The organism is Gordonia terrae (genome assembly GCF_001698225.1).
In the GTDB taxonomy this organism is placed as follows: domain Bacteria; phylum Actinomycetota; class Actinomycetes; order Mycobacteriales; family Mycobacteriaceae; genus Gordonia; species Gordonia terrae.
Map to the genome: position 1 here is coordinate 4539415 of NZ_CP016594.1, position 115343 is coordinate 4654757.

Annotated in this window: 103 protein-coding genes (2 of these 103 only partly in view); 48 read left to right on the forward strand and 55 right to left on the reverse strand. The window is 67.8% G+C overall.

What is annotated here, in order from left to right:
• On the reverse strand, positions 1-2092 hold the beginning of the coding sequence (locus BCM27_RS20090; RefSeq protein WP_004022488.1) for an amino acid adenylation domain-containing protein. It extends 16241 nt beyond the left edge of the window; the window shows 2092 of its 18333 coding nt (coding positions 1-2092); it begins with the start codon at positions 2090-2092; its stop codon lies off the left edge, out of view.
• Between the two features lie 553 nt (positions 2093-2645).
• Positions 2646-3179, reverse strand: coding sequence for a DUF4188 domain-containing protein (locus BCM27_RS20095; RefSeq protein ID WP_033206324.1), 534 nt, complete (start codon positions 3177-3179; stop codon positions 2646-2648).
• A gap of 49 nt (positions 3180-3228) precedes the next feature.
• On the opposite strand from BCM27_RS20095, the gene BCM27_RS20100 reads away from it, so the two are divergent.
• From BCM27_RS20100 to BCM27_RS20110, 3 genes are all read left to right on the forward strand, one after another.
• The gene (locus tag BCM27_RS20100) at positions 3229-3825 is read left to right on the forward strand and encodes a TetR/AcrR family transcriptional regulator (protein ID WP_004022491.1); all 597 of its coding nucleotides are present in this window, start codon (positions 3229-3231) and stop codon (positions 3823-3825) included.
• A 35-nt stretch (positions 3826-3860) separates the two neighbouring features.
• On the forward strand, positions 3861-4364 hold the full coding sequence (locus BCM27_RS20105) for a MarR family winged helix-turn-helix transcriptional regulator (protein ID WP_004022492.1): 504 nt from the start codon (positions 3861-3863) through the stop codon (positions 4362-4364).
• Positions 4365-4477: 113 nt separating this feature from the next.
• Positions 4478-5419 (forward strand): type IV toxin-antitoxin system AbiEi family antitoxin domain-containing protein, encoded by a 942-nt coding sequence (locus tag BCM27_RS20110; protein WP_004022493.1) that lies wholly within the window; start codon positions 4478-4480, stop codon positions 5417-5419.
• Here BCM27_RS20110 and mmsB read toward each other — a convergent pair.
• From mmsB to BCM27_RS20125, 3 genes are all read right to left on the reverse strand, one after another.
• Positions 5416-6285, reverse strand: coding sequence for a 3-hydroxyisobutyrate dehydrogenase (gene mmsB / locus BCM27_RS20115; RefSeq protein ID WP_004022494.1), 870 nt, complete (start codon positions 6283-6285; stop codon positions 5416-5418). The genes BCM27_RS20110 and mmsB overlap by 4 nt on opposite strands.
• A 77-nt stretch (positions 6286-6362) precedes the next feature.
• Positions 6363-7544 carry an acyl-CoA dehydrogenase family protein gene (locus BCM27_RS20120; RefSeq protein WP_004022495.1) on the reverse strand — a complete coding sequence of 394 codons (1182 nt, stop codon included), beginning with the start codon at positions 7542-7544 and terminating at the stop codon, positions 6363-6365.
• 6 nt (positions 7545-7550) lie between these two features.
• Complete coding sequence (locus BCM27_RS20125; protein ID WP_033206343.1) at positions 7551-9083, reverse strand: CoA-acylating methylmalonate-semialdehyde dehydrogenase; 1533 nt, start codon at positions 9081-9083, stop codon at positions 7551-7553.
• A 160-nt stretch (positions 9084-9243) separates the two neighbouring features.
• Here BCM27_RS20125 and BCM27_RS20130 point away from each other — a divergent pair, with 160 nt between their 5' ends.
• Positions 9244-9684 carry a flavodoxin domain-containing protein gene (locus BCM27_RS20130; protein WP_004022497.1) on the forward strand — a complete coding sequence of 147 codons (441 nt, stop codon included), beginning with the start codon at positions 9244-9246 and terminating at the stop codon, positions 9682-9684.
• A gap of 27 nt (positions 9685-9711) precedes the next feature.
• On the opposite strand, the gene BCM27_RS20135 is transcribed toward BCM27_RS20130, so the two are convergent.
• Positions 9712-10644 (reverse strand): DMT family transporter, encoded by a 933-nt coding sequence (locus BCM27_RS20135; RefSeq protein ID WP_004022498.1) that lies wholly within the window; start codon positions 10642-10644, stop codon positions 9712-9714.
• A gap of 115 nt (positions 10645-10759) precedes the next feature.
• Between BCM27_RS20135 and BCM27_RS20140 the strand changes: the two genes are divergently transcribed.
• Genes BCM27_RS20140 through BCM27_RS20155 form a run of 4 tightly spaced genes read left to right on the forward strand, consistent with a single transcriptional unit; the run spans position 10760 to position 14465 of the window.
• On the forward strand, positions 10760-11050 hold the full coding sequence (locus BCM27_RS20140) for a hypothetical protein (RefSeq protein ID WP_004022499.1): 291 nt from the start codon (positions 10760-10762) through the stop codon (positions 11048-11050).
• Positions 11047-11541 (forward strand): SixA phosphatase family protein, encoded by a 495-nt coding sequence (locus tag BCM27_RS20145; RefSeq protein WP_004022500.1) that lies wholly within the window; start codon positions 11047-11049, stop codon positions 11539-11541. Before BCM27_RS20140 ends, BCM27_RS20145 begins: the two co-directional genes overlap by 4 nt.
• Before the next feature lie 21 nt (positions 11542-11562).
• Complete coding sequence (nadE, locus tag BCM27_RS20150) at positions 11563-12387, forward strand: ammonia-dependent NAD(+) synthetase (protein ID WP_033206327.1); 825 nt, start codon at positions 11563-11565, stop codon at positions 12385-12387.
• Between the two features lie 53 nt (positions 12388-12440).
• Positions 12441-14465: an NAD(+) synthase gene (locus BCM27_RS20155; protein WP_004022502.1), complete on the forward strand. Its 2025-nt coding sequence runs from the start codon at positions 12441-12443 to the stop codon at positions 14463-14465.
• Positions 14466-14549: 84 nt separating this feature from the next.
• Here BCM27_RS20155 and BCM27_RS20160 read toward each other — a convergent pair whose 3' ends face one another.
• From BCM27_RS20160 to BCM27_RS20175, 4 genes are all read right to left on the reverse strand, one after another.
• Positions 14550-15614 (reverse strand): IS110 family RNA-guided transposase, encoded by a 1065-nt coding sequence (locus BCM27_RS20160; RefSeq protein WP_068884412.1) that lies wholly within the window; start codon positions 15612-15614, stop codon positions 14550-14552.
• A gap of 317 nt (positions 15615-15931) precedes the next feature.
• Positions 15932-17332: a WS/DGAT/MGAT family O-acyltransferase gene (locus BCM27_RS20165; protein ID WP_004021999.1), complete on the reverse strand. Its 1401-nt coding sequence runs from the start codon at positions 17330-17332 to the stop codon at positions 15932-15934.
• A gap of 132 nt (positions 17333-17464) precedes the next feature.
• Positions 17465-18316 carry a hypothetical protein gene (locus BCM27_RS20170; protein WP_004022000.1) on the reverse strand — a complete coding sequence of 284 codons (852 nt, stop codon included), beginning with the start codon at positions 18314-18316 and terminating at the stop codon, positions 17465-17467.
• Complete coding sequence (locus BCM27_RS20175) at positions 18316-20232, reverse strand: protein kinase domain-containing protein (protein WP_004022001.1); 1917 nt, start codon at positions 20230-20232, stop codon at positions 18316-18318. The genes BCM27_RS20170 and BCM27_RS20175 overlap by 1 nt, the downstream gene beginning before the upstream one ends.
• Positions 20233-20337: 105 nt before the next feature.
• Here BCM27_RS20175 and BCM27_RS20180 point away from each other — a divergent pair, with 105 nt between their 5' ends.
• Both BCM27_RS20180 and BCM27_RS20185 read left to right on the forward strand, forming a co-directional pair.
• Positions 20338-20880, forward strand: coding sequence for a nuclear transport factor 2 family protein (locus tag BCM27_RS20180; RefSeq protein ID WP_004022002.1), 543 nt, complete (start codon positions 20338-20340; stop codon positions 20878-20880).
• Between the two features lie 382 nt (positions 20881-21262).
• Positions 21263-22255 carry an acyl-ACP desaturase gene (locus BCM27_RS20185; RefSeq protein WP_004022003.1) on the forward strand — a complete coding sequence of 331 codons (993 nt, stop codon included), beginning with the start codon at positions 21263-21265 and terminating at the stop codon, positions 22253-22255.
• Between the two features lie 31 nt (positions 22256-22286).
• On the opposite strand, the gene BCM27_RS25820 is transcribed toward BCM27_RS20185, so the two are convergent.
• Entirely contained in the window at positions 22287-22457 is a 171-nt protein-coding gene (locus tag BCM27_RS25820) for a hypothetical protein (RefSeq protein WP_156036619.1), read from the reverse strand.
• Positions 22458-22497: 40 nt separating this feature from the next.
• Here BCM27_RS25820 and dusB point away from each other — a divergent pair, with 40 nt between their 5' ends.
• The 4 genes from dusB (at position 22498) to BCM27_RS25910 (ending at position 27092) form a co-directional block, all read left to right on the forward strand.
• Complete coding sequence (dusB, locus tag BCM27_RS20190) at positions 22498-23583, forward strand: tRNA dihydrouridine synthase DusB (protein WP_033205086.1); 1086 nt, start codon at positions 22498-22500, stop codon at positions 23581-23583.
• A gap of 176 nt (positions 23584-23759) precedes the next feature.
• Positions 23760-26006, forward strand: coding sequence for an LCP family protein (locus BCM27_RS20195; RefSeq protein WP_004022005.1), 2247 nt, complete (start codon positions 23760-23762; stop codon positions 26004-26006).
• A 106-nt stretch (positions 26007-26112) separates the two neighbouring features.
• On the forward strand, positions 26113-26775 hold the full coding sequence (gene phoU / locus BCM27_RS20200) for a phosphate signaling complex protein PhoU (RefSeq protein ID WP_004022006.1): 663 nt from the start codon (positions 26113-26115) through the stop codon (positions 26773-26775).
• A 167-nt stretch (positions 26776-26942) separates the two neighbouring features.
• Complete coding sequence (locus tag BCM27_RS25910) at positions 26943-27092, forward strand: hypothetical protein (protein ID WP_004022007.1); 150 nt, start codon at positions 26943-26945, stop codon at positions 27090-27092.
• Positions 27093-27152: 60 nt separating this feature from the next.
• On the opposite strand, the gene pstB is transcribed toward BCM27_RS25910, so the two are convergent.
• The 4 genes from pstB to pstS form a co-directional block, all read right to left on the reverse strand.
• Positions 27153-27929 (reverse strand): phosphate ABC transporter ATP-binding protein PstB, encoded by a 777-nt coding sequence (gene pstB, locus BCM27_RS20205; RefSeq protein ID WP_004022008.1) that lies wholly within the window; start codon positions 27927-27929, stop codon positions 27153-27155.
• Positions 27930-27975: 46 nt separating this feature from the next.
• Complete coding sequence (gene pstA / locus BCM27_RS20210) at positions 27976-28875, reverse strand: phosphate ABC transporter permease PstA (RefSeq protein ID WP_004022009.1); 900 nt, start codon at positions 28873-28875, stop codon at positions 27976-27978.
• 2 nt (positions 28876-28877) lie between these two features.
• Positions 28878-29906 carry a phosphate ABC transporter permease subunit PstC gene (pstC, locus tag BCM27_RS20215; RefSeq protein WP_004022010.1) on the reverse strand — a complete coding sequence of 343 codons (1029 nt, stop codon included), beginning with the start codon at positions 29904-29906 and terminating at the stop codon, positions 28878-28880.
• Between the two features lie 141 nt (positions 29907-30047).
• A complete protein-coding gene (gene pstS, locus BCM27_RS20220; protein WP_004022011.1) occupies positions 30048-31124 on the reverse strand; it encodes a phosphate ABC transporter substrate-binding protein PstS in 1077 nt (358 codons plus the stop codon).
• 232 nt (positions 31125-31356) lie between these two features.
• Between pstS and BCM27_RS20225 the strand changes: the two genes are divergently transcribed.
• From BCM27_RS20225 to BCM27_RS20245, 5 genes are all read left to right on the forward strand, one after another.
• Positions 31357-32658, forward strand: a complete 1302-nt coding sequence (locus BCM27_RS20225) for a hypothetical protein (RefSeq protein WP_004022012.1) — start codon at positions 31357-31359, stop codon at positions 32656-32658.
• 63 nt (positions 32659-32721) lie between these two features.
• Entirely contained in the window at positions 32722-33717 is a 996-nt protein-coding gene (locus BCM27_RS20230) for a glycosyltransferase family 2 protein (protein ID WP_004022013.1), read from the forward strand.
• A 23-nt stretch (positions 33718-33740) separates the two neighbouring features.
• Positions 33741-34520, forward strand: coding sequence for a glycoside hydrolase family 16 protein (locus BCM27_RS20235; protein ID WP_004022014.1), 780 nt, complete (start codon positions 33741-33743; stop codon positions 34518-34520).
• Positions 34517-35851 carry a glycosyltransferase family 2 protein gene (locus BCM27_RS20240; RefSeq protein WP_004022015.1) on the forward strand — a complete coding sequence of 445 codons (1335 nt, stop codon included), beginning with the start codon at positions 34517-34519 and terminating at the stop codon, positions 35849-35851. The genes BCM27_RS20235 and BCM27_RS20240 overlap by 4 nt, the downstream gene beginning before the upstream one ends.
• Complete coding sequence (locus BCM27_RS20245) at positions 35848-38010, forward strand: hypothetical protein (protein ID WP_004022016.1); 2163 nt, start codon at positions 35848-35850, stop codon at positions 38008-38010. The genes BCM27_RS20240 and BCM27_RS20245 overlap by 4 nt, the downstream gene beginning before the upstream one ends.
• Positions 38011-38261: 251 nt before the next feature.
• Here BCM27_RS20245 and BCM27_RS20250 read toward each other — a convergent pair whose 3' ends face one another.
• Positions 38262-39170 carry a glycosyltransferase family 2 protein gene (locus BCM27_RS20250; RefSeq protein WP_033205054.1) on the reverse strand — a complete coding sequence of 303 codons (909 nt, stop codon included), beginning with the start codon at positions 39168-39170 and terminating at the stop codon, positions 38262-38264.
• A 438-nt stretch (positions 39171-39608) separates the two neighbouring features.
• Here BCM27_RS20250 and BCM27_RS20255 point away from each other — a divergent pair, with 438 nt between their 5' ends.
• Complete coding sequence (locus BCM27_RS20255) at positions 39609-40862, forward strand: lipopolysaccharide biosynthesis protein (RefSeq protein WP_004022018.1); 1254 nt, start codon at positions 39609-39611, stop codon at positions 40860-40862.
• Positions 40859-43492, forward strand: a complete 2634-nt coding sequence (locus tag BCM27_RS20260) for an alpha/beta fold hydrolase (RefSeq protein WP_004022019.1) — start codon at positions 40859-40861, stop codon at positions 43490-43492. The genes BCM27_RS20255 and BCM27_RS20260 overlap by 4 nt, the downstream gene beginning before the upstream one ends.
• Before the next feature lie 3 nt (positions 43493-43495).
• Here BCM27_RS20260 and mshD read toward each other — a convergent pair whose 3' ends face one another.
• Together mshD and BCM27_RS20270 are read right to left on the reverse strand one after the other, a co-directional pair.
• The gene (mshD, locus tag BCM27_RS20265) at positions 43496-44446 is read right to left on the reverse strand and encodes a mycothiol synthase (protein WP_081487021.1); all 951 of its coding nucleotides are present in this window, start codon (positions 44444-44446) and stop codon (positions 43496-43498) included.
• A complete protein-coding gene (locus BCM27_RS20270) occupies positions 44397-45209 on the reverse strand; it encodes a winged helix-turn-helix domain-containing protein (RefSeq protein WP_004022021.1) in 813 nt (270 codons plus the stop codon). The genes mshD and BCM27_RS20270 overlap by 50 nt, the downstream gene beginning before the upstream one ends.
• 212 nt (positions 45210-45421) lie before the next feature.
• On the opposite strand from BCM27_RS20270, the gene BCM27_RS20275 reads away from it, so the two are divergent.
• The 4 genes from BCM27_RS20275 to BCM27_RS20290 all read left to right on the forward strand — a co-directional run bounded on the left by BCM27_RS20275 (position 45422) and on the right by BCM27_RS20290 (position 48781).
• Positions 45422-46279: an LmeA family phospholipid-binding protein gene (locus BCM27_RS20275; RefSeq protein WP_004022022.1), complete on the forward strand. Its 858-nt coding sequence runs from the start codon at positions 45422-45424 to the stop codon at positions 46277-46279.
• Between the two features lie 413 nt (positions 46280-46692).
• Positions 46693-47532 (forward strand): sulfurtransferase, encoded by an 840-nt coding sequence (locus tag BCM27_RS20280; RefSeq protein ID WP_004022023.1) that lies wholly within the window; start codon positions 46693-46695, stop codon positions 47530-47532.
• 5 nt (positions 47533-47537) lie between these two features.
• Positions 47538-47843 (forward strand): DUF1416 domain-containing protein, encoded by a 306-nt coding sequence (locus BCM27_RS20285; RefSeq protein ID WP_004022024.1) that lies wholly within the window; start codon positions 47538-47540, stop codon positions 47841-47843.
• A gap of 227 nt (positions 47844-48070) precedes the next feature.
• Positions 48071-48781, forward strand: a complete 711-nt coding sequence (locus tag BCM27_RS20290; protein ID WP_004022026.1) for a heme-binding beta-barrel domain-containing protein — start codon at positions 48071-48073, stop codon at positions 48779-48781.
• Here BCM27_RS20290 and BCM27_RS20295 read toward each other — a convergent pair.
• From BCM27_RS20295 to BCM27_RS20360, 14 genes are all read right to left on the reverse strand, one after another.
• Positions 48703-49830 (reverse strand): hypothetical protein, encoded by a 1128-nt coding sequence (locus BCM27_RS20295; protein WP_004022027.1) that lies wholly within the window; start codon positions 49828-49830, stop codon positions 48703-48705. The two genes, BCM27_RS20290 and BCM27_RS20295, sit on opposite strands and share 79 nt — an antisense overlap.
• A gap of 134 nt (positions 49831-49964) precedes the next feature.
• Positions 49965-52064: a heavy metal translocating P-type ATPase gene (locus BCM27_RS20300; RefSeq protein WP_033205057.1), complete on the reverse strand. Its 2100-nt coding sequence runs from the start codon at positions 52062-52064 to the stop codon at positions 49965-49967.
• A 344-nt stretch (positions 52065-52408) separates the two neighbouring features.
• The gene (locus BCM27_RS20305; protein WP_004022030.1) at positions 52409-53077 is read right to left on the reverse strand and encodes a hypothetical protein; all 669 of its coding nucleotides are present in this window, start codon (positions 53075-53077) and stop codon (positions 52409-52411) included.
• Positions 53077-54012, reverse strand: coding sequence for a hypothetical protein (locus BCM27_RS20310; RefSeq protein ID WP_004022031.1), 936 nt, complete (start codon positions 54010-54012; stop codon positions 53077-53079). Before BCM27_RS20310 ends, BCM27_RS20305 begins: the two co-directional genes overlap by 1 nt.
• Complete coding sequence (locus tag BCM27_RS20315; protein ID WP_004022033.1) at positions 54009-55442, reverse strand: MCE family protein; 1434 nt, start codon at positions 55440-55442, stop codon at positions 54009-54011. The genes BCM27_RS20310 and BCM27_RS20315 overlap by 4 nt, the downstream gene beginning before the upstream one ends.
• Positions 55442-56719 (reverse strand): MCE family protein, encoded by a 1278-nt coding sequence (locus BCM27_RS20320; protein ID WP_004022034.1) that lies wholly within the window; start codon positions 56717-56719, stop codon positions 55442-55444. Before BCM27_RS20320 ends, BCM27_RS20315 begins: the two co-directional genes overlap by 1 nt.
• Positions 56716-57990 carry an MCE family protein gene (locus BCM27_RS20325; RefSeq protein ID WP_004022035.1) on the reverse strand — a complete coding sequence of 425 codons (1275 nt, stop codon included), beginning with the start codon at positions 57988-57990 and terminating at the stop codon, positions 56716-56718. The genes BCM27_RS20320 and BCM27_RS20325 overlap by 4 nt, the downstream gene beginning before the upstream one ends.
• Position 57991: 1 nt before the next feature.
• Entirely contained in the window at positions 57992-59212 is a 1221-nt protein-coding gene (locus tag BCM27_RS20330; protein WP_004022036.1) for an MCE family protein, read from the reverse strand.
• The gene (locus BCM27_RS20335; protein WP_004022037.1) at positions 59209-60267 is read right to left on the reverse strand and encodes an MCE family protein; all 1059 of its coding nucleotides are present in this window, start codon (positions 60265-60267) and stop codon (positions 59209-59211) included. The genes BCM27_RS20330 and BCM27_RS20335 overlap by 4 nt, the downstream gene beginning before the upstream one ends.
• On the reverse strand, positions 60260-61381 hold the full coding sequence (locus BCM27_RS20340; RefSeq protein WP_004022038.1) for an MCE family protein: 1122 nt from the start codon (positions 61379-61381) through the stop codon (positions 60260-60262). Before BCM27_RS20340 ends, BCM27_RS20335 begins: the two co-directional genes overlap by 8 nt.
• Before the next feature lie 57 nt (positions 61382-61438).
• Positions 61439-62290, reverse strand: coding sequence for an MlaE family ABC transporter permease (locus tag BCM27_RS20345; RefSeq protein ID WP_004022039.1), 852 nt, complete (start codon positions 62288-62290; stop codon positions 61439-61441).
• A gap of 3 nt (positions 62291-62293) precedes the next feature.
• Entirely contained in the window at positions 62294-63058 is a 765-nt protein-coding gene (locus BCM27_RS20350; RefSeq protein WP_004022041.1) for an MlaE family ABC transporter permease, read from the reverse strand.
• Positions 63059-63121: 63 nt separating this feature from the next.
• On the reverse strand, positions 63122-64012 hold the full coding sequence (locus tag BCM27_RS20355; protein ID WP_004022042.1) for a 3-oxoacyl-ACP reductase: 891 nt from the start codon (positions 64010-64012) through the stop codon (positions 63122-63124).
• 82 nt (positions 64013-64094) lie between these two features.
• Positions 64095-64289, reverse strand: a complete 195-nt coding sequence (locus BCM27_RS20360; RefSeq protein WP_004022043.1) for a ferredoxin — start codon at positions 64287-64289, stop codon at positions 64095-64097.
• A 147-nt stretch (positions 64290-64436) separates the two neighbouring features.
• Between BCM27_RS20360 and BCM27_RS20365 the strand changes: the two genes are divergently transcribed.
• The 7 genes from BCM27_RS20365 (at position 64437) to BCM27_RS20400 (ending at position 73137) form a co-directional block, all read left to right on the forward strand.
• Entirely contained in the window at positions 64437-65639 is a 1203-nt protein-coding gene (locus tag BCM27_RS20365) for an acyl-CoA dehydrogenase family protein (RefSeq protein WP_004022044.1), read from the forward strand.
• Positions 65640-65956: 317 nt separating this feature from the next.
• Entirely contained in the window at positions 65957-67081 is a 1125-nt protein-coding gene (locus BCM27_RS20370; protein ID WP_004022045.1) for an acyl-CoA dehydrogenase family protein, read from the forward strand.
• Positions 67078-68610: a long-chain-fatty-acid--CoA ligase gene (locus tag BCM27_RS20375; protein WP_004022046.1), complete on the forward strand. Its 1533-nt coding sequence runs from the start codon at positions 67078-67080 to the stop codon at positions 68608-68610. The genes BCM27_RS20370 and BCM27_RS20375 overlap by 4 nt, the downstream gene beginning before the upstream one ends.
• 328 nt (positions 68611-68938) lie before the next feature.
• Positions 68939-69349 carry a hypothetical protein gene (locus BCM27_RS20380; protein WP_004022047.1) on the forward strand — a complete coding sequence of 137 codons (411 nt, stop codon included), beginning with the start codon at positions 68939-68941 and terminating at the stop codon, positions 69347-69349.
• 1 nt (position 69350) lies between these two features.
• On the forward strand, positions 69351-70721 hold the full coding sequence (locus BCM27_RS20385; RefSeq protein WP_004022048.1) for a hypothetical protein: 1371 nt from the start codon (positions 69351-69353) through the stop codon (positions 70719-70721).
• A gap of 789 nt (positions 70722-71510) precedes the next feature.
• Positions 71511-72104, forward strand: coding sequence for a hypothetical protein (locus BCM27_RS20395; protein ID WP_004022051.1), 594 nt, complete (start codon positions 71511-71513; stop codon positions 72102-72104).
• 280 nt (positions 72105-72384) lie between these two features.
• Positions 72385-73137 (forward strand): DUF1275 family protein, encoded by a 753-nt coding sequence (locus BCM27_RS20400; RefSeq protein ID WP_004022052.1) that lies wholly within the window; start codon positions 72385-72387, stop codon positions 73135-73137.
• A 23-nt stretch (positions 73138-73160) separates the two neighbouring features.
• Here the strand turns inward: BCM27_RS20400 and BCM27_RS20405 are convergent, their stop codons facing one another.
• Together BCM27_RS20405 and BCM27_RS20410 are read right to left on the reverse strand one after the other, a co-directional pair.
• The gene (locus tag BCM27_RS20405) at positions 73161-74300 is read right to left on the reverse strand and encodes an NAD(P)H-dependent flavin oxidoreductase (protein ID WP_004022053.1); all 1140 of its coding nucleotides are present in this window, start codon (positions 74298-74300) and stop codon (positions 73161-73163) included.
• A gap of 24 nt (positions 74301-74324) precedes the next feature.
• Positions 74325-75950 carry an acyl-CoA synthetase gene (locus tag BCM27_RS20410; protein ID WP_004022055.1) on the reverse strand — a complete coding sequence of 542 codons (1626 nt, stop codon included), beginning with the start codon at positions 75948-75950 and terminating at the stop codon, positions 74325-74327.
• Between the two features lie 91 nt (positions 75951-76041).
• On the opposite strand from BCM27_RS20410, the gene BCM27_RS20415 reads away from it, so the two are divergent.
• On the forward strand, positions 76042-76863 hold the full coding sequence (locus tag BCM27_RS20415) for a crotonase/enoyl-CoA hydratase family protein (RefSeq protein ID WP_004022056.1): 822 nt from the start codon (positions 76042-76044) through the stop codon (positions 76861-76863).
• Between the two features lie 122 nt (positions 76864-76985).
• On the opposite strand, the gene BCM27_RS20420 is transcribed toward BCM27_RS20415, so the two are convergent.
• Together BCM27_RS20420 and BCM27_RS20425 are read right to left on the reverse strand one after the other, a co-directional pair.
• Positions 76986-77702: a PAS and ANTAR domain-containing protein gene (locus tag BCM27_RS20420; RefSeq protein WP_004022057.1), complete on the reverse strand. Its 717-nt coding sequence runs from the start codon at positions 77700-77702 to the stop codon at positions 76986-76988.
• Between the two features lie 21 nt (positions 77703-77723).
• The gene (locus BCM27_RS20425; protein WP_004022058.1) at positions 77724-78761 is read right to left on the reverse strand and encodes an LLM class F420-dependent oxidoreductase; all 1038 of its coding nucleotides are present in this window, start codon (positions 78759-78761) and stop codon (positions 77724-77726) included.
• Between the two features lie 91 nt (positions 78762-78852).
• Here BCM27_RS20425 and BCM27_RS20430 point away from each other — a divergent pair, with 91 nt between their 5' ends.
• The 3 genes from BCM27_RS20430 to BCM27_RS20440 are packed head-to-tail and all read left to right on the forward strand — an operon-like array spanning position 78853 to position 82111.
• On the forward strand, positions 78853-79884 hold the full coding sequence (locus tag BCM27_RS20430; protein WP_004022059.1) for a Zn-ribbon domain-containing OB-fold protein: 1032 nt from the start codon (positions 78853-78855) through the stop codon (positions 79882-79884).
• Positions 79884-80933: a thiolase domain-containing protein gene (locus BCM27_RS20435; protein ID WP_004022060.1), complete on the forward strand. Its 1050-nt coding sequence runs from the start codon at positions 79884-79886 to the stop codon at positions 80931-80933. Before BCM27_RS20430 ends, BCM27_RS20435 begins: the two co-directional genes overlap by 1 nt.
• Positions 80933-82111 (forward strand): thiolase domain-containing protein, encoded by a 1179-nt coding sequence (locus BCM27_RS20440; RefSeq protein ID WP_004022061.1) that lies wholly within the window; start codon positions 80933-80935, stop codon positions 82109-82111. Before BCM27_RS20435 ends, BCM27_RS20440 begins: the two co-directional genes overlap by 1 nt.
• Positions 82112-82153: 42 nt before the next feature.
• On the opposite strand, the gene BCM27_RS20445 is transcribed toward BCM27_RS20440, so the two are convergent.
• From BCM27_RS20445 to BCM27_RS20455, 3 genes are all read right to left on the reverse strand, one after another.
• Positions 82154-82702 carry a carboxymuconolactone decarboxylase family protein gene (locus BCM27_RS20445; RefSeq protein ID WP_033205059.1) on the reverse strand — a complete coding sequence of 183 codons (549 nt, stop codon included), beginning with the start codon at positions 82700-82702 and terminating at the stop codon, positions 82154-82156.
• Positions 82703-82869: 167 nt separating this feature from the next.
• On the reverse strand, positions 82870-83334 hold the full coding sequence (locus BCM27_RS20450) for a nuclear transport factor 2 family protein (RefSeq protein WP_004022063.1): 465 nt from the start codon (positions 83332-83334) through the stop codon (positions 82870-82872).
• A complete protein-coding gene (locus BCM27_RS20455; protein WP_004022064.1) occupies positions 83331-84650 on the reverse strand; it encodes a cytochrome P450 in 1320 nt (439 codons plus the stop codon). The genes BCM27_RS20450 and BCM27_RS20455 overlap by 4 nt, the downstream gene beginning before the upstream one ends.
• Positions 84651-84991: 341 nt before the next feature.
• Between BCM27_RS20455 and BCM27_RS20460 the strand changes: the two genes are divergently transcribed.
• Entirely contained in the window at positions 84992-86155 is a 1164-nt protein-coding gene (locus tag BCM27_RS20460) for a steroid 3-ketoacyl-CoA thiolase (RefSeq protein ID WP_004022065.1), read from the forward strand.
• A complete protein-coding gene (locus tag BCM27_RS20465) occupies positions 86155-86646 on the forward strand; it encodes a nitroreductase family deazaflavin-dependent oxidoreductase (RefSeq protein ID WP_004022066.1) in 492 nt (163 codons plus the stop codon). The genes BCM27_RS20460 and BCM27_RS20465 overlap by 1 nt, the downstream gene beginning before the upstream one ends.
• 238 nt (positions 86647-86884) lie before the next feature.
• Here BCM27_RS20465 and BCM27_RS20470 read toward each other — a convergent pair whose 3' ends face one another.
• A complete protein-coding gene (locus BCM27_RS20470; RefSeq protein WP_004022067.1) occupies positions 86885-87511 on the reverse strand; it encodes a TIGR03086 family metal-binding protein in 627 nt (208 codons plus the stop codon).
• Between the two features lie 93 nt (positions 87512-87604).
• On the opposite strand from BCM27_RS20470, the gene BCM27_RS20475 reads away from it, so the two are divergent.
• Positions 87605-88600 (forward strand): helix-turn-helix transcriptional regulator, encoded by a 996-nt coding sequence (locus BCM27_RS20475; protein WP_004022068.1) that lies wholly within the window; start codon positions 87605-87607, stop codon positions 88598-88600.
• A 64-nt stretch (positions 88601-88664) separates the two neighbouring features.
• Positions 88665-89783, forward strand: coding sequence for a DUF5685 family protein (locus BCM27_RS20480; RefSeq protein ID WP_033205099.1), 1119 nt, complete (start codon positions 88665-88667; stop codon positions 89781-89783).
• Between the two features lie 54 nt (positions 89784-89837).
• Here the strand turns inward: BCM27_RS20480 and fadD8 are convergent, their stop codons facing one another.
• On the reverse strand, positions 89838-91484 hold the full coding sequence (gene fadD8, locus BCM27_RS20485; protein WP_033205101.1) for a fatty-acid--CoA ligase FadD8: 1647 nt from the start codon (positions 91482-91484) through the stop codon (positions 89838-89840).
• A 169-nt stretch (positions 91485-91653) separates the two neighbouring features.
• Between fadD8 and BCM27_RS20490 the strand changes: the two genes are divergently transcribed.
• Complete coding sequence (locus BCM27_RS20490; protein WP_004020843.1) at positions 91654-92310, forward strand: GNAT family N-acetyltransferase; 657 nt, start codon at positions 91654-91656, stop codon at positions 92308-92310.
• A gap of 76 nt (positions 92311-92386) precedes the next feature.
• Here the strand turns inward: BCM27_RS20490 and BCM27_RS20495 are convergent, their stop codons facing one another.
• Genes BCM27_RS20495 through BCM27_RS20505 form a run of 3 tightly spaced genes read right to left on the reverse strand, consistent with a single transcriptional unit; the run spans position 92387 to position 94495 of the window.
• Positions 92387-92767, reverse strand: coding sequence for a DUF8021 domain-containing protein (locus BCM27_RS20495; protein ID WP_004020842.1), 381 nt, complete (start codon positions 92765-92767; stop codon positions 92387-92389).
• Entirely contained in the window at positions 92764-93648 is an 885-nt protein-coding gene (locus BCM27_RS20500) for an SDR family oxidoreductase (protein ID WP_033205060.1), read from the reverse strand. Before BCM27_RS20500 ends, BCM27_RS20495 begins: the two co-directional genes overlap by 4 nt.
• A gap of 58 nt (positions 93649-93706) precedes the next feature.
• Positions 93707-94495 carry an SDR family oxidoreductase gene (locus tag BCM27_RS20505; protein WP_004020840.1) on the reverse strand — a complete coding sequence of 263 codons (789 nt, stop codon included), beginning with the start codon at positions 94493-94495 and terminating at the stop codon, positions 93707-93709.
• Between the two features lie 90 nt (positions 94496-94585).
• Between BCM27_RS20505 and echA20 the strand changes: the two genes are divergently transcribed.
• From echA20 to BCM27_RS20530, 5 genes are all read left to right on the forward strand, one after another.
• Positions 94586-95371 (forward strand): (7aS)-7a-methyl-1,5-dioxo-2,3,5,6,7,7a-hexahydro-1H-indene-carboxyl-CoA hydrolase, encoded by a 786-nt coding sequence (gene echA20, locus BCM27_RS20510; protein WP_004020839.1) that lies wholly within the window; start codon positions 94586-94588, stop codon positions 95369-95371.
• Positions 95371-96300 (forward strand): CoA transferase subunit A, encoded by a 930-nt coding sequence (locus BCM27_RS20515; RefSeq protein WP_004020838.1) that lies wholly within the window; start codon positions 95371-95373, stop codon positions 96298-96300. The genes echA20 and BCM27_RS20515 overlap by 1 nt, the downstream gene beginning before the upstream one ends.
• Positions 96297-97067, forward strand: a complete 771-nt coding sequence (locus BCM27_RS20520) for a CoA-transferase subunit beta (RefSeq protein WP_004020837.1) — start codon at positions 96297-96299, stop codon at positions 97065-97067. The genes BCM27_RS20515 and BCM27_RS20520 overlap by 4 nt, the downstream gene beginning before the upstream one ends.
• Positions 97064-98176 (forward strand): NAD(P)H-dependent flavin oxidoreductase, encoded by a 1113-nt coding sequence (locus BCM27_RS20525; protein WP_004020836.1) that lies wholly within the window; start codon positions 97064-97066, stop codon positions 98174-98176. Before BCM27_RS20520 ends, BCM27_RS20525 begins: the two co-directional genes overlap by 4 nt.
• A gap of 144 nt (positions 98177-98320) precedes the next feature.
• Complete coding sequence (locus tag BCM27_RS20530; protein WP_004020835.1) at positions 98321-99124, forward strand: ABC transporter ATP-binding protein; 804 nt, start codon at positions 98321-98323, stop codon at positions 99122-99124.
• A 163-nt stretch (positions 99125-99287) separates the two neighbouring features.
• On the opposite strand, the gene BCM27_RS20535 is transcribed toward BCM27_RS20530, so the two are convergent.
• The 7 genes from BCM27_RS20535 to BCM27_RS20565 all read right to left on the reverse strand — a co-directional run bounded on the left by BCM27_RS20535 (position 99288) and on the right by BCM27_RS20565 (position 109014).
• Positions 99288-101024, reverse strand: coding sequence for an ABC transporter ATP-binding protein (locus BCM27_RS20535; RefSeq protein WP_004020834.1), 1737 nt, complete (start codon positions 101022-101024; stop codon positions 99288-99290).
• A complete protein-coding gene (locus tag BCM27_RS20540) occupies positions 101021-102925 on the reverse strand; it encodes an ABC transporter ATP-binding protein (RefSeq protein ID WP_033205063.1) in 1905 nt (634 codons plus the stop codon). The genes BCM27_RS20535 and BCM27_RS20540 overlap by 4 nt, the downstream gene beginning before the upstream one ends.
• Positions 102926-102986: 61 nt before the next feature.
• Positions 102987-103634, reverse strand: coding sequence for a TetR/AcrR family transcriptional regulator (locus BCM27_RS20545; RefSeq protein WP_004020832.1), 648 nt, complete (start codon positions 103632-103634; stop codon positions 102987-102989).
• An 86-nt stretch (positions 103635-103720) separates the two neighbouring features.
• Positions 103721-105247, reverse strand: a complete 1527-nt coding sequence (locus BCM27_RS20550) for an aldehyde dehydrogenase family protein (protein ID WP_004020831.1) — start codon at positions 105245-105247, stop codon at positions 103721-103723.
• A 458-nt stretch (positions 105248-105705) separates the two neighbouring features.
• Complete coding sequence (locus BCM27_RS20555; protein ID WP_004020830.1) at positions 105706-106863, reverse strand: acetyl-CoA C-acetyltransferase; 1158 nt, start codon at positions 106861-106863, stop codon at positions 105706-105708.
• A gap of 38 nt (positions 106864-106901) precedes the next feature.
• Complete coding sequence (locus BCM27_RS20560; protein ID WP_004020829.1) at positions 106902-107741, reverse strand: SDR family oxidoreductase; 840 nt, start codon at positions 107739-107741, stop codon at positions 106902-106904.
• Position 107742: 1 nt separating this feature from the next.
• A complete protein-coding gene (locus tag BCM27_RS20565) occupies positions 107743-109014 on the reverse strand; it encodes an acyl-CoA dehydrogenase family protein (RefSeq protein WP_033205064.1) in 1272 nt (423 codons plus the stop codon).
• A 43-nt stretch (positions 109015-109057) separates the two neighbouring features.
• Here BCM27_RS20565 and BCM27_RS20570 point away from each other — a divergent pair, with 43 nt between their 5' ends.
• On the forward strand, positions 109058-110641 hold the full coding sequence (locus tag BCM27_RS20570) for a FadD3 family acyl-CoA ligase (RefSeq protein ID WP_004020827.1): 1584 nt from the start codon (positions 109058-109060) through the stop codon (positions 110639-110641).
• A 31-nt stretch (positions 110642-110672) separates the two neighbouring features.
• Here BCM27_RS20570 and lysS read toward each other — a convergent pair whose 3' ends face one another.
• The 3 genes from lysS to BCM27_RS20585 all read right to left on the reverse strand — a co-directional run bounded on the left by lysS (position 110673) and on the right by BCM27_RS20585 (position 114057).
• Entirely contained in the window at positions 110673-112241 is a 1569-nt protein-coding gene (gene lysS / locus BCM27_RS20575; RefSeq protein WP_085944158.1) for a lysine--tRNA ligase, read from the reverse strand.
• Between the two features lie 62 nt (positions 112242-112303).
• Positions 112304-112765 carry a hypothetical protein gene (locus BCM27_RS20580; RefSeq protein WP_004020825.1) on the reverse strand — a complete coding sequence of 154 codons (462 nt, stop codon included), beginning with the start codon at positions 112763-112765 and terminating at the stop codon, positions 112304-112306.
• Positions 112766-112926: 161 nt separating this feature from the next.
• Entirely contained in the window at positions 112927-114057 is a 1131-nt protein-coding gene (locus BCM27_RS20585) for an FAD-dependent oxidoreductase (protein WP_004020824.1), read from the reverse strand.
• A gap of 82 nt (positions 114058-114139) precedes the next feature.
• On the opposite strand from BCM27_RS20585, the gene BCM27_RS20590 reads away from it, so the two are divergent.
• Positions 114140-114610, forward strand: coding sequence for a TetR/AcrR family transcriptional regulator (locus BCM27_RS20590; protein ID WP_004020823.1), 471 nt, complete (start codon positions 114140-114142; stop codon positions 114608-114610).
• A 15-nt stretch (positions 114611-114625) separates the two neighbouring features.
• On the opposite strand, the gene BCM27_RS20595 is transcribed toward BCM27_RS20590, so the two are convergent.
• Positions 114626-115343, reverse strand: the 3' portion of a protein-coding gene (locus tag BCM27_RS20595; RefSeq protein WP_004020822.1) for an alpha/beta hydrolase. Its footprint extends 248 nt past the window's final position; only the last 718 of its 966 coding nucleotides appear in the window; its start codon lies off the right edge, out of view — the gene reads right to left on this strand; the stop codon is at positions 114626-114628.

A 115343-nucleotide genomic window follows, 5' to 3' on the forward strand; every position in this document is an offset into this window, starting at 1 on the left:
GGACGATGACCAAGGCGGCGCCGGCCGCGAAGCAGGTCAGGAGTTGTTCCATCGACGCATCGAAACTCGGGGACAGCGCATAGGACACCCGTGAGTCCGGTCCGAGGCCGTACGCGTCGGTCCGGTCGGCGACGAGACTCGCCAGACCGGCATGGGTGACCTGCACGCCCTTCGGCACGCCGGTCGAACCGGACGTGTAGGTCATGTACGCGACGTTCTCGAGTCGTGGACGCGTCGAGAAGTCGCCGTCGTCTGCCCCGTCGTGGTCGCCGGGGTCGGTGTCCGTCGACAGGTCACCGAGGTCGATCCGGACCGCCGCCGGCGGCACTCGATCGGCGAGGTCGTCGACGGTGATCGCAGCCCGGGCACCGCTGTCGGCGACGATGTGCTCGATCCGCTTGCGCGGGTATTCCGGATCCACCTGGACGATCGCGGCCCCGGTCTTCGCGATCGCCCAGACGGCCACGACGGTGCCCAGGGATCGTGGCAGCAGGACGGCCACCGAGGTCTCGGGCTCGCAACCGGCGGCGAGCAACCGACGCGCGAGCCGCGACGAGGCGGCGTCGAGTTCACGGTAGGTCATGCTCCGCCCCGAGGCGCAGACCGCGATTGACTCTCGGTGCCGCGCAACCGTATCGGCGAGGACATCGGCCAGCACCCGCGGCGCTGCGGGGTCGGCGCCACGGACCGGGAGCAACGCCGAGCGCTCCTGCTCGTCGAGCAATGGAAGTCGTCCCACGTGGTCGCCGGGCGCCCCGCCGAGGAACTCGTGCAGGAACATCAGGAACCGGCGGTGGTGCGCGGTGAGCTCGTCGGGCGTGTAGATGTTCGGATTGCCCTGCAGGTCGATGTGTGTGCTGCTCTTGCCCGCACCCGGGTAGATGTTGACGAACAGATCGGACGTCGGGCCGGACGTCAGGACGTGCAGGCGCCCGGTGACCCCACCCAGGACGACCTCGCTGTCGACCATCATGAGATTCACCGCGGGCCCGAAGGAGGCCGACTCGTCGCGGGCCATCCCCATGTCGGCGAAGATGTCCTCCTGGCGGTACCGCTGGCGGCGCAGGGCGCTCAGCAATTCCCCCTGCACGGAGGTCACCACGTCGCCGAGGGTGCGCCCCGCGACCGGGACGCGCAGCGGCACCACATTCGCCACCATGCCGCCGGACCTGCGCAGCACGGCCGAGTGCCGACCGGACACCGGCAGGCTGAGGAGCACCTCGGCGCTTCCCGTCATCCGCGCGAGGTACGCGGCGAAGGCCGCGACGATCACCGGGGTGACTCCGCCTCCCTCATGCGCGGCGGCGTCGAGGCGCTGTGCCGTGCCCTCCGGAATCGGCGCGCTCACCAGGATCGGGTGCAGGGTCGGCTTGCCGTGCCGGCCGGCGAGCGTGACGACCGGCGGAGCGCCCTCGAGGTGCTCGCTCCAGTACTTCCGATCGTTGTCGTGACGAGTCGACCCCGGGTACGACGCATCCTGGTCGACGATGTCGGCGATGTCGCTCGCCGTCGACGGCGGAGCCGGGTCGCCGCGAACGGCGGCGTTGTACAACTCGGTGATGCGCCGGACCATCGTGACGGCGGCGAACCCGTCGAGCGCGATGTGATGGGCGCGGAGGTACCAGATGTAGTGCTCGTCCCCGACGCGGTAGACGATGCTCGTCATCAGGTGATCCGCCAGCAGATCGAGCGGTGTGGTGTAGTCGCGCACCATCATTCGATGAGCGGTGGCGATCGGATCGGGCTCGTCCCGGAGGTCCACGGTGCGCACCGGGGCGCCCTGTGCGGCGACGTACTGTCGTGGTTCGCCGTCGACGACGGTCAAGCGCAGGTGTCCGGATCCGAATTCCCGCCCCGTGGTCCGGCAGACCGTGGCCAGCAACTCGGTGTCCAGTGCGCCGTCGATGTCGACGTATTGCGCCACCGAGATCGGCAGATCACCCGCGAGGTGCTGAGCGAACCAGATCCCCCGCTGCGCGGCGGACAGCGGCAACGAGTCGATGCCGTCCCCCGGTCTCGTCGGGGCGGCGGCCGGTGGCCGGGTCGATGGCCCCGCGGGCGGGTTGACGATGTCCTTGTCGGAGATGGTCACGTGGCCTCCATGCGTTCGTGTCGATCGCACTCGTCCGGGGTTCGGGACGACCCGGGCGGACCCCGCAGACCACGGGACGAAAGATCTCGTCACCCGCGCAAGATCAAGCCAAGTAAGCCCCCCTGGAGAGCTGTCGCCCCGTCGACAAATCGGACCATACTCCCGATAAACATTCGCCGACATCAATTTTCGGCAAAGGCAAAATGCCGGTAAAGGCATCTTAATGACATGCGACAAATGGTCTCGAAAGCGTCACGAAAGATCAATTGGTCTCATCAGATGAGTTTTCGGAAAAGGGTGGATTCTTGCCCATGTCTCTGATTTTCAGTTGTGCGATCGGTAAAACCGAATCCGGATTCATCAGAAAGTCAGTGCTTGTCAAACAACAAGTGCTGGTTGATATTTGGTGACCAGGACCGGTTGCGTCAATACGCCCTTTGGCGACAAACCACCCAGATGGGACATGCGGAAAGTTAGGTGTCGTTGCTAACAAATAGGTTCTCTATGCTAATCGTCGGCCTGATTGCGACTACCCTGATCACAATTGATCGAATCAGCCCTTCGAATCGCCCGAATCGGCAGTGTCATTCATTGGCACGACACCGTCCGCAATCGGCCGGCTTCGACCGAGGCGACCGGAAGCGGTGGCCGTCCCCGGGCCGACCGGGCGCCACCCGACGGCACGCGCCAGGCCCTGCGGGGCCATCCCGCTCGAGATGGACTCGTGCTCACCGATGACGTAGGTCTCGTGCCAGATCCCGACCGAGTCGGTGTCGGCGAGCTCCCGGTTGAACCACCGCCAGACGGGCAGATGCGGCGCGTCGGGGTCGGACGCGAACCGCCGGAGATCGTCGGCGCTGCGCCAGTACGACAACACCATGAGTGAGCCACCCACATAGAGACGGGCGTCGAGCATGCCCGCCTGCGGTCGTCGCCGGAGATGAATGAGCATCCTCGGCATCGCCGCCATCACCGACAACCACGCGCGCACCCGCCAGGGCCGGGTCACCCGCATCCCGATCAGGAACACGGCCGTGCCCGCAGGCGGGATGTCGTTGGTCATGCGGACGGCTCGGCGGGGTGGCATGGCGACTCCGTAGTTTGGTAACACTGTTACAGAACGATGTTATGAAACGATGGTGGTCGTGGCAAGACCTCGATCGCACACCGACGACGTGCGGACACGACTGCTCGACGAAGCGGTCCGGGTGGTGGCCGCGCACGGGGTCGGCGCGCTGTCGGTGCGGGAGGTGGCTCGCGCTGCCGACACCTCCACCACCGCGGTCTACTCGCTGTTCGGGAACAAGGAGGGACTGTCGCGCGCGATCCTGGTCCGTGCCTTCGACTCGTTCGCGGGCGCGCAACGGTCCGCGGTGGCGGCAGCCGAGGGCCCGATGACGCTGGAAGGCCTCGGGGTCGCCTACGTCGGATGGGCACTGGAGAATCCCCGGCTCTACGAGCTGATGTTCTCCGACGCGCTCGCGGGGGTCGAACGCACCGACGAGACCCGTGCGGCCGCGACGCGTGCGATCACCCCGCTGCGCGAGGGGGTGCAGGCGGCGATCGGAGCCGGGCTCCTCCGCGCCGCCGACACCGAGACCGTCGTCGCATCGTTGTGGGCGCAGGTGCACGGGATGGCGACGCTCCTGCTGTCGGGCAACTACCCGGCGGGCGCCGACCCGGTGGCCGCCGCGACCGCCGTCATCGACGGGTGGCGCACTGCACGCGCCTGACCGCGGTGGGACCGGAGGCGCACTAGGGTATCGGTATGGCAGGGCGCAGCATGGATTTCGACCCCATCGCCGAGGCACGGGAGAACTGGACCCAGGCGGGGTGGGGCGGGGTCGCCGACGGCATGGTGGCGGTGACCTCGGTGATGCGCGCGCACCAGATCCTGCTCGCGCGCGTCGAGGCCGCACTGCGTCCGTACGACCTCAGCTTCTCCCGCTTCGAACTCCTCCGCCTGCTGGCGTTCTCGCGGCACGGCTCACTGCCGATCACCAAGGCGAGCGACCGGCTCCAGGTCCATGTCACCAGCGTGACCCACGCGATCCGACGGCTCGAGGAGGGCGGCCTCGTCCGGCGCGTCCCGCATCCCACCGACGGACGCACCACGCTCGTCGAGATCACCGAGCTCGGGCAGAAGACGGTGGGCGAGGCCACGGAAACCCTCAACCGCGAGGTGTTCGGCGACGTCGGGATGTCCGACGACGAGATGACCGGCCTCGTCGGCGCGATCCAGTCGCTTCGCAAGCACAACGGGGACTTCTGAGTCCGCACCTGAAACGCGTATGACGTTGCACCCGCAAACCGGGCACAACGTCATACGGATTCCGGAGCCACCCGACGACGGAACCGCACGCCGACCGGCAGCGTCGAATCACCATGGACATTGCCGAACTGACCGCCCGCCGAGACGGCGTGTTCTCCACCCGCGAAGCCCGCGACTGCAGCGTCAGCTCCTCGACCATCCACCGCAAACTCGCCGCCGGCGACTGGAAAGCCGTCGCACGCGGGGTGTACCTCGTCGCCGGACACCCCCGCACAGCCCGAGCCCAAGCGCGCATCGCGGTCCTGTCGGTCCACACCGCAGCGGTACTCGGCGGCGCGGCCAGCTCCTGGTGGCTCGGCCTCCACGACGACGAACCACGAAAACACGTCGTGTACACGCCAACCCGCGGCACTGCCCGCCGCTCATCAGCGACCGCACTCGTCCGATACCGCCCACTGCACGCCGAGGACATCACCATCCACCAAGGACTTCCGACGACGGCCGCCGCACTGACCGTCCTCGACGCCTCCCTCGACATCGGGATCAGCATGCTCGACTCAGCACTACTGACCACCCGCGTCACCCTCGACGCACTCCACGCCGCACACGACCGCTACCCGAACCGACACGGAGCACCACGAGTCGCCACCTATCTACGACTCCTCGGCGACGGGGCACGATCAGAAGCCGAACGACTCACCACCGAACTGCTCACCACCGCCGGGATCACCGGCTGGATCGCGAACATGCCCACCCTCGGCCACGTCATCGACTTCGCCTTCCCCGACACGAAGATCGCAGTCGGGATCGACGGCTTCGCCTTCCACCGCGACGTCGCCACCTTCCAGCGCGACCGGACCAAACGCAACCTGCTCACCGCCAACGGCTGGACCGTCCTCAACTTCACCTGGACCGACCTCATCGAACGACCCGCCCAGGTCGCCACGGCCATCCACACCGCGCTCCACCGATCAGCCGCCGGAAACGCGTATGACGTTGCACCCGGAAACCGGGCACAACGTCATACGGGTCTCGTGCGGACGGCGAAGACCTAGTGCAGCGAGGTGATGATCGCGCTGAAGTCGAGGTCGGCGTGCTGTTCGGCGAAGCCGCGGTAGAGCTGTGCGGCATGAGTGCCCAGCGGTGCGCGCGACCCCGTGCTGGCGACGGCGTCCATCGCCAGACCGAGGTCCTTGTTCATCAGAGCGGTCGCGAAGCCCGGCTTGAAGTCGTTGTTCGCCGGCGACGTCGGGACCGGACCCGGGACCGGGCAGTTGGTCTGCACGGCCCAGCAGTTGCCGGTGGCGCCGGTGATCACGTCGTAGAGCGCCTGATCGTCGAGACCCAGCTTCTGCGCGAGGACGAACGCCTCGCCCACCGCGATCTGCTGGACGGCGAGGACCATGTTGTTGCAGACCTTGGCGGCCTGGCCGGCGCCCGCGGCACCGCAGTGGATGATCTTGCCCGCCATCGGATCCAGGGTTCCGCGTGCGGCGGCGAAGGCCTCGTCCTCACCGCCCACCATGAACGCCAGTGTGCCCGCGACGGCGCCCTTGACGCCGCCCGACACCGGCGCGTCGAGCTGCGCGAAGCCGTGCTCGGCAGCGCGCTGGTGGATCTCGCGGGCGTCGTCGACGGAGATCGTCGACGAGTCGATGAACAGCGCGCCGGTAGGCGTCGCCGGGAGGATGTCGTCGTACAACTTCTTCACGATGGCGCCACTCGGCAACATCGTGATCACGACCTCGGCGGCGGACACCGCCTCGATCGCGGCCGAGAAGGTCTCGATGCCGTTGTCCTGTGCCGTCTTCACCGCTTCGGGTACCGGATCGAACCCGCGAACGGTGTGCCCGGCCTTCACCAGGTTGGCGGCCATCGGGCCGCCCATGTTGCCGAGGCCGAGGAAGGCGATCGTCGTCATTGTCTCTGCTTCCTACGAAAGTGGTTGTGTGGAGCGGGTTCAGCCCTTCGAGGCTCGTCGCTAACGCTCCTCGCACCTCAGGGGGCGAGGGAACGGTAGCGGGTCGCGATCGAACGGCCGAGCACGACGCGCATGATCTCGTTGGTCCCCTCCAGGATGCGGTGCACACGGAGGTCGCGGACGATTTTCTCGATTCCGTACTCGGTGAGGTACCCGTATCCGCCGTGCAGCTGGAGCGCCTGGTCGGCGACCTCGTAGCACGTGTCGGTGACGAAGCGCTTCGCCATCGCACACTGCTCGACCTTGTCCGGCGCATCGTCGTCCAGGGCGGACGCCGCCTGCCACAGCATCAGCCGCGACGCCTGCAGCGACGTGGCCATGTCGGCGAGAGTGAACCGGATCGTCGGCTCGTCGATCAGCGCGTTCCCGAAGGCCCGACGACTGGCGACATAGGCGGCCGCCTTGTCGAAGGCCGCCTGTGCACCGCCCAGCGACGATGCCGCGATGTTGATGCGACCTCCGTTCAGGCCGTTCATCGCGATGCCGAAGCCGATGCCCTCGGTGGCGCCCAGGAGATTGGCCGCGGGCACGCGCACCTCGTCGAGGATGACCTGGGCGGTGGGTTGCGCATGCCAGCCCATCTTGTGCTCCTGCGCACCGAAACTCAGCCCGGGGGAGTTCTTCTCCACGAGGAACGTGGAGATCCCCTTCGGACCGGCCTCGCCCGTGCGGGCCATGATGACGTAGAGGTCCGACGACCCCGCACCGGAGATGAACTGCTTGACCCCGGTGAGCACGTACTCGTCGCCGGACCGCTCGGCACGGGTCGCGAGCGCGGCCGCGTCCGAGCCGGCACCCGGCTCGGTCAGGCAGTAGCTCGCGACCGTCTCCATGGTCGCCAGGCGCGGCACCCACGTCGAACGTTGTTCGTCGGTGCCGTACTTGTCGACCATCCACGTGCACATGTTGTGGATGGACAGGAACGACGCGACGGCCGGATCGGCGTAGGCCAGCTGCTCGAAGATGCGCACGCCGTCCAGACGGCGCAGGCCACTGCCGCCGGCATCTTCCGAACAGTAGATGGCGCCCATCCCGAGTTCCGACGCCTCGCGCAGCTCGTCGACCGGAAAGTGGTTCGACGCGTCCCACTCCAGCGCGAACGGTGCCAGCTTCTTCGCCGCGAAACCCGCTGCGGTCTCGACGATGACGCGTTCGTCACCGTCGAGCCGAGCGACCGCGGCGTCGGCGAAAGTGGTCAACGCCGATCAGTCCATCGTCGGGATGACGAACTCGGCGCCGTCCTTGATGCCGGACGGCCAGCGCGTCGTCACCGTCTTGGTCTTGGTGTAGAACTGGATCGACGCCGGCCCGTGCTGGTTGAGATCACCGAAGCCCGAACGCTTCCAGCCGCCGAAGGTGTAGTACGCCACCGGAACCGGGATCGGCACGTTCACGCCGACCATGCCGACGTCGACGCGGGCCGTGAAGTCGCGGGCGGCGTCGCCGTCCTGGGTGAAGATCGCGACACCGTTGCCGTACTGGTGGTCCGACGCCAGCGCGAGGGCCTCCTCGTAGTCGCCGGCACGCACGATCGACAGAACCGGACCGAAGATCTCCTCGGTGTAGATGGTCATGTCCTTGGTCACGTGGTCGAACAGGGTCGGGCCGATGAAGAAGCCCTTCGAGATGTCCTCGTCGCCGAAGGTCTGCTCGTTGTTGGCGCGCTCACGTCCGTCGATGACGACCTCGGCACCTTCCTCGGCACCCTTGTCGATGAACCCGCGGACCCGCTCGAGGGCGGCGGCGGTGACCAGGGGCCCGTAATCGGCCTTGGGATCGAGGCTGTGCCCGACACGCAGCGCGTTCACCCGGTCGATCAGCTTGGCGCGCAACCGATCTGCGGTCTGCTCGCCGACCGGGACCGCGACGCTGATGGCCATGCAGCGCTCACCGGCGCTGCCGTAGCCCGCACCGATCAGCGCGTCCACGACCTGGTCGAGGTTGGCGTCGGGCATGATGATCGCGTGGTTCTTGGCGCCACCGAAGCACTGTGAGCGCTTCCCGTGGGCGGCCGCCGTCGAGTAGATGTACTGCGCGATGTCGGAGCTGCCGACGAAGCCGAGGGCCTTGACGTCCGGGTGGGTCAGCAGCGCGTCGACCGCTTCCTTGTCGCCGTGCACGACCTGGAACACACCGTCGGGCAGGCCCGCCTCGGTGAACAGTTCGGCCAGCCGCACCGGCACGGACGGATCGCGCTCGCTGGGCTTGAGGATGAACGCGTTGCCGCACGCGAGGGCCGGGCCGGCCTTCCACAGCGGGATCATGGCCGGGAAGTTGAACGGCGTGATGCCCGCGACGACACCGAGCGGCTGGCGGATGGAGTGCACGTCGATGCCGCCGCCGGCACCGGCGGTGAACTCGCCCTTGATGAGGTGCGGGATGCCGATCGCGAACTCGATCACCTCGACGCCGCGCTGGATGTCGCCGAGAGCGTCGGCGTGGGTCTTGCCGTGCTCGAGCGACAGCGTGGTCGCGAGCTCGTCGGCGTTCTTGTTGACCAGATCGACGAACCGCATCAGGACGCGGGCGCGGCGCTGCGGGTTCCAGGCGGCCCACTCCTTCTGCGCCTCCGAGGCGGTCGCGATCGCGGCGGCGACGTCGTCGGTCGACGCCAGCGGGACCTGGGACTGCACGGCGCCCGTGCTCGGGTTGAAGACGTCGGCGAAACGTCCGCCCTCGGCGGGAACGCGCTTGCCGTTCAGGTAGTGCGGGATCGAGGGGACAGCAGGAGCGGACACGGAGATCACCTTCGACTTCGTTGGGGGTTATGGCCGGTGTCACCACATAGTAGGACATCCAAGTATTTCTTCCAACCCCCTGTTCACCAGCGATTTCACACCGGCGAGCCGGTTAGGCTACCCTCGCTTTGCGAAAACGCCGACGTCGAGAGGAGTTCACATGTCGGTTGTCATCCTCTACGGAACCGAAACCGGGAACGGCGAGCTCGTCGCGGACGCCATCGCCGACACGCTGGCCGCCGATCACGATCCCTCGATCTACGACATGAGCGAGTTCGCGGTCGAGGATCTCGACCCCGAGGACTTCCTCGTCATCGTCTGCTCGACCTACGGCGAAGGCGAACTCCCGACCGGCGCCGAGCCCTTCGCCGAGGAACTCGAGAGCGTCGACCCCGACCTCACCGGTGTGCGGTTCGCGGTGTTCGGGCTCGGGGATTCGATCTACGACACGTTCAACCGCGGTGGCGAGATTGTCGCCGAGATGCTCACCAAGCGCGGCGCGGTCCAGGTGGGCGAACACGCCCGCCACGACAACTCGTCGGCGATCAAGCCGGCGAAGCAGGCCGCCGAGTGGGCCGAAGGAATCTCGCAGGAGATCTGAGAACCCGGACGTCGTCGCGGTCGGTGGTCAGGCCACCGGCCGCGACGTCGTCGTCTCCGACTCCCCCGCCGCGGCGTCTTTCGCTGCGACCCCGTCGGCTGCGGTCTCCTCGACAGCGGCGGCCTCTTCCGCGGCGACCGCCTGTTCGTACCCGCGCACTGCCGACAGCTTGGCGAGTTCACACACCGCACGCACCATGATCGCGAGCACGATCCCGAGGAACAGCGCCGTCGGCACCGACACCTGCAGGTTCTCGCCGAGCAACAACACGCCGAGAACCATGGCGACGGCAGGCTCGGCCACCGTCATCGAGGGGAACGACGTCTGCAGGTCGCCCGCGCCGAATCCCATCTGCTGGGCGAGGATCGCGCCGATCACCACCAATACGAAGAGATAGATCTCGGGGTGGACGAAGGTACGCCAGAAATGATGGGTGACCTGGTAGATCACCGTCTTGACCAGCAGTGCCGACACCCCGAAGAGAACGCCGGCGACCAGTCCGTAGAACAGCGCCTTGTAGTGCGGGCTCGAGCGGTGCGCCAAGACCACCAACGCCACCACGACACCGATGACCGCCCCCACCGTGCCCCAGAGCAACAAAGCGTCGGGTCGCCGCATCGACGGTTCGGGTCGCGCCACGATGAGGAACGTGACGACACACGCGACGAGCACCCCGCCCCACGCCCATTCGATGCGGGCCGGGTTCCGATGGTCGGCCCAGGCCTCCAGCGGCAGGGCGAACAGCACCGCCAGCACGACCAGCGGTTGCACGAGCAGGATCGAGCCCAACCCGAGCGCAGACGCCTGCAAACCGAAGCCGCACAGCGCAATCGCCGCACCCGCCCACCAACCCGGGGTGATGGCACCGTTCACCCGAGAGGCGCGCTGACGCAACACGGTGCCCGCCGCGATCATCAACGCGGCCAGCACCGCGAGGAGAGCGGGTACCCAGGTGTGCACGATCCCCAGGGTAACGGCGGCTGCCGGTGCTCGCGGTGGCGACCGGAGTCGCCCGAACCGAGATCGACGGTGTCGGAACACCCACCACCTGCCCGGACAACGTAGATTCGAACCCATGCGTTATCGGTCAGATCTGGAACGACTGGCCACCCTCGACGCCGCCGCGATCGAGGTGGCCTGCACCGACTGCACCTCGGTGGGCGAATTCATCGCCTGCGCCGTCGACGAGTATCTAGAGTTCGACGTCGCCGCCGAGGAGGCCGAGGCCCGCGGCGACGACGAGCATGCGGCCTTCCTCCGGCAGGAGGCGGCGGCGTGGCGCGCCACCGTGCGGGTGCTGCGGATGATGGTCGCCGAGTCCGGGCCCGGCAACCGGGTCAGCGACCGACGGCACGGCGCCGCATGAGCGAGGCCCGCACGCTCATCCTGATGCGGCACGGCAAGTCGGGCTACCCGCCCGCGACGCCCGATCACGACCGTCCGCTGGCCGAACGCGGCGACCGGCAGGCCGCTCTGGCCGGACGATGGATGGCCGACGAGGGCCTGCGGGTCGACGCGGTGCTGTGCTCCACGTCGACTCGAACGCGTCAGACCCTCGCCCGGACCGGCATCGACGCGCCGGTGACCTACGTCGAGGACATCTACGGCGGCGCACCCGAGGAGATCCTCGAGTCCATCCGCATTCACGCACCCGCCGACGCGCAGACGATCCTCGTCGTCGGGCACGAGCCCGGGATGCCCGCGACCGCGCTGACGCTCGACCCGGACGGTCACATCGAACGGTTTCCCACCTCGGCCTACGCGGTCGTCGGCGTGACCCACCCGTGGGGCCGCCTCGGCCTGACCCCCGACCCGGGGGCCCACCTCGTGGGTGTGCGAATCCCGCGCGAGGACTGACCGATGGCGCACACTGGGGTCATGCGTGAGATCCAGCGAACCATCATCGACGCCCTCGCGGTGAAGCCCTCGATCGAACCCGCCGACGAGGTGGAACGCCGGGTGCGCTTCCTCGCCGACTACCTCGACGCGACCGGCGCCAAGGGATATGTCCTCGGCATCTCCGGCGGGGTGGACTCCACCCTGGCCGGACGGCTGGCACAGCTGGCCGCCGACCGCGTCCGTGCCGGTGGCGGTGAGGCCGTCTTCGTGGGGGTCCGCCTCCCCTACCGGGTGCAGCACGACGAGGACGACGCGGCTGCCGCGCTCGATTTCGTCGCCGCCGACGAGGTGGTCACCGTCAATGTGGCCCCCGGCGTCGACGCCCTCACCGCGGAGATCGAACAGGCGACCGGCAACCGACTCACCGATTTCACCAAGGGCAATGCGAAGGCCCGGCACCGGATGGTCGCGCAGTACGCGCTCGCCGGCGACCGCGGATTGCTGGTCATCGGGTCCGACCACGCGTCGGAGAACGTCACCGGTTTCTTCACCAAACACGGCGACGGTGCCGCCGATGTCCTGCCCCTCTCCGGACTGAACAAGCGGCAGGGCCGTGCGCTGCTGCGCCACCTCGGTGCGCCGCAGCAACTGTGGGAGAAGGTCCCGACCGCCGACCTGCTGGACGACAAGGCCGGGCAGACCGACGAGGACGAACTCGGCCTGCGCTACGACGACATCGACGACTACCTCGAGGGACGCGAGATCCCCGTCGAGGCCGCGGAGAAGATCGAGGCCGCGTGGCATCGCAACCGGCACAAGCGGACGACTCCGGTGGAGGTCGACGACACCTGGTGGCGGTCCTAGGAACACCTGCCCGCCGAGGCGCGTCCGGGCCCGCCCGCGATTAGGGTGTCGGAGTGTCTGTCTACGCAAACGGATTCGCCCGGGTCGCCGGTGCCGTTCCCGTCCTGACGATCGCCGAACCCGCGGTCAACGCCACGCGCACCATCGCACTCGCGCGACGGGCCGCCGACGACGGCGCCTGCCTGGTCGTCTTCCCCGAACTGGGGCTGTGCGGTTACAGCGTCGACGACCTCTTCCATCAGGATGCTCTCCTCGACGGGTGCCGCGCCGCACTCGACGAGATCGTGGCCGCCAGCGCCGGAATGACGCCGGTCCTCTGCGTCGGGCTGCCGATGCTCGTCGGCGACGGCCTGTACAACTGCGCCGCCGTCATCCACGACGGTGCCGTCCTGGGGGTGGTCCCGAAGTCCTACCTGCCGAACTACCGCGAGTTCTACGAGCAGCGCTTCTTCGCCGCGGCACGCGACGCGATCCCCACGACCGTGTCGATCGGCGGCGACGAGGTCCCGTTCGGCGCCGATCTCGTCTTCGAGGCACGCGACCTCCCCGGTTTCGCACTGTTCGTCGAGATCTGCGAAGACGGGTGGGTGGCGATCCCACCGAGCACGTGGGCGGCTCTCGGCGGCGCGACGGTGCTGGCCAACCTGTCGGGCAGCCCGGTCACCATCGGCAAAGAGGGCTACCGCACCAACCTGTGCACGGGGCACTCCGCACGCACCATCTCCGCCCACGTGTACGTCGCCGCGGGCTTCGGCGAATCGACGACCGACCTGGCCTGGGACGGTGACGCCCTCATCACCGAGAACGGCTCGCTCCTCGCCCGGAGCGAACAGTTCGCGACGACCGACCAGATCATCTCCGCCGACATCGATCTCGACCGGTTGCGGCAGGAACGGATGCGCATGATCAGCCTGCGCGACCAGGTCGGCGACCACTCCGAACGGTTGAAGTCGTTGCGCCGCATCGGCTTCGACTTCGGCGAGTTGGCCGGCGACGATGACGTGGTCCGGCGGGTGATTCCCCGGTTCCCCTATGTGCCGGCGGATTCCGCCGACCGAGACGAACGCTGTGCCGAGGTCCGTTCCATTCAGGTGCAGGGTCTCGCCCAGAGACTGCGATCGACCGGACTGGAGAAGATCGTCATCGGCGTCTCCGGCGGGCTGGACTCGACGCTCGCGCTCCTCGTCGCGGTCGACACGTTCGACCGACTGGGGCTGCCGCGCACCAACATCCTCGGTTACACGATGCCCGGTTTCGCGACCGGCGGCCCGACGCTGCGACGGGCCCACGCGCTCATGGACTCCCTCGGCGTGAGCGGCACCGAGATCGACATCCGGCCGTCGTGTGAGCAGATGCTCGCCGACCTCGACCATCCGTACGCCCGCGGCGAGAAGGTCTACGACGTCACGTTCGAGAACGTGCAGGCGGGCGAACGGACCTCGCACCTGTTCCGCCTGGCGAACTCCAACGGCGCCATCGTGCTCGGCACCGGCGACCTGTCCGAACTCGCGCTCGGTTGGTGCACCTACGGTGTCGGCGACCAGATGTCCCACTACAACGTCAACGGCTCGGTGCCGAAAACGCTCATCCAGCACCTGATCCGGTGGATGATCACCAGCGGACACCATTCGTCGGAGACCACCGAGACCCTGGTCGAGATCCTCGACGACGTCATCTCCCCCGAGTTGGTGCCGCCCGGTGACGACGGCCGGATCCAGAGCACCGAGGACACCGTCGGCCCCTACGAACTGCACGATTTCTTCCTCTACCACCTGACGCGCTTCGGCTATCGGCCGACCAAGATCGCCTACCTCGCCCGGCAGGCGTGGGGCGACCGCACCCGCGGTCCGTGGTCGGATCTGCTGACCGAGGACAAACGCAACGAATACGATGCGGCGACCATCGAGCACTGGCTCGGCGTGTTCGTGAAGCGGTTCATGGGCAACCAGTTCAAGCGCTCGGCGATGCCGAACGGTCCGAAGATCGGATCGGGCGGGTCCCTGTCTCCGCGTGGCGATTGGCGGTCACCGTCGGATGCGTCGGCGCAGGTCTGGCTCGACCAGCTGGCCGGGGGTTAGTGGCTTCGACACGTCGCCTCGCTGCGCTCGTCGACTGCTCAACCAGCGAGAGACCACGCTCATCGACAGCTCATAGCTCCTATGTCAAGCAGCGGCGGCTGTCGGGTTGTCGGCTTTGTGGGTGCGGGCGTGGTGGTCGGTGGTGAGGTGGTTGTAGACGACGCGGGTGAGGCGGCGTTTGAGGCAGCGCATCGCCTCGCGAGGAGTCTTGCCGTCTGCCTGCTTTCTCTCGTAGTAGGCGTGGCCGAGGGTGTCCGGCATGCGTGCCTGGGTCAGCGCGATGCGGTGGATCGCGGCGTTGAGTTGGCGGTTGCCCGACCGCGTGAGTCGATGACGCCCCGGGTTGGCCGACCACACCGGCACGGGGGCGATTCCGGCGTGGCGGGCGAACTGGGCCTCCCCGGGGAATCGGGTGATGTCGGCGGATTCGCCGAGGAGTTTCGCGGCGCTGAGCGCGCCACAACCGGGCATCGCCAACAGGGTGGGCACCGCGTCGGAAACCTTCTTGGTGATCTCTCGTTCGACCTCATTGATCTCCACGGTCAGGTCGTAGATAGCGGCGACTTCCTTGCCGGCCAGGCGGGCATCGACACCGCTGCCTTGGGTCGTCAACCAGGTTTGCAGCGCTTTCTGATGCTTCTTGAGTTTCATCCCGCCCTTTTTGATGTGGTGCTCGGGGTCGAGTTGGTGTACCCGCCACAACACCCGGTTGATCTTCGAGGTTCGTTCGCGCACAAGGCAATCACGGTAGTCGACGAGAGCTTTCATCTCGTAGGACAACGCGTCGTGAGACGCCACCGGAAGGTCGGGTTCACGTGCTGCGGCCCGAGCCACGGCTAGCGCATCGATCGGATCGGACTTGCCGCGTTCCCGTCCGGTACGGCGGTGTTCGGCCATCAGGCGCGGCGCTACCCGCACCACTTTCTGATCGGCGCCTAGCAGGTCGCGTTCGAGCCGGGCCGACATGTTGCGACAGTCCTCGATCGCCCACAACACCTCGGTACCGAAGCGTGTATGCGCCCACTGCATGGCTGTGCGATGCCCGGCCGTGGTCGCCGGCACCACGGTGGATCCGAGTTGTTTGCCGACAGCGTCGACCGCGACGAAGGTGTGCGTGCGCTTGTGCACATCAGCACCGATGACGATCATGGGAGATGCCTTCCTGTCAGAGGGAGTGGCGACAGTCGGGCCGGTCGGCGGACACATCTCAGTCGGGGGCGATGCCACGCTCCTATCAAGTCACGCCGGCCGGTCCTGACACACCAGGCATCGGCACAATGAGCCAACACCAGCCCGATACAGCCAGGGCGGTAACCAGCGGGAGAGCCAGATGCCTGGTGCTCAGAACCCAACCACCACCGAAATGGCTAGACAACCCTGACACTGAAACCAGCGGGAAACACGTTCATCGACAGCTCAACCAGCGGCTGATCTGCTCGTCGCTCGACCAGCGGCAACCGCCCGCCTCAATCGCAGGCAGCGAGAAGTTGCTTGAGCTGATCGTCGAAGGCGTCGGCGATCGCCCACGGATCCGGGGTCTGGTCGGTGCAGCCCACGATGCCGATGTTGAGGTTGCCGTCGGCGGAGAACACCGTGATGTTCAGTCCCAGTCCGTGGAAGATCGGGCCGAGCGGGTAGACGCCGGTGACCCGGGCGCCGAGGAAGTACAGCGGGAAGTCCGGACCCGCCACGTTGGACACCAGGACGTTGAAGACCGGTGGATGGGCCGACGCCAGGTTGCGGTCGCCGTAGATCTTCATCATGGTGGACAGCGTTGTGCCCGGGGCGAATTGAGCCCAGGACCGCAGGATGTTCGCATCGATCTCGGCGTGGTGCTCCTTCGAGGTGCGGCTCAGCTCGGCCTGCTTCTGGAGCCGGGCAACCGGATCCGGCTCGTCGGAGGAGAGCTGGGTGAACATCCCGGTCACCTTGTTGGTTCCGCCGACGACCAGGTCCTTCTCATCGGCGCCGTGCACCGAGACCGGGACCATCCCGACCAGCGGGCGATCGGGCAACTCGTCGTGTTCGAGCAGGTAGGTGCGCAGCGCTCCACCCACCATCGCGAGCACCACGTCGTTGATCTTCACGCCGAAGTGGTCCTTCACGCGCTTCACGTCGGCGAGCGAGAGTTGGGTCACGGCGATGCTGCGATGCGGCGTGATAGGTGCGTTGAACCGCGTCCGAGGCGCGCGGAACGGTGCCGGCATCGCCGAATCCTGTTGTGCGCGACGGAACCAGCCGACCGGTACGCCGAGCGTCCGGGGCAGCAGTTTGGCCATCGCCAGGGGACGCTGGACGAAGTAGTTGACCGCCCCACCCGCGGCCATCGCGACGCGCGACGACGGCCCGGCCGATTCTCCCACCTTCTCAGCGTCGAGTTCCGGGGGTTCCGGTGAGAGCGTGCACATCTGCGCCAGCAACTCGGCGCCGGTGACACCGTCGGTCCCGGCGTGGTGCATACGCAGCATGGCGCAGACCCGGCCGTCGGCGAGCCCCTCGATGATCCAGAGCTCCCAGAGCGGCTTGCCCCGGTCGAGCGTCTGACCGGCGAGATGACCGACCAGCTCGGCGACCTCGCCGGCGCCGGCGGGTGCCGGCACCCCGACGCGGTGGACATGACGCTCGATGTCGAAGTCCTCGTCCTCGATCCAGACCGGGTGGTCGATGTTGAGCAACGAGTTGTCGAGTTTGCGGCGGAAGGCGGGGATGGCGGCGATCCGTCGCTCCATCTCCGCACGGATCTTGTCGAACCGATAGCCGCCCGGCATGGTGCTCGGGTCGATCTCGAACAGACCGATGACGTGCATCAGTTGCGAACGCGTCTCGAGGTAGAGAAACGATGCGTCCAAACCACTCAAGCGCTGCATGAGTTCAGCCTCTCCTCGACGTCGGGCACCCACCCCGCAGGCACCCCACGCCATCATGCCGCACCCGGCGTGCCTCGCGGAGCCGGTTCCGCCGACCGCCACGGCCGACTGGGGACACATGCTCTCCGGCGGTCAGAGCGGCAGCGAGTCCACCATGTCGAGAATGTCCTGACCGTCGGTTTCCAGTACGACGATCATCGCGAGTTCGCGCGCCGGGTCGTCGGTGATCTTGAAGACCCCGCGGCCGTTCTCGTCGATCAATCCCGTTCCGTGCCGCCACCTGACCGGCCGCGACGTCGACGACGACCGCGAGTACTCCGCGTTCAGCGCATCCCTGGACGCAAACCAGAACACCCCGAAAGGACGATCCACCGCACCCGCCGCGCACCGCACGACGAAGACGGTGCGGACCTGGCCCGCCCCGGTCTCCGACGGGCCGACCTCGTCCCGGCCACCGGAGTAGCGGCGGATGCACTCCGTGTTCATCCATCGCGCGGCGGTGTCGGGGGCCTGCGGGAGCAACTCCGGGAACTGCGCCACGAGCGGCGCGAACTCTCCCCAGCTCGCACCCGTCCGGACCCGCTGCACCGGCCCGGGCTCGGAGTACACGCCCCCACGCATCGCAACCACCCGGTAGTCATGTTCTCCGGCAGGCACACTCGCGTCCTCGGCCGTCGTCTCCGGCCCCTGGTGGACGACGTATCCGTCACCGCGGAGGAGCTGGTAGGCCGACGCCCCGTCGACCGGGTCCCAGGTCGCGATCACCCGCCCCGGCCGGGCCTGCAGGGTGAGCCCGCCGGGCGGGTCCGGCGCATCGGGTGCCGTCACCGAACGGACCACCGCAAACCCACCGAGCGCCACCACCGCCGAGATCAGCACGATCAACCCGATCAGCCAGGGGCCGGATCCGATCCGTCGCGGCCGGGTCGGGACGGTCGTCGAGATCGGCGAAGTGGGGAGAGCGGGTGGAGTGGGCGAGTTCATCAGATCGGCAACCTCTTCAACACGTCGCCGGCCGCGGCGGCGGGCTCGCCCGGGACGACGACCCACACCACCGATCGGGCGTGGTCACCGTCGTCGAACGTGAGGATCGCCTGACCCTGATCACCTTGCTTGTCCGACAGATACAACGTGCCGGTGTGTCCCTGCGCAGTCGTGTAGTCGACGCCGCGGAGGTCGTACGCGGTCACCTTCGCTGCTGCCGTGGCCTCCTCCGGGGTGTCGTAGGCATCGACGATCACCTGGTACGCAGCCACCTGCGGACCGGAAGGGTCTCCGCTGCCGGCCCCGGTCGGGTTCTCCGCTTCGCGCGTGCACGACACGGTGCGCTTGCTCGACGAGAAGGCGAGGTCGCCGTCCTCACCCCAGCAGCGCATGGCATCGAAACCGTTGGTGCTCAACGGTGTCGCGGGGATGAGATCGTGGTACAGGTCGGCGATCGGTTGCAGCTGGCCCCACGTCATGAAGACATCGACCTGCTCGGAGTTCCGCGAGAAGTCCGACACCCGGCCGTCGTCGTGCGCGGCGACCTGGAACGTGTAGGTGCCGGGTACCGGTCGGGGCGCGGTGAACTCGGTCGCGGGCCCGGAGTAGATCACGGCGTCGTTCTGGGTGACCACGTAGCCGGTGGCCCCGGCCACACTGTTCCAGGTCAGTTCGACGGCAGTGGTCGTGACCTCCGCGTCCGGCGGGTCCGGGGTGTCCAGAGACGTGGCCGACATGCGCACGAGTCCGATGCCGGCGCCGAGGATTCCGGCGACGAGCACGGCGACGATCCCGATCACGAGCAGCTTGCGCGGACGGCCGACCGCATTCGGTTGCGTCGCATCGTCCTCGGCCGGCCAGATGGGCGACGGTTCCGGCGGAACCCGTGCCGGCGCGAGCGCCCCGGCACGCGGGCCCGGAGCACCGATCGGCGGGCGGGGATCCGCACCGACACCGGTTCCGGCGGGACGGAGCTCGGCGAGGTTCTCCGCGTCCCGACCGTGGGACGCGGGTACCTCCCGGGCATCGGGCACGCCCACCGGGCCGATGAGTGTTGCGCGGGAGTCGAAGACGTCGGCGAGCGCGGCCGCGAATTCCCCCGCCGTCGACTGTCGGCGGCCCGGTTCCTTCGCGATCGCCCGGGCGAGCACCCGGTCGACGGCCGCGGGGAGGGCCCGGTTGCGCGCACTGGCCGACGGGGGTTCGTGGTGCATGTGTGCCGTCATCAACCCGTGCAGCGACGATGAGTCGAAAGGCGGGGCACCGGTGAGCAATTCGTACGCGGTGGCGGCGAGCGAGTAGATGTCGCTGCGGCCGTCGACGCGCAGGCCCTCGATCTGCTCCGGCGAGGCATAGCGCATCGTGCCGATGGTGATCCCGGTGCCGGTCAGGTGGGTGACCTCGTCGAGTACCTGCGCGATGCCGAAATCGGTGAGCTTGATGGCTTCGGGACCGCTCGGACCGCCGTCGACACGTTCCTCGCCCGGCGTGATCAGGATGTTGGCCGGCTTGATGTCGCGATGCATGACGCCGCGCCGGTGTGCCGCGTCCAGACCGGCGGCCGCCCCGGCGATGATCGTGCACGCGAGACCGGGGTCGAGCGGGGACTCCCGGGCGAGCATCCGCGCGGCATCGGTGCCCGGCACGTACTCCATTGCGATCCAAAGCAACTCGTCGAACACACCGCGGTCGTAGACGGCGACGATATTCGGATGGTGCAGGGGCGCGACGATGTCGGCCTCGCGTTCGAACCGGGCGCGGAAGACCGGGTCGGTGGCGTGGACCGACCGGAGCACCTTGAGGGCGTCGGCGCGCGGCAGCCGGGGATGGGCGGCCTTGTAGACCTCGCCCATGCCGCCGCGTCCGAGCACGTCGAGGACGCGGTACCCCGCGATCAGGTCCCCTACCTGGTACATGACGTCCTCACCGATCCGTGTGCGGTGGCAGTGTTGGGCACGAATGGTACCGAGTGTCGCGAAACGCGGTGGATCGCGCCGGTCCGGACTCTACGATCGGCGACGATGGAAACCACCGAGAAACCGACCCAGCCGACCACCGAGTTCACCCACGCAGAACTCGACGAGGCCTTCGCGCAGTTCCAGCGCACGGTCGCCGAGATAGCCGTCAGCCGCGACTGGGATCGCTTCGCCGAGCTGTTCACCGACGATGCCGACTACGTCGAGCACGCACTGGGCACCATGCGCGGCCGTGAGGAGATCCGGACGTGGATCTGGCGCACGATGACCTCGTTCCCCGGCAGCCACATGACTGGTTTCCCCTCCCTGTGGCATGTGGTCGACGCCCCGACCAGCCGGGTCATCTGCGAAGTCGACAACCCGATGCGTGACCCCGGTGACTCCACCCACATCACCGCCACCAACATCACCATCCTCACCTACGCGGGCAACGGTCGCTGGAGCCGCGAGGAAGACGTGTACAACCCCATGGAGTTCGGTCGGGCGGCCATGCGCTGGTGTGAGAAGGCCCGCGAACTGGGCACCATCGACGAGCCCGCAACGGCCTGGATGGAAACGACCGGGGCCATGTTCGCCTCTCGGCGCTGACCGTTCCGCCGCACCGGGCGAACCCGCGCCCAGCTGGGCGTTTGCGGCGACGCCTGCGGAGATCGCCGGCGTGACGGATGACACCCACGCGCCCCGTAACGGTTCGCCGGTGCGGCGACGACACCCTCACGACGGACTTGGGACACCGGTGAGCGTGCCGTACGCTAGGACTTTGACCAGTGGCGTCGGGCGCCGGAGCGCACCCCGGCCCGACACACCGCGGTCCGGCGGACCCGGCACGCATCCGCCAAGACGTCGAGCATCACCGACGACGTCGAGAACCACGATCGTGGCAGCGGCCGCGCACGTGGACCGACCCACCAGACACAGACGACGACACACGCACGATCACACACGCGGACACCGTTCGGAGGACACCCATATGGCACGCGACCTGACGCAACTCGAGCTCCTCAAGGAGCTGGCCCCGGTTGCCGAGGACAACGTCAACCGCCACCTCAAGATCGCCAAGGACTGGAACCCGCACGACTACGTGCCGTGGGACGAGGGCCGGAACTTCGCCGCGTTGGGCGGGGTCGACTACGACCCCGAGCAGTCGCAGCTCGACGAGGTCGCCAAGGCCGCGATGATCACCAATCTCCTCACCGAGGACAATCTGCCGTCGTACCACCGCGTCATCGCCGACAACTTCTCCATGGACTCCGCCTGGGGCCACTGGGTCGGTCGCTGGACCGCCGAGGAGAACCGCCACGGCATCGTCATGCGCGACTACCTCGTGGTCACCCGCGGCGTCGATCCCGTCGCGCTCGAAGAGGCGCGGATGATCCACATGACCAACGGCTACGACCCGATGCTGGCCGCCGCCGGACGTGTGGACGAACTCGAGGAGCACGCCGACGAGCTGGGCCTGCTGCACTCGGTGGCCTACGTGACCTTCCAGGAACTCGCGACCCGCGTCAGCCACCGCAACACGGGCAAAGCGTGCAACGACCCGATCGCCGACAAGATGCTCCAGCGCATCGCGGCCGACGAGAACCTGCACATGATCTTCTACCGCAACATCTGCGGCGCGGGCTTCGACATCTCGCCCGATCAGACGCTGCGCGCGGTCACCGACATCGTGACCAACTTCCAGATGCCCGGCGCCGGGATGCCCAACTTCCGTCGTCACGGCGTGCTCATGGCCAAGCACGGCATCTACGACCTGCGCCAGCACCTCGAAGAGGTCGTCATGCCGGTCCTGCGCAAGTGGAACGTCTTCGAGCGTGAGGACTTCACCAGCGAGGGCGAGAAGACCCGCGAGGAGCTCGCCGCCTTCCTCGAGCAGCTCGAGAAGGACACCATCCGCTTCGAGGAGATGCGCGACCGTTCGCTCGCCCGCGAGGCCAAGAAGCGGGAGCAGCAGGCATCCTGAGCACCACCCTCCCCTTCGAGGCTCGCTCCGCTCACACCTCAGGGAGCAGCCCGGCGCCTTCGACCACCGCAAGCTCGCTCCCCAGCCCCCTGAGGAGCGAGCTTGCGAGCGTCGACCCCAGCCCCCTGAGGAGCGAGCTTGCGAGCGTCGACCCCAGCCCCCTGAGGAGCGAGCTTGCGAGCGTCTCGAAGGGGCTGCGCATCGGTTCGATCGAACTGGACAGCCCGGTCGTGCTGGCCCCGATGGCCGGTGTCACGAACGTCGCATTCCGCACGCTGTGCCGTGAGCTCGAACTCGCCCGCACCGGCACCGTCTCCGGGCTGTACGTCTGCGAGATGGTGACCGCCCGCGCGCTCGTCGAGCGGCATCCGGTCACGATGCACATGACGACCTTCGGACCGGACGAGAATCCTCGGTCGATGCAGCTCTACACCGTCGACCCGGAGTACACGTATCAGGCCGCGAAGATGATCGTCGACGAGAACCTCGCCGACCACATCGACATGAACTTCGGCTGCCCGGTCCCCAAGGTGACCCGCAAGGGCGGCGGTTCGGCGATCCCCTACAAGCGCACCTTGTTCCGCAAGATCGTCGCGGCGGCGGTCCGCGCCACCGAGGGCACCGACATCCCGGTGACGGTGAAGTTCCGCATCGGCATCGACGACGAGCACCGCACCCACCTCGACGCCGGTCGCATCGCCGCGGAGGAGGGCGCCGCCGCCGTTGCCCTGCATGCGCGCACCGCGTCGCAGCGGTACTCCGGCGAAGCCGACTGGGACGAGATCGCCCGTCTGAAGGACCACGTCACGTCCGTGCCCGTGCTCGGCAACGGCGACATCTTCGAGCCCGCCGACGCGGTCGCGATGATGAACCGCACGGGCTGCGACGGCGTGGTCATCGGACGCGGTTGTCTCGGCCGTCCCTGGCTGTTCGCCGAACTCGCCGCCGAGCTGGGCGGGTTCGAGGCCCCGACCCCGCCGAATCTGGGCGAGGTCGCCGACATCATGGTCCGGCACTGCCAACTCCTCGTGGACCACCACGGTGAGATGAAGGGCTGCCGCGAGATCCGCAAGCATGTCGCGTGGTACCTGCGCGGCTTCCCGGCCGGATCGGAGATCCGCCGCCGGATGGCACTGGTCGGCAGCGTCGACGAGCTGCGCGAACTGCTCGCCGAGCTGCCCGCGGACACCCCGTTCCCGTCCGACGGCCACGGCCCTCGCGGCAGGCAGGGATCCCCGGCCAAGGTCGCGCTGCCGGACGGATGGCTCGACGATCCGGACGAGGACGTTGTCCCGGCCGGGGCCGAGATCATGCACTCCGGCGGTTGAACCGGATTGCGAAAACCGTCACAACCGGCGCCTGGCTGAGATGGTTTCTCAGGTGGGATCAGTACTATTGCGCGGAGGTCCCGGCCGTCGGGACCTCTATTCTGTGCGTACCGCGCTGGTCGAGCCCCGATCTGCGGTGACTCGCGAATCAGACCACGGGGCATGAGGAACGTGCATTGAGTCGTAGGACACCGGGCCCGGACGACCCCGAGGCGGGCGACGCCGATCGCTCTCGTCGTGGTCGTCGCGCCGGACGCTCCCACGACGAGCTCGGCCCGACCCCGGGACAGGACGCCACCGGCCCCGTCGGCCCGGGTGACCAGCCCCCCGCACACCCCAGCCTCCGTGAGCCGCGGTCCGCGGATCGATTCGTCCGCGGACGAACGCGGCTGACCGTCCGTCAGCTCATGGAGCAGATGAACGCGGAGGAGTCGTCACCGGCCGAGCCGCCTGCGGGCTCCGGCCGCTCCGGCTCCCGTCGCGCGATGCCCCCGCGTCCGGAGTCGCGGAATCCCGAGACCCCGTCGACGCGCGCACGTTCCCGCCGCCTCGGACAGCCGTTCGGTCAGGGCGCCGAACCGCCGTCACCCACGCGTGCGCCGGGCGCACCCCAGCCGGCGCCCGACGACCGCCCCACCACGGTCCATCGCTTCGACAACGACGTCACCCAGAAGATCCCCACCATCGGCGACTCCGCACCGGACCTGTCCGACCGTGCGACCGAGAAGCGGGCCATCGAGGAATCCCGGGGCCAGGAACCGGTCGCCGGGTCTCCGTCGGGGAGCCCGGTCGCGCAGGCACCGCTCGAGCGCACCCCCGATCTCACCGGACCCCTCGCCCTGCGTTCGGCACCCCGGCGTCATCCCGGACGCGACGAGGACCGTCAGGGTGCGATGCTCCGCAAGACCGCCGCGACCGGACGGATCCTGGTCGCCATCGCATGTGTCCTCGCGCTCGTCGGCACCGGCTTCGTCTGGGGCTACCTGCAGTCGTGGAACGGCAACTGGCGCAACGTCACCGCCGTCGATCCCGATGACCAGAACATCCGCAACAAGGACGCCCAGTACGGTGACGAGACCTATCTGATCGTCGGAACCGACACCCGCGGCGGACAGAACGCCAAGGTGGGGGCAGGCACCACAGCCGACGCCGACGGCGCCCGATCGGACACCGTCATCCTGGTGAACGTCCCCGCGAACCGGAGCCGCGTCGTCGCGGTGTCGTTCCCGCGGGACCTGCAGGTGGACCAGCCGGCCTGCCGCGCCTGGGACAACGCGACGGGCGCCTACGGCGCCGAGATGCCGCCCGCCGACGACGTCAAACTCAACGGCGTCTACGCCGCGGGTGGACCGCAGTGCCTCGTCCGCGTGATCACCGCGATGAGCGGTCTGAACATCAACCACTTCATCGGCATGGACTTCTACGGTTTCGAGAAGGTCGTCCGCGCGATCGGCGGCGTCGAGGTCTGCTCGACGGTGCCGCTCTACGACTACGAGATCGGTCAGATCCTGCGTAAGCCCGGCAAGCAGAAGCTGACCGGTCGACGGGCGCTCAACTACGTGCGGGCCCGCAACATCTCCTCCGAGGGCAACGGCGACTACGGGCGCATCAAGCGTCAACAGTTGTTCATGTCGTCGCTGCTGCGGTCGTCCTTGTCGGGCAACGTGCTGTCGAACCCCAACAAGCTCAACGGCATCGTGAACACATTCATCGAGTACAGCTATGTCGACGGTGTGGACACCCAGTCGCTCATCAGCCTGGCCGAGTCCATGCAGGGCATCGAGGCCGGACGGGTCTCGTTCCTGACGATCCCGACATCGGGAACGTCCACCGACGGCGCCAACAACGAGATCCCGCGCACCAGCGACATCGACGCGATCTTCGACGCCATCATCGACGACCTGCCCCTACCGGGTGAACAGGCTCGCAAGAAGCCGCCGTCATCCTCGAAGGCCCCCTCGAGTTCGGATGAACCGAGCACCAGGGCCGACACGTCCGCTCCCGGACCGGTCACCGCGACGGCACAGAACCCCGGCAATGTGGGCGTCCGGGTGCTCAACGGCACCGATCGCACCGGTCTCGCCAGCGAGGTGTCCGAACAGCTCACGCCGTACGGCTTCGACGTCCGCGGTGTCGCCGACGCCTCGGAGAACCGCGACGACACGGTCGTCCGCTACGGGCCGGGACAGCGCGATGCCGCCGCAACGCTGGCCGAGATGTTCCCCAACGCCAGCATCCAGCTCGATCGCACGGTCAAGTCCGGCGTCGAGCTCATCGTCGGGGCGGATTTCACCGGCTCTCTCGGATCGGTTCCGGCGTCCGGGGCGACCCTGACGGCGAACCAGCTCGCACCCGCCGAGAACACCGGCAATCTGCCCAATGACCTGGCGATCACCAACGCGGGCGACACCACCTGTACGTGATCACGGGCGGTCGCAGAGGCCCGGATGGACGGATCTGCACCCGACGTTCACCGCACGTTCATCGGTCGGAGTCGGTCGCGTGCGATCACGCACGTATCCTGGCAACATGCGTACCGCCTACCAAGAGCAACTCGAGGCCTTGACCTCGGTATTGGGTGAGATGTGCGAGCTCGCCGGCACCGCGATGGCGCGCGCCACGCAGGCACTGCTGCAGGCCGATCTCGCCATCGCCGAAGAGGTCATCGGGGACACCGACCGGATGAGCCAGCTGACGGCCCGCGCCGAGGAACAGTCCTTCGCGCTACTCGCGTTGCAGGCGCCGGTCGCCGGCGATCTGCGCGGGGTCGTCAGCGGATTCCAGATCGTCGCCGACGCCGACCGGATGGGCGCCCTGGCGCTGCACGTCGCGAAGGTCGCCCGTCGTCGCCACCCGGCGAAGGCGCTGCCCGAAGAGGTCAACGGTTACTTCGCCGAGATGGGTCGCCTGGCGGTGACGCTGGCGAAGAACGCGCACGAGGTCCTGGTCACCAGCGACCCGCAGGCCGCGCTCCGCCTCCAGGAGGACGACGACGCGATGGACGACCTCCACCGCCATCTCTTCACCGTCCTCATGGACCGCGAGTGGAAGCACGGCGTCGCGGCCGCTGTCGACGTCACGCTGCTCGGCCGCTACTACGAGCGATTCGCCGACCACGCGGTCCTGATCGGCCGTCGCGTCGTGTTCACCGCGACCGGCAAGACCCCGGAGCAGTTCCAGAGCGTGGGGTGATTTCCCTCGCTCGACGCGGATCGTCGAGCAGAGGACCACACCGAAAGAGGCCGAGAATTCAGTTTCCGACACTGAACTCGGCCTCTTTTCACGTTCGTGAAGAACTGTGCCCGAAGTGAGGCCGGCGAGATTTCACACGCGCCGAGGTCGTCGTTAGGGTGGCGGACATGGCCCAGCACTATCCGACCGAGCCCGATTTCAATGCGGTGACCGACGAGGACGCCGAGGCTGCCGCCCACCGCCGCAAGATACTCGCGTATCTGGGTGTGACCGCATCGCTGGTCGCCCTGCTGGCGATCCTGCTGCTCAACATGTGACGCACGACGAAGCCCGCTCCCCGGATGGGTGAGCGGGCTTTGTCGGTCTCGCGTCGGGTTCTAGCCGAAGCGGCCCGAGATGTAGTCCTCGGTCTCCTTCTTCGTCGGGTTGGAGAACATCGTCTCGGTGTCGTTGATCTCGACGAGCTGGCCGGGCTGGCCGACTGCCTCGAGGTTGAAGAACGCGGTCTGATCGCTGACGCGAGCCGCCTGCTGCATGTTGTGGGTCACGATGACGATGGTGTACTCCTTCTTGAGTTCACCCATCAGATCCTCGATGGCCAGCGTGGAGATCGGGTCGAGCGCCGAACACGGCTCGTCCATGAGCAGGACGTCGGGCGAGACCGCGATCGCGCGGGCGATGCACAGACGCTGCTGCTGTCCACCCGACAGTCCGCCCCCCGGCTTGTCCAGACGGTCCTTGACCTCTTCCCAGAGGTTCGCGCCGCGCAGGCTCTTCTCGGCGACGTCGTCGAGCTGGGAACGGTTCCGCACGCCCTGCAGGCGCAGACCGGCGACGACGTTGTCGCGGATCGACATGGTCGGGAACGGGTTCGGCCGCTGGAACACCATGCCGATGGTCGCGCGCACGCTGACCGGGTCGACGGTCTTGCCGTAGATGTCCTCGCCGTCGAGGAGCACGCTCCCCTTGGCGTACGCACCCGGGGTCACCTCGTGCATGCGGTTGAGGGTTCGCAGCACCGTCGACTTGCCACAGCCCGACGGGCCGATGAAGGCGGTGATGCAACGCGGCGGGACCTCGAGGGTGACGTCCTTGACCGCGTGGAAATCGCCGTAGTAGATGTTCAGGTCTTTGATGTCGAGGCGCTTGGCCATGGCAGTGGTCCGTTCTGGAAAAGATGACCCGAGAAGGGTGAGGAGGTCAGGAGGTCTTGGGGGCGAAGAGTTTCGACACCGCCTTGGCACCGAAGTAGACGATGGCGACGAGGATCACCAGTGTCAGTGCCGCGCCCCACACCTGGTCGAACGCGCCCGGTCCGTTGTTGTACTGCTGCACCATCATCAGTGGCAGTGACTGCTGGTTGCCGTCGAAGGGATTCCAGTTCATCGCCCGGGTGGCACCGACGAGGATCAGCACCGGCGCCGATTCGCCCATCACGCGGGCGATGGCGAGCATGACGCCGGTGACGATGCCCGACAGCGCCGTCGGGAGAACGATCTTCACGATGGTCTTCCACTTCGGGATGCCCAGCGCGTACGACGCCTCCCGAAGGTCCTGCGGCACGATCTTCAACATCTCCTCCGTGGCGCGCACCACGAGCGGAACCATCAGCAGCACCAGCGCGATGGCCACCACGAAGCCCGACCGGGGAAGTCCGAGCGTGGTCCGCCACACCGCATAGACGAAGAGAGCGGCGACGATCGACGGAACACCGGAGAGGATGTCGACCATGAAGGTCGTGACCCGCGCCAGCAGCGACTTCTTGGTCGCGTACTCCACCAGGTAGATGGCGACGAAGATGCCCAGCGGGATGGAGATGACCGCGGCGAGCGCGGTCTGCATCAGGGTGCCGACGATCGCGTTGGCCGCCCCGCCGCGCCGCTCGGCCTGAGTCCACCAGTCGATGTCGACGATCGTCTCGATACCGCGCGACACCAGGGTGAACACCAGCCAGAGCAGGGGAACCAGCGCCAGCAGAAGGGCGGCGATCACGGCGGCGCGCACGGCCCCGTCGGTGAAACGCCTGCGCCCGGACATCGGGGTGAAGCCGGAGGGCTTCTTGACCGGGTCGGCCGCGGAAGTTGTCGTGGTCACAGACATGGTCACTTCTTTCCGGCGACGACCGCGCGGGCGGCGGCGTTGACGATGAAGGTCAGGACGAACAGGGTGAGGCCGGCGGAGATGTAGGCGCCGGTCTTGGCCGGGGAGTCGAACTCGGCGGCGTTGTTGGCGATCTTCGTCGCGAAGGTCTCGCCGCTCTCCATGAGGTTGAAGTTCATGGGTCCGACGGTCGAGATGATGAGCAGCAGGGCCATCGTCTCACCGAGTGCGCGGCCCAGGCCGAGCATCGACCCGGAGATGTATCCGGAGAACCCGAAGGGCAGCACCGCGACCTTCACGACCTCGAACTTGGTGGCGCCCAGCGCCAGCGCGGCCTCCCGGTGACCCTTCGGGGTCTGCATGAAGACCTCGCGGGTCACCGCGGTGATGATCGGCAGGATCATGACCGCGAGCACGATCCCCGCGGTCAGCAGCGTTCCGCCGGTGCTCATGTTGGCGACCTGGGTGGGCTGCTGGAAGAACGGCAGGAAGCCGAGGTTCCCGACCAGCCACTCGTTGACCGGGACCAGAGCGGGACCGAGGACGAGGATGCCCCAGAGGCCGTAGACGATCGAGGGCACCGCGGCGAGGAGGTCGACCGTGTAGGTGATCGGCCCGACGAATCGCTTCGGTGCGTACTCGGTCAGGAAGATGGAGATGCCGAGCGCGACGGGCATGGCGATCAGCAGCGCGATCACCGAGACCACGACCGTGGCATAGAACAGCTGCGGGATGCCGAAGGCGAGCTGATCTCCGCTGGTGATCCACTGACCCGTGTAGGTGAAGAAGTTCTCCTCGTTCTTGGCCAGCGACGGGATCGCCTGCGCGAGGAGGAAGAGCGCGATCAGTGCGATGACGATGGAGACCACGAAGCCCGAGCCGACGGCGAGGGTGCGGAACACCCGGTCGGCCACGCGATGATGTGCGGCTGCGTGGAGCGAGGATTCGGGTTGGTCGGGCGATGACCCGGGGGTCTGGCGTTCGCCGGTGTCCGGCGGGATCGCGCCACCCTCTTTGCTCAGCGAGGTCATGCGTCCTTCTTGTGATTCGGCTCTGGTCATTGGGGCACTTCCCGCCGTCTCGTGGACACGCGAAATGTCGTGTCAGTGTGTCAACCACGTGCGCGGGGCCGCAACCGAAGCGGCCCCGCGCACGCGATCAGATGGGGTTGATCAGGCGTTCCCGGACCCACCGGACAGCGAGTCGATGGTTCCCTGCAGCTTGGCCTTGAAGGCGTCGGGGACCGGCACGTAGCCGATCTCCTCGAGGCCGGCCTGGCCGTCGTTCAGGACCGCGGTGAAGGCGTCCTTCAGCGTCTGGCTGGTGGCCTCGTCCTCGTAGCCTGCCGAGCAGACGATCGAGTACGGGGTGAGCAGCAGCGGGTAGGCGCCCGGGGCCTTGGAGGCGAACAGGGCGTCGGTGTCGACGACGAGGTCCTTGCTGGCCGGATCCTTGAAGGCCAGCGACTCGAGCGCGTTGCCCGCGCTCTCGGCGTTCAGGGCGACCGGGCCGGCACCGAAGTCGACCTGGGCGACGCCGAGGTCGTTCTCGGTGGCGAAGCCCCACTCGACGTAGGTGATCGAGCCGGGGGTCTTCTTGACGGTGTCGCCGACGCCGGTCGACTTCGAAGCACCGGAACCGACGCCCTTGGGAGCGAATTCCTTGCTGTGCTCGTACGGCCAGTCGGCGGGAGCCGAGTTCTCCAGGAAGCGCTGGAAGTTGTCGGTGGTGCCCGAGCTGTCCGAACGGTAGACCGGGACGATGTCGGTCGCGGGCAGCTGCACGCCCGGGTTCAGCGCCGCGATGGCCGGGTCGTTCCAGTTGGTGATCTTGCCGTTGAAGATCTGTGCGATGACGCTCGGGTTGAGCTTGAGGTCTTCGACGCCGTCGAGGTTGTAGGCGACCGCGACCGGGCCGACGACCAGCGGCAGGTGCCACGGGGCGTTGCCGTTGCAGCGCGCGGTGGCGTCGGTGACCTCGTCGTCCTTGAGGGCCGAGTCCGAGCCGGCGAAGTCGACGTCGCCCGCGATGAACTTCTTGATGCCATCGCCCGAGCCGCTGCCGGTGTAGTCGAGCACGATGTCGGTGTTGTCGGTCAGGACCTGGCTGAAGTGCTCCATGGCCTTCTGCTGCGCGGTCGAGCCCTCGCCGCTGACCGTCTGTTCGCTTCCCCCACCGCACGCCGTCACGAGGGTCAGTGCCGCAATCGCCGACACCGACGCAAGGGCGCCGTTCCGATTGATTTTCACCGCTGGTGTTGCCTTTCCGTTCGCGTTCTCCGCGCCGACTGGCGTCGGGTCCGGAGTGTCCGATTGGAAAGCTATGGGGGCGTGGTGGACTGATCCCCTACAAAAGATGAACTGCGGGTGAACTGGCCAAGGCAGACGGGGTGCTACCTGCCTGGAGGCGATCGTACGTGATCTGCGTAACCCGACAATCGAGACTTAGGCAAGCCTTGCTATAGTTCTGCGGATCGTACTCATGGCCACACCCTCACCCACCCCGCCTTCGACCCCCCGGAACGTCGACCCCGCGGCACCCCGACCCGGCACGCTCTCGCGTTTCCGCTGCGCGGCGATCGACCTGCTGCACGGGCACAATCGAGCGGCACTGGTGATCGGCCCACTCGACCTTCCGTCCCGCGCCGTGGCAGCCGAGCGGATCGTGCGCCTGGCGCGGTTGGGCCCGCACACCCGCGTCGGACTCCTGCCCTCGCCCCATCGACGGGACTGGGTGTTCGATCCCGAGGCAGCGGCCGACTCGGTCGCCGACGCACCGCCCCCGGCGCCGGGCACGGACCCGGCCCGCCTGTTCGAGGAGCTGTACGCGTTGCCGCACAGGCCGTTACGGATCGTGCTGGCGGGCGACCATCTCGCGCTGGACTACGACCACGGACTCGGCGACCTCACCCTGCTCAACCTGATCGTCGACGTCATCGTGGGCGCGGTCGACCCGTCGACACTGCCTCGCCGGGGGCCGGCGGTCTCACCCCTGCTGGTCGCCTCCGCACTCACCGTGGCCGACCCGCGCCGGGTCGCCTCGCTCCTGCGCTTCCGGTCTCACCGCGAACCCGCCGAGTCGGCGTTCACGAACCGTCCGGTCCCACCACGGCGGCCGGTGTCGGCGAATGTCCACATCGCGGCCCCCGACGTGAATGCGATCCGCGCCGCGCGGACGTCGTCGATGCCAAAAACGGGACTCTTCGCCGTCTGTACGGTCGCCCTGGTCGAGGCACTGACCGAGGCCGGCGTCCGGCTGGACCCGATGGTCACACTGCCCTTCGACGTCCGCACCTACCTACCCGCCCGGATGCGCACCTACGCCAACTTCTCTGCCGGACTGAGCTTTCCGGTCGATCACACGACATCGGCCCCCGCGCTGCAACGCGCGATGACCGCATCGGCCCGGATGGGGCGTCCGACGGCCAACCTGGCCGTCGCCACGATCAAGACGCTGCGTCGCCACAGCCACCGGTCGGCGTCGCCGGGTCAACACATCCACGTCCCGGTCGAGGGTGAGGTCCGTGCCGAACTGCTGCATTCGAGCGTCGGCCACCTTCCGGGCCGCGAGCGCGGCTGGCAGTGGTCCGACTCCGCCCGCGCCGCGGTCATCGCCGTGGCCACACCGCCGTCGGCAGCCGGGATCACGGTGACGACCGGTTTCGTGGGGGGTGGGATCTCCATGACCGCTGCCTTCCGCGACGACGTCTTCGACCCGGCACGCATTCGCGCGGCGATGGAAGCCGTCGCCGGGCACGCCGCACGGATCGTCGGGGTGCCCTGACGTCCACCGGTCCCCCGTCCCACCCGTGAACTCCACCTGATCCGAGCTATCGAAGGCCGAAACGTGCTGTCCTCCCACCCTGCCGAACCAGCGGCCGACCCGATGACCCCCGCACCGGGCATCCCCGTTCTCGACGCCGCGGCGCGCACCGAACCGACGTTGTCGGTCATCATCTGCTGTTACACCGAGCGTCGGCGTCGATCACTCGACACCGCGATCGTCGAAGTACGAGCGCAACTCGGTCCCAAGGACGAACTCCTCGTCGTCGTCGATCACAACGAATCCCTGCGCGCGGACCTGGCAGCCGCCCATCCCGACGCGATCGTGTGCGCCAACACCGGAGCCCGCGGGCTGTCCGATGCGCGCAACTCCGGCGCGGCCGCTGCGGGCGGAGACGTCGTCGTCTTCATCGACGACGACGCGTGTCCGGCCCCGAGCGCACTGGCGGCCGTCCGAACCCGATGCTCGGACCCCGACGTCGTGGCAGTGGGCGGAGCCGTTGTGGCACTGTGGGACTCCCCCGCTCCCCGATGGTTCCCCGAGGAGTTCGGGTGGGTGGTCGGCTGCGATTACCGAGGACTTCCGGGTGACGGCGCGCCGATCCGCAACCCGATCGGCGCCGCCATGGCCGTCCGCCGGGCCGCCTTGATCGAGATCGGTGGTTTCTCGACGCGACTCGGTCGACAGGGCACGTTGCCCGCCGGGTGCGAGGAAACCCTCATGGGTATCGACCTGCGGCGCCGGGACCCGTCGTCGAAGATCCTGCGCGACAAGGCTTTCGGAGTCACACATACGGTGACCGACGACCGCGCCCGGTTCGGCTACTTCGCCCATCGGTGCTACCAGGAGGGGCGCTCGAAGGCGATCCTGTCGGAACTGGCCGGCAGCGGCGAGGCCCTGGCGAGCGAGCGGAGGTACAGCACCAGGGTGCTGCCCGCGGGGGTCTGGCGACATCGTCGGACCCCGAGTCGGGTCGGCGCGCTCGTCGCCGGTTTCGTGCTCACCTGCGCCGGATACGCTTTCGGGCTCGCCGGCCGCGGACGAGGTGTGTCCCGATGAGGCCCGGCAGGCTGCTCGCGTCGATGGGCGCGGCGGTGGCCACGGCGGTGTCCGCGTGTTCGGTACCGACCGTCCTGGCCGAGCCCGACACCGGACCCGAGGTGATCTTCGTCGACGAGTTCGACGGCCCCGCGCGCGCACCGGGCAGCCCCTGGCAGATGATGACCGGCGGCGGAGGCTGGGGCAACAACGAGTCGCAGGTCTACACCGACTCGTCCGCCAACGCCCGGATCGACGGCCAGGGACACCTGGCCATCACCGCACGACGGGGACCGGACGGCTACACCTCGGCGAGGTTGTCGACGAAGGATCGGCTCTCGGTCACCTACGGCCGGATCAGTGCCCGCATCGCCGTACCCGCCGGCACCGGTCTGCACCCCGCGTTCTGGATGCTCGGCGACGACATCGACGAGGTCGGGTGGCCCGCGGCCGGTGAGATCGACATCATCGAGACGCTCGATCAGGCACCGGAATTCCACACCGGGGTCCACGTACCGCAGACGTCCTCGGAACGGGGACAGAACATCTCGAGGTCGGGCGTCCCCGCCGGGCCGCTGGCCTCGACCTTCCGCACCTACTGGCTGAACAAGCTCCCGGGCCGGATCGAGAGCGGGATCGACGACCAGCGGCTGTTCGTCGTCGAACCCGGGGATCTCGCGCCGGACGCACGCTGGGTCCTCGACCAGCCCTTCCACCTACTGCTCAATCTCGCCGTCGGGGGCAACTGGCCCGGACCGACCGACGACACGACACCCGCGGAGAACACCATGCTCGTCGACTGGGTACGGGTGACCGCACCGTGACAACCGACTACGTCAACGACGCGGCGGAGGACACCACCGACCCGGCCCCGGTTCCGCTGAATCCCGCGATGCCGCTCGAGGGCGCCCCCGAATGGGCGGGTGCCACCTGGGTCGGGACACTCGATGTCACCGAGATCGCCGACGGCGACCGGACTCCCGGATCGGCGCCCGACGGGTCGGTCACCTGCGTCCCACTGGATGCCACGGGTTATCGGCGCGCACGGGTTCTCCTCCGACACGGCTCCGTGCCCATCCGGTTCGTCGACGCACCGATCGACGGCGGCCTGGTGCGGGTCCCGGTCGCACCGTACGCACTGCCCGAGCCACCTTCACGTGCCTCACTACCGCCGATCAGTGTCGTCGTCTGCACGCACGAGCGCCCCGGCATGCTGGCCGATGCGCTGCAGTCACTGCAACGACTGGACTACCCCGACTACGAGGTGGTCGTCGTCGACAACGCGCCCCGCACCGACGGCACTCGACAGGTCGTCGAGTCCCTCGACGACCCGCGGTTCCGGATCGTGACCGAGCCGGTCGCGGGATTGTCCAACGCACGCAACGCCGGCCTGCTGGCCACCGCTCACGACCTGGTGGCCTTCACCGACGACGACGTCGTCGCCGACACCGGGTGGTTGCTGGGGCTGGCCCAGGGTTTCGCCCGGTCGCCGGAGATCGCATGCGTGTGCGGCATGGTGCCGAGCGGAGAACTGCGGACTCGGTCGCAGGTCTACTTCGACTGGCGGGTGTCGTGGGCGGATTCGATGCGGGCTCGGGTCTTCTCACTCGCCGAGCCACCATCGGATCTGCCGCTGTTCCCCTTCCAGATCGGGGTCTACGGCACGGGTGCCAATTTCGCGATCCGCCGGGACATCGCGCTGTCGCTGGGCGGGTTCGACGAGGCGCTCGGGGCCGGGACCCGGACACGGGGTGGCGAGGACATCGACATGTTCTTCCGAATCCTGACGGCGGGCCACGCGCTGGCCAACGAGCCGGATTCGATCATCTGGCACCGGCATCGCAGCACCGACGACGCCTTGCTGGAGCAGTCGCGGGGTTACGGCGTCGGACTCGGTGCGTGGCTGACCAAGGTCGCCACCGACCGACACCATCTCGCACTCGCCCTGCGCGTGCTCCGGCGTCGGTCGCGCGCTGTCGCGAAAGCCGGTGTCGCCTATGGCGCGATCACCAGACCACCGGCGGCCATCGCCGACGGTGTCGCGGCCCGGGCAGGCCGGCGCGAGGTGCTGTCGGTCGTCGGCGGACCCATTGCGCTGGTTCGCGAGCGCCTTCGTGGCCGTCGCGCCGAGCCGCTGGCGAAGGGATCCGCGTGACTGCCGCCGCGGAGGCCGCACCGTCGCGTCTCTCCGACGCCGGCGCTGTGAGTACCACGGCGACGGCCGGCCGCTCGGGGTCGGTGGCGACCCTGGGCGTCGTCGCCGCGATCGCCGGACTCGTCGGTGCGCTGCCGCTGCCGTCGGTGCTCAGCGCATTGTCGGTGGGCTTCTTCGTGATCTGTGGACCCGGTGCCGCCGTGTGCACCTGGGTGGAACTCCCGCGGCGCACCCGACTCGCCGCCGTACCGACGCTCGGCCTGGCGCTCACCACCCTGGTCACCATCGCCGCCATCTGGGCGTCGTGGTGGCAGCCGACAGTCCTCCTGGTGGTCGGCAGCGCGGCGGTGCTGGCGTCGGGCATCGCGTTTCGTCGACGGACGCACGCGCCGACCCCCGACCTCCCGGAGCTACGGACCCGACTCACCGGCCGCGGGGCCACCGCGTTCCGCAGTCCCGCCCTCCGGTCGACCGGGTTCCGTGTGTCCGTTGCGTTCTGCGTTGCGGCGCTGACGTTGTGGGCGATCGCCGTGCCGACGCTCCCGGGCGTCGACGCGAGCTACTACGGTCTGCTGTTCTCCGGCAGCGGGCGCCTGCTCATCCCGGCGACCCTGTTGACCGCGGCCGCTGCCGTCGTCGCGATCGCCACCCGGAGCTCCGCCGGGCTCGTGATCACCATCGGGACCTCGATCGTCGTCAGCCGCGTGACCACCTGGCTCGGCACCGAGATGCCGCTCTACGACTGGACATACAAACACCTCGCGGTCGTCGACTACATCCAGGACACCGGCACCCTCACCCCGAGCGGTACCGACATCTACGCCCAGTGGCCCGCCTTCTTCGTGGTCGGGGCCTGGTTCTGCGACGTGACGGGACTGGATCCGATGGTGCTGGCGCATCTCTTCGCGACGGTCGTCCACGTACTCCTCGCGGTCATCGTCTACGCCACGGCGCGCACCCTGTCGATGAGTCGCATCGTCTCGCTGACAGCGGCTTTCCTCGTCGAGGCGGTCAACTGGGTCGGTCAGGACTACTTCGCACCCCAGGCATGGGCGCTCGTGCTGGCCTATGGCGCGATCGCCCTCCTGCTGGCGTCGCGACGCACCGCGCGCGCCGCAGTCCTGGCGATCATCCCATTCGCGGCGATCGTGCCGAGTCATCAGCTGACACCGTTCTGGGTACTCGGGGCGGGCATCCTGCTGGTCATCCTGCGCCGGGTGCGACCGTGGTGGGCAGTGGCCATCATGGTCGCCATCGCCGGTGCCTATCTGCTGGCCAATCTGGAAGCGGTTGCCCCGTACGGCATCTTGTCGGGCGGCAACCCGATCGACAACGCGGCCAGCAACTTCACCATGGCCGGCGTGCCCGCCAAGGAGACCACCTCGATGGTGTGCCGTGGATTGTCGGCGGGGGTCGTGGTGTCGGCCGGCGTCTGCGCGCTGATCGGCCGGCGCCGCAGGCGCGCACATTGGCTCACCCTCGCTGTGCTCGCGTTCTCCGCGCTCGCCCTGTTGCTGGGCCAGAGCTATGGCGGCGAGGCGATCTTCCGCGTCTATCTCTATGGGCTCCTCGGTTGTGCGCTGCTGATCGCACCGACCCTGGTCTGGTTGCTCACCGGCTTCTCGCGGGGTGCCGGGGCCCGGTTGCGGGCCGCCGGCGCCGCCGTACTCGTCTGCGCGACGACCCTCGCCGGCATGTATTCCTATGTGGCGCTGTGGCCGCTGATCGTCGAGACCCGCCCACAGTACGAGGCGATCGACATCATCACGGAGAACGCCGAACCCGGAACCCGGTTCATCTCACTGCATCCGGCGGGCATGCCCACCCGGACGAACGGCAACTACGCGCCGATGACCTTGGCGAACCCCTACTTCGACTACCCGCTCAGTTTCGACCTCGCGGGCGACCGGATGACGTTCCCCAGTCCCGAACAGCTCGGCGACCTCTTCTGGAAGGTCGACCAGTCCGACATGCCGACCTACGTCACCTTCACCGAGCAGTCGCGCCGGATCTCCGCGTACTACGGAACCTACCGTCCCGACGCGGCGGCGGAACTCGAAGCCGCTCTTCGGGTTGCGCCGGGGTGGCGCATGGTCCACGAGGACGGCGAGACCGCGATCTTCGTCTTCGAACCCCAGCGCGACCCCTCCGCCCCCTGAGCTGAGAAGAGCGCCCCCTCCGCCACCTGAGGACTGAGGAGCACAAGCGATCGACCCCCTCTGCCCCCTGAGGTGCAAGGAGCACAAGCGATCGACCCCCTCTGTCCCCTGAGGTGCGAGGAGCGATGGCGACGAGCCACGAAGGGCTCGCGAGGATCACTGCTCCCGACGCCGAACGCCGGCGACCTCACGGTCACCGGCGTTCGTCACGCGGGGCGTCCACCGTTGCGGCAGAAGCGCTCTCGGTCCGCTCAGCGGAGAGCCGACGCCTTGTGGTCGCGGTGGAGGCGACGCTCGAAACCGATGGTCCGGAGGACGCGCACACCGTCGGTCAGGGCGTTGAGGTTGCTGCGTCCGTGGATTCGCTTGGACTCGCGGCTGCCGACCTCACGGATCGTCAGACCGCTCCGCGCCATGCGCACGTTGATGATCGTCTCGATCTCGAACCCGTCGCCCCACTGGGGTTCGTCGACATCGGTCAGCGGAAGGTCGAGGACCTCGAGATGCCGGCGCCAGAATGCGTTGTAGCCGTAGCAGAGATCGGCGAATGACGTGGCGAAGATCCGGTTCACGAGCCAGTTCAGGCCCTTGTTGCCGGCACGGCGGAAGGCGGTGATGTCGTCGCTGTGTCCACCCAGGGAGAAGCGGCTGCCCTTCGCCAGGTCGGAGCCGGCCACGAGCGCACCGACGAAGTCGGGGATCTCGGCGGGGTCCGTGGAGCCGTCGGCGTCGATCATGACGATGATGTCACCGGTCGCCACCTCGAAGCCGCAGGCGAGCGCGTTTCCCTTGCCGGAACGGGTCTGCGAGACGATCACCGCATCGGGCCACAACGTCCGCGCGACGTCGACGGTCCCGTCCACCGACGCGCCGTCGACGACGACGATCTGGTCCACGGGCGGCATCCGCTCGGCCACATACGGCAGATTGAGCGCCTCGTTGCGGGTCGGGATGACCACGGTGACAGTAGGTCTCGCGGTCTCGACGACCTCGGCCGCGGAGACGTCGCCGATGCCGGCGATCTCCGCGACCCGCTCCCCCGTTTCCACGCCATCCGATGGGTGGACGTCGAGTTCGTTCTCGAACTCGGTCATGTCGTCGAGCACCGCCGGATCTGCACCCCCCGTGCCGTTCCCAGCGTCGATCAAGTCGGTCACCATACCTCCAGCGCGAATCGCATCATCATGAGTCATGAAGCGCCCCCACGACGCTCAGCGAGTGAAGCATAACCAGTAAGGTTAGGCTGCTCTTACTTTGTGATCAGCTTCATACGAACCGCCTAAAACGGACTCGCGCAGTCGGATCGGTACGAGCGATGGCCCCCGTGAGATCTGCGCGCCATCCGCCTCGCGCGTCATTTGACACCACTGAGTGGAAAGCCAACTTCAGGATAGGCTACCCTCATCTCGGATCCGCGCGTCCCGCCAGATTCACCGTCCGCCGGATCACGATCGGAGAAGTCAGTGTTCGACGCGCACACGCCGTCTCGACGATCTCCTCGACCGATCGAGACACCGGCGGAATCCGTCACCCGGCGGCGCGTCCGGCCGAGGAGATTCACCAGGAACACCGGAGGGCTCCTCGGCGACCAGACGGGCGTGGGCCTCAACATCATGGCCGTCATGACGTCGAGTCTCGCGACCGGTGTCCTCGGATTCGTCTTCTGGACCATCGCCGCACGTGGCTACACCACCGCCGACGTGGGTCGGGCGTCCGCGCTCATCACCTCGGCGACCCTGCTGGCCACCCTGTCGAACCTCAGCATCGGCAGCCTCTACGAACGCTTTCTCCCTGTCGCAGGGGGCAACGCGCCCCGGATCATCGCGTCGGGGCGCCTCGTGATCATCGGTGCAGCACTCCTACTCGGACTCGGTTTCGTCTTTCTCGGGCCGGTGGACTCCCTGTTCATGAGCCCGTGGGAGACCTGGCTGTTCCCGCTCTTCGTGGCCGTGCTGGGGATATTCGCCATCCAGGATCAGACCCTCATCGGCCTGGGCCGCTCGCGAACCGTTGCCACGAAGAACATCTCACAGTCGACCATCAAACTGGTCCTGGTGACGGCGTTCATCCCGGTTGCGACCGGATTCGCCGTCTTCTGGGCCTGGGTCCTGCCCGCGGCGGTGATCGCGGCGTGGGTCGGCCTGAGCGCGATCCGTCGTACCGCCCGCTCGATGACCGGCCCGGGCACACTTCCGCGGCCGGGCGAGATCGCCCAGTTCTATGCCGGCTCACTGGGGATCACGGCCGTCGGGGTGGTCGTGCCCCTCATCGTGCCGCTCGTGATCGTCGCTCGCCTGGGAACCGAGATGAACGCCTACTTCTCGATCTGCTGGCTCGTCGTGAACACCGCGGCGATCCTCCTGCACGCAACGTCGGCGCCCTTCGTGGCCAAGGCCGCGGAGCCCGATGCCGATCTCCGGTCGGCAACGATCCGGTTCATGACCCTGTGCGGTGGCGCCGGGGTCATCGGCGGCGTCGTCCTGTTCGTCACCGCGCCCTGGATTCTCGCGATCATGGGACCCCAATACGCCGACGAGGGCACCGATCTGATCCGTCTCATGGCGCTGACCCTGCCGACCGTGTCGTTCGTGACGATCTACACGGCGCTCGCCCGTGTCCGCCGCAAGCTCCGCCTCGCCGTCGGCGTGCAGGGCGTGTTCGGTGTGATCGTGCTGTGCGGCATCGTCTTCGGCGCCGACCACTGGGGCATCATCGGCGTCGGTTACGTCTATCTCACGGCCAACGTCGCCGTCGTGATCCTGCTGCTCGTTCCCGGTCTCCGGCTCATCCGCCAGGCCCTGACCCCCGCCCCCACTGCTGCCGAGCTCTCGGCGAGGACGACCACACCATGACCATCGACTCCACTCGTGGCCTCGTCGCCGCGTTCCCCGCGACCGAGTCCGGCACCGCCCAGCCCGAGCTGGCCGGCGGGCTGGCGCATGCGTTCGCGGCGGCCGCCGACCGTTTCGGGGACGCGATCGCGCTCCGATTGCAGGGCACCGAGATCAGCTATCGCGCGCTCCTCGACACCGCGCGTGGTGTCGCCGGACGGATCCACGAGCTGCAACCCGGCGAGCGGGGTCCGGTGGTCGTTCAGCTCGGCCTGTCCCCGGACACCGTCGCCGTGGTCCTCGGCATCGTCCTGACGCGGCGACCTCTGGTCACGCTCGACACGGCGCTGCCCGCGGACCGGATCGACGCCATACTCGCCTCGCTGCACACCCATGGCCGGCCACCGGGCCTGGCCGTCGCCGATGACGATCACCTGGACAGGCTGCGCGACAGCGGAAACCGAGTCGGACTCATGGTCGCCGCGACGACCGACGTCCTCGTCGACGTTCCATCGGCATCGGATGCGGCCATCCCGTCCGGTACCCGCGGCGCCCCACTCCTCCCGACCGACACGGCCTTCGAGGTCACCAACATCCAGTTCACGTCGGGTTCCACCGGAACCCCGAAGGGTGTGCTGCAACCCGGCGCGATGTGGTTGTGCGACTCGATGTTCATGCGAGCGCGTTTCGGGCTCGCACACCGGCTGCGCGTCGCGCTGTGCATGCCGATCAGTTTCGGCGGCGGTCTCAACGTGTTGATGGGCTCACTGCTGAGCGGTTGCGATGTCCTCGTCGCCGATCCGCGGCAGGGTACGCCGACCGACTTGCTCGACATGATCGCGGCAGACGAGATCCACACGGCCTTCCTCACCCCGTCGCTGCTGCGCTCGCTCGTTCGCGCCGGGGCGTCGGGCGCAGTGCACCCTGCGTGGGCGACAGTGCAGCGGATCATCACCACCGGCGAACCGCTCACCGGTGAAACTGCCACCGCCACACTCGCGTTGGCACCGCAAGCGACCGTCACCAACTGGGCCGGTTCGTCGGAGACCTATGCGATCGGGCACTTCGACGTCCGCGCCGGCGATCCCGCCCGAACCGGGCCGCTACCCGCGGGCACCCCGGCGCTCCACAAGACGGTGACGATCGACCCGTCCGGGCGGGTGTCGATCTCGTCGCGCTACATCGCTCTCGGTTATCTCGACCCCGCGGGCGACGCCGGCCGGTTCTCGGTCGACGACGACGGCGTGCGGACGTTCCACTCCGGCGACAAGGGACGGTTCGACGGCGACGACCTGATCCTGCTCGGGCGTGCCGACGACGCGGTGAAGATCCGTGGTTACCTCGTCGAGCCGGCCGAGGTCAGCGCCGCACTCCTACGCGAGGGCGACCTCGCCGAGGCCGTCGTGATCGCGCGCGAGACCCCCTCCGCGACAGTGGAACTGATCGCCTACGTGGTCCCCGAAGGCAGCCGGCGCACACCGCCGACCGCCGCCCTGCGTGCCCGCCTGCGGGATGCGCTGCCGCCGTGGATGGTCCCGACGCACATCGTCGAACTGTCCGACCTGCCCCGCAACGCCCGCGGCAAGGTCGATCGCACGGCCCTGCCCGAACCCCGACGGCACATCGAGCCGGTGGCAGGCGAGCTCGAATCGTCCGTCGCCGCGACCTGGGCGCGTGAACTCGCGCTGGACGTCGTCGGTCGGAACGAGAACATCTATGCGCTGGGCGCGGATTCGTTGACGATTCAGCAGATCATGGTGAGCCTGAACTCATCCCACGGCGCATCGCTCACCCAGTCCGACATGGCCTCCGCGCCGACCGTTGCAGAGCTCGCGACGATCATCGCCGACCGCACCGGCGGGTCGGGCACCGGTTCGCGGACCCGGCCGGGCATCCGTCTTGCGCCGACGACGATCCCGCTGCGCCGGGGCCCGGGTCGACCTGTCTTCTGTTTCACCGGTGCGGGCGCCTCGGCTCTCACCTTCGTGCCGTTCGCCGACCGTATCGGTGAACTCGACGACGTCGGACCGGTGTACGCGTTCGCGCCGCACGGCCTGGACACCCGCGGGATCCCGGACTGGACGGTCAACGCCGCCGTCCGCCGGCATCTCCGCGACCTCCGCCGACTCCAACCCGACGGACCCTATGTCCTCGTCGGCCACTCACTGGGCGGGTTCATCGCCCTGGAAACCGCACGGCGCCTCGAGTCCGACGGGCATCGTGTCGATCTGGTCGTCGTGGTGGACACATTCGTCCCGCCGCGCGTCCTCCTTCGCGCCAAGCGCGCCGATCCGTCCCTCAGCACCACCCCCGTGTACGAGCCGCTTCCGCGGAAGGAACTGTGGCGACGACGTATTCGCGTTCCCCTCGCGGGCGTGGTGAAGACCTCGCCGACGGCCGACGCGCAGGCTCTCGAGGAGCTCGGCGTCCGCGTCGCGCGGCTGCATCGTCCGCGGCCGTATTCGGGGCGGGTCCTGGTGGTGCAGGGCACCGAGAACCACGACGAACCGTCGATCTGGCGGCGCCACATCGTGACCGGTGACGTCGACGTCCTCCGCCTCGAATGCAATCATCTGTCCGTGGTTCGCGAACCGCACATCGGAGACGTCATCGATGCCATCGGTTCCGCCCTCGGACGTCGAGGCGCGTGAGACTCAGCCGTAGGCGACGTCGACGGCGTATCGAGTGAACCCGAGGCGCTCGTAGGTGTGCAGCGCGGCGGTGTTGTCGCCCTCGACGTAGAGGTTGATCTCCGAGACTCCCGCGCGCGCAAGGTGATGCAGTCCGGCAAGCGTCAGCAGGCGGCCGAGCCCGCGCCCCTGAGCGGCGGGATCGACCCCGACGATGTAGACCTCACCGAGATCGGCATCGTGCCGCTTGGTCCAGTGGAAGCCGAGGAGCCTGCCGGTGTCGTCATCGCCGGCACGGTCGACGGCGAGGAACAGACCTTCCGGGTCGAACCAGTCGGCCTCGACCCGTTCGCGGATCTGCTCCGGCGACCAGCCGCCCTGCTCGGGATGCCAGTCGAAGGCGGCGTTGTTCACGCGCAGGATCTCGGCGTCGTCGGACGACCCGGCATAGGTCCGCAGCTCGACGGTCGGGTCGACGACCAGTTCGGGGAGTTCGTGACCTGCCCCCACCGGACGGCGCAACTGCAGGAGCTCACGGCGCTTCGTCAGGCCCATCGATGCCGCGAGCGCCACCGCACCGGGCAGGTCGCCGTGCGCCCACACCCGCACGCCGGCCCCCGACTCGGGAACGGGTGCGGCACCGAACGCCGCATCGAGCAACCTCCGGCCGTGCCCCTCACGCCGATGCGCCGGGTCGACGACCGCCTCGATCATCGCAGGCTCACCGTCACGGCCCGGGACGATGACGGCGTAACCCGCTCCTGACCAGACATGGACGGTCGGCGACCCGTCGGGGGCGTCGATCGCCGTGACCGCACCTTCCGACAGCGGTGCGACGCCGTCGGCCGTGGTCGCGTCGCGGACCAGACGACGAGCGAAGTCCGCCACGTCGTCGGGCAGCGCGCCCTGATGGATCTGGATGCGATCAGTTCCCGGCGCTTGCACTGAACTCCTCGTCGAAGGGGTCGGAACCATCCAGGGCACCGTCGAAGTCGTCGGGGCCGGACCCGGCCGGTCCCGCAGGCTCGTCGTCGGACAGGTCGGTGTCCGCCGCCGCGGCCGCCCGACCGCGCGTCGGGCGTACTGCCTTGTACCCGACGTTGCGCACGGTGCCGATCAGCGACTCGTGCTCGCTGCCCAGCTTGGCGCGGAGGCGCCGGACGTGCACGTCGACGGTGCGGGTGCCGCCGAAGAAGTCGTACCCCCAGACCTCCTGCAGCAGCTGAGCCCTGGTGAACACGCGACCGGCGTTCTGCGCCAGGTACTTCAGGAGTTCGAACTCCTTGTAGGTCAGGTCGAGCGGACGTCCGCGCAGGCGCGCGGTGTAGGTCCCCTCGTCGATGACGAGTTCACCCAGCGTGACCTTGCCCGAGGACTCCTCCGCAGCGACCCCGCGGGTACGCACCACGAGCAGGCGCAGCCGGGCGTCGAGCTCGGCCGGGCCGGTACCCGGCAGCAGGAATTCGTCGATGCCCCAGTCCGCGTTGACCGCGACCAGCCCACCCTCGGTCAGCACCGCCGCGACCGGCACCGAGGAGCCGGTGCTGCCCAGCAGACGGCACAGTCCGCGAGCCGCCGCGAGATCGGCGCGCGCGTCGACCAGCGCGACATCGGCGTTGCCCGCCTCCATGAGTGACGACACCTCGGTCGGAGCGGTCCGTACCGTATGCGCGAGCAGCGACAGCGACGGCAAAACCGACTCCGGATTCGGGTCGGCCGTCAACAACAAGAGATCCACCCAGCACTCCGATCTCGTTCGTCCCCGTCCCGGACCATCCAGATCGCTCACCACGACGTGAACGCCACCCACACCTGCGCTCGGCGATTGTTTACGCCGCCTTACCAACGTGTGCGGGATAGGTGACAGAATAGCGCCACCGGGGCGGTTGGCTGTTAACAAGGCGACCTCGACCGCCGGATGACGACGACGGGGAGGGTGATCGGCCGAGCATGCCGCGCATCCGGAAAGTGCTTGTCATCGGCGTTGTCGCCGCGCTCGCCGCAACGGGGGTCGCTGTCGGCGTCGACGTCGCGGCCGCGGTCCGCGGCGAACACCAGCTCTCCCGCGCCATCGCCCAATCCCCCCGCGTGACTGTCGATCCCGAGGTCACCATCGCCGGGTTCCCGTTCACCTCCCAGTCGTCCGCCGGCCACTTCGCGGGCGCCACCATCGCCGCACGGGGCGTCGAGCTGCCCGGCTGTGAGCCCGCCCGCGGCGTCTGCCGCGGCGAGTTGGGGGCCGCTCTCGGCCCGTTCGACGTCGCCGACGGCAGCGGTTTTACCGCGAGTGATGTTCTCCACACCAGCTCGATCTCGGCCTACACCCGCCTCGACGCCGTCACCCTGGCGCGGTATCTGCGCATCGTCGACCTCACCGTGAGCACGCCAGGGCCGGACGGCAAGGCCGGTGCGGGCGGCCCTCAGGACGGCACCGTCAGCCGCACCAGCGGCGTCGTGTTCACCGGCACCGTCGCGCTGCCGCCGGGCGACGGACTCGATCCCGCCGAGCCACCGTCGGCGTCGGCCTACGACGGACCGAAGGTGCGCGTGAGCGTGTCCGTCGACCTCGGCGTGGTCGACGGCGCACTGGACATCCGGGCCACCGGCTTCTACACCGGCCCCGAACGCCACGTCGACGCCGAGATCGCGCCCGACATGCGCGCCGCGGTTCTCGACCGGTTCAGCATGACGCTCCCCCGACTGCCCATGGCCTGGGACGTCGCGGCCGAGCGCGCGGAGAGTTTCGGCGGGGACGTCCAGCTGGTCGGCGATTCCGGCCCGGCCGCGGTCCGACCCGACCGCTTCTGAGGGTCACCCGAACAGACTCTGAGCAGTTCAGACAGTTGTCGTGGATGCGGGCGCCAAACGACCCCGGCCGTTGGGGGCCCGATCGACTCTGTTGTACCCTCGTGGGCATGCAGCAGCGCCGTGAGTATCTGCTCACACGACGCCGGGCGATCGACTTCTGTCGTGTCGCCGACTGTTGTTGTCGCACTCGCCGTTGACGGTGTGACCACCCGCGCTGCGTTGGCAGCCGGTCGCCCACACCGTCGATGAGTACGGGGGCGTCTCCACCGAGGTATCGATTCCTCGATTCCGTGCGCCGTCACCCGCGCTCATCATCTCCGCCGAGAACGCGGGAATCCTTCTCGCGTCTCACTGTTCTCCACCTCCACCATCTGATCGACGACCATCACAAATGCACCGGAAAGGACACCGCCATGGCACGTTCCGACGTCCTGGTCAGCACCGAATGGGCTGAGCAGAACCTCAATGCCGACAAGACCGTCTTCGTCGAGGTCGACGAGGACACCTCGGCCTACGACGGCGGGCACATCGCCGGCGCCGTCAAGCTCGACTGGAAGACCGACCTGCAGGATCCGGTCCGCCGTGACTTCGTCGACGCCGAGCAGTTCGGCGCCCTGCTGTCCGAGCGCGGCATCGCCAACGACGACACCGTGATCCTCTACGGCGGCAACAACAACTGGTTCGCCGCCTACGCGTACTGGTACTTCAAGCTGTACGGCCACAACGACGTCAAGCTCCTCGACGGTGGCCGCAAGAAGTGGGAACTCGACGGCCGTCCGCTGTCGTCCGACTCCGTCAGCCGTCCGGCCACGACCTACAAGGCCGGCGAGCCCGACCTGAGCATCCGCGCGTTCCGCGACGAGGTCGTCGACGCCATCAACGTCAAGAACCTGGTCGACGTGCGCAGCCCCGACGAGTTCTCGGGCAAGATCCTGGCGCCGGCTCACCTGCCGCAGGAGCAGAGCCAACGTCCCGGCCACATCCCCGGCGCCATCAGCGTGCCGTGGAGCAAGGCTGCCAACGAGGACGGCACCTTCAAGTCGGACGAGGAACTCGCCGAGCTCTACGGTGAGGCCGGCCTCGACGGCTCGAAGGACACCATCGCCTACTGCCGCATCGGCGAGCGCTCGAGCCACACCTGGTTCGTCCTCAAGGAACTGCTCGGTCACCAGAACGTCAAGAACTACGACGGCAGCTGGACCGAATACGGCTCGCTGATCGGCGTCCCGATCGAACTCGGAGAAGGAAAGTAAGAGATATGTGTGCTGCACCCAAGCAGGGACAGAAGCTGCCCGCGGGCGTCGACGTCGAGAAGGAGGTCGTCCTGACCGGACAGGTCACCGACGGCTCGGGTTCGCCCGTCGCCGGCGCCTTCGTGCGTCTGCTCGACTCCACCGGTGAGTTCACCGCCGAGGTCGTGGCCTCGCCCACCGGCGACTTCCGTTTCTTCGCCGCCCCCGGCACCTGGACGCTGCGCGCCCTGTCCGCCGTCGGCAACGGCGACGTGACGATCAGCCCCGAGGGCCCCGGCATCCACGAGAAGGACATCACCGTCTCGAAGTGACGCCGGAGACATCGTCTCCATAGTGACGGCCAGTTCGTCCCCGGCAGCCCGGTCACCGCATCCGCGGTGACCGGGCTGTCTCGTTCCGGCCCCGCGAAACGTCCGGGCCGGGCCGGGGTTAGAATTTCCCTCGTGGTCCTCTTCTTCGAAATCCTGCTGATCCTGGCCGCCGTGCTGATCACCTGGTTCGGTGTCTACACCCTGTACCGCCTGGTGACCGACGAGTCGTGACGTCCCCACCCGGCGGCACCACGGCCGACGGCCCATCCGCCCCGGAGCCGTCCGGCGACGGGTCGACAGATGCCGTCTCCGAATCCCGCCGGTCCGGTGACGAGGCGATCAATCAGGCCGAGGCCCGGGCCGTGGAGTCCGGCAGCCGTGAACGCAACGTCCCCACGTGGGACGATCTGCCGCTTCCCGCCGACACCGCCAATCTCCGTCTCGGGGCCGATCTGCATCCGGGCCTGCTCGCACTCCTGCCGCTCGTCGGTGTGTGGCGTGGCGACGGCGAGGGGCACGATCCCGAGACCGACACCGACTATCACTTCGCGCAGCAGGTCGTGGTCTCGCACGACGGTCAGAACTTCCTCGCCTGGGAGTCCCGCTCGTGGGTGATCGACGAGGACGCCGCCTACCAACGGCCCGACCTCCGCGAATCCGGATTCTGGCGGATCGGTGAGGACGACACCATCGAACTGCTGCTCGCCCACGCCGAGGGTTCCGTCGAACTCTTCTACGGCACCCCGCTGAACCAGACCACCTGGGAACTCGCCACCGACGTCGTCATCAAGGCCGAGTCGGGCCGGCGCACCGGCGGTGCCAAACGTCTGTACGGCCTCGTCGCCGACGGCGACCTCGCCTACGTCGAGGAGCGCGTCGACGCCGACGGGGATCTCACACCCCGGCTGTCCGCCAAGCTCCGCCGACACGTCGGCTGATCCACCTCATCGACGCTCCCGGCGGCACGCACAGTCGTACCGCTCGCCACGCTCCCGGCGCCACGCACACTCTCCACGCTTATGGCGGCACGCACACTCGCCCCGCTCCGGCGGCGCGGCCCCCTGCTCCCTGAGGTGCGAGCGAAGCGAGCCTCGGAGGGTCGCCGATCCGAGAACGCCATGTAGAGATACCGTTTCGGCAGTGCGCTGTAGACGGGCGATCCGAGCATGACGACGACGGACCCGTACGCGGTTGCCTCACCCGGGCGCCCCGCCCACCCGGGATGTACCGTTCCCGACCGCGACATGTACGGTCCGTGCCCCGCCGTGCCGCCGATGCGGCGTCCGACCACCGAGAACACCTCGGCGCGCGCGGAATGCGGGGACAGGTCGAAACCGACGCGGCCTCCCGGCGGGCACTCGACGAAGGTGAGGTCGGCACCGGATCGATGCACCACACCGATCCAGTCGCGGCCGGAGTTGCGCACGAGGAACGTCGAACCGCCCGTCCGGTACTGATACGAGATGCCCGCCGCCGCGGCGTCGAGAATCTGTCGGCCCGAGACACCGCCGTTCCACTCCGGACTCCACGGAGTGAGGTACAGGTGGTCGAGGAACTCGTGCCGAGTGGGGATCGGCAGCGTCACCGGCATCACCCGTCCGTCTCGCACCCACACCGCGCCGTACAGGACCGGCCGGCCGTCGGCGGTGCGCGGCGCCTGGACGTAGGTGAGCGAATCACCCTCCGGCAGAGGGACTTCCGAACCGGGGACCAGAATGTCGAGGTATGTGCGGCCGTCCGCGAGCAGGACCACGACGGCCGCATCGCGCTCGCCACGGTTGCCGATGGTGACGCGGTCACCGAAGTCGCCGGACCTGTCCCTGGCGTGGAACAACCCGGCGGCGTGCGGATCGGCGAACTCGAAGCGGGGCGCCACCGCCGTTCCGAAGTCCGGATCGCCCGGACCCCAGTACCGTTCGCCCACCCCGGGTTGATGGCGACCGGGGTTCGCCTCTCCGACCACCGTGGCGATATTCGTAGCCACCATCGCACCTTCTCCTCTCGGCACCCCGACGGGCGCCGTGGACTCGCTGTGTTCTCATTCCAGCGCTTCCACGCCCCGGTCTCGCGAGTACTGCGCTACGCGAATCACCACGCTGGTCACCGGCAACCGCATCCTGTCTACCTGCGCCCGGAGCGCGCTCCCACGGAGCCGGGTCGCAGATCGAGTCGACGCAGCAGCTGCGCGTTCAGCGCCACCACCACCGTCGACGCGGACATCAGGATGGCGCCGACGCTCATCGGGAGGACGACACCGATCGGCGCCAGGATGCCGGCGGCCAGCGGTACCGAGACGAGGTTGTAACCCGCTGCCCACCAGAGGTTCTGCGCCATCTTCCGGTAGCTCGCGCGCGACAGCTCGATGACCGACAGGACCGATCGCGGATCGGACGAGGCGAGGATGACCCCGGCCGAACCGATAGCCACGTCGGTCCCGGCGCCGATGGCGATGCCGACGTCGGCCTGCGCGAGGGCGGGCGCGTCGTTGACCCCGTCGCCGACCATCGCCACGCGATGTCCCTCGCGCTGGAGTTCGGCGACAGTGGCCGCCTTGTCCTCGGGCCGGACCCCGGCGTAGACGCGATCGATGTCGAGCCGGCCGGCGACGTCGTCGGCCACGGCCTGCGCGTCGCCGGTGATCATCACGACCTGCACACCGAGGGCATGGAGTTCGTCCACGGCCGCACGCGACTCCGGACGGACCTCGTCGGCGAGCCGGATCGCCCCTGCGACACGCTCGTCGACGAGCACATGCAGGATGATCGCCCCCTGCTCACGCCACGACGACGCGACGGGGAGTTCGTCGAGGCCCTGCTCGTCGAGCAGATTCGGTCCGCCCACCCGCACGCTGTGTCCGTCGACGGACGCGGACACCCCCACCGCAGGTGACGAGGAAAAGCCCTGTGCGACAGGCAGATCGATACCGTCGGCCCGCGCGGCACGCATGATCGCCGAGGCCAGCGGGTGTTCACTGGCCGCCTCTGCGGCGGCCGCGAGGGTCAGCACCCGACGCCGATCCTGTCCCGGGACCGGCTCGACCTCGAGGACGGTCGGCTCCCCCTTGGTCAGGGTGCCGGTCTTGTCGAAGAGCACGGCGTCGACATTGCGCATCGACTCGAGCGCGAGCCGGTCCGTGATCAGGACCCCACCGCGGGCGGCCCGCTCGGTGGCGATGGAGACGACGAGGGGGATCGCCAGACCCAGCGCATGAGGACACGCGATGACCAGCACCGTGATCGCGCGGACGACGGCGTCGTCGGGCGACCCGACCGCGGTCCAGACGATCGCGGTCACCACCGCGGCGCCGAGAGCGAACCAGAACAACCACCCGGCCGCGGTGTCGGCGAGCCGCTGAGCGCGCGATGAGGAGGCCTGCGCGTCGGCAACCAGACGCCCGATACCGGCCAGGGCGGTGTCGTCGCCGGTCGCGGTCACGCGGACCCGCAGTCCGGAGTCGGTCGCGACGGTACCGGCGACCACGCCGTCGCCGATCTCCCGCCGGACGGGGGCGGACTCCCCGGTGACCATCGACTCGTCCATGTTCGCGGAGCCGTCGATGATGGCGCCGTCGGCGGGCACGGATGCCCCGGGCCGGACGATGACCACGTTGCCGACGACCAGGGCAGCGGGCGACACCGTGATGATCTCGTCCCCGTCGACCTTCTCGGCCTCGTCCGGGAGGAGCGCGGCGAGTGAGTCGAGGGCCGATGTCGTCCGGGCCAGCGAACGCATCTCGATCCAGTGACCCAGCAGCATGATCACCACGAGCAGCGCCAGCTCCCACCAGAAGTTCAGCTCGTGGCCGAACAGATGCAGCGTCGAGCCCCAGGAGGCGACGAAAGCGACGGTGATCGCCAGGGCGATCAGGAGCATCATCCCCGGACGACGAGAACGGATCTCGCCGGCTGCGCCGGCGAGGAACGGACGTCCACCCCACAGGTAGAGCACGGTGCCGAAGAGCGGCGACACCCATCGCACCCAGTCGGCGTCGGGCAGCCCGTAGCCCAGGATGTCGGCGAACATGTCGTTGAAGCCGACGGTCGGGACCGCCAGGACGAGCATGATCCAGAACAGTCGCCGGAACTGCTCGACGTGGTCCCCGTGACCGCCATGGTCGGCGTGCTCATCGTGGCCGCCGTGCCCGGGTGCGGGCTGAGCGCGATGTGCGTGGTCCGCGGTGGGCGACGCCGCTGCACGTGGATGGTCATGATGCGTGTTCATGACCCGAGACTATACCCCCCAGGGGTACCAGCGCCAGGACTACTTCTACCCTGTATGGGTATCCACTCCGCGCACCCCGGACATGGAACGGCCCCCGCATCGCCCTCGATGGGCCTGCGCCGACCGGACCGGGTCGGGATGCGGGGGCCGGGTGACCACCTGGTATTCGCTTGCGCCGACCGACGGGTGGAGTCCCGCCTCGGTGCGACACGAATGCCACACGGTCAACTGCTAACGGATGGTCACCTCACATGTCCGATGAGAAATCACTATCAGACCACCTCCTTCCTCGTGTACCCGCGAACGTACGCCCGATTCCGGCGGGCCGCAACGGATTAACCCGGTCAGGGAGTGGGCACCGGCGCTCCGGCCGGGCCGGGCGCCGGCGTCGGCGTCGCCGCGGGCGCGGAACTCGGGCCGGGCACCGGCTTCGCGTCGGGCGGTAGCGACTCCACGACCTCGATCTTCGAGCGGAAGGTGTCGTCGGTGATGACCTCGATGGAGTTGATCATCCAGCGGTCGCCGTCGCGTTTCATGTCGAAGGTCAGCCGCGACGGGTTGATGCTCACGAGTTCCTTGTTGCCTCGGGTCACCGACTGGTTCATGAAGATCAGGACCTGCGAGGTGTCCGCGGTGTTGGTCACCACGCCCGCGTCCTGGATCGTCACCTCGGACACGACCGACTGCTTGCGTACCTCGTCGGCGAGATTGTTGTCGGTGATCAGCTTCGTGTACTCCGGCTTCGCCGGACCGGTGAGCACGCTCATCGACTGATCGATGTGCTCGGTGACGTTCTCGGCGTTGTACCCGAACATCGTCGTCGCATAGTCGCGAGCCGCCGCCAGCGACGACGCCCGCGCGTCCTCGACGGCGCGACCCTGGGTGAAGCGGAACCCGAGGAACGCCGTGACCACGACCGCGGCGACCAGCACCACCCCGAGTGCGATCAGACCCAGACGCCCTTTGCCCATCGCGAATCGCGAACGCGAGGTCGGTGCGGACCCGGACGCCATCATGCCACCCACTCGAAGTCGGTCATCTTCAGGTCCCCGTTGATGCGCGTCATGTCCACACGCCACCGGAACACCTTCTCCTGCGACGGCACCTCGCCGTCGAGAGATCGCTGGTGCCAGCCGAACACCATGATGACCGAGCCCTCGTCGGGTTCGGCCTTGGTGACCGCAGAACTGAGGATCAGCGACCGGGTCTCCAGCTTGCCGTCGCGGACCAGGGCAGCGACCTGCTGGATGTTGTTCTCCACCTCCTGCTTGACCTTGCCGCTCGTGTCCTCCTGCACCGAGGTGAGGGTCTGGTCGACGGTGTCGGGGTTCATGCTGGTGAGGTTCACGAGGACCTGTGACGCGAAGGCCGAGTACTCGGCTCGCAGGTCGTCGGTGCGGTCCTGGCGGGCGATACCGAGCGCGAACACCACGGACGCGATGGCGCACACGACGATGACCACGAGTGCCACCACGACACCTACGATCGTCCGTGGCGAGCGTCGACCGGTTCCGCGGTACCTGATGCGGCGCTTGGCTTTCGGCGCCTGCGCGGCCGACGAGGCGGCTGCCGTCCGGGCGCGTCGACGCTCACGGTACCCGACCGTCTTCTCGACCTCGGACGGGTCGGGCGCGATGGCGGGCACCGCGCCGGCGCCCGCCTCAGCGCCGGACTCGCCGTCCGGCTTGGTGAGCGACACCGACGACGTCGTGTCCGACCTGACCTCGTCGGTTCCGGCCGCCGACTCGTCGGTGCGTCCGCCCGTCCGCGCGGGAACGTCGCCGGCGGGGGTCGCCGCGGCCGGCTTCGACGGCTTCTTCCCTGCCGAACGCCCGCGCCGGATCGGCGCCGAACGCACCGGCCGCTTCGCATTTCGCCGGTCACCCGTGCCGGCGCGATCCGCGCCCGTGCGATCCGGGGAGGTCGTGCCGGGACCGTCCGGTGTCACGGGGCGACCGTCCCGCTGATCATCGTCTGCCATGTACTGCTCTGTCCCTGCTCATCGCTGCCGGCCCCGGCGTTGTAGGTCTTTCCGTCGGGTCCGATGAAGTTGCCCGAGTCCGGGTCGTATGTCGTCGCGTACACCGCGGGCTCGGCGTCGAAGTCCTTCGGTGTGCCCGGTGTCACGGTACCGGAGGACGCCGGTTGCCATTTCAACCCGAACGGCAGCCCGCTCTGGAAGGGGTCGACCGAACCCGGCTTCGGCACATACCCCGTCGCGCATTCCGCCGGAGTGGGCGCACGGCGTCCCGGGAACTCCGCGCACGGGTAGTTGCGCGCGCCCCGGACGGCGATGTTGGAGTTCTGCGGCACCCGGCACAGCATGCCCGGCGGCAGTTCGCGAGCGGTCTGCTCCGAGGGCCACCGCCAGTCCTCCTTGGGGAGGAACCCGATGTTGCACGGCGGCCGGTCCTGGAAACCGAGCGAGAAGTTCACGTTGGGACCGAACCGGTTGGTGCCGGTGTTCAGAGCCGTGATCAACGAATTGACCAGTCGCGGATAGAGAACGAGGACCTGCTTCCAGTTCGGTAGATACACCACCTGGGTCTTGGCGATGGTGCCCAGATTCGAGACCAACAGCGGGTACGACGCGCCGAGGGATTCGAAGAGTTCCTGGCTCTTCGACGCGGTCGCCGGCCCCTTGCGCAGGATGTCGCCGATCTCGGGCCGGTTCGCGCGGAGCTGATCGGTGAACGCGGTGACGTCCCGGGTCCAGGAGCGGATGGCGTCGGCCGTGCGTGACTGGGTGGCCAGCAGCGGGGCGCCCTGCTCGACCAGCTGGATCGTCGTGTCGGTGTTCTTGTTCGCCTCGTCGACGAACAGGACCATCGAGTCGAGCAGTCGCTGAAGCGCCTCGCCGGTGCCGTTGAACGCGACGAAGGCCTCGTCCATCAGCGAGCGCAGACGCGTGTCACCGATCTCGGCGAGCAACCGGTCGGCCTGGTCGAGCATCGACGAGATCTCCACCGGCACCTGGTCGGTCGAGACCGTGGCCCCGTCCTGCAGGAATCCTCCGGACTCCCCGGCCTCGGGGTCCGGTGTGAACTCCACGAACTGCTCGCCGATCGCGGAGACGCTGCGCACCGACGCCGTCGACGATGCCGGGATCTCCGCGCTGTTCTCGATCGTCAGCACCGCTTCGACGCCGGAGTCGGTCAGCTGCACCGAGTCGACCTTGCCGACGTACACGCCGCGGTAACTGACGTTCGCATTCTGATACAGGCCACCGCTGGTGGGCAGCAGCAGCTGCACCTGGTAGCTGCCGACCCCGAACATCGACGGGATGCGGATGTAGAACAGCGCCATCACCACCATCGCGACCACGGTCACGATCGCGAAGATCATCAGCTGCATCCGGACGAATCGCGTGATCTTCATCAGCGGCCACCTCCCGCGGCCGGGACCGGCGTGACCGCGGGCATCTGCGGAATCATGTTCGCCGGAATCGGTTCGGCGGAGTCGGGCATCCGTTCGCCGCCCGGTTGGAGTGGCGCGATGAACGGATTCAGCCCGCGCGCGGCGGCGCCGGCGGGACGTCCGAAGACGCCCTCGGGCCCGGTGACGCCGAGGCTGGCGAACATCGTCTTGTCCAGGCGCTCCAGCGTCAGATCGAGCGTGAGGTCCGAGTTCACGTAGTCACCCTTGACGATTCGTCGGATCGTCGGTTCGTAAAACGGGAAGGTCAGCAGGATGTTGAGCGATTGCGTCATCGCGGGACCTGCCGCCTGGAGCTGATCGAGGGCCGGTTCGATCCCCTCCACGATCGTCACGATGTCCTCGGAGTTGGCGTCGAGGATGTCGTTGGCTGTCTTCGACAGAGTGGCGACCGAGCCGAGCGTGTCCAGGAACTGCTGACGCTGGTCGACGAGAAGCTGCAGGATCTGCGGGCTGTCGTCGAGCGCGCGCTCGATGGTGCCGGACTGTTCGTTCATGGTGCGCGACAACCGGTCGAGTCCCTCGGTGGCCCGGATGATGTTGCCCTTCTGCGCATCCAGATCGGCGACGAGTGTGTTCAGTCGCGGGATCAGCTTCTTGATCTGGTCCTCGCGTCCGCCGAAGACCTCGCTCATCTCGTGCACGATGTCGCCGATCTGTGACAGACCGCCGCCGTTGAGCACCACCGACAGCGAGCTGAGCACCTGCTCGGTACTGGGGTAGGTACACGCCGACACCTGTTGTGCCGCATTGATGTCGGGCACCGCGGGCACCGACGGGTCGGTCACGATGTTGGATTGCTCCGGGCATTTGGTGAGGGGGATCTGGTCGCCCGCTTCGAGGCGGCCGCCTTCGGGCTCGGCCGGCTGCACGATCTCCAGGTGCGTCGAACCCAGCGCACTGGTCAACCCCACCATGACGTGCGACCCGCGCGGGACGATCACGCCGTCGTTGAGGCGGATGGTGACCAACGCATTCCAGTCCTCGACCTCGATGTCGCCGATGCTCCCGACCGTTGCGTCGTCGATGAGGACCGGCGCATTGTTGACCAGTCCGGCAGCCGACGGGATCAGGGCGGTGATCTCGTAGGAACCACCACCGGTGCCCTCGGCGCCCGGGACGGGCAGCGAGTTGGGGCCGTCGAAGGAACATCCGGCCACAATCAGCGCGAGGGAGGCCGCACCGGCGACCAACCCGCCGCGCAGGCGTGCCGGCCTCATCGGTCACCTCCGAACGGGACCAGCAGATCCTCGAGCGGGCTGCCTCGGTTGTCGCGTCGGGTCTCGTTGTCCAACCGGGTCACACCGGCATTGGCTCGCGCTCGAACGCTTGCGTCCTGGTACTGGAGCTGACTCGGTGTCGCGTTGCGACCCTGCACCGGATTCGTCAGGAACGGCGGGTAGTTCATCGAGATCGACGACAGGACGGGCGCGAGGATCTCCACGCACTTGTCGACGTCGGCCATCGTGGTGCCGGGTCGTTTGGTCGATTCCATGGACCCGCACAGCAGTGTGATCAGGTTGGTGCCGTTGCCCAGGCCGAACACACCCGACAGCGAACCCGACAGCGGGTTGTAGATGTTGTAGAAGTTCGCGAGCTGGTTGGGTGCCGAATGCAACACACCGCGAACCTGTTCGTCCTTGTCGGCCACGATCTTCGTACTCGCGGCCAGGCGTTCCACCGACGACGACAGTGCCGTCTTGTTGGTGTCGATGAAGAGCTGCACATCGGTCATGGCCGCGTCGAGACCCTTGAGGGCCTCGTCGAGCTCGGTCGTGTTGTCCGCGAGAACCGAACTGACCGAAGCGATCCGACCGTTGAACTGCACCAGCTGCTCGTGGCTCCCCGACAGGGCGTCGGTGAGCTTCTGCAGGCTCTGGATTGTGGAGAAGAGGTCACCGCTACCGGCCGCGAGGGTGCCGATGACATCGGACACCTCGCGGATCGACTCGTTGATCGCCTCCCCGTTGCCCTCGAGGTTCTCGTCGAAGACGTTGACCGCCTTGGCCGCCGAACCCGGATCGGCGCCCTCCGGCCCGATGGCCTCGGTGAGCCGGGTGAGCTGGGCCTTGATGTCGTCCCACTCCATCGGCACCGCGGTGCGATCCATCGGGATGTCGGCGCCGTCGGACATCTGCGGCCCGCCCGAATAGACCGGGGTCAGCTGCACGAACCGGCCCGAGACCAGGCTCTGCGCCACGATGACGGCCTTCGCGTCCTGCGGGATGTCGACGCTGGAGTCCACGCGCAGTTCGACTTTCACGTCGTTCTCGCGGGGGGTGATCGCCGAGACACTGCCGACGTTCACACCGAGCACCCGGACCGGGTCCCCCTTGTAGAGGCTGGCGACGCCGGCGAAATAGGCGGTGAAGGTGTTCGTCGTGGATTTGGTGAACACCTTCCAGCCCACGAGGATCAGGGCGATCGCGAGAACCACGGCGAGCACACCGAAGAGCACCTTGCGTCCGATGGACATACTTCCGACGGTCATGTCACCTCCCCCTCGTGGTCGGCGCGGGCGTGGGATAGGTCGGGGTGGGCAGTGGTCCGCGCGGCGGATCGCTTCCCACCGGGGGCCCTTGGCTCCACGGTTGCGGCAGCAACGGGAAGCTCGAGTACTGCAGCGACTGCCACAGCTGCGGGTAGCGACCGCGCAGGGCGTTCAGGAAGATCGCGGTGTAGTCGCCGAAGGTGTTGAGCCCGACGAGGGAATCGAAGTTCGGGCCCGACGCCACCGCCTCGCCGAGGGTGTTGGCGAACGGCCCCAGCCGGTCGATCGTCTCCTTCAGTTCCTTCTCCTGATCGGTGAGGATCGTCGCCACACGGTCGAACTTCTGCAGGACCGGGGTCAGCTGGGCGTTGTTCTCGGCGATGAAGCCACGCAATTGCGCTGTGACGTCGCCGATTCCCTTGATCAGCTGGTTGAGCGCGTAGCGCCGCATCTCGATCTCCCCGACGAGCGCATTGGCGTCGACGAGAAGGCGGTTGATCTGCTCGTTACGGTCGCCGACGATCTTGCTGACCTGATTGGCCTTGGCCAGCAGCGCTCGCAACTCGTTGTCGCGGTCGGCCACCGCCTTCGACAGCCGTGCCACACCGTTGACCGCACCCTGGACCTGATCCGGCGTCTCGGAGAAGGTGATCGTCAGGGTGTTGAGGGCTTCGTTGAGCTGCTCGGTGTCGGTGTCGGCGACGGTGTCGGTCGCGCCTTCGAGAGCGTCCTGCAGCGAATACGGGGAGATCGTGTTGCCGATCGGGATCGAGCCGCCGGGCTTGATCCGCTCCCCGCCGTGCGGGATGACGGTGAGATTGCGCCGACCCAGCACGGTTTCGGTTCGGATGGCCGCCTGGGAGTCCGAGCCCATCTCGACGGTGTCGTCCATCCGGAACCCGACCTTCACCTTGGTCCCGGCGTCGGTCCCGGCCAGCGCGATCGACTCGACAGTGCCGACCTGGACACCGGAGACGGAGACGATGTCGCCCTTGGTGAGTCCGCCGGCGTCGTCGAAGTAGGCGGTGTAGGTGCTGATCGGCGAGATGTAGGGCAGCTTGTCCATCTGCATCGCGGTGATGACCACCAGGCCGATCACGACGATGCCGATGACGCCGACCTGTGCGCGACTCCGCTGCCCGCGTTTCTGCTCGCGGGCGACGTCGGCCTCGTCGGATTCGGATCTACGGCTCGAGAACATGCCGCCGAACGGAAGACTCATGAGCCGTCACACCTTCCGCCTGCCGTCGTCGAGTTCCCCATCACGTTGTTCGACGTGTACAGGATGGTCTGACCGCCGGGCGCCGGCAGCATCAGCCGGATGCGGCAGAAGTAGATCTGCAGCCAGGCGCCGTAGGAGCCGAGGTTCGACAGCGTCTTGTAGTCCTCGGGAAGTCGCGAGATCAGGTTCCGGACAAACGGTTCCGCGGCCAGCAACTCCTCCGAGACCCGTCCGGTGTTGGTCACCATCGACTGCAGGGTCGGCCGGGTGGTGCCCAACAGGTCGGCGAGACCGTTGGTGACGCGCGAGGTCTGCGTCAATGCGTTGCCGACGGTGCTCTTCTGTTCGGCGAGCCCGGTGACGAGTTGCTGCAGGAGGTCGACGCTGGTGTCGAGGCCCTCCCGGTCGCCGTCGAGGGTGGCGAGGGTCGTGTTGAGGTTGTCGATCACGTCGCCGATCAACTGGTCGCGGTCGGCCAGCGAGTCGGTGAACGACGCGGTGTTGCCCAGCAACGTGTTCAACGCGCCGCCCTGCCCCTGGAAGACCGCGATCAGCGAACTGGTCAGCGCGTTGGCGTCGTCGGCGTCCAGGGTCCGGAACAGTGGTTTGAAGCCACCGACGAGCTTGTCGAGATCGAGTGCGGGCTCGGTCTGGCCGATCGGGATCTGCGCGCCGTCGGCAAGGAAGGTCGACGTGTTGCCGGTCCCCTGCTGCAACTCGAGATACCGGTCGCCGGTGAGGTTCTCGTATCGGATCAACGCGCGTGCCGACTCCGGCAGCGGATACTGCTGGTCGACGCTGAAGGTGATGACGGCATCGTTGTCGCGGTTCAGCTCGACATCACCGACCGACCCGACCTCGACTCCGGCGATCTTGACCTTGCTGCCCGATTTCATCGCCGATGCACTGGTGAAGACGGCACTGTACTCGTTCGACGCGCCGGACCGATAGCGGCTGAAGACGACGACCAGCGCGACGAAGACCAGGACCATCACCACGGTGAAGGCACCCAGTTTGATCAGGGTCGCGCGGAACGCGCGAGCGCGGTTATCCACGGGGCGGTTCTCCGAACAGGATCTGGAACAGCTTCTGCGAGTTCGCCTTCGGCTTGGTCCTGGGCTGGTAGGGCTGGGGTGCGTTGTCGCCGACGTAGAACGGTGCCGGCACCTTGGTTGCGGGATCACTGAGCCCGCCCTGGCACGTCGGCGGTCCCTCGACCCCGACCCGCGGCAGGTCATAGGGGTAGGCGTAGGGATCCTTGCCGGGCAGCAGGCCCGCGTCGAGCATCAGCATGCCGTTGCGTTCACCGAGGAACGGCGCCGCGACCTCGGAGGCGATCGCGCCCGCGGTGAGGAAGCACTTGATCCCCGGGGCGTTGTATCCCAGGAGCGCCGCGATGGGATCGAGATCCGACAGCGCTCCGATGAGCGTCTTCTTCGAGGGGGCGATGACCCCATCGATGGTGTTGGCCATCCCGGTGGCGTTGATGAGCAGTGCGTCGAGGTTGGACGTGTTGTCCACCAACGTGTTCCCGACAACGGTGAAGTTGTCGACGGTGCGCAGGAGATCGGGCATCGAATCCGCGTAGACGTTGGTGACGGTCGCGCCCTCCCGGAAGAGTCGGTTCAGGGCGGGCAGATGCGGATTGGTCTTGCCCAGCAGCATGGTCAGTTGCTCGAGGGCGTCGCCGATCTCCTCGCCCTGACCCTGCAGCGCCGTGTTGATCGCACCGAGGGTCGCGTTGAGTTTCTCCGGCTGCAGTTGCGCGAGCACCGAGACGAGTTGCTGATAGACGGTGTTCAGCTCGACGACCACCCGGTCGGCGGGGATCTCCGCTCCTGCGGTGAGTGTGCCCTCCGGCTCTCCGGGCACCACGAAGTTGACCGCCTTGGCGCCGAAGATGGTGTTCGACTTGATGTCCGCGGCCACATTGGCGGGGATCCTGGACATGTCGCCGTCGGCGATGTCGAGGGTCAGGATCGCATCGCCGCCGCGCTCGGAGATCTCGGCGACCCGTCCCACCTCGACGCCGCGCAGTTTCACCTTGGCGTCGGGGTTCATCACCAGTCCGGCGCGGGGGGCGACCAGGGTGACCTGCTGGGTGCCCTTGAAGGCACCGAGGAATGATGCGCTCGCCCCGATGATCAGCGCCAGCAGCACCGCGACCATGACGACCGCCGCCGTTCGGCGGGTGGCCCGTGAACGCTCTTGTCTCTTGCTCATGACTCAGCCCGCCAGGTTGAACTTGCCATCGGCGCCGTAGATGGCGAGGGAGGTCAGGAGTGTGATCACGACCACAACAACGAGCGACGCGCGGACCGCGTTCCCGACGGCGACGCCCACGCCGACCGGCCCACCCGAGGCGTTGTAGCCGTAATAGGTGTGGATCAGCATGACGGCGACCGCCATGCAGATCGCCTGCACGAACGACCACAGGATGTCCGACGGGATGAGGAACGTGTCGAAATAGTGGTCGTAGACGCCGGGCGACTGTCCGTACAGGAAGACCGTCGCCGACCGGCTCGCGAGGAACGATGCCAACGACGCCAACGCGTAGAGCGGGATGATCGCGATCAGACCGGCGATGATCCGCGTGGACACCAGGTACGGGATGGACGAGATCGCCATCGTCTCCAGCGCGTCGATCTCCTCCGAGACGCGCATGGCACCGAGCTGCGCGGTCGCGCCGGCACCGATGGTCGCGGCGAGCGCGATACCGGAGATCACCGGGACGGCGATGCGCACGTTGATGAACGCCGAGAAGAAGCCGGTGAGCGCCTCGACGCCGATGTTGGCCAGCGAACTGTACCCCTGGACCGCGATCGTCCCGCCGGTGAACAGCGTCAGGAATCCGACGACCACGACGGTGCCGCCGATCATGGCCAGCGCGCCCGTGCCCATGGAGATCTCGGCGATGAGCCGCAGGGTCTCCTTCTTGTAGTGCTTGATCGCACGCGGGATCGACACGACGCTGTCCCAATAGAACAGCGCCTGATCGCCGATCTGATCCCAGTCCTCGCCGGCCCGCTTGACCGCGACGCGCGCGGTCCGGAACCGGGTGGTGAACGGAAGTACCATCCCTCAGCCCGCCGTTGCCTTGAGACCGACGGCGGTGACGACGACGTTGACGACGAACAGCGCCATGAACGAATACACGACGGTCTCGTTCACGGCATCGCCGACGCCCTTCGCGCCACCCTTGACGTTGAGGCCCTGATAGCAGCCGACCATGCCGGCGAACAGTCCGAACAGAGCCGCCTTGACCATGGAGATCATCAGCTCGCCGAACCCGGTGAGCAGTGTCAGGTTGGCCACGAATGCACCGGGATTCACGTCCTGGAGGTAGACGGAGAAGATGAACCCGCCGCCGATGCCGATGGTGCACACGAGACTGTTGAGGAGCAGCGCCACGCCGGTGGAGGCCACGATGCGCGGCACCACCAGACGATGGATCGGGTTGATGCCGAGCACCTTCATGGCGTCGATCTCTTCGCGGATGGTCCGGGCGCCGAGATCCGCGCAGATCGCGGTGGCGCCCGCCCCGGCGACGATCAGCACGGTGACGATCGGGCCGATCTGGGTGACCGTGCCCAGCGCGGCACCCGCACCCGACAGGTCCTGTGCGCCGATCTCGCGCAACAGGATGTTCAGCGTGAAGCTGACGAGAACCGTGAACGGGATGGCGACCAGGAGCGTCGGCACCATCGATACGCGGGCGATCGCCCAGGACTGTTCGACGGTCTCCCGCCACTGGAACGGACGGTGGAACAACTCGCGCGTCGACTCGACCCCGAGCGCAACGAAATCCCCGATCCCGCTCAAGGGTGTGGCCAGTTTGCTCAGCACCGCCAGCCCCCCTTCACCCTCGCACCATCGCGAAACCTATCACGCACAATCGAGCCGATTTGGTCAGTTGACCAGAGCACTTGCCGAGAATGTGCGTCCCGGATCGCGGTCGGCGAAGTGGCCCGTCAGGGTCTTCGCGAGGTCCTCCGCCGCCCACGCGTCGCCCTCGGCCACGAAGACCTCGTCGACCGTCGGCGCAGCCATCAGCGTGACCTTGGGACCGTAGACGACGAACACCTGACCGGTGACCGCGTCGGAGTCGGGACCGGCGAGATAGGACACCAGCCGCACGACGTGTTCGGGATCGAGGGGATCCACCCCGTCGGTGGGCGCGTCGCCGAACACCGCGGCGGTCATCGCCGTCCGCGCCCGCGGGCAGATCGCATTGGCACGCACGCCGTATCGCTTGAGGGCTCGAGATGCCGACAGCGTCAGCGCGGTGATACCCGCCTTCGCCGCCCCGTAGTTGGCCTGCCCCTCGGGACCGAGCAGACCGGCCTCCGACGCGGTGTTGATGATCCGGCCGTAGACCGGACCGCCCGCCGCCTTCGATGCGGCGCGCCAGTGCGACGCGGCGTTGCGGGTGAGCAGGAAGTGACCGCGCAGATGCACGCGGATCACCAGGTCCCACTCGTCGTCGGTCATGTTGAACAGCATCTTGTCGCGCACCACGCCCGCGTTGTTCAGGACGATGTCGAGCGAGCCGAGTTGGTCGGTCGCCGTCGTCATGATGGCGGTGGCGGTGGCCGAGTCGCCGATGTCGCCGGCCACCGCGACAGCTCGGCCGCCTGCGGTCGTGATCGTGTCGATCACGTCGCTCTGTTCGAGCGCCGCGGGGAGGTCGTTCACGACGACCGTTGCCCCCTCGGCAGCCAATCCGATGGCCTCCGCGCGACCGAGACCTGCACCTGCACCGGTGACGACCGCGACGCGACCGTCCAACGAGTAACCCACCCGACATCCTCCTGAGCTAAAACTAGAACCTGTTCTAGCATGATTCACGAACGGATGGAACCGAACCGCATTTTCGCCGGGGTCAGTCCTCGACCACCGACAGCGCCGACTTCGGGCAGTTGGCGGCGACCTGACGAAGTTCCTCGACGCGGTCCGCCGGGATGTCCTCTTGAAGAATCACCAGGTAGTCGTTGTCATCCAGGTCGAAGAAGTCCGGCGCCATCCCGACACAGATGGCGTTGGACTCGCAGAGGTCGAAATCTGCCTTGATACGCATCGGAACCGTCTCCTCATCGATGGGTCACCTGTTGACTGGGCTGTGAGAACAGGTTAGAACGTGTTTCAGAAGTGCACGAGCACTTCGCCTGTCAACTTGACCATAAGCCGGGACCGGACGCTAGCCGATCCACCCCTTGGAGTGTCGATGCGCATCGCCTATACCGACCAACAAGCCGAGCTCCGCAGAGAACTCCGCGACTACTTCTCCGGCCTCATGACCGAGGACCGTCGTGCCGCCCTGTCCGGCGGCGACGGCGAGCTCGGCGAGGGCGACGCCTACCGCGACGTCGTCGCCCAGATGGGCGCCGACGGCTGGCTCGCACTGGGCTGGCCCACCGAGTTCGGCGGCCAGAACCGGTCGATGATGGATCAGCTGATCTTCACCGACGAGGCCGCGATCGCGGGCGCACCCGTTCCGTTCCTCACCATCAACTCGGTGGCGCCGACGATCATGAACTACGGCTCCGACGAGCAGAAGGCGTACTTCCTGCCGCGGATCGCGGCGGGCAAGCTGCACTTCTCGATCGGGTACTCCGAGCCGGGCGCCGGCACCGATCTCGCGGCCCTGCGGACCACCGCGGTCCGCGACGGTGACGACTACGTCATCAACGGCCAGAAGATGTGGACCAGCCTGGTCGCCTATGCGGACTACATCTGGCTCGCCTGCCGTACCGACCCGTCGACGCTGGAAACCGGCGGGAAGAAGCACAAGGGCATCTCGATGCTCATCGTGCCCACCACCGCCGAGGGCTTCAGTTACACACCGGTGCACACCATGTCGGGAGTCGACACCAGCGCGACCTACTACCAGGACGTCCGGGTGCCGACGTCGTCGATCGTCGGCGAGGAGGGCGGTGGGTGGCCGCTGGTGACCAATCAGCTCAACCACGAGCGGGTGGCGCTGTGCAGCGCGGCGCCGATCCAGACCGCACTGCGCGAGACGGTCGCGTGGGCACAGCAGACCAAGACCGGTGACGGCCACCGGGTGATCGACGCGCCGTGGGTTCAGCAGAACCTCGCCCGCGTCCATGCCAAGGTCGAGTTCCTGAAGCTGATCAACTGGAAGATCGCCTCGGTCGCCAGCTCCGGCGGGTCGCCGAGTCCGGCCGATGCGTCGGCGACCAAGGTCTACGGCACCGAATTCGCCACCGAGGCCTACCGATTGCTGATGGAGGTCGTCGGTCCCGCCGCGACCCTGCGCACCGGCAGTACGGGGGCACATCTCAACGGCCGGCTCGAGCGCTACCAGCGCACGTCGCTGATCCTCACCTTCGGCGGCGGCACCAACGAGATCCAGCGCGACATCATCGCGATGCTCGCCCTCGGCCTCCCGCACCAGCGCAGGTAGCCTGCCCCGCCCCACCCGCTGGTAACCCCGACCGAGCGCAGCAAAGCACCCGCCCCACCCGCTGGTAACCCCGACCGAGCCAAGCAAGCACCCCGCCCACCCGCTGGTAACCCCGACCGAGCCAAGCAAGCACCCCGCCCACCCGCTGGTTGAGTAGCCCCGAGCGAGCGCAGCGAGCACCCCGCCCCAGCCGCAGGTAACCCCGACCGAGCCAAGCAAGCACCCCGCCCACCCGCTGGTTGAGTAGCCCCGAGCGAGCGCAGCGAGCACGCGGCGTATCGAAACCACAACCGCACCCCGAAGATGGAGACGCACCGATGGATTTCTCGCTTCCCGAATCCGGCGCCGACGTCCGTGGACTGGCCCGCGACATCGCGACGTCGATCAGCACTCCCGAGCGCGTCGCCGACCTGGAGTCCTCGCGGGCCGCGCTCGACGCGAACCTGTGGCGTGAACTCGGCGGCGCCGGGCTCCTGGGCCTCGAGCTGTCCGCCGAAGCCGTCGGAGATGCCGGTGGCGACCTCGGTGTCGTCGAGAACGCGCTCGTGGCCACCGAGCTCGGCCGGGTGCTGGCCCGCGTACCGTTCGGACCCCATGCGATCGCTGCGCTGCCGGTGATCGCCGCGCACGGTTCGGCGCAGCTCCGTGGCCGGGTCCTCGCTGCCGGTGCCACCGGCGATTCGGTGCTCACCGTTGCCGTCGAGGAAGACCTGGCGACCGACCTCGGCTCCCCCACGACGACGTTCTCGACGGAGGGGACGCTGACCGGGGTCAAGGTCGACGTTCCCTATGCCGAGGCCGCGGACATGTTCGTGGTCACCGCATCCGGACCCGACGGTGTCGTCGCGGTAGTCGTCGCGGCCGACGCCCCGGGCGTCGTCGTCACCCCCACCCCGTCCACCGGATTGATCCCCTCGGCGCAGGTCGAGTTCGACGGCACACCGGTCGACGGCGACGCCGTTCTCGCCGGCGGAGGGGACACCGCCGCGACGCTGGTCGCCCGCGCGACACTGGCGTGTTGTGCCGACCAGACCGGCATCGTCGAGCGCGGACTCGAGCTCACCGCCGAATATGCCCGCGAGCGTGAGCAGTTCGGCCGCGCCATCGGATCGTTCCAGGCGGTCGCGCAGCGTCTCGCCGACGGATACATCGACGCGCAGGGGTTGGCGCTGACGACGACGCAGGCGGCCTGGCTGCTCGACCATTCGAGCGGACCCACCCCGGAGCTGCAGAATGCGATCGCGACGGCCAAGTTCTGGGCTGCGGAGGCCGGTCACCGCGTGGCACACACGGCCGTACACGTTCACGGTGGTGTCGGCCTCGACACCAGCCACCCCGTGCATCGCTACTTCTTGCGCGCCAAGCACAACGAGTTCGCGTTCGGCTCGGCCACCGCGTCGGTGAGGGTCATCGGAGCCGAGCTGGCCGCCACACCGGCGTGAGCCGGCCGATCGCCCCGACGCGCGCCTCGACGGTCGCCGATCTCGTCGCGCCGCTGACCGGGGTCGACGATCGCGGGATCTGGTTCGAGGGCGGGTTCCGTTCGTGGGCAGATCATCTCGTCGACGCCGCACTGCGGGCCGGGGTGGTGCGGAGCTGGTTGTCGGAGGACCGCCCGCGCCACGTGGGCATCCTGCTCGCCAACACACCGGAGTTCAGCGCACTGTTCGCAGCGGCGGCACGTCACGGATTCGTGCTGGTCGGCCTGAACACCACCCGCCGCGGTGACGCCCTCGCCGCCGACATCGCCCGCGCCGATTGTCAGGTCGTGTTGTGCGGCGTCGACACCCGGCATCTGCTCGACGGCCTCGACCTCGGCGGAACCCGCGTCATCGATGTCGACTCGCCCGAGTGGGCGGACGCGGTGGCCACGAGCGAGCCGGCGCCCCTCGCCGATCCGACGCCGGACGACCTCATGATGCTGATCTTCACCTCGGGGACGACCGGGGATCCGAAGGCGGTGCGGTGTACGCATCGCACCTTCGCCACCAGCGGCCCGATGCTGGCCGACCGGTTCGACATCGGTCCGCGCGACGTCGCCTACCTGTCGATGCCGATGTTCCACTCCAACGCGATGATCGCCGGGTGGTGCGTCGCGGTGGCCGGCGGGGCGTCGATCGCGTTGCGACGCAGCTTCTCCGCGCGCGGGTTCGTCGAGGACGTCCACCGGTACGGCGTGACGTATGCCAACTATGTCGGCAAACCGATGAACTACATTCTCGCCACCGAGCCGCACCCCGACGACGCCGCGAGTTCGTTACGCATCATGTACGGCAACGAGGCGCCGGCCCGCGACCGGCGCCGGTTCGCCGAGCGCTTCGGGTGCCGCGTCGTCGACGGTTTCGGCTCCACCGAGGGCGGGGTGGCCATCACCCGGACCCCCGACACACCCGACGACGCCCTGGGACCGTTGCGTGAGCCGACCGCGGTCGTCGATGTCGACACCGGCGAGCCCGTACCTGTCGGCACGGTCGGTGAGATCGTGAACCTCTCGGGCCCCGGCCTTTTCGCCGGTTATCACAATGATCCCGATGCCACCGCCGACCGCATGCGTGGCGGGATCTACCACACCGGCGACCTCGCCTGGGTCGACGACGCCGGTTTCCTGCACTTCGCCGGACGCCTCGGCGACTGGCTGCGGGTCGACGGGGAGAACATCGGCACCGGCCCGATCGAACGAATCCTGCTGCGTCATCCGTCAATTCGTCAGGTCGCGGTGCATGGCGTACCGGTGGAGATCGGTGACGAGATCGAGGCGGTCCTCGTCGCCGACGGGCTCACGGGCGACGAGTTCGGCGAATTCCTCTCCGCTCAGGACGATCTCGGTCCCAAGCAGTGGCCGCACCGGGTGCGACTCGTCGACGAGCTCCCCGAGACCGCCACCTTCAAGACGGTCAAGCGACTGCTGGCGGCCGATACCACCCCGCCCACGTGGGTTCGCGACGGTCGGGTCTACCGCACCGCGACGTAGGCCGGCCGCCGCCGCTCCCCTGAGCGTCCCGTGCGGTGATTCGAGAGAACCAACAGACCTACTGGCCCACACTGTTCCCTGAGCCGAGGAGCGAAGGCGACCCACCCCTGCTCCCTGAGGTGCGAGGAGCGCAAGCGACGAGCCACGAAGGGCCCCGTTTGGATCGGTATGACATTACGCCCGGTTTCGGGGCACAACGTCATACGGATCTTCCGCCCCCCCTGTGGATGCCGTTCCCCATTCTCGATCGTCACGCTCTACGTTGACAGCGCACAGTTCTGGTATGCGCTGATCGTGCTAGCTTCTACGCACGCACTCGGGGGAGACGATGGCAGATCTGACCGTAGATCCGGCGGCGCTGGTCACAGCCGCTATGGAGATCCAACAGTGCGCCTCGAACATCGGGGGGTTGCACCTCAGTGCAGGACTGGGGACCACCTACGCGACCCAGACGTTCGGTGGCCTCGCCGGCTCCTTCCGAGGCGCGACCGACGACATGAGCGATATCGCTAGCTCCGGTGATTCGCAGATCGAGACGTCGATGTCGAATGCTTCGAAGGCAATCTCTGCCTTTGCTGAGTTGGTGGTCAACGCCCGCGACACCACCGTCGACACTGATCAATCCGGAGCGGACCGTATTTCGAGCGCGATCGCCTTCCCTTCGAGGACCGGCCCACTGACGGATCACCCAGTTCCGCTCGAAATTCTCCTGGGCGTCACGGAGAGGGGACCGCGGTAGCATGCCGCCGAGCTACAACGAGGTCACAGCATGGACGCCCGATCGACTCCGGCTCATCGCCAATGGACTGTTCGCCATGAAGGCTCGTCTGGACGCCGAGGCGCCCAAGGCGGGAAACCCCGTCCTCAACCTGACGGGTGCGGAGTGGACGGGTACGGCCAGAGGACCGGCCGATGACCGAGCGGAGGCCATCACACGCTGGCTCCGCGGTGTTGCGAACGAGTACGGCGATCTGGCCGATGCGATGAACCGCGGCGCGTTTTCCATCGAAGGAGCAGTCACTGCCCTCGAGAACGGGACAACGTCATCAGAGTCCCAGGGGTATGTGCTCAACCGCGGAAGCCGCGAGTATGAGGTGGCCTTCGAAGCAGCGAAAGCTCCACCCGAAACCGAGTACGACGAGAATGTCGCCTTTCAGCACCAGACCGCGTTGCGCAATCTCGGTGTAGCTGCGGACCAGTCGGTGAGCGACACGAGCGCAGCCGTAAACTCGGCCCTTGCCGCACTTAGCGGAATCACACCGGCGTCGATTGCCACTTCCACCGGATCGATGACACGCGTGGCGAATCAAGTGGACGCATTCCGCGAGGTCTACGGTCGAGTACCTGTCAGCGACAACGACTGGCGGATGGCCGCCGCTTTGGACCCGCACAGCTACAATCCGAAGAACCAGGGCGTCCCGCCCGTCGTGAGCGTCATCAAGATCAAACCTGTTCCCGGGCAGGGCGTCGTGGCCACGGGGTTGTTCATTCCTACGGAAACAGTTATCGGCGGGATCGATGATCACCTCGGAGACAATCGCGAGTTCGATCCTCATTTTTCCCCGGAGAATACTCGTGTCAGCTACTTCATCGACTACGAGAACGGGATCATAATTGCGCGACAGAATCCGTCGGTTAACGTCGATTCCGGTGAGGTGAGGACCGGCACGCCCAAAGTGTCGGCGTCGCAGCTACCTGACGGCACAGTTGCGATCGCCTACGACGCCGCCGACCCTTTTGCCCCGCCGGGCGCCGCAGAGCTCGCGTGGTCTGTGAACGGCCAGACCGTGATCACACCTAGCGGAACAGGCGCACGAGTGTCGGGCGAGGCTACGGACTACCCCTCGATGGAGACATACCAGTACTTGCCGGACGGGCAAACCCGCATTCTCCACCAAGACGACGCTGGCGACCACATCGCGGCTGGGCCATTCTTGAATCTGCCATTCCACCACGAGTATGGAAGCTACGAGGACGATCTCGACAGGTTCGAGCAGGAGGTCGTCAACTCCTCCCCGGGCAACGACTGGATTCCGGTCGAGACGGGTGAGATCACCGGAATGACTGACCTCGGAGACCCCGGTAGTCCTCCCAGAGCGAAAGGGTCGTGACGACTTTGATGGCGATTTACGTTATCCGTCTGATCAGCCAACCTCAGGGGCGAGGCAGATGACGGCTAGCGACCGTGCCACGGACAACACTGTCGGCTCCGCGCCCCAACGCATGTACGGGGCGCAGACCGCCGTGGCCATGCTGTTGATGGTGACGGTCTTCAGCGTTCCGCACGCAGTCGGCGGAGTGTCGGTCGCTGCCTGGAGGACGGGCTTGGTGACTGCGGGGCTGCTGGTAGCGGGAGTTCTGGCCTGGGTCAATGATGGGAGCGCGCGGAGCTGGGCTTATGTCATAGGCGCAGCGGTTTCAGTTAGTGGACTGGTCGCGCTATCGCTGGGAGCTTGATTGTGGATACGCGCTATTTCGGTCCCCGCACACCGTTTGTCGCGATTGCCGCGGTGTCTCTATCGTTTATTGCATACGCACTCCTCTGGGGCCTTGGGACAATGCTGGTGTTGCTCGCCCTGCTCGGAGGCGCCCTGTGCATACTCTTTCCTGGGCCGGTGAGACAAACAGGCACTGGGATTGTGGTCGGCAGTGTTGTGTTCGCAACGGGTTTCGCTGTGTACATTCTGACCAACCTTTGATCGGTCGTCTCGAAGTTCTGAGTTCCCCTCCTGACGACATGCGGAGCGGACTCCGCTCATGAGGTTTTCCACTCAGCGTCCTGCTGTTCCTATTCGGGACCGTCGGAACGTATGTCTGACGCCGGATATGTCCATTCGTGGTGGGTTCGCGCCATCCTTCGGGAACACTAACGCGCAGACCCCGACGAGAGGCTCGCACCCATGACCGGACGACACCTGCTCCGCACCCTGGGCATCGCGCTCGGATGCGCAACCGCGGCAATCCTCTCCCCCGCGATCGCGCACGCCGCCCCCGGCGATGTCACGATCACACCTTCGGTGTCCGGCAACTCGGTCACCGTGACAGTCACGAACCGGTCCGCGGCGGTGATCGGGTGCAAGATGTTCGGGCTACCGGCCGGGTCGGTGGCGAACAGCGACTCACGACCGCCGTTCGGGTACGTCAATCCGGTCGACCCGCGGGCTCTGATCGCCCCCGGCGGCACGAGAACTGTTGCGCTCGAGGTATTCGACGACGGTCCGACCGGGTCCACCGTGCTGCCCGACGGCGACTGGGACCTGTACTGGGGATGCACCACCGTGCCGGGAGTCGACGGCGTCGAACAATGGGGCACGCTCGGCCCGACCGGAAAGCCGTCGACCGCACCAACCACGCGACTGACACTTCCCGCCGCAGTCGGCACCCTGATCGCACCGACTCCCATGCCGCCGGGGCCGTGTCCCGACGCGAGTTGCCTCCCGCCCGACGCCGCCGACATCGTCGACGACCTGTGGGGCGAGTACACCTCGCCGTAGCGCGATCCCCGAATCCCGAGCCCGCTCGCAGCCGCCACACAACGGTCGTGCCGACGCGCTGGTTCCGCCGACACCTCGATGGGTGACGGATCGCCCGGGCGGACCAGTATGTGGTCGGACTCACGTGGCGCAGACGGCGGACTTCGGGTGCCCTGGAAGTAGGGAACTGCCCTATCGGGCTTCCCCGACGGGACAGACCGCCGATGCCGCCGGGACACACTCCCCCGTTCGAATGCCGATCACGACCACAGCCCTACCGACAGGACTGGGAGCCGACCCGATGACCGTTGTCGAACGCACCGCATCCACTTCCGACCCTCGCAGCGAATCAATCCGAAAGGAATTGCTGGGTCCCTTCTACGACGGGCGAGAGATGGTTCTCGCCGCCGTCCTCGCCGCGCTGGCCGGCGCCACCGGCGCCGCGGCATGGCTGTACTCCTCCGGCTGGTACGTCACCTTCATGACGGGCAACAGCGAACGGCTGGTGCTCGAACACGTCAAGGGCGCGCACCGGCTCGGCTTCACGGCTCTGCTCACCGTCGTGGTGTTCGTTCTCGGCGTGTTCGTGGCCACCTTGGCGCGAATGTATGTGTGGCGCAAGGCCCGACACGGGGCGACGATGCTGACCGCGGGTTCGACGATCGCGGCGTGGCTCATCGACATCGGCCTCGAGAACGGCAATCGCGAGTTCGGCGCCGGCCCGGTCCTCTGCCTGGCCTTCGGTCTCGGCGCACTCAACACCTCGATCAGCCGCAAGGGCGAGGTCGTCATGCCCCTGTCGTATGTGACCGGCACGCTGGTGAAGATAGGCCAGGGTGCCGGGTTGCACGTGGCCGGCGCCAAGCGGTGGGGATGGGTCGCTCACCTGAGCACCTACGCCGGATTCCTGGCCGGTGCCGGATTCGGTGGCCTGCTGTTCAACGCCTTCGACGAACGGAACTCACTGCTGACGTTGGCCGTGGTCGCGGTGGTCGCGGCGATGATCACCTGGCGCCTGGATCATCCGAAATTCTTGCGTGCCGATGTCCGCTGACGTGACGTCGCCGCACCGGTCCCCTAACCGCCCAGCGTCTTGTTCATCCGGCCGACGGCCTCGTCGTACTCGCTGACGAGATCGGCGATCAGATCGGCCACCGGTGTGATGGCGTTGCAACGTCCGACGATCTGCCCGGCGGGCATGGCGACGACGTCGGGGTTGTCGGCCTGCGAGATCCGTGCGTGCGCCTCGGCGACGAGGAGGTTCTGCAGCGGCATCGGCAGCGGTTCGGGCGCCGATTCGGCGTCCCACGCATCCGTCCAGGCCGTCTTCAGCAGTCGCGCAGGCTTTCCCGAGTAGATCCGGCGGCGCACGGTGTCGCGCGACGTCGCCTTCAGCAACGCCTGCTGCACGGTCGACGGCTTGTCCGAGCCCTCCGGCACGCCGAGCTTGTACTCCGCGGCCGTCAGCCAATACGTGCCCATCCACACACCCTGGGCACCCAGCGCGATCGCGGCGGCGATCTGACGACCGCTACCGACGCCACCGGCCGCGAGAACGGGGGCGGTGTCGCCGACCGCGTCGACGAGTTCGGGCCACAGGATCATCGAGGTGACCTCACCGGTGTGCCCACCACCCTCGTAACCCTGCGCGATGACGATGTCCACGCCGGCCTCGACGTGATGCAGCGCATGATCTTTCGCGCCTGCCAGTGCGGCCACCAGCACGCCGTTGTCGTGCGCGGTCTGGATGACGTCGGGCGGCGGCGACCCCAGGGCGTTGGCGATCAGTTTGATCTGCCCGTATTTCCGACGATGCTCCATCGAGATGTCGACGTGGGACCGCGCGACCGAGTGCAGCCAGCCGAGCACACCGGCGTCGACACGATCACCACCGGGCAGCGGCGGCACACCCAGATCGTCGAGCGTGCGCTCGACGAACGCCCGGTGCTCGGGCGGGATCATCGAGTCGAGGTCGACCTTGGAACCCTCGATGGGGATCTTGGCGGGCATCACCACATCGACGCCGAAGGGCTTGCCGTCGGTGTTCTCGTGCATCCACTCCAGGACCTCGTCGAGCTCGTCGGCCTCGTTGAAGCGGACGCATCCCAGCACGCCGAGTCCGCCGGCGCGACTGATCGCCGCCGCCACGTCCTGGCTGGGTGTGAACCCGAAGATCGGGTATTCGATGCCGAACTTCTCGGCCAGTTCAGTACGCATTGTTGTCAGCTCGCTTCCGGCGCTCTACTGCGCCTCGTCGGCGGGACGCTCGGCGGTGACCGACGCTCCCCATCGGTAGTCGGGTTTGCCTGCGGGAGAACGCTTGATCTCGTCCACGAACCACACGCTGCGCGGGCATTTGTAGCCCGCGAGCTCTTTCCGCACGACGTCGTTGAGACTCGTGAGCGACGGCCGCGCCCCGTCGCGGGTGGCGATCACCGCGGCGACGCGCTGGCCCCATCGATCGTCGGCCACTCCCACCACGACGGTGTCGAACACGTCCGGGTGGGCCTTGAGCGCGCCCTCGACCTCCTCGGGGAACACCTTCTCGCCGCCGGTGTTGATCGACACCGACCCGCGGCCGAGCATGGTGATCGTCCCGTCGGCCTCGAGGACCGCATTGTCGCCGGGCAGCGAGTACCGCACGCCGTCGAAGACCTTGAATGTCTTGGCCGACTTCTCCGGATCGTTGTGGTAGCGCAGTGGCACATGTCCGGAGCGCGCGAGCACCCCCACCTCGCCACTCCCCGCCTCGACGGGTGTGCCGTCCTCCCGGAGGACGTGGGTCTCGCTGTCGGCCTTCACCCGTGGACCACCGGTGTGCGGGGTGCCCTTCTCGACGACTCCCATTCCACCGAAGCCGGTCTCCGACGACCCGATGGCATCGATGACGACTGCGTTCGGAAAGCGGTCGAGGAACTGTTCTTTCACGCTCGGCGAGAAGAGGCAGGCCGATGACGCGACCGACAGCACACTCGACAGATCGCGCTCGTCGCCGTTCTCCAGCGCCTCGATCATGGGACGTCCCATGGCGTCTCCGGTGATGAACACGACGTTGACCTTGTGGCGTTCGACGATGTCCCACGCGGCCGAGCCGCTGAACTCGGGGTACACCACCGCTTTTCCGCCGGCGAACAGCGACTGGAAGATCGCCCACTGCGATCCGCCATGGATGAACGGCGGGATCGGGTACCGGACGAGCTGCCCGCCGTCGGCGCCGGTCTTGGCGAGATGCCACTCGTCGGGGACGGGTTCGCTGGTGTACCAGTCGATTCCGCCACCGAGCACACGCCAGACGTCCACCTGACGCCACACGACACCCTTGGGCTTCCCGGTGGTCCCACCGGTGTAGAGCATGTACAGGTCGTCGTCGCTGCGGTCCTCGAAGTCGCGTTCGGTCGACGATCCCGCGATCGCTTCCTCGTACCGGATGGCGTCGCCGTGTCCGTCGCAGCAGAGATCCTCGTCGGACCCGTCCTCGATGGCGATGCGGTGCTCGAGTTCGGGTGAGCGCGGCAACGTGTTGCAGACGCGGGTGGCGAAGCCGCGCTCGTGGATGAGCACCTTCATCCCGGAGTCGGTGAAGATGTGCTCGAGTTCGGCTTCGACGTAGCGGTAGTTGACGTTGACCATCACCGCGCGCGCCTTGAAGATGGCGACCATCGACTCGACCGATTCGATGGTGTTCCGGCTGTACAACCCCACTCGGTCACCCGGCTTGACGCCCAGTTCGCGCAGTGTGTGGGCGAGGGCGTTCGACCGCGCCTCCAGCTCGGCGTAGGAGAGCGTGCGGTCGCCGGACTCGAGCGCGATGCGCTCGGGAACCAGGTCGACGGCATGCTCGATGAGGTCGGCGATCGTGTAGGCCATGGGATCAAAATTAGAACGTGTTATCGTTCTGGGCAAGCGGCAATCCACTGCCGCCGCGATCACCTGAGCACAGCGAGACCGGAGCGCAGCGATGACCACAACAACCCCCGCCGAGTCCGTCACCGAGAAGGCACCCGAGTGCCTCGTCGAGAAGCGCGGGCACATCCTCATCGTGACGATGAACCGCCCGGAGGCGCGCAACGCGCTGTCGACGGAGATGATGCGGATCATGACGGAGGCGTGGGATCAGGTCGATGCCGACCCCGACATCCGCGTGGCCATCCTCACCGGCGCCGGCGGATACTTCTGTGCGGGCGCCGACCTGAAGAGCATGAACAAGAACGCACCCGGCGACACGGTGGACTCCGGCGCCTGGAATCCGGCGTCGCTGCCCGCGCTGCTCAAGGGACGCCGCCTCACCAAGCCGCTGATCGCCGCGGTGGAGGGACCGGCGATCGCCGGCGGCACCGAGATCCTGCAGGGCACCGACATCCGGATCGCCGGCGAGAGCGCGAAGTTCGGTGTCTCCGAGGCGCGCTGGGGGCTCTACCCCATGGGCGGCAGCGCCGTCCGGCTCGTCCGGCAGATCCCGTACACCGTCGCCTGCGACATCCTGCTGACCGGTCGCCACGTCACCGCGCGGGAGGCCCTGGAGTACGGCCTGATCGGCCACGTCGTCGACGACGGCGCCGCGCTCGACAAAGCCCTCGAGCTCGCCGAGAAGATCGCGGCCAACGGCCCGCTCGCGGTACAGGGAATCCTGAAGACCATCCGCGACACCGAGGGCCTGCACGAACTCGACGCCTTCGAGATCGACGCGAAGATCGGCATCTCGGTCTTCAAGTCCAAGGACGCCAAGGTCGGCCCGCGCGCCTTCGCTGAGAAGCGCACACCCGAGTTCACCGGCGAGTAGTCACTTCGGCGCACAATCAACGCCAAACGACGCCCAGTCGACGAAAGCCGACGCCCAGTCGACGCACAGTCCGACTCTGCGCGCTAGCGAGCGAGGCGCGCGGTGGGGCTGGAGAGCACCGGTCAGTCCTCCGACGACTGCCGGGGACGCAGCACGATCTCGTCGAGGCGCCGACGCTGGTGGTCCTCCACCGAGAGTCCCGCCTGGATCTCGACGACGAGCGCGGCCGCGACATCCCGGATCTTGACGTTCTCCTGCTGCGAGCGCCAGCGGAGCACATCGAACGCCCGGTCGGCGTTGACTCCGTACACCAGCATGAGCATGCCCTTCGCCTGCTCGATCACCCCGCTGCTGTCCCGGAAGGCCCGGACCTGATCGTCGACCCGCCGCTGCACCGCGGCCAGTTCGGCGTCGGTCAGGTCGAGATAGAAACCCTCGGTGCCGATGGGCACACCGGTTGCGTCGGTGATGGAGTGGGCGATGACCGCCACCGGTCGGACGCGCCCCGACGTGTCGACGATGCGGTGACGGCTCGAGAACGGCGCGTGATTGGTGAGCATCTCGGCCATCACCGCGTCGAAGTGGGCACGGTCCTCGGGGTGCTTGTGGCGGCGCATCAGCTCGGTGGTCGGTTCCACCTCACCCGGTGCGTAGCCGTGCAGCGCGGCGACCTCATCCGACCACTCCCACTTCTCACCCTCGTAGAAGAAGCGAAAATTGCCGATGCGGCGCATTCCCGACGGCAGCCGGTCGGACGTGTTGTTCTGCCTTCCCGCCGGGAGGCCGCCCCGTTCGTGGTCTGCGCCCTCACAACGAGGATCGTGATCACCGTGTCGCACGGCGTGAATTCTATGGCCGAATCACACCAGCGTCGCCAGTTCGCGGATCGTCTCGGCGTCGCGCGCGGTGACCATGAGCATGGTGACCCCGGCCGCCTCCCACTCCTTGATCTGCGCGCGCACCTCGTCGGCGGTCCCGACCAGCATCGTCTCGCGGACCATCTCGTCGGGCACCGCGGCCATCGCCTCGGCCTTCTTCCCGCTCAGGAACAGGCTCACGATCTCGTCGACGGCGTCGCCGTAACCCATCCGCTTGTACAGCTCGGCGTGAAAGTTCTTCTCCTTGGCGCCCATTCCGCCGACGTAGAGCGCCGTCGACGGCCGGTACCGGTCGATGGCGGCCGCGACGTCGTCGGTGATGACGACCTGCACGGTCGCGGCCACCTCGAAGTCGCTGCGCGACCGGCGCGCACCCGGGCGGGCGAATCCCTCGTCGAGCCAGGCGTTGTACTGGTCGGCGAGGCCGAGGCTGAAGAAGATGGCGAGCCAGCCGTCGGCGATCTCGGCGGTCTGCGCGACGTTCTTCGGGCCCTCGGCGCCCAGCCAGATCGGCACATCGGCGCGCAGCGGGTGGGTGATCGGCTTCAACGGTTTCCCGAGGCCGGTCGACCCCGGTGCGTCAGCCGGATACGGCAGCGGATAGTGCGGACCGGGGTTGGTCACCTTGTCCTGGCGGGCGAGCACGTCCCGCACCACGCGCACGTACTCTCTCGTGCGCGCCAGCGGTTGGGCGAACGGTTCGCCGTACCAACCCTCCACGACCTGCGGTCCCGACACCCCGAGTCCGACGATGTGCCGGCCGCCGGAGAGATGGTCGAGGGTCAGCGCGTGCATGGCGAGCGAGGTCGGCGGTCGCGCCGACAGCTGGGCCACCGCGGTGCCCAGTCGCAGACGCGAGGTCGCGGCACCCCACCACGCCAGCGGCGTGTACGCATCCGATCCCCACGACTCCGCGGTGAACACGGCGTCGAAGCCACATTCCTCCGCGGCGGCGATCAATTCCGGCGCGTTCGGGATGGGGTCGGCGCCCCAGTACCCCAGTTGCAGACCGAGCTTCACTCCCACTCCCCTTTCGCCCGGCCGCGCGTTCCCACGGCCTGACATGCACCTTGTGTCCAATACTAGAACGTGTTCTACTCGAGATGTGAGCATGAGCGTAACGTCTCCGGCCGCCCCGAGTCCCGTTGCCGAGGTGCCCGAGCCGAAGTCCCCCATCCTGACCGCTCCCCTGGCCAACTCGTTCGACTACACCAGGTCTCTGGGTCCGGTTCTCAGTCAGTTCGCACTCGCCCTGCGCGACGGTCGGATCATCGGCTCGAGAGGCAGCGACGGCAAGGTCGCGGTCCCTCCGGTCGAGTTCGACCCCGTCACCGGCGCGCAGTCAACGGAGTTCGTCGAGGTGTCGGCCGTGGGTACGGTGACCACGTGGACCTGGAACCCCGAGCCGGTACCGGGCCAGCCACTGGACAAGCCGTTCGCATGGGCGCTCATCCGCCTCGACGGCGCGGACACGACTCTGCTGCATGCGATCTCGGTCGACTCCCCCGACGAGATGTCGACCGGGATGCGGGTCCACGCGGTGTTCGGCGCGGCTCGTATCGGCCGCATCGACGACATCGCCCACTTCACCCCCGGCGAGGAGCCGGCCACCGCCCCTGCCAACACCGCCGAGGCACCCAAGGGTGCCGACACCGGCCTCCTCGTCATCCCCACCCCGGTCAGCACCGAGATCATCCACTCCGCCAACGAGGAGGAGTCTGTCTACCTCGAAGGGCTGAAGGCGGGCAAGCTGATCGGGACCCGTATCGGTTCGGGTGTCGACGCCGGACGCGTGTACTTCCCGCCCCGTGGCGTCAGCCCGGCCGACGGTTCCCCCGCGGTGGAACGAGTCGAACTCGCCCACACCGGCATCGTCACCACGTTCTGCATCGTCAACGTGCCCTTCCAGGGCCAGCGGATCAAGCCTCCGTACGTCGCCGCCTACGTGCTCCTCGACGGCGCGGACATCCCGTTCCTCCACCTGATCCTCGACATCGAGGCCGCCGAGGTCCGAATGGGCATGCGCGTCAAGGCCGTCTGGCTTCCCGAGGACGAATGGGAGCACTCGATCGGCAACATCAGCCACTTCGCGCCCACCGGGGAACCGGACGCCGAGTACGAGACCTACAAGGACCACCTCTGATGACACTGCCCCCGATCGCGATCATCGGTTTCGCGCACAGCCCCAATGTCGCCGGCACCCACGGCACCACCAACGGTGTCGAGATGCTGATCCCGTGCTTCGAGAAGCTCTACGCCGAGCTCGGCATCGCTCGCACCGACATCGAGTTCTGGTGCAGCGGATCGTCGGATTACCTTGCCGGCCGCGCGTTCTCCTTCATCTCGGCGATCGATTCGATCGGCGCCATGCCGCCCATCAACGAGTCACACGTCGAGATGGACGGCGCATGGGCGCTCTACGAGGCGTGGGTCAAGATCGCCACCGGTGAGGTCGACCTCGCGCTCGCCTACGGTTTCGGCAAGGCCACCGCCGGCAATGCGGATCAGACCCTGACCCTGCAGACCGACCCCTACACGGTCGCTCCCCTGCACCCCGACGCCCGGTCGCTCGGCGCGCTGCAGGCGCGAGCCGGGATCGACGCCGGGGTGTGGACCGAAGAAGACATGGCGACGATCGGCGCCCGCACCTTCGGCGGCTCGGTCGACGAGCTTCTCGGCCGCGACTACGTCGCGAATCCGCTACGGGCGCACGACATCGCGCCGTACACCGACGCCGCCGCCGCGGTCGTCATCGCCAGTGAGCGCAAAGCGCGTGAACTCGTCGCCAATCCGGCATTCGTCACCGGATGGGACCATCGGATCGACACCCCCAACTTCGGGGCACGCGACCTCACCCTCTCCCCGTCGACGAAGCTGGCCGGCGACACCGCGTTCGGCGATCGCAGCCGTGCGGTCGACGTCGCCGAGATCAACGCGTCGTACACGCATCAGGAGATCATCGTCCGTAACGCACTCGGCCTTCCGAACTCGGTGCGGATCAACCCGTCCGGCGGTTCCCTCGCCGGCAATTCGCTGTTCTCGGCCGGCCTGCAGCGCATCGGCTACGCCGCGCACGAGATCCTCGGCGGCAACGCGGGCACCGCGCTCGCCCATGCGTCGAGCGGCCCGCTGCTGCAGCAGAACATGGTGGTCACACTGAGTGCCCAGAACAACGAGGGGGCCGGGAACTGATGGGACACAACAACCGTGCCGCGGTGCTGGGCACCGGGCAGACACGATACGTCGCCAAACGGTCCGATGTCACGATGGCCGGCATGGTCCGCGAGGCCATCGACGCCGCGCTGATCGACTCGAAGGTCTCGCTCGACGACATCGACGCGATCGTCATCGGCAAGGCGCCCGACCTGTTCGAGGGGTCGATGATGCCCGAGCTCGCGATGGCCGAGGCCATCGGCGCGGTCGGCAAACGCCTCATCCGCGTGCACACGGCCGGCTCGGTCGGCGGGTCGACGGCCAACGTGGCCGCGTCGCTGGTCTTCGCGGGCGTGCACAAGAGAGTCCTCGCGGTCGCGTGGGAGAAGCAGTCGGAGTCCAACGCGATGTGGGCCCTGTCGATCCCGGTGCCCTTCACCAAACCGGTCGGTGCGGGCGCGGGCGGATTCTTCGCACCGCACGTACGCGCCTACATCCGGCAGTCCGGGGCTCCCGAGCACATCGGCGCGATGGTCGCCGCCAAGGACCGTCGTAACGGCGCGCTGAATCCCCTTGCGCACCTGCATCAGCCGGATCAGACCGTCGAGAAGGTCATGAGCTCGCAGATGCTGTGGGACCCGATCCGCTACGACGAGACCTGCCCGTCGTCGGACGGCGCCTGCGCGGTGGTGATCGGCAGCGAGGATGTCGCCGATGCGGCCGTGGCCGCGGGTGACCCGGTGGCGTGGATTCACGCCACCGCGATGCGCACCGAACCGCTGTCCTATGCGCACCGCAACGTCGTGAGTCCCCAAGCCGGGCGCGACGCCGCCGCCGCGCTGTGGAAGGCCGGTGGCATCAGCAATCCGCTCGACGAGATCGACGCCGCCGAGATCTACGTCCCCTTCTCGTGGTTCGAGCCGATGTGGTTGGAGAACCTCGGCTTCGTCGCCGAGGGCGAGGGTTGGAAGCTCACCGAATCGGGTGACACCGAGATCGGAGGCCGCCTCCCGCTCAACGCGTCGGGCGGTGTGTTGTCGTCGAACCCGATCGGCGCATCGGGCATGATCCGTTTCGCCGAGGCAGCCATCCAGGTCATGGGCAAGGCGGGCGACCACCAGGTCGCCGATGCGCGCAAGGCGCTGGGTCACGCCTATGGTGGTGGCTCGCAGTACTTCTCGATGTGGCTCGTCGGGGCCGACAAGCCCCTCCACTGATCCGTTCTCGTAGCAGTCATGCGCACCCTATGCGCATGACTGCTACGACATGCGTTCGGGCACAGCGCAGGCGAGGCCGTCGGACATCCCGGTCGGCCGAACGCCCAGTGACTGGTTCAGCCGAGCCCGCTGGTTCTCCCATGCGACGGTCATCGCGAGCTCGACGATCTGGGTCTCCGATAGATGTTCGGCCAGCCGACCCCGCAGCTCGGCGAGGTCCTCGCCCACTGCGGGGGTCAGGGTCATCGCCTCGGCGTAGCCGATGACGAGCTTCTCCAGATCGGTGTACGCACCCGACTCGCGATACCGCGGCAGATCGCGGAGTTGCTGCTCGGTGATGCCCGCCCCCGTCGCGAGTGCCGAACCGATGTCGAGGCAGAACTCGCAGCTGACCAGGCCGGCCGCCTTGAGCTCGGCGAGTTCCTTGAGTTTCGGGTCCATCCGATTCGACAGCAGCAGTGCCGATTCCATGCCCATTGTTGCGCCGGCGACGAGGGGGCGTCGTGCCAGATGACCGACGAGTTCGGCGCGATGCCGTCGAGCCCGCCCCATCGCGCGAAGGTAGTTCCGTGTTCGGTGCAGTGCCCTCATCGTCCGTCCTTCCGGTGCCGATCGCCGACCTTTACGCACCTCATCGTGCGCCGATGCGACTCCGGTGTAAACGTCCGATGGCTCACAGGCACCGTCACTGACAAACACCGCGGGCGGGACAGGTGGTCGTCACCTGTCCCGCCCGCGGTGGGCTACTCGTGCGCCGATCAGGCCTTGCGCACCGAGTTGATGGTCTTCTCCACTTCCCAGAAGGCGCGCAGTGCCGACAGCTTCCCCTCGGCGTCGGCCCGATACGTGAAGACTCCCCGCGCCTCGGAGACGTGGCCGGCGATGTGGGTGACGATGCTGCCGATGTAGGCGACCTCGTTCCCGCAGATGATCTCCTCGTCGAACCGGAAGTCGATGTTCTCGGTCGTCCCGATCGACTTGTCCCAGAACTCGGAGATCGCCTCGTGCCCACGGAATCCGGCGCCGTCCGGATCGAACATCGACGGACCGACCGGGTCCTCCACCGTGGCGTCGACGGCGAAGTTGTCGATCCACGCCTGCTTGTCCCGTGACGCCACGAACTCACGCGAACGACGACCTGCCACGACTGCGGGATGATTCTCCCGGTCGATGCCGAGGTAGGCCGGCGACTGCTGCCCGGCAGTCTCCTCCGCTGCGGTCACTTCGTGCCGTAGTCGACGCGGAGTTCCTTGACCCCGTTGATCCAACCGTGCCGCAGGCGGCGCGGGGCGTCGAGCTTGGTGATGTCGGGCACCATGTCGGCGAGCGCGTTGAACATCAGGTTGATCTCCATCCGCGCGAGGTTCGCGCCGACGCAGAAGTGCGCACCGTTGCCGCCGAACCCGACGTGCGGGTTCGGGTCACGCATGATGTTGAACGAGAACGGATCGTCGAAGACGTCCTCGTCGTAGTTCGCCGAGCCGTAGAACATGCCGACGCGCTCGCCCTTCGCGATGTGGACGCCGCCGATCTGCGTGTCCCGCTTGGCAGTCCGCTGGAAGCAGTTCACCGGGGTCGCCCATCGGACGATCTCGTCGACCGCGGTCGCCGGGCGCTCCTTCTTGAACAGCTCCCACTGGTCGGGGTTGTCCAGGAACGCGTTCATCCCGTGGCTGATGGCGTTACGGGTGGTCTCGTTACCGGCCACGGTCAGGAGGATGAAGAAGAACCCGAACTCGGTCTCGTCGAGCGCCTGCCCGTCGATGTCGGCGTTCACCAGCGTGGTGACGATGTCCTCGCCGGGATTCTTGCGCTTCTCCTCGGCCATCGTGTAGCCGTAACCGAGGATCTCGGCATTCGCCTGCTGCGGATCGGTGGTGTAGTCCGGGTCGTCGGCGTTCATCATCGAGTTCGACCAGTCGAACAGCTTCTCCCGGTCCACCTCGGGCACACCGAGCAGATCCGCGATCGCCAGCAGCGGGAGGTCGACGGCGACGTCCTTGACGAAGTCGCCGCTGCCCTTCTCCGCGGCCCGCCTGACGATCTCGCGCGCGGCATCGTCGAGCTTCTCCTCGAGGGAGTGCACGGCACGCGGCGTGAACAACTTGGAGACCAGCTTGCGCAGGCGCGTGTGCTCCGGCGGATCGTGGTTGATCAGCAGCGCCTTGGTGATCTCGATCTGATCGGCGGTCATGTCGTCCTCGAAACGCATGATCACGCCGTTGGCGTTGGTTTCCCAGTCGTCGTTGTTCTTCGAGATCTCGCGGACGTGGGCGTGCTTGGAGATCACCCAGTAGCCACCATCGTGGAACCCGCCGCCCTTTCCGGGCGCCTGGGCATTCCACCAGACGGGTGCGGTCTTGCGCAGTTGCGCGAATTCCTGCACGGGGATTCCCTTTTCGAGCAGATCAGGGTTGGTGAAATCCCACCCTTCCTGCTGCATGAACGGGCACTCCGCGACGACGTCGGGAGGGCTCGCGTGCGCAGAATCCGCCGTGGTCGGCTCGCTGCCGATCGGGGCGCTCTGGGCCTGGGTCACGTCACACCACCTCGCTGTGAGATTTAGAACCTGTTTCAATCACATTGAAGCACACTGTGACCCATTCGACACCCCCAGACGAGAACTTGTTCTAGTTTTGTTCCCGGCTTGTTGCCCCCACCAGCAGCGTTGCTCCGCAGATCCGACCATGTTCGCCATCGTGCAGCGCAGTCGTACGACGCCGGACCGCGTCCCGAGGTGTCATCGGGGGACGCCTTCCGGACCCACCATAGACGCAAACATAGAACGTGTTCTAGCGTGATCTCAGCGGCCTCGACGCCCTGTCGTCGGGCCATACCCGGTGGGCAACGGAGTTCACCGAGACCAACGAAGGAGTGACCATGGGCGTTCCGGTCATCGTGGAGGCGGCGCGTACGCCGATCGGCAAGCGTGGCGGATGGCTGTCAGGACTACATGCCGAGGAGCTCCTCGGCATGACCCAGCGCGGGGTCCTCGACAAGGCCGGCATCGATCCCGCACTCGTCGAGCAGGTCATCGGCGGTTGTGTCACCCAGGCCGGCGCGCAGGCCGGCAACATCACCCGCAAGGCGTGGCTGTCGGCAGGCCTTGCCGAGGCCACGGGCGCCACCACCATCGACGCCCAGTGCGGTTCGGCGCAGCAGGCCAACCATCTGATCGCCGGGCTGATCGCCTCCGACGCGATAGAAATCGGACTGGCCTGTGGCGTGGAGACGATGTCGGTCGTCCCGCTGGGGGCCAACGTCGGCACCGACGCCGGGCCGTACCACGCGGAGTCGTGGGACGTCGACATGCCCAATCAGTTCGAGGCCGCCGAGCGCATCGCGAAACGCCGCGGCATCACACGCGCCGACATCGACGGGCTGGGCGAACGCAGCCAGCGCCTCGCGCGCCAGGCGTGGGACGAGGGCCGCTTCGATCGCGAGGTGTTGACGCTGAAGGCACCCGAGCGGACCAAGGAGGGCGAGCTCACCGGCAACATCCTGGACGTCAGCCGGGACCAGGGTCTGCGTGACACCACCCTCGAGTCGTTGTCGGCACTCAAGCCCGTCCTCGAGGGTGGCATCCACACCGCGGGCACTTCGTCGCAGATCTCCGACGGCGCGGCCGCGGTGCTGATCATGGACGAGTCCAGGGCACGTGAGCTGGGCCTGACGCCGCGTGCTCGCATCCGGTCGCAGGCACTGGTCGGCGCGGAGCCGCACTTCCACCTCGACGGTCCGGTCCAGGCGACCGAACGGGTGCTGGCGAAGTCGGGGATGTCGTTGTCCGACATCGACGTCGTCGAGATCAACGAGGCGTTCGCGTCGGTGGTGTTGAGCTGGGCTCAGGTCCACGGCGCGGACATGGACAAGGTGAACGTCAACGGCGGCGCCATCGCCCTCGGCCACCCGGTGGGCAGTACCGGGTCCCGCCTCATCACGACCGCACTGCACGAGCTGGAACGCCGGGACGGTCAGACCGCCCTGATCACCATGTGCGCGGGCGGAGCGATGGCCACCGGCACGATCATCGAGCGGATCTGATGCCCGCCTTCGATCCGAACAACAAACCGGCGCAGCTGGATTCACCTGTCGTCAGCAAGTTCATCAAGCTGGGCTCCAAGGCGAACACGGCGCTGTACAAGGCGACCGGCGGCCGGGTCGGCGGCACGTGGCGCGTGGGCGCGGGCCTCCGCAAACCGGCGCCGGTGTGCCTGCTGACGACGATCGGCCGCAAGTCGGGTCAGCCGCGCACGGCTCCGCTCATCTACCTGCGCCGCGGCGACTCGTTCGTCGTCGTGGCGTCGCAGGGCGGCTCGGCCAAGCACCCCGCGTGGTACCTCAACCTCCGGGACAACCCGAAGGTCGAGATCCAGCTCGGCAAGGAGAAGTTCGACCTCGTCGCACGCACGGCCACTGATGCCGAACGCGCCGATCTGTGGCCGGATCTGGTCGACACCTATGCCGACTACGACACCTACGCTGCCTGGACGGAGCGGACGATCCCGGTGGTCATCTGCGAGCCGGTTGCATAGCTCTAGCCAGACACCCCATCCCTGCTCCCTGAGGTGTGAGGAGCGATAGCGACGAGCCACGAAGGGCACCAACGCATCTCGCCAGGACCCTTCGAGGCTCGCTTCGCTCGCACCTCAGGGAGCGCGAAGTCGACCCGCCCGCACCTCAGGGAGCGCGAAGTCGGCCCGCTCGCACCTCAGGTAGCGCGAAGTCGACCCGCCCGCACCTCAGGGAGCAGAAGCCGTCGCGCTCTGTACTTCAGGCCACCCATCCCACCGACTGCCGGCCGGTCCAGTTGGCGAGCCGCTCGGTGGGTCCGGCCTCCGGGCGCGGCTCGACGACGGGGCCGAACGGGACACCGGGATCGGTGCGAATCGCGGCCGGGATGAACTGGCGTGCCACCCCGAGCGTCGTCTCGGCGAGTTCGGCGTCGGCCTCCGGAGGCCGACCGGTGGCGACCGCCAGATCCCAGCCGTGGACGAGTGTTTCACTGACATAACCCCACAGGGCACCGGCGCCCGGGACTTCGCCCCATGGCACCTGGACCATCGCGGAGAGCTTGGCGTCATCCGACCATGAGTCGAGCGCCTGGTCGATGAAGGCCGCGTAGGTCCGGGCGTCGAACTGTTCGGCGATCGACGCCATCGTGCGGATGTCGACACCCTCGGCCAGCGCGGCCGCGCGTTCGGCGACGGCGACGAGGTGGGCCGACAGCGTTCGGACGTCGAACTCGTCGCACGGCGTCGGCGAGTCGAGTTGGTCGTCGGACACTCCGTCGAGCAGTTCCACGACCCATGCGGTGGCGGCGCGGAACGCCGGCCGGGGATCGTCGAGGGCGGGCGTCGCCTCGGGAGTGGGTGCGGAGTTCGTGGTCGCTGCGTTCATGGTGTCGTCCTCTCGTGGGGTTTCGGGTACGTCGACCAGTGAAGTCCCGATACACGACACCTTCTGTCATGTATTTCCGGAAGAATCTCCCCCGTGCGCGCTGAACGCCTCATCGCCCTGCTCATGGTGCTGAAGAAGCACGACCGGGTCACCGCCGCGGTGCTGGCCGCCGAACTCGGGGTCTCCGAGCGAACCGTGCTGCGTGACATCGACGCGTTGTCCCTGTCCGGTGTCCCCGTGTACGCCGAGAGGGGTCGCCACGGCGGGTTTGCACTCCTGCCCGGATACCGCACCGATCTCACCGGACTGACCGTCGACGAGGCGACCTCCCTCCTGGCCGGGACGGGCCGGTTGGACTCCCCCGCGTTCACCAGCGCCATGCGAAAGGTGACCGCGGCGCTCCCGGAGGCGCACCGCGGCCACGCGGTCCGCGCCGCCCAGCGGGTTCTGGTCCGGCCGGAAGGGTTCGTCCGCGCACCCGAGCGACTCGAGTCGCTCGACGCCGTGCAGACCGCTGTCCTCGAGGGGCGTCGGATACGCATGTGCTACCGCCGGCGAGGCGCGGACGAGGCCCGTGAACACGTCCTCGACCCGATCGGACTCATCGTCGCCGGCGACACCTGGTATCTCGTCGCCTCCGGACGACGCCCGGGGACCACCGAGACGGCCGCCACCCGGAAGGACGGACCGGGCAAGGGTTCCGACGAACGGATGTACCGCATCTCCAGGATGCGCGACGTCGAGGTCCTCGACGAGCCCGCACAACGGGACGACGAGGTTGACCTCGCCGCGATCTGGGAACGACGCCGCGACGCGTTCCGCAGCTCGTTCGAACCCGTCGACGTGGTCGTCGACTGTGCCGCCGACGATGCCGAGCGCCTTGGGATGATCGCCACCGCCGTCGACACGATTCGCCGGCCGGGCGACCGCTGTCACCTCGAACTCCATTTCGCCGATCATCGACATGCCACCCGCGCCCTGTGGACGTCGATGTTCGATCACGATTTCGCCGTGGTGGAGCCGAGGTGGTTGCGGGACGCACTGTCCGCTCGCGCCCGATCGATCGGAGGGGTGCGCGGACCGGGTTGAGAGTGGTTGCGCCGAACGAATGAATCCCGTGGCGACGCTCCCGGCCCTGTGGTCTGATTCTCAGATGTTCGGAGTCCTCACTCCTTGTCGGCACGCACTCGACCACGATCTGATGGACCAGTGGCGCTCACACCTGTGCGGTGTCTGTATCTCGCTGCGCGACAACCACGGCCAGTCGAGCAGGCTGACGGTCAACACCGACGCGGTGATGGTCTCGATCCTCACCGCCGCGCAATCGGCGTCGGAGTGCGCGTCCACCTCTGCCGGCCGATGCCCCCTTCGCGGAATGCGCACGGCGACAGTCGTGTCCGGCGACGAACCGGGCGTCCGCCTGGCCACCACCGCGTCGCTCACCCTGGCCGCAGCGAAGGCTGCCGACGTCGGCAACGAGCAACACCACGCGCTCGCGCCCCGCCGGCCGGTCCGCGCGAAACTCGCCGGATACGCCGGGAACCATCTACGCCGGCATGCAGCGGCCGACACCGCGGTCGCCGACCGGCTCGACATCGATTCCATGATGACGACGCTGTCGCGGCAGGCGGAGATCGAGTCGACGAGCACGGTGCTCGACGACCTCATCGAACCATCGGCGGTCGCTGCGGCACAGGTCTTCGCCACCTCGGCGGTGCTCGCCGAGGTCCCCGGCAATCGGGAGCCGCTGCTCGACATCGGCGCGGATTTCGGCCGCATCGCACACCTGCTCGACGCAGTCGACGACTACGACTCCGATGACGCCGTGGGGCGGTTCAACCCACTCCGCGCGACCGGCACGTCACCCGAGACCGCCCTCGACCGGTGCCGGCGACTGGCGGCCGCGATCCGGGCGCGCTATGCGGATCTCTTCCTCGCCGACGACCGCTTGCTGCGCGTGGTCCTGCTCGACGGACTGCGCCACGCCATCCACAAGCGAATGCACCCTCATTCTGCCGCCATGTCGGTGACCGCCGACTCGCGCACACAGTGGCCACCGCACCGGCCCTTCGGTTATCCGACCGAGTGGCCGTACCCGCCGCCGTTCAAGCCGAATCGTTCCTTCGCCGAACGGATTCTGCCCTTCATCGGTGTTTCCTGTTTCGGCAAGGCCTGCTGCACCGACCATTGGAATCACTTCACCGACAAGTACAAGGATGCGGCCTGCGACGACTGTGACTGCTGCGATTGTTGCGACTGCTGCGATCTCTGACCGACTGCTGCGATCTCTGGCCTGCGATCTGGGTCCGTCCCAGGGAACGAAGACCTAACCGACTCCGCGGTCGGAGGTGGCCCAGTACTGAGACCGCAGCGCCTTCTTGTCGGGTTTGCCGAGTGCGGTCAACGGCAGTGCGTCGGCGAAGATCACCTGCTTGGGCGACTGCACCGCGCCCTTGCGGTCTTTGACGGACTGCTGGATCTCGGTCGTGATGCGGCCTTTCGCCGCATCGTCGGTGTCGGCATCACTGCGGAGCACGACGATCGCGGTGACCGCCTCCCCCCACTTCTCGTCCGGGACACCGATGACGCCCACCTGACCGACGGCCGGGTGCTCGGCGACGACATCCTCGACCTCGCGCGGGAACACGTTGAACCCGCCGGTGACGATCATGTCCTTGGTGCGGTCGACGATGAACCAGAATCCGTCCTCGTCCTCGCGAGCGACGTCACCGGTGCGCAGCCAGCCGTCACGGAAGGTGTCCGCGGTCTGCTCCGGAAGACCGAGGTAACCACCCGCGAGAAGCGGTCCGGCGACACAGATCTCGCCGGGCTCACCCTGCGGGACGGGCTTGTCGTCGGGGCCGAGGAGGGCGGTGCGCAGGAAGGCCGACGGTCGTCCGCAGCTGCTCAGCCGACGCTGGTCCTCGCCGGGACCCGGATGATCGCCCTTGGCCAGATAGCTGATGACCATCGGGGCCTCGGACTGGCCGTAGTACTGCGCGAAGATCGGCCCGAAACGCTCGATGGCCTCGGCGAGACGTACCGGATTGATCGGCGACGCACCGTAATACACGGTCTCCAGTGACGACAGGTCGCGCGTCTTCGAGTCCGGGTGGTCCATCAGCGCGTACAGCATCGACGGCACCAGCATCGTCGCGGTGATCTTCTGCTCCTCGATCGTGCGCAGCACCTCCGCCGGGTCGAACTTGGACAGCACCACCATCGATCCGCCCTTCATCAGGGTCGGCACGAAGAACGCCGCACCGGCATGCGACAGCGGGGTGCAGAGCAGGAACCGCGGGTGTTCCGGCCATTCCCATTCCGCGAGCTGGATCTGCGTCATCGTCGACATGGCCCGGGCGGTGCCGATGACACCCTTGGGTTTGCCCGTCGTCCCACCCGTGTAGGTGATCGAGACAACGTGGTCGGGCGAGAGATGCGCCGCCGCAAGAGGCTTGGGGTCGAAGTTCTCGGCCTCGGCGATCACGTCGCGCGCGTGGGCGGCCAGCTGCTCGGGTACCGGCCCGAGTGTCAGCACCTGCTTGAGGCCGGGCACTCGTTCGAGCAGCGCCGCCGCCCGCTCGACGAACATGGGGACCGGATCGATGATCAGGGTCGACACACCGGCGTCGGACAGCACGTAGGCGTGGTCGTCGAGCGACCCCAGCGGGTGCAGCGCGGTACGACGCCATCCCTGGGTCTGGCCGGCGCCGATCACGAACAGCACCTCCGGACGATTCAGCGCGAGCAGGCCGACCGCGGTTCCGGTGCCGGCCCCCAATCCCTCGAAGGCCTGGATGTACCGGCTGATCGACGCGGCCATCTCGCCGCCGGTCATCTCGGTGTCACCGAGGGACAGCACGGTGCGGTCGGCGTGCCGCCGCAACGCCGCGACCATCAGGTCGCCCATGTGCGTGCCCCCGCGCAGGTGATCGAAGTCGGCCGGTGGTGTCGTCGTACCCTCGTTCGTCATGAACACCAGACTAGGACGTGTTACAGCCAGAGGGAAGAATCTCCACCAAAACAGACCCTCCAGCCGATAGAACCTGTTCTACATTTGCGCCTCGAGGGCGAGGTCCGGCATCCGATGCGCGCACCGGATGTCCACCACATGGTGACCGACGGTGACCTAGGATCGAGGCATGACTGATCTCGACCTCGCCACCACCCGACGAGACATCGCCGACGCCCTGCTGACCGCTCTCGAACGTCGCCATGAGGTCCTCGATGCCATCGTGGACGCCGAGAATCACGACCAGGCCGTCGCCGCAATCGTCGAGCTGCTCGGGAAGTCCCGGCTCGGCGCCGAGGCCATTCTGGACATGAAGCTCGACCAGCTCACCAAGGACGACCGTCGCAAGAACCAGGCCGAGCTCGACGACCTGAACAGTTCCCTCACCTTCACGCTGGCCGAGCGGCCGGCGAGCAGCGGTGACACGCTCGACCTCCGTCCGTTCGACCCGTCCGCCGACGCGGAACTGTTCTCGGCGCGGACCAACGAGATCGGCACCGCCGGAGACGGTTCCGGTGCTCCCGCCGGAGATGTCGCGGCCGAGATCAGCGCCGCCACCGACCGGGTCGACGCCGAGGAAGCCGTCTGGCTGGTGGCCGTCGAGGGCGAATCGAAGGTGGGCTTCGTATTCGGCGAACTGAAGGACGGCGAGATCGACCTGCGCATCTGGATCCATCCCCAGTTCCGCAAGTCGGGGTACGGCACCGCCGCGCTGCGCAAGTCGCGTTCGGAGATGGCCGCCTACTTCCCGGGCGTGCCGATGGTCGTCCGCGCGCCGGGCGCCTGACTCACATCCATACCAGCCGAACACCCACCGCCACACGGGGCGGTGGGTGTTCGTTGCGTGCGAAAGTGCCCGGCGGTCAGGCGCGTTGGGGCCGCGGGAGCCCGAAGTGGGCGACGATCGCACGGATCCGGTTGTCCTCGTCGATCACGAAGGTCTCCGACACCGTCGCCCCCAGTCGTAGCGCCTTGGGTCGGACGTGCACGACGTAGCGCGTGGTCACGCTGTGACCGTCGACCGTTGCGGTGAAGTCCGAGACCCGATGGATGAGGCGGAATTGCGGACCGCGGGCGAGGCTACGGGTGATATGGCCGCCGTTGCGTCCGGTCTTGACGCCGAACTCCACCCGGGTGCAGTCCGGGTGCAGCGCGACCGCAGACGGATCGTGACTGACCAGGGCATCGACATAGGCCCTGGCCGCTGCGATCCGGTCGCCCGACGAATCGGCGGGTGACGTCATCGCGCGCCGTACACCGGCATCGGCACCGGCGCCTTCGCCAGGATCTCCTCGATCACCGGGCCGAGCTCACCAGCCTCCCAGCGAGACCCCTTGTCCCGCTCGATGCTTCGTTGCCAGCCATCGGTGACCGAGATCTTGCCGCCCTCGACCTCGAACACCCGGCCGGTCACCGAGCCCGCTGCGGGCGAACCGAGCCAGACCACGAGCGGCGACACATTTGCCGGATCCATCGAGTCGAAGGAGCCGTCGGCGGGTGCGGCCATCTGAGCGGCCATTGCCTCACCGGCGCCCATGGTCATCTGGGTGCGGGCGGCCGGAGCGATCGCGTTCACGGTGACACCATACGACCCCAGTTCGGCCGCTGCCTGGATCGTCAGGGCCGCGATGCCGGCCTTCGCCGCGACGTAGTTACCCTGGCCCACCGAACCGTACAGGCCCGCACCGGAACTCGTGTTGATGATGCGTGCCTGCGGAACGTCGCCGGCCTTGGCCTGCGCGCGCCAGTGCGCGGCCGCGTGCCGCAGTCCGACGAAGTGCCCTTTGAGGTGCACCCGGACGACTGCATCCCATTCGTCCTCCGACAACGAGACCAGCATCCGGTCGCGGACGAAACCCGCATTGTTGACCAGGATGTCGAGGCGCCCGAAGGTGGAGAGCGCGGTCTCGACCATGGCCGCTCCCGCATCCCAGTCCGCGACATCACCCACCGATGCGACGGCCTGCCCGCCCGCGGCGACGATCTCGTCGACCACCTCGCTCGCCGGATCCTCGGCGTAATCGTTGACCACGACCTTCGCGCCGTCGGCGGCGAACGCGAGGGCGTGGGCACGTCCGATGCCCTGGCCGGCACCGGTCACGATGACGACTCGACCCTCATTCATTGTGCTGGTCACACTGTTTCCTTTCCGAACTGCTCTCGGACCCGATCCGCGCCGGGTCTCAGACTGCGTTACCGGCGGTCGCGGCGTCGAGGAATGCCGGTTTCTCGCCGCCCCCGTGCACGGTCAGCGTCGATCCGCTGATGTAACCGGCGAGTGGTGACAGCAGGAACGCGACCGCATTGCCCACGTCGGCGGGCGTGGCCATGCGGCCCATCGGGATGGTCGCACCCACCGCCGCGACGCCGGCGTCGTCGCCGTAGTGCAGGTGCGACTGCTCGGTGACGACCGGACCGGCGATCACCGAGTTCACCCGCACCCGCGGCGCCCACTCGACGGCCAGCGAGCTCATCAGGTTGTCGAGCCCGGCCTTCGCCGCCCCGTAGGCCGAGGTCCCGGGTGACGGCCGGTGGCCGCTCACGCTGGAGATGTTCACGATCGCACCGCCGTCGGGCTGCGTCTGCATCACGGCGTTGGCCGCGCGGGCCACGGCGAGCGGAGCGAGCAGGTTGAGATCGACGATCTTGCTGGCGAATCGGACCGATGCGTCGGCGGCCAGTGCGAACGGTGATCCGCCTGCGTTGTTCACCACGCCGTCGATACGTCCGGCGCGCACGATGATCTCGTCCATCATCGCCTCGACCGCATCCGCGTCGCGGACGTCGCAGGACACGAAGTCGACCTCACGGAGGTCGTCGGCGAGGTTGTCGGCGTTACGGCCGCAGATCACCGGTCGAGCGCCGAGCGAGCCCAGCACGCGGGTGATCCCGGCACCCACCCCACGCGCCCCGCCGGTGACCAGCACAACCTTTCCGACCAGGCCCAGCTCGACCTGTGACTGCGTCTGCATGGGTGCTACCCTACCAAACAACCAAGCACTTGCTTGGTGCGCTTCCGCAGTCCTCCGGGCTGTCCGAGTCGCCCCATGAGAGGAGCCCGCGTGCCGATCACCACGACACGTTCCGATTCCGGGATCGTGACGGTCACCGTCGACTATCCGCCGGTCAACGCGCTGCCATCGGCCGCGTGGTTCGAACTCGGCGACGCCATCACCGCCGCCGGAGCGGACCCGACCACGCATGTGGTGGTACTGCGAGCAGAGGGGCGCGGCTTCAATGCCGGCGTCGACATCAAGGAGATGCAGGCGACCGACGGCTTCGACGCCCTGATCGGCGCCAACCGCGGATGCGCCGCCGCGTTCAGCGCGGTCTACGACTGCGCGGTCCCCGTCGTCGTCGCCGTGAACGGATTCTGCGTGGGCGGCGGCATCGGACTCGTCGGGAACGCCGACGTCATCGTGGCCTCCGACGACGCCGTCTTCGGACTGCCCGAGGTCGACCGCGGGGCCCTCGGCGCGGCAACGCATCTCGCACGACTCGTGCCCCAGCACATGATGCGGACCCTATACTTCACCGCTAAGAACGTCACCGCCCAGCAACTCGAGCATTTCGGGTCGGTGTACCGGGTCGTGCCGCGCGAGGAGCTGCTCGACGCGGCCCTCGAGATCGCGGAGGCCATCGCCGCCAAGGACACTCGGGTGATCCGCGCAGCGAAGGAAGCGATCAACAACATCGACCCGATCGACGTCAAGGCGAGTTACCGCCTCGAGCAGGGTTACACCTTCGAGTTGAACCTGGCCGGCGTCGCCGACGAGCACCGCGACGCGTTCGTCTCGACCGGCAAGCCACTCGCCGCGAATTCGGCTTCGGATGGAGGACGCGCCTGATGCCCACCGACAAGACAAGTACTTTCGACGACGTCATCGCCGAGCTGCGCGACGGGATGACCATCGGCATCGGCGGATGGGGTTCGCGCCGTAAGCCGATGGCGCTGGTGCGCGCGCTCGCCCGCTCCGACGTCAAGGACCTCACCGTGGTCACCTACGGCGGGCCCGACCTCGGGTTGTTGTGCGCCGCAGGCAAGGTACGCCGCGCGTACTACGGCTTCGTCTCGCTCGACTCGGCGCCTTTCTACGACCCGTGGTTCGCCAAGGCCCGCACCAACGGCGAGATCGAGGTGCGCGAGATGGACGAGGGAATGGTGAAATGCGGGCTGGAAGCAGCCGCCGCGCGCGTGCCGTTCCTTCCCATCCGCGCCGGCCTGGGCTCCGACGTCCTCAATTTCTGGGAGGGTGAGTTGAAGACCGTCACCTCGCCCTATCCCGACGCCGACGGCCGCACCCAGACCCTGGTGGCGATGCCGGCACTGAAACTCGACGCCGCCTTCGTGCACCTGGATCTGGCCGACGCCCACGGCAACGCCGCCTACACCGGGGTCGACCCGTACTTCGACGATCTCTACTGCGCGGCCGCCGAGCGTCGCTACCTCGAAACAGATCAGATCGTCTCCACGGAGGTACTGGTCAAAACCGTTCCGCATCAGCGTCTTCTGCTCAATCGGATGAACGTCGACCGGGTTGTCCACGCACCGAACGGGGCGCACTTCACTTTGACGGGCGCCGGGAGCGGAGCGAGCGGGCCCAATGGCACAGCCGAGTACGGCCGGGATGAGAAGTTCCAGCAGTTCTATGTGGCCTCGGCCAAGGAACCCGAGACCTGGGATGCGTTCACCCGCCGGTTCCTCCAGGTCGACGAGGAAACCTACCAGCGCGAGGTCACCGCGTGGCAGGCCGAGCAGAAGGAGAACGAGCAGTGAGCACCGCCGAGACCCAGACGTCCACGGACGTCACGCGCGCCGAGTACTGCGTCATCTCCTGCGCCGAGATCTTCTCCGGGGCAGGCGAGATCATGGCATCGCCGATGGCGCCCACTCCCCTGCTCGGTGCCCGCCTGGCACGCCTCACCACCGAACCCGATCTGCTGATCACCGACGGTGAGGCGCTGATCCTGGCCGACACACCGCCGATCGGGAAGACCGGACCCATCGAGGGGTGGATGCCGTTCCGCAAGGTCTTCGACGTCGTCGCGTCGGGGCGACGTCATGTGGTCATGGGCGCCAACCAGATCGACCGTCACGGCAATCAGAATCTGTCGGCCTTCGGACCGCTGCAGCACCCGACGCGCCAGATGTTCGGTGTGCGTGGAGCTCCCGGCAACACCATCAACCACCCGACGAGCTACTGGGTGCCGCGGCACACGGCACGCGTCTTCGGCGAGTCCGTCGACATCGTGTCGGGCGTCGGCTTCGACAAGGTCGATCCGGAGAACCCCGCCTTCGACGATCTGAACATCCACCGCGTCGTCACCAACCTGGGCGTCTTCGACTTCGGCGGCGCGGGCCACACGATGCGGGCCCTGTCGCTGCATCCGGGAGTCACGGCCGACGAGGTCGCCGAGAACACCGGCTTCGAGATCGACGGCCTCGCCGATGCACCGGAAACGCGCAGGCCGACGGCAGAGGAGCTCGGCCTGATCCGGGACGTCCTCGATCCGAAGGGCGTCCGCAACAAGGAAGTCCGATGAGCGAACCCACCGCCGCGCATCCGAGCCCGGCACGTGCAGCCGGATTGTCGACTGCGTTCACCGAGCTCGTGGGCATCGAGTACCCGGTCGTGCAGACCGGGATGGGCTGGGTGTCCGGGCCCTCGTTGACCTCGGCGACCTCGAACGCCGGCGGGTTGGGAATCCTGGCGTCGGCGACGATGACCTTCGCCGAACTCGAGACCGCGATCGTGAAGACGAAGACGCTGACCGACAAGCCGTTCGGCGTGAACATGCGCGCCGACGCGACCGACGCCCCGGAGCGGATCGACCTGCTGATCCGCGAGCGTGTGAAGGTCGCGTCCTTCGCGCTGGCACCCAAACCGGAACTCATCGCCAAGCTGAAGGACAACGGGATCGTCGTCATCCCGTCGATCGGTGCGGCCAAGCACGCCGTGAAAGTCGCGTCGTGGGGTGCCGACGCGGTGATCGTGCAGGGCGGCGAAGGTGGCGGCCACACCGGACCCGTCGCGACGACGCTGCTCTTGCCGTCGGTACTGGACGCGTTGTCGGCAAAAGGCATCGACATGCCGGTGGTCGCCGCCGGCGGCTTCTTCGACGGCCGCGGGCTCGCCGCGGCGCTGGCCTATGGCGCCCAGGGCGTCGCGATGGGCACGCGCTTTCTGCTCACCTCCGACAGTGCCGTGCCCGACTCGGTCAAACAGGAGTACCTCGGACGCGGACTCGGCGACACCGTCGTGTCGGTGAAGGTCGACGGCATGCCGCATCGCGTCTTGCGTACCCCGCTGGTGGAGGCGCTCGAAAGCGGAAGCCCGGTCAAGGCGCTCGTCGCCGCGGCGCGCAACGCCAACGAGTTCAAACAGATGACCGGCATGCGCTGGACGACGATGCTCAAAGACGGTCGCACGATGAAGAAGTCGGGCGAACGAACGTGGCAGCAGGTCATCATGGCCGGCAACACCCCGATGCTGCTCAAGGCCGGCCTCGTCGAGGGCGACACCCGCGCCGGGGTACTCGCCTCCGGCCAGGTGGTCGGGATGATCGACGACCTGCCGAGCTGTGACGAGCTGATCCAGTCGATCATGACCCAGGCGCACGAACGGTTGAAGACACTCGGATCGTTGGGTTAAGGCGCAGCGCCCGGAGCTTGCGGAGGGCCGCCACCCCCGCCCCCTGAGGAGGCCCGGAGCTTGCGGAGGGCCGCCACCCCCGCCCCCTGAGGAGGCCCGGAGCTTGCGGAGGGCCGTCACGAAGGGTCCGGTAGGTTCGCAAGCGTGTCTACCCCGGATGTCTTGCGCCTGGATTCGGTCGGTTTCGTGCGGCAGTCCCGCGCGATCCTCACCGACATCGACCTCACCATCCGGGCCGGCGAGCGATGGGCGCTCATCGGCCCGAACGGTGCGGGCAAATCGACGATCCTGAGCCTGTGTGGCGCCGAACAACATCCGACGTCCGGAACGGTCCATGTCCTCGGACATCAGCTGGGGCGGGTCGAGATACGACAACTGCGCGAGTCCATCGGCCACGTGAACCCGCGGCATCCGCTGCGATCACCGCTGACCATCCGCGAGGTCGTGCTGACCGGTGCGACCGGCACGACCGAGTTGATGGACCACCGGAAACCCGCACCGGAGACACTCGTCCGCGCCGACGAGCTGATCGAGATGCTCGGCCTGAGCGCTCTCGCGTCGGCGCCGTGGACCAACCTGTCACAGGGCGAACGCGGCCGGACGCTGATTGCCCGCGCGCTGCTGTCCGACCCGCGGCTCCTGTTGCTCGACGAGCCGTCGACCGGCCTCGATGTGGCCGCGCGCGAGCGACTTCTGCAGACCGTCGACCGGTTGCACCGCACGCACCCGGACCTCGCGACCGTGCTCGTCACCCACCACCTCGAGGAACTGCCCGAGACGACCACGCATGCTGTATTGGTGACCGGAGGTCGGATCCTCGCCGCCGGCCCCGTCGACGAGGTCCTGACCACCGAGTTGGTGACGGAGTGCTTCGACTACCCCATCGAGATCGCGCACCAGGAGGGCCGGTGGTCGGCGCGGGGTGTCACTGCCTCTGCCCCTTCGTGACGGCCCGCCGCACGCTCCGAGCCACCCTTGCTCCCTGAGGTGCGAGCGCAGCGAGCCACGAAGGGCATGGTGACGCACCTCGACGCGCCCTTCGTGGTTCGTCGCTATCGCTCCTCACACCTCAGGGAGCATGGGGACGCTCGCGCCTCAGGGGGCAAAGGAACTACGCCGACGGTGTCAGCGTCCAGCCGGCAGCAGCGGTGCGCTGGTTCCAGAACTCGGTGTAACGCCCGCCCCGGGTGAGCAGTTCGTCGTGCGTGCCCATGTCGTCGACACCGCCCTGATCGTCGAGGACGACGATCTGGTCGGCGGCGATCACGGTCGAGAGCTTGTGCGCGATGACCAGTACCGTGCTCTGGTCGGCGAGGCAGCGGATCGACTCGGCGACGTGCGATTCGTTCTCGGGATCGAGAGCACTGGTCGCCTCGTCGAAGAGCACGATCGGGGCGTCTTTGAGCAACGCGCGGGCGATCGAGACCCGTTGCCGCTCACCGCCGGACAGCGCCGAACCGCCCTCACCGACGACTGTGTGCCAGCCATCGGGCAGCCGGTCGACGATCGAGGTGACGCCCGCTGTCTCGGCCGCGGCGCGGATCTCGTCGTCGGAAGCATCGGGGCGGCCCAGTTTGATGTTCTCCCACAACGTGTCGTCGAAGAGGTAGACGTCCTGGAACACCTGGGACAGCTGGCCCATGAGCGCACCGGTCTCCTGCTCCCGCACGTCGACGCCACCGACCTTCACGACGCCGCCGTCGACGTCGTAGAACCGGGCGATGAGGCGGAAGATGGTCGACTTTCCCGATCCGGAGGGACCGACGAGCGCCGTCATCGTGCCCGGACGAGCCCGAAGCGACACGTCGCGCAGGACCTGCGTGCCGGTCTCGTATCCGAATGCCACACCGTCGAGTTCGACGGCGCCCGGCTCGGTGATCGGCGTCGGCCGCTCGGGCGCGGGCATCCGGTCGGTGTCGAGCACACCGGTGATGCGATTGATCTCGTCGGTGGACATGCGCAGCGTCGAACCGAGTTCGGCGAGTTCGCCGATCGGCCCGAAGAAGCGCGCCGCGAGCCCGAATACTGCGATCAGCAGCGCCGGTTCGATGTGACCCGCCACGGCCAGCCACGCGCCGAGGGCGAGCACGGCACTGAAGACAACCTGCACCGACAACCCGTTCAGCAGGATGCCGAGGATCGAGCGCCAGAGCATCGACTTGCCCACGCGGGCTTGCCGGCCGAGCGCGTCGGCGAGCGGCTTGTGCGCGGAGTCCGAATCACCGAAGGCGCGCAGCACCGCCTGGCAGCGGGCGAACTCCAGCACCCGGTTGTTGACCTTGACGGCCTCGGCACGCTTGCGCCCCTCGGACTTCGCGAGGAACGAGCTCGACAGCTTGCCGACGTACATCAGGAGCAGTGTCCCGACGACCATGAGAAGACCGATGCGCCAGTCGAAGAAGCAGATGCCGATGACGACCACCACGGAGCTGACCGTGTTGACCACGACCGGGGTGATGTAGTGCGCCCCGGTGCTGCCGACGAACATCGTTCCCTTGACCGCGATCTGGGAGACGTCGCCGACCCGGTCGCGGGTGAACCAGCCGAGCGGCAGCGTCACCATGTGATCGCCGAGGCGGTGATGCAGCATGCGCATCGCGTAGAGGGCCATCGTCATGCCCTTGAGCGACTGGACGTACGCGCTCACCGCGCAGATGACGACGAGCACGGCCAATGGCCACAACCACTGTGCAGCGGCGGACAGATCACCGGTCAGCAGGTGTTCGACGATCGGGACAAGGGTGAGCATCGCCAACCCCTGCGCGATGCCGTAGACGACCACCCAGGTCAGGAAGACGACCATGCGGGCACGTTCGGAACCCAGGATCGTGTAGAAACCGCGGATCATCGTGCCACCTCGCTGCTCGCGACCGCGCCGCGCGCGATCTCCTCATCCTGTCGGGTGGTCCCGGCCTCGTAGGCGGCCCACATCGACGCATACAGCCCGCCGCGGGCGACCAATTCGTCCTGCCGGCCCTGTTCGACGACCCGGCCCCGATCGAGGACGACGATGTTGTCCGCGTGCGTGATCGAGCCGAGCCGGTGGGCGATAACGAGCACGGTTCGCCCGACCATCAGAGTGCCGATGGCCTGCTGGATCTGCGCCTCCGACTCTGGATCGGCGAAGGCGGTCGCCTCGTCGAGGACGAGGATCGGCGTGTCTGCGAGCAGTGCCCGCGCGATCGAGACGCGTTGCGCCTCACCGCCGGAGAAGTGTGCGCCATCGCCGACCACGGTGTCGTAGCCGTCGGGTAGCTCCAGGATGCGGTCGTGGATCTGCGCGGCACGGGCGGCGTCGTAGACCTGCTCGTCGCTCGCGTCCGGACGGCCGAGCCGAATGTTGTCGCGCACCGACATCGTCAACAGCTGCACGTCCTGCAGCACGAAACCGACATGGCGGTAGAGCTCGGTGGCGGCGATGTCCCGTACGTCCACCCCACCGATGCGGACCGCGCCGGAATCGGGATCGCCGAAGCGGGGCAACAGCGTCGCGAGCGTCGACTTCCCGCTCCCGGACGGCCCGACGAGCGCGGTCACGGTGCCTTCGGCCAGTTCGACGCTGACGTCGTCGAGCGCCTTCACCCCGGACGGCACGCCGAGACGCGGCGGGTAGGTGAAGTGCACGTTCTCGATCCGCACGTCGTGTCCGGCGGGCACCTGCGGGTTGTCCGGGACGTCGAGTTCGGGCTCGGCGAGCAGCGCGGCGATACGCAGCGCCGCGGCCGAGGCCTGCTGACGGGTGTGGACCGCGGTGGACACGGTGAGCAGCGCAGTGGGCAGCACCATCGCGATCAGCGTCGAGCCGACGAGTTCGATGGGCTGGACCCACCCGCTGTCGACCAGCCAGTACCCGACCCCGAGGTTGACCAGCAGGATCAGGGGCGCGCTGATCAGGACGGTGGTGACCGCCTGAACGCGCAGCATCGGCCCCATGTAGCCGGCGAAGTCGTCGTTGAACTCGTCGGCGGCATCGACAAAACGCCGGTGGGCCTTGCCCGTCTGCCCGAACGTCTTCACCACGGCGACACCCGAGATGAACTCGACGATGGTGGCACTGATCCGCGCGACACCCTTGTCCATCTTCTCCATCTCGGTCGTGAGGTCGCGAGCCATGTAGGAGTAGGTCAGGGCATACAGCGGCACGGTGGCGACGGCCAGGAGCCCGAGTCGCCAGTCCAGGTAGAAGCAGTAGATCAGCGCGAAGATCGGCGAGAGCATCGCGGCCGTCGCCTCGACCGTGGCATGGGCGACCAGGTAGTGCAGATCTGCGACGTCGTTCTGCACGGACTTGCGGACCGCACCGGAGCTGGTGCGGCTGAACCAGCCCAGCGGGAGCCGACCGAGCTTGTCCGCGATGCGGATTCGAAGTTGTGCCTGGAGGTCGAGATCGGCGAAGTGGGTGATCGCGAGCGCGAGGAAGCTGAAGGCCGCGCGTGCGCCGAGTCCCGCGACGACCAGCCACACGACCAACCACACGCGACCCGAATCGACCGGCCCGGGTTCGAGCAGGATGCGTCCGAGTTCGACGATCCCGATGAACGGCACCACCGTTGCCGCGGAGGCGAAGACCTGGACGAACTGGGCGAGGAGCGTGCGCTTCTTCACCGGGGCCAGGATGTCGGCGAGGGCAGCGGCTTTCGCCTTGGACTCGGATCGGGCCTGGGCGCGCGCGGCTTTCGGACCGTCGGGTCCGGCGTCGACGTCGGACACTGGTGCAGGCGCGGCCACATCGGTTCCGCCAATTGTCATATGCGCACAATAACGGCCGGACGCTGGGAAAGGAAAGCTAACCTAACTTCGACGTGCGTGGTCAGCGCGGCAGGATGCCGTCGAGGACAACCGACAAGTACTGGTCGGCGATCGAATCGACCGACATCGAGCCGCCGGGCCGGTACCACCGCACGGCAACCCACACTGTGTCGCGCATGAACCGGTAGACCAGTTCGACGTCGAGATCGGCGCGGAACTCCCCGTTCTCGACGCCGCGTTGCAGCACCGACTGCCACAGCCGGCGGAACTCGACGTTCAGCTCGGAGATGTAGGCGAAGCGTTCCTGACTCGAAAGTCGCTTCGCCTCGTCCTGGTAGATCGCGACCGCATTGCGTTCGGCGTCGATGGACTCGAACGACGCGATGACGAGACCGCGCAACGTCTCGGTCGCCGACTTGCTCGACGCCGCGATCTCCCGGTAGCGGGCGAACAGGTCGTCGAGGAAGCCACGCAGGATCTCGTCGACCATCGACTCCTTGGAGTCGAAGTGGTGATAGAGGCTGCCGGACAAGATGCCGGCCGCATCGGCGATGTCTCGGACCGTGGTCGACCGAAGGCCCTGCTCGGCGAACATCTGCCCGGCCGTCGCCAGCAGCTCGTCCCGACGTGACGAACGCGCCGGAGCGTCGGCCGTACTCGCAGCGGTCCGGCCGTTCGCGTCGATCCTGGTCTGACCTCGTGGTGACAAGCGCATCCTCCTGAGAGAGTCTGCGCTCACCCTAGCAAGCGCTTGGCCGGGACCGTCGGACGACGATCCCGGCCAAGCGACCGATGCTACGCGCCGAGGCGCTTGCGCACCTTCTTCATCGCGCGGTTGTTGAAGAACTTCCACAGCTTGAGCTGATTGTTGGTCAGCTTGGTGTCCTTGGGCAGGAACGGCGGCGACATCATCTCGGCGACGCTGACCGGCAACGTCGAGAACGCGACGGCCCGGGCATGGCTGAACGTCTCGAAGCCGGTGCGGCCGTGGTAGCCGCCCATGCCGCTGTTGCCGACACCGGCGAACGGCAGTTCGCCGCTGAACAGGTGAATGGCGAAGTCGTTGCCGTTGATCGAGCCGCTGCGGGTGTTGTCGGCGAGCTTCTGGAAACGCTCGTTCTGCTCACCGCACCAGTACATGGTCAGCGGATGCGGGTGCGAGCTGATCTGGCTGATGACCTCGGACAGATCGCGGTAGGGGTACACGGTCAGCACCGGACCGAAGACCTCGTCCTCCTCGATCTTCATGCCCGCCTTGACGCCGGTGAGCAGCGTCGGCGGGATCTTGCGGCGCTCGGCATCCGGCAGCGGCTCGCCACCGGGGATCACCTGCCGCTTCGTGGCGCCGAGCTGCTCGGCGTCGTCGATGAGCCCGAGGATGCGCTCGTAGTTCTTCTGGTTGATCGTCGAGGTGAACTGATCGTTGTCGATGATCGTCGGGAAGTTCTTGGTCCAGCGCGCGACGACCTTGTCGGTGAACTCACCGAGCTTGGCCTCGGGAACGAAGACGTAGTCCGGGCACAGGCAGACCTGGCCGCCGTTGACCATGCGGGCATCGGCGAGCATCGTCGCGGCCTTGTCGATGTCGGCGTCGATGTCGACGACGGCGGGGTTCTTGCCACCGAGTTCGAGGGTGACCGGGATCAGGTTCTTCGCGGCCTCCTGGGCCACCGAGGCACCCACCCCGGGCGAGCCGGTGAAGAACATGTGGTCGACCTTGAGCTTCGCGAAGTCCGAACCCGAACCGTGCTTGGAGGTGGCGACCGCCAGCTCCTCGATCGAGAAGTAGTTCGGGGCATGCTTGGCGATCACGTCGGTGGTCTTCGCGGTCACCGACGACGGGCGCAGGATGACCCGGTTGCCGGCCGCGAAGGCCGAGCCCGCGGGCACGATCGTCAGCTGCAGCGGGAAATTCCACGGCCCCATGATCGCGACGACGCCGAGCGGGTCGTGGCGGATGCTCTGCTTGTAGCCGAGCAGGCCCTGCACCTTGGCGACCTTGGACTCGGCCATCCAGTCCTTGACGCCGCGGCGCTGATGCGCGAGGTCGATCATGCAGCCGGCGACGTCGGCGGCCAGCGACAGCTCGCGCGGGCGGGAGCCGAAGTCCTCGGCCAGCGCTGCGGCGATCTCGTCGGCGTTGTCGAGCAACAGGGCCGCCAGCCGCGTGATGCGGTCGATGCGGGTGTCGGCGTCGGGAATCCCGTCGCGCAGGAACGCCGCGCGCTGGATCTCGACCAGTTCGGTCAGCGTGTGCGCCTCCGACGAGACGCCACGCGTCGAAATCGCGTCGGTGCCGGTGTGTTCAGCAGGCTTGGTCATCGAGATCCCCTCAGCTAGGTCGTGCTGCACCCATGTGCGGCGTTGGAACGAAACGGTCCGCCTGTCCCACACAATAGTATGCGCCAGGTCACACCCACATGTGGGCACGACTGTTGTCAGAATGCTACGACCCCGAGACCGAAACGTCGAGGGGGTGAGCTCTGCCCCTTAGGGAGCGCCGGAGCCTGCGGAGGCGCGTCACGAAGGGTCACCGGGCCTTCGAGGCTCGTCGCTTGCGCTCCTCGCACCTCAGTATCTGCGGCCCGGCGGCCGTCATGCACCACGAAAGAACACTCGTGAGCGCCCAATTTTCTGCTCCCTGAGGTGCGAGCGCAGCGAGCCACGAAGGGGCTCGTAAGGTGCCTCACCAGGCCCTTCGTGGCTCGTCGCTAGCGCTCCTCGCACCTCAGGGACCAATGGGTGTGTGGCTCTTTCGGATTGGGCAGCAGGGGCGCAGCTCAGCCGAGCCGCTCGATGATCGTGACGTTGGCGGTCCCGCCGCCTTCACACATCGTCTGCAGGCCGTAGCGGCCGCCGGTGCGCTCGAGTTCGTTGAGGAGGGTGGCGAACAACTTGGCGCCGGTGGCGCCGAGGGGGTGGCCGAGGGCAATGGCGCCGCCGTTGGGGTTGACCTTGGCGGGGTCGGCGCCGGTCTCCTTGAGCCAGGCGAGCACTACGGGTGCGAAGGCCTCGTTGATCTCGACGACGTCGATGTCGTCCATCGACAGTCCGGTCTTGTCGAGCGCGTACTTGGTGGCGGGGATGGGCGCGGACAGCATCATCACGGGGTCGTCGCCGCGCACGGACATGTGGTGGATGCGGGCGCGCGGGGTGAGGTTGTGTTCTTTCAGCGCGCGCTCGGAGACGACGAGGGTCGCCGAGGAACCGTCGGCGATCTGCGAGGCGACGGCGGCGGTGAGGCGTGAGCCCTCGGCGAGCACCTGGAGGCCGGCCATCTTCTCCATCGAGGTCTCGCGCGGGCATTCGTCGACGACGCAGTCGCCGAGCGTGATGTTCTCGTTGTCGAACTTGCCGTCGGCGATCGCCGCTCGGGCACGTTCGTGTGATTGCAGGGCCCAGCGCTCCATGTCCTCGCGGCTGATGTCCCACTTCTTGGCCATCATGTCCGCGCCGAGGAACTGCGAGATCTGCGCATCCCCGAAGCGGTCCTGCCAGCCCGCGGATTCCGCTGTGGGCGTCGTGAATCCGAAGTCCTTGCCCGCGATCATGGCCTGTGAGATGGGGATCGCGCTCATGTTCTGCAGGCCGCCGGCGACCACGATGTCCTGGGTGCCGCTCATGACGCCCTGGGCGGCGAAGTGGATGGCCTGCTGACTGGAACCACACTGACGATCGACGGTGGTGCCGGGCACCTCGAGCGGGAGACCCGCGGCGAGCCAGGCGGTCCGCGCGACGTTGCCGGCCTGCCCGCCGATGGTGTCGAGGCAGCCGAACACCACGTCGTCGACGGCTGCCGGGTCGATACCGGTGCGCTCGACGAGGGCGGAGATGATGTGGGCGCCGAGATCGGCGGGGTGGGTCTTGGCCAGCGAGCCGTTGCGCTTGCCGACCGGGGTGCGGACGGCGTCGACGATGTAGGCCTGGGGTGTGGTCATGGTCGGTGCTCCTTGGATCGGTAGAAGTGGGTTGCGCGTCAGGCGCGTTGGCTGGAGATCGAGACGACCTCCCCGGTGAGGTAGGTGGTGTAGTCGCTGGCAAGCATCGCGACGGTTGCGGCGACCTCCCACACCTCGGCGGCGCGCCCGTAGGCCTCGCGGGAGGCGAGTTCGTCGAGGAGGTCGTCGCTGGTGACCTTCGCGAGGAACGGGTGTTTGGCGATCGACGGCGCAATCGCGTTGATGCGTACCCCGACGTCGGCGGCTTCGAGTGCCGAACACCGGGTCAGGGCCATCACCCCGGCCTTGGCCGCGGCGTAGTGCGCCTGGCCGCGCTGCGCCCGCCACCCGAGCACCGACGCGTTGTTGACGATGACGCCGTTGTGGTCGACCGATCCGAAGTACCGCAGGGCTGCGCGGGTCGCGCGGAAGGTACCGGTGAGCGTGATGTCGAGGACGCGGTCCCATTCCTCGTCGGTCATCTCGGCGACCGGGGTCTCCCCACCGAGTCCGGCGTTGTTGACCAGCACATCGATGCGCCCGAGTTCGCTTGCGGCATCGGTGATCAGCGCATCGACCTCGGCGGTGACCTGGACATTGCAGGTGCGCTGGGCGACCGTGCGTTCGGGGAACTCGGCGGCGAGTTTCTCGGCGGCCTCACCCAGCCGTCGTTCATGCCAGTCGCTGACGAGCACATCCGCACCTTCGAGCAGCGCGCGACGGGCCGACGCGAAGCCGATACCCGTTCCGGCAGCGGCGGTCACCACGACCTTCTTGCCCAGCAACAGGCTGTGCCCGGCGATCTCGGCGGGCGGAGTCGCGAGCGGCGAGAGCGCCCGGCCCGTCGCGTTGGCTCCGTTGACATCGACTCCGGTCATCTCAGCGTGCCTCTCGGGGTAGGCCGAGCACCCGCTCGGCGATGATGTTGCGCTGCACCTCGTTCGACCCGCCGTAGATCGTGTCGGCGCGGGTGAACAGGTAGAGCCGTTGCCATTCGTCGAGTTCGACGTTCTCCGGGTCGGCGATGTCGTTGGCCTTCCCTTCGGCGGTCGCGGCCGGTCCGATCAGCGACGGCGCACCGACGACGTCCATCGCGAGTTCGCCGAGATCGCGATGCCAGTTGGCCCACAACAACTTCGACACCGACGCCGCGCCCGCCTGAGACGTCACGTCGCCGTCGAGCGTCCGCTGTGCATGCGCCCGCATGACCTTGAGCCCGATGTCGGCGCGGGCCAGACGCGACGCGATCTCCGGGTCGTCCACCGACCCGTTGACTCTCGCCAGATCGGCGAGATTACCCAGCTCGCGGGCGAATCCGACCTGCTGCCCCAGCGTCGAAACACCGCGCTCGAACTGCAGCAGCCCCATCGCGACCTTCCACCCGTCGCCGGGTTCGCCGACGATCAGATCGGCCTCGGTCTCCGCGTCGTCGAAGAACACCTCGTTGAATTCCGAAGTACCGGTGAGCTGTTGGATAGGGCGCACGGTGATTCCCGGCTGATCGAGCGGTACGAGCAGGAAACTCAGTCCGGCATGCCGTGACGACCCCTTCTCGGTGCGAGCGATCACGAACACCCACTGCGCGACATGCGCGAGCGAGGTCCAGATCTTCTGGCCGTTGATGATCCACTTGCCCGAGCCGTTCGACTCGTCGAGGCGTGCGGACGTGGACACACCCGCGAGATCCGAACCGGCGCCGGGCTCGGAGTAGCCCTGCGACCACAGTTCGGTGACATCGACGATCCCGGGCAGCAGACGCCGCTTCTGCTCGTCGGTGCCGTAGGCGATGAGCGTGGGGCCCAACAACTCCTCGCCCAGGTGGTTCACCCGCGCCGGCGCGTTCGCGCGGGCGTATTCGCGGTGGAAGATGATCCGCTGCTCGAGCGTCGCTCCCCGACCGCCGTACTCGACCGGCCAGCCGATGCAGGTCCAGCCGGCGCGGGCGAGGTGACGGTCCCATTCAAGGCGTTCGGCGAAGAACTCGTGTTCGCTACCGGGGCCGCCCCGACCCTTCAGATCGGCGAAGTCGCCCGTCAGGTTCTCGTCGAGCCACGTCCGCACCGCGGCCGCGAACTCAGTGGTGGCGTTCGGCGTCGATTTCGCCCATTCACCCAGGTCGACGGCACGATCGGCGAGATTCGTCGTGGTCATGAGCGCTAGCATAACGCACCAAGCAAGTGCTAGGTTGGGGCGCATGGCGCAGACCTCGCTGCTCGAGACTCTCCCCTCTCCCACGACACCGGCCGCAGTTCGACGCGCAGCGCAGACCTGGCCCGACCGTATCGCTCTCGTCGACGGTCAGTGGCACCCTTCGTCGCATCCGCGCCTCGAGTTGACCTGGACGCAGCTACACGGCGTCGTGCGCGCATTCGCAGGTGCATTGGTGGCGTCGGGAATCAAGGCCGGCGATCGGGTCGCCATCTGGTCACCGAACAGTTTTCACTGGCCGATCGCGGCACTCGGGGCCCACTACGCCGGGGCGACGCTGGTCCCGCTCAACACCCGCTACACCGCAGGCGAGGCCATCGAGATCATCGAACGTTCGGGGGCCCGCGCGGTCATCGTGTCCGGCGAGTTCCTCGGTGCCGACCACGCCACCGAGCTCCTCCGCGACCACCGCGCCTCGATGCCCGATCTGGTGATCCGGGTGCCGCTCACCCGCGGCGCGCCTGCTCTCGACGGGGCCGTCGACTGGCACGACTTCCTCGAACGGGAGACCGACGACGCGCTGGCCGACGCCGACCGTCGAGCCGACACCGTCTCCCCCGACGACATCTCCGACATCCTCTTCACCTCCGGGACGACCGGAAAGTCCAAGGGCGTGCTGGCAACTCACCGACAGACCCTCACCGGGTCGTACGGGTGGGGCGCGAACGCAGGACTGCACCCCGGTGACCGCTACCTGATGGTCAACCCGTATTTCCACACGTTCGGATACAAGGCGGGCATCCTGCCGAGCGTCCTGTTCGGCGTGACGATGTTGCCGCTCGCCGTGTACTCACCGGAGCAGGCGATGACGCTCGTGTCCGACGAACGCGCAACGGTCTTCCCCGGCGCACCCACGATCTTCCAGACCATCCTCGACGACCCGAAACGCGCCGACCACGATCTGTCCAGCCTGCGCATCGTCATCACCGGCGCCGCGATCGTGCCCGTCGTCCTCGTCGAACGCCTCCAGCAGGACCTCGGCGTGGACACCGTCATCACCGCCTACGGCCTGACCGAGGCGAGCGGCTTCGTGTCGACGTGCACGCCCGACGACGACGACACGACGGTGGCCACCACCTGCGGGCGGGCGTTCCCGGGCATGGAGATCCGGCTCTCCGACGACGGCGAGGTGCTCGCCCGCGGAGACATGGTGATGGTCGGCTACCTCGACGATCCCGACGCCACCGCTGCGACGATCGACGCCGACGGATGGCTGCACACCGGTGACATCGGGACCATCGACGAGCGCGGCAATCTGAAGATCACCGACCGCCTCAAGGACATGTACATCTGCGGTGGGTTCAATGTCTACCCCGCGGAGATCGAGCAGACCCTCGCCCGGATCGACGGTGTCACCGAGTCGGCGGTCGTCGGCGTCCCCGACGACCGGCTCGGCGAGGTCGGCCGCGCCTACCTGACGGTCCGCGCGGACGCCGACCTCGACGAGGACCGTGTGATCGCCTACGCCAAGCAGCATCTCGCGAACTTCAAGGTCCCCCGGTCGGTGGTCTTCGTCGAGCAGTTCCCCCGCAACGCGGCGGGCAAGATCCTCAAGCGCAACCTCACCTGACCTCACCCGGGATTCCGCTCCGAAATCCCGGTCAGGAGCGGGGCTTCACCAGGGGGAAGAGGATGGTGTCGCGGATGCCGAGACCGGTGAGGGCCATCAACAGACGGTCGATGCCCATCCCGGTGCCGGTGGTCGGCGGCATGCCGTACTCCATCGCGGCGAGGAACTCCTCGTCGAGGACCATCGCCTCGTCGTCACCGGCGGCGGCCAGGCGCGCCTGGTCGGCGAAACGCTCGCGCTGGATGACGGGGTCGACGAGTTCGGAGTAGCCGGTCGCCAACTCGAAGCCGCGCACGTAGAGGTCCCACTTCTCGACGACGCCGGTCACCGACCGGTGCGCGCGGACCAACGGCGAGGTCTCGACCGGGAAGTCGCGCACGAAGACCGGGCGGTCCAGCTTCTCACCGACCATGTGTTCCCAGAGTTCTTCGACGAGCTTGCCGTGGCCGTACCCCTTGTCCTTCGGGATCTCGAGGCCCACCCGTGCCGCGATCGCAAGCAACTGGTCGACGGTGGTCTCGCCGTCGGCGCCCGCGGGGACGATCTGCTCACCGAGTGCCTCGGACAGCGACGGGTACATCTCCAGCGCGGTCCACTCACCGGACAGGTCGTAGGCGGAACCGTCCGGCATGGTCGGGGTCTGGGTGCCGAGCGCCGCCTGCGAAACCTCTTGCACGAGTTCGCGGATCATGACGGCGGAGTCGTCGTAGGTGCCGTAGGCCTGATAGGTCTCGAGCATCGCGAATTCCGGCGAATGGGTGGAGTCGGCACCCTCGTTGCGGAAGTTGCGATTGATCTCGAAGACGCGCTCGATGCCGCCGACCACACAACGCTTGAGGAACAGCTCCGGTGCGATGCGCAGGAACAGGTCGATGTCGAACGCGTTGGAATGGGTCACGAACGGACGCGCCGCCGCACCGCCGTGCAGGGTCTGCAGCATCGGGGTCTCGACCTCGAGGAAACCTCGACGGCCCAGGGCCGCACGGAGTTCGGCGATCACCGAGATCCGGGTCCGGGCGATGCTGCGCGCCTCCGGACGCATGATGAGGTCGACGTAGCGCTGCCGCACGCGGGTCTCCTCGTTCATGTCCTTGTGGGCGACAGGCAACGGACGCAACGACTTCGACGCCATCTGCCAACCGTCGGCCATCACCGACAGTTCGCCGGTGCGCGAGCTGATGACCTCGCCCGAGATGAAGACGATGTCTCCGAGGTCGACCTCGGACTTCCACCGCGCCAACGCGTCCTCGCCGACGCCGTTGAAGCTGACCATCGCCTGCAGCTGGGTGCCGTCGCCCTCTTGCAGCGTCGCGAAGCACAGCTTGCCCTTGTTGCGCAGGAAGATCACGCGCCCGCTCACGCCGACGTGTTGTCCGGTCTCGGTACCGGCCTCGAGGTCGGGATAGGCCGCGCGGATCTCACCGAGGCTGTGCGTGCGCGGGATCGCCACCGGGTAGGCCTCGCGACCCTCGGCCAGGATCCGCTCACGCTTCTCGCGGCGGATCCGCAACTGCTCGGGAGTCTGCTCGTCGGTCGCTTCGGGCGTGGCGGTGCTGGTCGGGCTGTCACTCACCCCACGCACCCTATCGGGGCCGGTCATCGACTCCCAATTCACCGCCCGGCCGTGATCGAGGCCACAACCGGGTCGTGCCGGGCGCGGGGTCAGCTCTCGTGTGCGGAGATGACGGCGAGGTCGTCGGGGCGGATCCGGCCGTTGACCCGTGCCGACCGCATCCGACGGTGCCCGCCGACGACGAACACCGCACCGTGCACGCCACGCGCCTGCAGGTGCCACGCGAGCCATTCGGCCTCGTGCCCGTCCTCGCTGACGAGAATCCATCGCGACTCCGGTCGGGCGGCGCGCAGGGAATCAGGGGTGTCCGGCGTGAGCCGGTCGAGAACCTCGACCGCATTGATGGCGAGGGCACCGAACAGTGCGCCGTCGAGCTGACGGCGCCGGTGGGAGCGAACGTCGACCGGGATCGCGCCGGCGGCGACCGCGGACGCGTAGTCGTCGACCCGCAGGGACAACGGCGCACGGGGTGCCGGGGCGACAGTGGGCGGCGCAACGGAGAACACCGAGGCGGGCGAGGTGACAGCAGAAGAAGCAACCGAAGCGGTCATGAGGAGATGTCCTGATGTGATCGAGATCGAGCGGGGAGCGCGAAGTAGGGCAGCCGCAGACGCGGTACTAGCCCCGACAACACTCCTGACAGCTCATGATCACGGCGACGAGTATGCCACAGCCCGCCCCGACCGGCCAGACCCCGATCGGAGCGACGACGTCACACTTCCGGCGGCTCCCACCGCTGCACGCGTCGCATCTGCGCGTTGAGGACGGCGTCGGGCGTCATGCGCAGGGCGAGGTCGCGGGCCCGGACCGCCGGCCCGGCGCGCATCTGGCCGACCCGGCCGACCATCGACGCCTGCCGCGCGATCCGTTGGGTCCGCGGGCGCCGCAGCTCGTCGTAGACCCGCAACGTGTCGTCGAGACCGCCGGGACCCGACCTGCGCAACAGGGCCACCAGGGTGGCCGCGTCCTCCATCGCCTGGTTGGCTCCCTGACCCAGATTCGGCGTCATGGCATGCGCGGCGTCACCGACGAGGACGCACCGCGATCCGACGAACGTCGGCAGGGAGGCGGCGAGTTCCTCGATCGGGAGATACCCGACGTCCGCCGGGTCGGTGGCCTCGAGCAACTCCCCGATCGGCCGGTGCCACCCCGAAAACCGTTGCCGCACTTCGTCGAGACCGCCGTCAGCGCCGTCTCCTGTGGTCGACACCGAGGCGAACCAGTAGACGTGTCCGTCCGGCAGCGGCGCGACCCCGAACCGCGCCCCACGACCGGTCGTCTCACCCGCGGCGTCGACCCTCACCGGGGTCGATGTGACAGCTCGCCAGGCGGAGTAACCGCACCGCCGGACGCCCGGGTCCGCGACGATCGCGGGCCGCACCCGGCTGCGGAGGCCGTCGGCGCCGACGATCAGATCGCAGTCACCGATCTCGGTTCCATCGGCCAGGCGCACAAGTCCACTCCCGGGCGAGATGTCGTCGACACCCGATCCTGTCCGGATCTCGACGTCGTCGGTCACCGCGGCGAGCAGGCCCGCGTGGAGGTCGGTGCGGCGCACGACGCGCATGTCGACCAGTGACGCCGGGTCGAATCGGCTGAGCCACCGGCCGTCCGGCGTCCGGGTCCCGCTTGTCGGCGCAGGCGGAGCAAGAGCGTCGCCGATCGCCGACCGCAACCCAAGGGCGTCGAGCGCACGGACCCCGTTGGCGAACACGCTCAGACCCGCCCCGCCGCCCCGTACCTCAGGTGCCCGCTCCACGACGGTGACGCGCGCCCCGTTGCGTGCCAGACCGGCCGCGGTACACAGCCCGGCGATCCCCGCACCCACCACCACGACCTTCATGATCTTCTTCTCCACATGGAGAAGAAGGATAGCAGATACACTTCTCCAGGTGGAGAAATCGACGACTGCATCGACTCGCGACGTGCTGCTCGACACCGGCATCACCCTCATCGGCACCCTGGGTGTCCGCCAGGCGTCCGCACGCGCCGTCGAAGACGCGGCGGGAGTGCCACACGGGAGCGTTCGGCATCACTTCGGCGGTCTGAGCGGCTTCCTCGCGGCTCTCGTCGAGCACGTCTTCACCGCTGACCGCGCCGCCGACGGCGAGTCGACGCGCGAGGTGATCGCCCGCTGGTTGGGCACCGACCGGATCCGCACCCGGGCGCGCTACGAACTCATGCTCCTGGCGACACGCGACGAGGAGCTGCGCCGGGCCATGGTCGGACACCGCGACCGCTATGTCGAGGCGCTCGTCGACGGCGGGCTGCCCCGCACCGAGGCCCGCCAACTCGTCGCCGCGCTCGACGGCCTGGTCCTCGACGCACTGCTGCGGGACTCCGACGGCACCGACGCCGACCACGATCCCACTCCCCTGCTGCGCGCGTTCCGCTGACACCGGCAGGCGTGTTCACGCCTCCCCGACGAGATCGGCGGCCAGCGCACGCAGATGTGCGGCCAACTCGTCGACGCCGGGTTGTTCGACCGGGAAGTGCCCACACCCGGTCAGCAGGTGGATGTCGGTACGCGCCGCGATCCGTCGCGCGAAGCGCACACTGACCTCCGGCGGTGTCCAGGAGTCGGCCGCCGGGTGGACCAGCAGCACGCGCGGACCCCGGTACTCCTCAGGGGCCGGCACCTCGTGGGTCATCAGGTCGGCCAAGAATCCCAGCGAGACCGACGATCCGGCACCCAGCCGGTCGTCGAGGCAGGCCCGGGACAGTGCCGGGTCGAGACTCATCGCGGACATCGGCGCCACCCAGCGGATCGGGAATCGCACCCGCGCGAGTGTTCCGAGGCGCGCGAGCACCGGCATCAGCGGGGTGAGTCGACCGAGCATCGGCGTGCGCGCGACTGCTCGCCGCGCGTCGGGATCGCCGGCCAGATCCAGCAGGCAGGTCGCGACGACCGCGGCGACCCGCCCGGTACGGTTCGCGACCTCGTAGGCGAGCATGCCGCCGAGGCTCGCACCCAGCACGACGAGGGGCCGCGGATCGTCGTCGGTCTCGGCCACCACGAGGTCGCAGACCAGATCGATCCAGTCCTGGTGGCGAACCCGCCCGGGGTCGGCGACCCGCGTACGGCCGTACTGCGGCAGATCGGGAGCCAGCACCTCGTACCCCTCGTCG

Coding starts and splice junctions, on each gene's coding strand:
- BCM27_RS20095 (WP_033206324.1), bottom strand. CDS start 3,179: ATGCCACCCCGCCGAGCCGTCCGCATGACCAACGACATCCCGCCTGCG.
- BCM27_RS20100 (WP_004022491.1), top strand. CDS start 3,229: ATGGTGGTCGTGGCAAGACCTCGATCGCACACCGACGACGTGCGGACA.
- BCM27_RS20105 (WP_004022492.1), top strand. CDS start 3,861: ATGGCAGGGCGCAGCATGGATTTCGACCCCATCGCCGAGGCACGGGAG.
- BCM27_RS20110 (WP_004022493.1), top strand. CDS start 4,478: ATGGACATTGCCGAACTGACCGCCCGCCGAGACGGCGTGTTCTCCACC.
- mmsB (WP_004022494.1), bottom strand. CDS start 6,285: ATGACGACGATCGCCTTCCTCGGCCTCGGCAACATGGGCGGCCCGATG.
- BCM27_RS20130 (WP_004022497.1), top strand. CDS start 9,244: ATGTCGGTTGTCATCCTCTACGGAACCGAAACCGGGAACGGCGAGCTC.
- BCM27_RS20140 (WP_004022499.1), top strand. CDS start 10,760: ATGCGTTATCGGTCAGATCTGGAACGACTGGCCACCCTCGACGCCGCC.
- BCM27_RS20145 (WP_004022500.1), top strand. CDS start 11,047: ATGAGCGAGGCCCGCACGCTCATCCTGATGCGGCACGGCAAGTCGGGC.
- nadE (WP_033206327.1), top strand. CDS start 11,563: ATGCGTGAGATCCAGCGAACCATCATCGACGCCCTCGCGGTGAAGCCC.
- BCM27_RS20160 (WP_068884412.1), bottom strand. CDS start 15,614: ATGATCGTCATCGGTGCTGATGTGCACAAGCGCACGCACACCTTCGTC.
- BCM27_RS20165 (WP_004021999.1), bottom strand. CDS start 17,332: ATGCAGCGCTTGAGTGGTTTGGACGCATCGTTTCTCTACCTCGAGACG.
- BCM27_RS20170 (WP_004022000.1), bottom strand. CDS start 18,316: ATGAACTCGCCCACTCCACCCGCTCTCCCCACTTCGCCGATCTCGACG.
- BCM27_RS20175 (WP_004022001.1), bottom strand. CDS start 20,232: ATGTACCAGGTAGGGGACCTGATCGCGGGGTACCGCGTCCTCGACGTG.
- BCM27_RS20180 (WP_004022002.1), top strand. CDS start 20,338: ATGGAAACCACCGAGAAACCGACCCAGCCGACCACCGAGTTCACCCAC.
- BCM27_RS20185 (WP_004022003.1), top strand. CDS start 21,263: ATGGCACGCGACCTGACGCAACTCGAGCTCCTCAAGGAGCTGGCCCCG.
- BCM27_RS25820 (WP_156036619.1), bottom strand. CDS start 22,457: ATGCGCAGCCCCTTCGAGACGCTCGCAAGCTCGCTCCTCAGGGGGCTG.
- dusB (WP_033205086.1), top strand. CDS start 22,498: ATGGCCGGTGTCACGAACGTCGCATTCCGCACGCTGTGCCGTGAGCTC.
- phoU (WP_004022006.1), top strand. CDS start 26,113: ATGCGTACCGCCTACCAAGAGCAACTCGAGGCCTTGACCTCGGTATTG.
- BCM27_RS25910 (WP_004022007.1), top strand. CDS start 26,943: ATGGCCCAGCACTATCCGACCGAGCCCGATTTCAATGCGGTGACCGAC.
- pstB (WP_004022008.1), bottom strand. CDS start 27,929: ATGGCCAAGCGCCTCGACATCAAAGACCTGAACATCTACTACGGCGAT.
- pstA (WP_004022009.1), bottom strand. CDS start 28,875: ATGTCTGTGACCACGACAACTTCCGCGGCCGACCCGGTCAAGAAGCCC.
- pstC (WP_004022010.1), bottom strand. CDS start 29,906: ATGACCTCGCTGAGCAAAGAGGGTGGCGCGATCCCGCCGGACACCGGC.
- BCM27_RS20225 (WP_004022012.1), top strand. CDS start 31,357: ATGGCCACACCCTCACCCACCCCGCCTTCGACCCCCCGGAACGTCGAC.
- BCM27_RS20235 (WP_004022014.1), top strand. CDS start 33,741: ATGGGCGCGGCGGTGGCCACGGCGGTGTCCGCGTGTTCGGTACCGACC.
- BCM27_RS20250 (WP_033205054.1), bottom strand. CDS start 39,170: ATGGTGACCGACTTGATCGACGCTGGGAACGGCACGGGGGGTGCAGAT.
- BCM27_RS20260 (WP_004022019.1), top strand. CDS start 40,859: ATGACCATCGACTCCACTCGTGGCCTCGTCGCCGCGTTCCCCGCGACC.
- mshD (WP_081487021.1), bottom strand. CDS start 44,446: ATGGTTCCGACCCCTTCGACGAGGAGTTCAGTGCAAGCGCCGGGAACT.
- BCM27_RS20275 (WP_004022022.1), top strand. CDS start 45,422: ATGCCGCGCATCCGGAAAGTGCTTGTCATCGGCGTTGTCGCCGCGCTC.
- BCM27_RS20280 (WP_004022023.1), top strand. CDS start 46,693: ATGGCACGTTCCGACGTCCTGGTCAGCACCGAATGGGCTGAGCAGAAC.
- BCM27_RS20285 (WP_004022024.1), top strand. CDS start 47,538: ATGTGTGCTGCACCCAAGCAGGGACAGAAGCTGCCCGCGGGCGTCGAC.
- BCM27_RS20295 (WP_004022027.1), bottom strand. CDS start 49,830: ATGGTGGCTACGAATATCGCCACGGTGGTCGGAGAGGCGAACCCCGGT.
- BCM27_RS20300 (WP_033205057.1), bottom strand. CDS start 52,064: ATGAACACGCATCATGACCATCCACGTGCAGCGGCGTCGCCCACCGCG.
- BCM27_RS20305 (WP_004022030.1), bottom strand. CDS start 53,077: ATGGCGTCCGGGTCCGCACCGACCTCGCGTTCGCGATTCGCGATGGGC.
- BCM27_RS20315 (WP_004022033.1), bottom strand. CDS start 55,442: ATGAAGATCACGCGATTCGTCCGGATGCAGCTGATGATCTTCGCGATC.
- BCM27_RS20320 (WP_004022034.1), bottom strand. CDS start 56,719: ATGAGGCCGGCACGCCTGCGCGGCGGGTTGGTCGCCGGTGCGGCCTCC.
- BCM27_RS20325 (WP_004022035.1), bottom strand. CDS start 57,990: ATGACCGTCGGAAGTATGTCCATCGGACGCAAGGTGCTCTTCGGTGTG.
- BCM27_RS20330 (WP_004022036.1), bottom strand. CDS start 59,212: ATGAGTCTTCCGTTCGGCGGCATGTTCTCGAGCCGTAGATCCGAATCC.
- BCM27_RS20340 (WP_004022038.1), bottom strand. CDS start 61,381: ATGGTCGCGGTGCTGCTGGCGCTGATCATCGGGGCGAGCGCATCATTC.
- BCM27_RS20345 (WP_004022039.1), bottom strand. CDS start 62,290: ATGGTACTTCCGTTCACCACCCGGTTCCGGACCGCGCGCGTCGCGGTC.
- BCM27_RS20360 (WP_004022043.1), bottom strand. CDS start 64,289: ATGCGTATCAAGGCAGATTTCGACCTCTGCGAGTCCAACGCCATCTGT.
- BCM27_RS20365 (WP_004022044.1), top strand. CDS start 64,437: ATGCGCATCGCCTATACCGACCAACAAGCCGAGCTCCGCAGAGAACTC.
- BCM27_RS20370 (WP_004022045.1), top strand. CDS start 65,957: ATGGATTTCTCGCTTCCCGAATCCGGCGCCGACGTCCGTGGACTGGCC.
- BCM27_RS20380 (WP_004022047.1), top strand. CDS start 68,939: ATGGCAGATCTGACCGTAGATCCGGCGGCGCTGGTCACAGCCGCTATG.
- BCM27_RS20385 (WP_004022048.1), top strand. CDS start 69,351: ATGCCGCCGAGCTACAACGAGGTCACAGCATGGACGCCCGATCGACTC.
- BCM27_RS20395 (WP_004022051.1), top strand. CDS start 71,511: ATGACCGGACGACACCTGCTCCGCACCCTGGGCATCGCGCTCGGATGC.
- BCM27_RS20400 (WP_004022052.1), top strand. CDS start 72,385: ATGACCGTTGTCGAACGCACCGCATCCACTTCCGACCCTCGCAGCGAA.
- BCM27_RS20405 (WP_004022053.1), bottom strand. CDS start 74,300: ATGCGTACTGAACTGGCCGAGAAGTTCGGCATCGAATACCCGATCTTC.
- BCM27_RS20410 (WP_004022055.1), bottom strand. CDS start 75,950: ATGGCCTACACGATCGCCGACCTCATCGAGCATGCCGTCGACCTGGTT.
- BCM27_RS20415 (WP_004022056.1), top strand. CDS start 76,042: ATGACCACAACAACCCCCGCCGAGTCCGTCACCGAGAAGGCACCCGAG.
- BCM27_RS20430 (WP_004022059.1), top strand. CDS start 78,853: ATGAGCGTAACGTCTCCGGCCGCCCCGAGTCCCGTTGCCGAGGTGCCC.
- BCM27_RS20435 (WP_004022060.1), top strand. CDS start 79,884: ATGACACTGCCCCCGATCGCGATCATCGGTTTCGCGCACAGCCCCAAT.
- BCM27_RS20440 (WP_004022061.1), top strand. CDS start 80,933: ATGGGACACAACAACCGTGCCGCGGTGCTGGGCACCGGGCAGACACGA.
- BCM27_RS20445 (WP_033205059.1), bottom strand. CDS start 82,702: ATGAGGGCACTGCACCGAACACGGAACTACCTTCGCGCGATGGGGCGG.
- BCM27_RS20460 (WP_004022065.1), top strand. CDS start 84,992: ATGGGCGTTCCGGTCATCGTGGAGGCGGCGCGTACGCCGATCGGCAAG.
- BCM27_RS20465 (WP_004022066.1), top strand. CDS start 86,155: ATGCCCGCCTTCGATCCGAACAACAAACCGGCGCAGCTGGATTCACCT.
- BCM27_RS20470 (WP_004022067.1), bottom strand. CDS start 87,511: ATGAACGCAGCGACCACGAACTCCGCACCCACTCCCGAGGCGACGCCC.
- BCM27_RS20480 (WP_033205099.1), top strand. CDS start 88,665: ATGTTCGGAGTCCTCACTCCTTGTCGGCACGCACTCGACCACGATCTG.
- fadD8 (WP_033205101.1), bottom strand. CDS start 91,484: ATGACGAACGAGGGTACGACGACACCACCGGCCGACTTCGATCACCTG.
- BCM27_RS20490 (WP_004020843.1), top strand. CDS start 91,654: ATGACTGATCTCGACCTCGCCACCACCCGACGAGACATCGCCGACGCC.
- BCM27_RS20495 (WP_004020842.1), bottom strand. CDS start 92,767: ATGACGTCACCCGCCGATTCGTCGGGCGACCGGATCGCAGCGGCCAGG.
- BCM27_RS20500 (WP_033205060.1), bottom strand. CDS start 93,648: ATGAATGAGGGTCGAGTCGTCATCGTGACCGGTGCCGGCCAGGGCATC.
- BCM27_RS20505 (WP_004020840.1), bottom strand. CDS start 94,495: ATGCAGACGCAGTCACAGGTCGAGCTGGGCCTGGTCGGAAAGGTTGTG.
- BCM27_RS20515 (WP_004020838.1), top strand. CDS start 95,371: ATGCCCACCGACAAGACAAGTACTTTCGACGACGTCATCGCCGAGCTG.
- BCM27_RS20525 (WP_004020836.1), top strand. CDS start 97,064: ATGAGCGAACCCACCGCCGCGCATCCGAGCCCGGCACGTGCAGCCGGA.
- BCM27_RS20535 (WP_004020834.1), bottom strand. CDS start 101,024: ATGATCCGCGGTTTCTACACGATCCTGGGTTCCGAACGTGCCCGCATG.
- BCM27_RS20540 (WP_033205063.1), bottom strand. CDS start 102,925: ATGACAATTGGCGGAACCGATGTGGCCGCGCCTGCACCAGTGTCCGAC.
- BCM27_RS20550 (WP_004020831.1), bottom strand. CDS start 105,247: ATGACCAAGCCTGCTGAACACACCGGCACCGACGCGATTTCGACGCGT.
- BCM27_RS20555 (WP_004020830.1), bottom strand. CDS start 106,863: ATGACCACACCCCAGGCCTACATCGTCGACGCCGTCCGCACCCCGGTC.
- BCM27_RS20560 (WP_004020829.1), bottom strand. CDS start 107,741: ATGACCGGAGTCGATGTCAACGGAGCCAACGCGACGGGCCGGGCGCTC.
- BCM27_RS20565 (WP_033205064.1), bottom strand. CDS start 109,014: ATGACCACGACGAATCTCGCCGATCGTGCCGTCGACCTGGGTGAATGG.
- BCM27_RS20570 (WP_004020827.1), top strand. CDS start 109,058: ATGGCGCAGACCTCGCTGCTCGAGACTCTCCCCTCTCCCACGACACCG.
- lysS (WP_085944158.1), bottom strand. CDS start 112,241: ATGACCGGCCCCGATAGGGTGCGTGGGGTGAGTGACAGCCCGACCAGC.
- BCM27_RS20580 (WP_004020825.1), bottom strand. CDS start 112,765: ATGACCGCTTCGGTTGCTTCTTCTGCTGTCACCTCGCCCGCCTCGGTG.
- BCM27_RS20585 (WP_004020824.1), bottom strand. CDS start 114,057: ATGAAGGTCGTGGTGGTGGGTGCGGGGATCGCCGGGCTGTGTACCGCG.